Annotated in this window: 104 protein-coding genes, 2 pseudogenes and 1 riboswitch (2 of these 107 running past the window's edge); of the genes and pseudogenes, 81 read left to right on the forward strand and 25 right to left on the reverse strand. The window is 71.7% G+C overall.

The window, feature by feature from the left end; translation table 11 throughout:
• The 6 genes from ruvB to ACF1G2_RS21110 form a co-directional block, all read left to right on the forward strand.
• On the forward strand, positions 1-909 hold the 3' portion of the coding sequence (gene ruvB / locus ACF1G2_RS21085; protein ID WP_391799725.1) for a Holliday junction branch migration DNA helicase RuvB. It extends 171 nt beyond the left edge of the window; the window shows 909 of its 1,080 coding nt (coding positions 172-1,080); its start codon lies beyond the left edge, outside the window; it ends in the stop codon at positions 907-909.
• Positions 910-1,085: 176 nt separating this feature from the next.
• A complete protein-coding gene (yajC, locus tag ACF1G2_RS21090) occupies positions 1,086-1,553 on the forward strand; it encodes a preprotein translocase subunit YajC (protein ID WP_391799726.1) in 468 nt (155 codons plus the stop codon).
• Between the two features lie 147 nt (positions 1,554-1,700).
• A complete protein-coding gene (secD, locus tag ACF1G2_RS21095; RefSeq protein ID WP_391799727.1) occupies positions 1,701-3,491 on the forward strand; it encodes a protein translocase subunit SecD in 1,791 nt (596 codons plus the stop codon).
• 1 nt (position 3,492) lies between these two features.
• On the forward strand, positions 3,493-4,584 hold the full coding sequence (gene secF, locus ACF1G2_RS21100; protein WP_391799728.1) for a protein translocase subunit SecF: 1,092 nt from the start codon (positions 3,493-3,495) through the stop codon (positions 4,582-4,584).
• A complete protein-coding gene (locus ACF1G2_RS21105) occupies positions 4,581-5,132 on the forward strand; it encodes an adenine phosphoribosyltransferase (RefSeq protein WP_391799729.1) in 552 nt (183 codons plus the stop codon). The genes secF and ACF1G2_RS21105 overlap by 4 nt, the downstream gene beginning before the upstream one ends.
• 204 nt (positions 5,133-5,336) lie before the next feature.
• Positions 5,337-7,811, forward strand: coding sequence for a RelA/SpoT family protein (locus ACF1G2_RS21110; RefSeq protein WP_391799730.1), 2,475 nt, complete (start codon positions 5,337-5,339; stop codon positions 7,809-7,811).
• 67 nt (positions 7,812-7,878) lie between these two features.
• Here the strand turns inward: ACF1G2_RS21110 and ACF1G2_RS21115 are convergent, their stop codons facing one another.
• Entirely contained in the window at positions 7,879-9,108 is a 1,230-nt protein-coding gene (locus ACF1G2_RS21115) for a DUF349 domain-containing protein (protein WP_391799731.1), read from the reverse strand.
• 187 nt (positions 9,109-9,295) lie between these two features.
• Positions 9,296-10,093, reverse strand: a complete 798-nt coding sequence (locus ACF1G2_RS21120) for a peptidylprolyl isomerase (protein WP_391799732.1) — start codon at positions 10,091-10,093, stop codon at positions 9,296-9,298.
• Between the two features lie 152 nt (positions 10,094-10,245).
• Between ACF1G2_RS21120 and ACF1G2_RS21125 the strand changes: the two genes are divergently transcribed.
• The 5 genes from ACF1G2_RS21125 to rpsD all read left to right on the forward strand — a co-directional run bounded on the left by ACF1G2_RS21125 (position 10,246) and on the right by rpsD (position 15,414).
• Positions 10,246-10,953, forward strand: coding sequence for an MBL fold metallo-hydrolase (locus ACF1G2_RS21125; protein WP_391799733.1), 708 nt, complete (start codon positions 10,246-10,248; stop codon positions 10,951-10,953).
• Between the two features lie 10 nt (positions 10,954-10,963).
• On the forward strand, positions 10,964-12,226 hold the full coding sequence (gene hisS, locus ACF1G2_RS21130) for a histidine--tRNA ligase (RefSeq protein WP_391799734.1): 1,263 nt from the start codon (positions 10,964-10,966) through the stop codon (positions 12,224-12,226).
• 162 nt (positions 12,227-12,388) lie between these two features.
• Entirely contained in the window at positions 12,389-13,000 is a 612-nt protein-coding gene (locus ACF1G2_RS21135) for a vitamin K epoxide reductase family protein (protein WP_391799735.1), read from the forward strand.
• Between the two features lie 93 nt (positions 13,001-13,093).
• Positions 13,094-14,446, forward strand: a complete 1,353-nt coding sequence (locus tag ACF1G2_RS21140; protein ID WP_391799736.1) for a replication-associated recombination protein A — start codon at positions 13,094-13,096, stop codon at positions 14,444-14,446.
• Between the two features lie 353 nt (positions 14,447-14,799).
• On the forward strand, positions 14,800-15,414 hold the full coding sequence (rpsD, locus tag ACF1G2_RS21145) for a 30S ribosomal protein S4 (RefSeq protein WP_158985446.1): 615 nt from the start codon (positions 14,800-14,802) through the stop codon (positions 15,412-15,414).
• A gap of 50 nt (positions 15,415-15,464) precedes the next feature.
• Here rpsD and ACF1G2_RS21150 read toward each other — a convergent pair whose 3' ends face one another.
• On the reverse strand, positions 15,465-17,585 hold the full coding sequence (locus ACF1G2_RS21150) for an ATP-binding protein (protein WP_391799737.1): 2,121 nt from the start codon (positions 17,583-17,585) through the stop codon (positions 15,465-15,467).
• Positions 17,586-17,755: 170 nt separating this feature from the next.
• Between ACF1G2_RS21150 and ACF1G2_RS21155 the strand changes: the two genes are divergently transcribed.
• From ACF1G2_RS21155 to nusB, 15 genes are all read left to right on the forward strand, one after another.
• Positions 17,756-18,184: a DUF948 domain-containing protein gene (locus ACF1G2_RS21155; RefSeq protein ID WP_391799738.1), complete on the forward strand. Its 429-nt coding sequence runs from the start codon at positions 17,756-17,758 to the stop codon at positions 18,182-18,184.
• A 6-nt stretch (positions 18,185-18,190) separates the two neighbouring features.
• Positions 18,191-18,544, forward strand: coding sequence for a DUF6167 family protein (locus ACF1G2_RS21160; protein WP_391799739.1), 354 nt, complete (start codon positions 18,191-18,193; stop codon positions 18,542-18,544).
• Positions 18,544-21,213 carry an alanine--tRNA ligase gene (alaS, locus tag ACF1G2_RS21165; RefSeq protein WP_391799740.1) on the forward strand — a complete coding sequence of 890 codons (2,670 nt, stop codon included), beginning with the start codon at positions 18,544-18,546 and terminating at the stop codon, positions 21,211-21,213. The genes ACF1G2_RS21160 and alaS overlap by 1 nt, the downstream gene beginning before the upstream one ends.
• Positions 21,214-21,215: 2 nt before the next feature.
• Complete coding sequence (gene ruvX, locus ACF1G2_RS21170; RefSeq protein ID WP_391799850.1) at positions 21,216-21,680, forward strand: Holliday junction resolvase RuvX; 465 nt, start codon at positions 21,216-21,218, stop codon at positions 21,678-21,680.
• 100 nt (positions 21,681-21,780) lie between these two features.
• Entirely contained in the window at positions 21,781-23,511 is a 1,731-nt protein-coding gene (gene mltG, locus ACF1G2_RS21175; protein WP_391799741.1) for an endolytic transglycosylase MltG, read from the forward strand.
• Positions 23,511-24,338 carry a shikimate dehydrogenase gene (locus ACF1G2_RS21180; RefSeq protein ID WP_391799742.1) on the forward strand — a complete coding sequence of 276 codons (828 nt, stop codon included), beginning with the start codon at positions 23,511-23,513 and terminating at the stop codon, positions 24,336-24,338. The genes mltG and ACF1G2_RS21180 overlap by 1 nt, the downstream gene beginning before the upstream one ends.
• Complete coding sequence (locus ACF1G2_RS21185) at positions 24,335-24,511, forward strand: hypothetical protein (protein ID WP_391799743.1); 177 nt, start codon at positions 24,335-24,337, stop codon at positions 24,509-24,511. The genes ACF1G2_RS21180 and ACF1G2_RS21185 overlap by 4 nt, the downstream gene beginning before the upstream one ends.
• Positions 24,512-24,665: 154 nt before the next feature.
• Positions 24,666-25,850: a chorismate synthase gene (gene aroC, locus ACF1G2_RS21190; protein WP_391799744.1), complete on the forward strand. Its 1,185-nt coding sequence runs from the start codon at positions 24,666-24,668 to the stop codon at positions 25,848-25,850.
• On the forward strand, positions 25,847-26,365 hold the full coding sequence (locus tag ACF1G2_RS21195) for a shikimate kinase (RefSeq protein ID WP_391799745.1): 519 nt from the start codon (positions 25,847-25,849) through the stop codon (positions 26,363-26,365). Before aroC ends, ACF1G2_RS21195 begins: the two co-directional genes overlap by 4 nt.
• Positions 26,362-27,453, forward strand: coding sequence for a 3-dehydroquinate synthase (gene aroB, locus ACF1G2_RS21200; RefSeq protein ID WP_391799746.1), 1,092 nt, complete (start codon positions 26,362-26,364; stop codon positions 27,451-27,453). The genes ACF1G2_RS21195 and aroB overlap by 4 nt, the downstream gene beginning before the upstream one ends.
• Positions 27,450-27,896 (forward strand): type II 3-dehydroquinate dehydratase, encoded by a 447-nt coding sequence (gene aroQ, locus ACF1G2_RS21205; protein WP_391799747.1) that lies wholly within the window; start codon positions 27,450-27,452, stop codon positions 27,894-27,896. The genes aroB and aroQ overlap by 4 nt, the downstream gene beginning before the upstream one ends.
• 136 nt (positions 27,897-28,032) lie before the next feature.
• Positions 28,033-28,956, forward strand: a complete 924-nt coding sequence (locus ACF1G2_RS21210) for an AAA family ATPase (RefSeq protein ID WP_391799748.1) — start codon at positions 28,033-28,035, stop codon at positions 28,954-28,956.
• 129 nt (positions 28,957-29,085) lie between these two features.
• Entirely contained in the window at positions 29,086-30,192 is a 1,107-nt protein-coding gene (locus ACF1G2_RS21215; RefSeq protein ID WP_391799749.1) for a M24 family metallopeptidase, read from the forward strand.
• Between the two features lie 48 nt (positions 30,193-30,240).
• Positions 30,241-30,807, forward strand: a complete 567-nt coding sequence (gene efp, locus ACF1G2_RS21220) for an elongation factor P (RefSeq protein ID WP_391799750.1) — start codon at positions 30,241-30,243, stop codon at positions 30,805-30,807.
• Between the two features lie 2 nt (positions 30,808-30,809).
• On the forward strand, positions 30,810-31,241 hold the full coding sequence (gene nusB, locus ACF1G2_RS21225; RefSeq protein ID WP_352186558.1) for a transcription antitermination factor NusB: 432 nt from the start codon (positions 30,810-30,812) through the stop codon (positions 31,239-31,241).
• 205 nt (positions 31,242-31,446) lie between these two features.
• On the opposite strand, the gene bldD is transcribed toward nusB, so the two are convergent.
• Positions 31,447-31,947 (reverse strand): transcriptional regulator BldD, encoded by a 501-nt coding sequence (gene bldD, locus ACF1G2_RS21230; RefSeq protein WP_005319862.1) that lies wholly within the window; start codon positions 31,945-31,947, stop codon positions 31,447-31,449.
• 254 nt (positions 31,948-32,201) lie between these two features.
• Between bldD and pyrR the strand changes: the two genes are divergently transcribed.
• The 14 genes from pyrR (at position 32,202) to ACF1G2_RS21300 (ending at position 48,817) form a co-directional block, all read left to right on the forward strand.
• The gene (pyrR, locus tag ACF1G2_RS21235; protein WP_391799751.1) at positions 32,202-32,765 is read left to right on the forward strand and encodes a bifunctional pyr operon transcriptional regulator/uracil phosphoribosyltransferase PyrR; all 564 of its coding nucleotides are present in this window, start codon (positions 32,202-32,204) and stop codon (positions 32,763-32,765) included.
• A 112-nt stretch (positions 32,766-32,877) separates the two neighbouring features.
• On the forward strand, positions 32,878-33,858 hold the full coding sequence (locus ACF1G2_RS21240; RefSeq protein ID WP_352186560.1) for an aspartate carbamoyltransferase catalytic subunit: 981 nt from the start codon (positions 32,878-32,880) through the stop codon (positions 33,856-33,858).
• A 2-nt stretch (positions 33,859-33,860) separates the two neighbouring features.
• Complete coding sequence (locus tag ACF1G2_RS21245; protein WP_391799752.1) at positions 33,861-35,147, forward strand: dihydroorotase; 1,287 nt, start codon at positions 33,861-33,863, stop codon at positions 35,145-35,147.
• Positions 35,144-35,710 (forward strand): hypothetical protein, encoded by a 567-nt coding sequence (locus ACF1G2_RS21250; RefSeq protein ID WP_391799753.1) that lies wholly within the window; start codon positions 35,144-35,146, stop codon positions 35,708-35,710. The genes ACF1G2_RS21245 and ACF1G2_RS21250 overlap by 4 nt, the downstream gene beginning before the upstream one ends.
• The gene (carA, locus tag ACF1G2_RS21255; protein ID WP_391799754.1) at positions 35,707-36,849 is read left to right on the forward strand and encodes a glutamine-hydrolyzing carbamoyl-phosphate synthase small subunit; all 1,143 of its coding nucleotides are present in this window, start codon (positions 35,707-35,709) and stop codon (positions 36,847-36,849) included. The genes ACF1G2_RS21250 and carA overlap by 4 nt, the downstream gene beginning before the upstream one ends.
• Positions 36,842-40,150, forward strand: coding sequence for a carbamoyl-phosphate synthase large subunit (carB, locus tag ACF1G2_RS21260; protein WP_391799755.1), 3,309 nt, complete (start codon positions 36,842-36,844; stop codon positions 40,148-40,150). The genes carA and carB overlap by 8 nt, the downstream gene beginning before the upstream one ends.
• 56 nt (positions 40,151-40,206) lie before the next feature.
• On the forward strand, positions 40,207-41,319 hold the full coding sequence (locus ACF1G2_RS21265; protein ID WP_391799756.1) for a quinone-dependent dihydroorotate dehydrogenase: 1,113 nt from the start codon (positions 40,207-40,209) through the stop codon (positions 41,317-41,319).
• Positions 41,316-42,203, forward strand: coding sequence for an orotidine-5'-phosphate decarboxylase (pyrF, locus tag ACF1G2_RS21270; protein ID WP_391799757.1), 888 nt, complete (start codon positions 41,316-41,318; stop codon positions 42,201-42,203). The genes ACF1G2_RS21265 and pyrF overlap by 4 nt, the downstream gene beginning before the upstream one ends.
• 274 nt (positions 42,204-42,477) lie before the next feature.
• A complete protein-coding gene (locus tag ACF1G2_RS21275) occupies positions 42,478-42,801 on the forward strand; it encodes an integration host factor (RefSeq protein WP_026246651.1) in 324 nt (107 codons plus the stop codon).
• Between the two features lie 49 nt (positions 42,802-42,850).
• Positions 42,851-43,414: a guanylate kinase gene (gene gmk / locus ACF1G2_RS21280; protein ID WP_352186567.1), complete on the forward strand. Its 564-nt coding sequence runs from the start codon at positions 42,851-42,853 to the stop codon at positions 43,412-43,414.
• A gap of 68 nt (positions 43,415-43,482) precedes the next feature.
• Positions 43,483-43,755 carry a DNA-directed RNA polymerase subunit omega gene (gene rpoZ, locus ACF1G2_RS21285; RefSeq protein ID WP_005319902.1) on the forward strand — a complete coding sequence of 91 codons (273 nt, stop codon included), beginning with the start codon at positions 43,483-43,485 and terminating at the stop codon, positions 43,753-43,755.
• A gap of 118 nt (positions 43,756-43,873) precedes the next feature.
• Complete coding sequence (gene coaBC, locus ACF1G2_RS21290) at positions 43,874-45,085, forward strand: bifunctional phosphopantothenoylcysteine decarboxylase/phosphopantothenate--cysteine ligase CoaBC (RefSeq protein ID WP_391799758.1); 1,212 nt, start codon at positions 43,874-43,876, stop codon at positions 45,083-45,085.
• Between the two features lie 269 nt (positions 45,086-45,354).
• Positions 45,355-46,563, forward strand: coding sequence for a methionine adenosyltransferase (metK, locus tag ACF1G2_RS21295; protein ID WP_260231122.1), 1,209 nt, complete (start codon positions 45,355-45,357; stop codon positions 46,561-46,563).
• Positions 46,564-46,672: 109 nt separating this feature from the next.
• Positions 46,673-48,817: a primosomal protein N' gene (locus ACF1G2_RS21300; RefSeq protein ID WP_391799759.1), complete on the forward strand. Its 2,145-nt coding sequence runs from the start codon at positions 46,673-46,675 to the stop codon at positions 48,815-48,817.
• An 83-nt stretch (positions 48,818-48,900) separates the two neighbouring features.
• On the opposite strand, the gene ACF1G2_RS21305 is transcribed toward ACF1G2_RS21300, so the two are convergent.
• On the reverse strand, positions 48,901-49,371 hold the full coding sequence (locus ACF1G2_RS21305) for a hemerythrin domain-containing protein (protein WP_391799760.1): 471 nt from the start codon (positions 49,369-49,371) through the stop codon (positions 48,901-48,903).
• A gap of 269 nt (positions 49,372-49,640) precedes the next feature.
• Entirely contained in the window at positions 49,641-50,156 is a 516-nt protein-coding gene (locus ACF1G2_RS21310) for a hypothetical protein (protein ID WP_391799761.1), read from the reverse strand.
• A gap of 264 nt (positions 50,157-50,420) precedes the next feature.
• On the opposite strand from ACF1G2_RS21310, the gene fmt reads away from it, so the two are divergent.
• From fmt to ACF1G2_RS21345, 7 genes are all read left to right on the forward strand, one after another.
• A complete protein-coding gene (gene fmt, locus ACF1G2_RS21315) occupies positions 50,421-51,353 on the forward strand; it encodes a methionyl-tRNA formyltransferase (RefSeq protein WP_391799762.1) in 933 nt (310 codons plus the stop codon).
• Between the two features lie 139 nt (positions 51,354-51,492).
• Positions 51,493-52,914, forward strand: a complete 1,422-nt coding sequence (locus ACF1G2_RS21320) for an RsmB/NOP family class I SAM-dependent RNA methyltransferase (protein ID WP_391799763.1) — start codon at positions 51,493-51,495, stop codon at positions 52,912-52,914.
• A gap of 152 nt (positions 52,915-53,066) precedes the next feature.
• Positions 53,067-53,750 (forward strand): ribulose-phosphate 3-epimerase, encoded by a 684-nt coding sequence (gene rpe, locus ACF1G2_RS21325; RefSeq protein WP_391799764.1) that lies wholly within the window; start codon positions 53,067-53,069, stop codon positions 53,748-53,750.
• A gap of 186 nt (positions 53,751-53,936) precedes the next feature.
• Positions 53,937-54,953, forward strand: a complete 1,017-nt coding sequence (locus tag ACF1G2_RS21330; RefSeq protein ID WP_352186625.1) for a sugar-binding domain-containing protein — start codon at positions 53,937-53,939, stop codon at positions 54,951-54,953.
• A gap of 217 nt (positions 54,954-55,170) precedes the next feature.
• Complete coding sequence (locus ACF1G2_RS21335; RefSeq protein ID WP_391799765.1) at positions 55,171-55,572, forward strand: ribonuclease domain-containing protein; 402 nt, start codon at positions 55,171-55,173, stop codon at positions 55,570-55,572.
• The gene (locus ACF1G2_RS21340) at positions 55,559-55,879 is read left to right on the forward strand and encodes a barstar family protein (protein ID WP_391799766.1); all 321 of its coding nucleotides are present in this window, start codon (positions 55,559-55,561) and stop codon (positions 55,877-55,879) included. Before ACF1G2_RS21335 ends, ACF1G2_RS21340 begins: the two co-directional genes overlap by 14 nt.
• 105 nt (positions 55,880-55,984) lie before the next feature.
• Positions 55,985-57,427: a GuaB1 family IMP dehydrogenase-related protein gene (locus tag ACF1G2_RS21345; protein ID WP_391799767.1), complete on the forward strand. Its 1,443-nt coding sequence runs from the start codon at positions 55,985-55,987 to the stop codon at positions 57,425-57,427.
• Between the two features lie 94 nt (positions 57,428-57,521).
• On the opposite strand, the gene ACF1G2_RS21350 is transcribed toward ACF1G2_RS21345, so the two are convergent.
• Positions 57,522-58,526 carry a GDSL-type esterase/lipase family protein gene (locus ACF1G2_RS21350; protein ID WP_391799768.1) on the reverse strand — a complete coding sequence of 335 codons (1,005 nt, stop codon included), beginning with the start codon at positions 58,524-58,526 and terminating at the stop codon, positions 57,522-57,524.
• A 355-nt stretch (positions 58,527-58,881) separates the two neighbouring features.
• On the opposite strand from ACF1G2_RS21350, the gene ACF1G2_RS21355 reads away from it, so the two are divergent.
• Positions 58,882-60,363, forward strand: a complete 1,482-nt coding sequence (locus ACF1G2_RS21355) for an amino acid permease (RefSeq protein ID WP_391799769.1) — start codon at positions 58,882-58,884, stop codon at positions 60,361-60,363.
• 10 nt (positions 60,364-60,373) lie between these two features.
• Positions 60,374-60,829, forward strand: a complete 456-nt coding sequence (locus tag ACF1G2_RS21360) for an Lrp/AsnC family transcriptional regulator (protein WP_015032260.1) — start codon at positions 60,374-60,376, stop codon at positions 60,827-60,829.
• 60 nt (positions 60,830-60,889) lie between these two features.
• Here the strand turns inward: ACF1G2_RS21360 and ACF1G2_RS21365 are convergent, their stop codons facing one another.
• Positions 60,890-61,435 carry a Repetin gene (locus ACF1G2_RS21365; protein ID WP_391799770.1) on the reverse strand — a complete coding sequence of 182 codons (546 nt, stop codon included), beginning with the start codon at positions 61,433-61,435 and terminating at the stop codon, positions 60,890-60,892.
• A gap of 279 nt (positions 61,436-61,714) precedes the next feature.
• Here ACF1G2_RS21365 and ACF1G2_RS21370 point away from each other — a divergent pair, with 279 nt between their 5' ends.
• Positions 61,715-62,521: a carbon-nitrogen hydrolase family protein gene (locus ACF1G2_RS21370; protein WP_391799771.1), complete on the forward strand. Its 807-nt coding sequence runs from the start codon at positions 61,715-61,717 to the stop codon at positions 62,519-62,521.
• A gap of 55 nt (positions 62,522-62,576) precedes the next feature.
• Entirely contained in the window at positions 62,577-64,274 is a 1,698-nt protein-coding gene (locus ACF1G2_RS21375; RefSeq protein WP_391799772.1) for a flavin monoamine oxidase family protein, read from the forward strand.
• A 6-nt stretch (positions 64,275-64,280) separates the two neighbouring features.
• Here the strand turns inward: ACF1G2_RS21375 and ACF1G2_RS21380 are convergent, their stop codons facing one another.
• The 3 genes from ACF1G2_RS21380 to ACF1G2_RS21390 form a co-directional block, all read right to left on the reverse strand.
• Positions 64,281-64,979: a DUF5995 family protein gene (locus ACF1G2_RS21380; protein ID WP_391799773.1), complete on the reverse strand. Its 699-nt coding sequence runs from the start codon at positions 64,977-64,979 to the stop codon at positions 64,281-64,283.
• Positions 64,980-65,053: 74 nt separating this feature from the next.
• Positions 65,054-66,454 carry a uracil-xanthine permease family protein gene (locus tag ACF1G2_RS21385; RefSeq protein ID WP_391799774.1) on the reverse strand — a complete coding sequence of 467 codons (1,401 nt, stop codon included), beginning with the start codon at positions 66,452-66,454 and terminating at the stop codon, positions 65,054-65,056.
• Positions 66,455-66,567: 113 nt separating this feature from the next.
• Entirely contained in the window at positions 66,568-67,791 is a 1,224-nt protein-coding gene (locus ACF1G2_RS21390) for an MFS transporter (RefSeq protein ID WP_391799775.1), read from the reverse strand.
• A gap of 103 nt (positions 67,792-67,894) precedes the next feature.
• On the opposite strand from ACF1G2_RS21390, the gene ACF1G2_RS21395 reads away from it, so the two are divergent.
• On the forward strand, positions 67,895-69,019 hold the full coding sequence (locus ACF1G2_RS21395; RefSeq protein WP_391799776.1) for an ROK family transcriptional regulator: 1,125 nt from the start codon (positions 67,895-67,897) through the stop codon (positions 69,017-69,019).
• Positions 69,020-69,151: 132 nt separating this feature from the next.
• On the opposite strand, the gene ACF1G2_RS21400 is transcribed toward ACF1G2_RS21395, so the two are convergent.
• Together ACF1G2_RS21400 and ACF1G2_RS21405 are read right to left on the reverse strand one after the other, a co-directional pair.
• A complete protein-coding gene (locus ACF1G2_RS21400; RefSeq protein ID WP_391799777.1) occupies positions 69,152-69,898 on the reverse strand; it encodes an SDR family oxidoreductase in 747 nt (248 codons plus the stop codon).
• A gap of 132 nt (positions 69,899-70,030) precedes the next feature.
• Positions 70,031-72,400, reverse strand: a complete 2,370-nt coding sequence (locus tag ACF1G2_RS21405) for a chitinase C-terminal domain-containing protein (RefSeq protein ID WP_391799778.1) — start codon at positions 72,398-72,400, stop codon at positions 70,031-70,033.
• Between the two features lie 240 nt (positions 72,401-72,640).
• A riboswitch (FMN riboswitch) is annotated at positions 72,641-72,770 on the forward strand.
• 160 nt (positions 72,771-72,930) lie between these two features.
• On the opposite strand from ACF1G2_RS21405, the gene ribD reads away from it, so the two are divergent.
• From ribD to ACF1G2_RS21455, 10 genes are all read left to right on the forward strand, one after another.
• The gene (gene ribD / locus ACF1G2_RS21410) at positions 72,931-74,019 is read left to right on the forward strand and encodes a bifunctional diaminohydroxyphosphoribosylaminopyrimidine deaminase/5-amino-6-(5-phosphoribosylamino)uracil reductase RibD (protein ID WP_391799779.1); all 1,089 of its coding nucleotides are present in this window, start codon (positions 72,931-72,933) and stop codon (positions 74,017-74,019) included.
• A gap of 2 nt (positions 74,020-74,021) precedes the next feature.
• Positions 74,022-74,630 carry a riboflavin synthase gene (locus tag ACF1G2_RS21415; RefSeq protein WP_391799780.1) on the forward strand — a complete coding sequence of 203 codons (609 nt, stop codon included), beginning with the start codon at positions 74,022-74,024 and terminating at the stop codon, positions 74,628-74,630.
• Between the two features lie 44 nt (positions 74,631-74,674).
• The gene (locus ACF1G2_RS21420; protein WP_391799851.1) at positions 74,675-75,265 is read left to right on the forward strand and encodes a nicotinamide riboside transporter PnuC; all 591 of its coding nucleotides are present in this window, start codon (positions 74,675-74,677) and stop codon (positions 75,263-75,265) included.
• The gene (locus ACF1G2_RS21425) at positions 75,262-76,539 is read left to right on the forward strand and encodes a bifunctional 3,4-dihydroxy-2-butanone-4-phosphate synthase/GTP cyclohydrolase II (RefSeq protein WP_391799781.1); all 1,278 of its coding nucleotides are present in this window, start codon (positions 75,262-75,264) and stop codon (positions 76,537-76,539) included. The genes ACF1G2_RS21420 and ACF1G2_RS21425 overlap by 4 nt, the downstream gene beginning before the upstream one ends.
• 30 nt (positions 76,540-76,569) lie before the next feature.
• The gene (gene ribH, locus ACF1G2_RS21430; RefSeq protein ID WP_352186594.1) at positions 76,570-77,055 is read left to right on the forward strand and encodes a 6,7-dimethyl-8-ribityllumazine synthase; all 486 of its coding nucleotides are present in this window, start codon (positions 76,570-76,572) and stop codon (positions 77,053-77,055) included.
• Positions 77,056-77,089: 34 nt separating this feature from the next.
• Complete coding sequence (locus tag ACF1G2_RS21435; RefSeq protein ID WP_391799782.1) at positions 77,090-77,362, forward strand: phosphoribosyl-ATP diphosphatase; 273 nt, start codon at positions 77,090-77,092, stop codon at positions 77,360-77,362.
• An 85-nt stretch (positions 77,363-77,447) separates the two neighbouring features.
• Positions 77,448-78,296, forward strand: a complete 849-nt coding sequence (gene hisG / locus ACF1G2_RS21440) for an ATP phosphoribosyltransferase (RefSeq protein WP_391799783.1) — start codon at positions 77,448-77,450, stop codon at positions 78,294-78,296.
• A gap of 31 nt (positions 78,297-78,327) precedes the next feature.
• Positions 78,328-78,780, forward strand: coding sequence for a PH domain-containing protein (locus ACF1G2_RS21445; RefSeq protein WP_385853164.1), 453 nt, complete (start codon positions 78,328-78,330; stop codon positions 78,778-78,780).
• A 211-nt stretch (positions 78,781-78,991) separates the two neighbouring features.
• Positions 78,992-80,332, forward strand: coding sequence for a hemolysin family protein (locus tag ACF1G2_RS21450; RefSeq protein ID WP_391799784.1), 1,341 nt, complete (start codon positions 78,992-78,994; stop codon positions 80,330-80,332).
• Positions 80,329-81,426 carry a hemolysin family protein gene (locus tag ACF1G2_RS21455; protein WP_391799785.1) on the forward strand — a complete coding sequence of 366 codons (1,098 nt, stop codon included), beginning with the start codon at positions 80,329-80,331 and terminating at the stop codon, positions 81,424-81,426. Before ACF1G2_RS21450 ends, ACF1G2_RS21455 begins: the two co-directional genes overlap by 4 nt.
• A gap of 143 nt (positions 81,427-81,569) precedes the next feature.
• Here ACF1G2_RS21455 and ACF1G2_RS21460 read toward each other — a convergent pair whose 3' ends face one another.
• Complete coding sequence (locus tag ACF1G2_RS21460; protein WP_391799786.1) at positions 81,570-83,507, reverse strand: AAA family ATPase; 1,938 nt, start codon at positions 83,505-83,507, stop codon at positions 81,570-81,572.
• Between the two features lie 364 nt (positions 83,508-83,871).
• Positions 83,872-84,516 carry a uridine kinase gene (locus tag ACF1G2_RS21465; RefSeq protein ID WP_391799787.1) on the reverse strand — a complete coding sequence of 215 codons (645 nt, stop codon included), beginning with the start codon at positions 84,514-84,516 and terminating at the stop codon, positions 83,872-83,874.
• Between the two features lie 189 nt (positions 84,517-84,705).
• Here ACF1G2_RS21465 and ACF1G2_RS21470 point away from each other — a divergent pair, with 189 nt between their 5' ends.
• A complete protein-coding gene (locus ACF1G2_RS21470) occupies positions 84,706-86,064 on the forward strand; it encodes a peptidase C39 family protein (protein WP_391799788.1) in 1,359 nt (452 codons plus the stop codon).
• Here the strand turns inward: ACF1G2_RS21470 and ACF1G2_RS21475 are convergent.
• Positions 86,012-86,461 carry a tyrosine-type recombinase/integrase gene (locus ACF1G2_RS21475; protein ID WP_391799789.1) on the reverse strand — a complete coding sequence of 150 codons (450 nt, stop codon included), beginning with the start codon at positions 86,459-86,461 and terminating at the stop codon, positions 86,012-86,014. The genes ACF1G2_RS21470 and ACF1G2_RS21475 overlap by 53 nt on opposite strands.
• A gap of 316 nt (positions 86,462-86,777) precedes the next feature.
• On the opposite strand from ACF1G2_RS21475, the gene ACF1G2_RS21480 reads away from it, so the two are divergent.
• From ACF1G2_RS21480 to ACF1G2_RS21500, 5 genes and pseudogenes are all read left to right on the forward strand, one after another.
• A complete protein-coding gene (locus ACF1G2_RS21480) occupies positions 86,778-87,311 on the forward strand; it encodes an SMI1/KNR4 family protein (RefSeq protein WP_391799790.1) in 534 nt (177 codons plus the stop codon).
• A 286-nt stretch (positions 87,312-87,597) separates the two neighbouring features.
• Positions 87,598-87,795 (forward strand): annotated as a pseudogene (locus tag ACF1G2_RS21485) (ISAs1 family transposase); the annotation flags it as partial.
• A gap of 173 nt (positions 87,796-87,968) precedes the next feature.
• A pseudogene (locus ACF1G2_RS21490) lies at positions 87,969-88,109 on the forward strand (peptidase C39 family protein); the annotation flags it as partial.
• Between the two features lie 74 nt (positions 88,110-88,183).
• Complete coding sequence (locus ACF1G2_RS21495) at positions 88,184-88,324, forward strand: SCO1431 family membrane protein (RefSeq protein WP_391799791.1); 141 nt, start codon at positions 88,184-88,186, stop codon at positions 88,322-88,324.
• A 200-nt stretch (positions 88,325-88,524) separates the two neighbouring features.
• Positions 88,525-89,697: an acyl-CoA dehydrogenase family protein gene (locus tag ACF1G2_RS21500; RefSeq protein ID WP_391799792.1), complete on the forward strand. Its 1,173-nt coding sequence runs from the start codon at positions 88,525-88,527 to the stop codon at positions 89,695-89,697.
• Here ACF1G2_RS21500 and ACF1G2_RS21505 read toward each other — a convergent pair.
• Positions 89,660-89,932 carry a hypothetical protein gene (locus ACF1G2_RS21505; protein WP_391799793.1) on the reverse strand — a complete coding sequence of 91 codons (273 nt, stop codon included), beginning with the start codon at positions 89,930-89,932 and terminating at the stop codon, positions 89,660-89,662. The two genes, ACF1G2_RS21500 and ACF1G2_RS21505, sit on opposite strands and share 38 nt — an antisense overlap.
• A 204-nt stretch (positions 89,933-90,136) precedes the next feature.
• Here ACF1G2_RS21505 and ACF1G2_RS21510 point away from each other — a divergent pair, with 204 nt between their 5' ends.
• Together ACF1G2_RS21510 and ACF1G2_RS21515 are read left to right on the forward strand one after the other, a co-directional pair.
• Positions 90,137-91,258 carry a hypothetical protein gene (locus ACF1G2_RS21510; protein WP_391799794.1) on the forward strand — a complete coding sequence of 374 codons (1,122 nt, stop codon included), beginning with the start codon at positions 90,137-90,139 and terminating at the stop codon, positions 91,256-91,258.
• An 82-nt stretch (positions 91,259-91,340) separates the two neighbouring features.
• Positions 91,341-92,432 (forward strand): phosphotransferase family protein, encoded by a 1,092-nt coding sequence (locus tag ACF1G2_RS21515; RefSeq protein ID WP_391799795.1) that lies wholly within the window; start codon positions 91,341-91,343, stop codon positions 92,430-92,432.
• Between the two features lie 6 nt (positions 92,433-92,438).
• Here the strand turns inward: ACF1G2_RS21515 and ACF1G2_RS21520 are convergent, their stop codons facing one another.
• A complete protein-coding gene (locus ACF1G2_RS21520) occupies positions 92,439-92,807 on the reverse strand; it encodes a hypothetical protein (RefSeq protein WP_260231079.1) in 369 nt (122 codons plus the stop codon).
• Between the two features lie 227 nt (positions 92,808-93,034).
• Here ACF1G2_RS21520 and ACF1G2_RS21525 point away from each other — a divergent pair, with 227 nt between their 5' ends.
• The 4 genes from ACF1G2_RS21525 (at position 93,035) to fxsA (ending at position 97,001) form a co-directional block, all read left to right on the forward strand.
• Positions 93,035-93,475, forward strand: a complete 441-nt coding sequence (locus tag ACF1G2_RS21525) for an Lrp/AsnC family transcriptional regulator (RefSeq protein WP_260231077.1) — start codon at positions 93,035-93,037, stop codon at positions 93,473-93,475.
• Between the two features lie 10 nt (positions 93,476-93,485).
• Complete coding sequence (locus ACF1G2_RS21530) at positions 93,486-95,108, forward strand: amidohydrolase (RefSeq protein WP_391799796.1); 1,623 nt, start codon at positions 93,486-93,488, stop codon at positions 95,106-95,108.
• 451 nt (positions 95,109-95,559) lie between these two features.
• Positions 95,560-96,339 (forward strand): polyprenol monophosphomannose synthase, encoded by a 780-nt coding sequence (locus ACF1G2_RS21535; protein ID WP_383225840.1) that lies wholly within the window; start codon positions 95,560-95,562, stop codon positions 96,337-96,339.
• 68 nt (positions 96,340-96,407) lie between these two features.
• Positions 96,408-97,001, forward strand: coding sequence for an FxsA family membrane protein (fxsA, locus tag ACF1G2_RS21540; RefSeq protein ID WP_391799797.1), 594 nt, complete (start codon positions 96,408-96,410; stop codon positions 96,999-97,001).
• Positions 97,002-97,177: 176 nt separating this feature from the next.
• On the opposite strand, the gene ACF1G2_RS21545 is transcribed toward fxsA, so the two are convergent.
• The 4 genes from ACF1G2_RS21545 to ACF1G2_RS21560 all read right to left on the reverse strand — a co-directional run bounded on the left by ACF1G2_RS21545 (position 97,178) and on the right by ACF1G2_RS21560 (position 100,648).
• On the reverse strand, positions 97,178-97,552 hold the full coding sequence (locus ACF1G2_RS21545; RefSeq protein ID WP_026278069.1) for an RNA polymerase-binding protein RbpA: 375 nt from the start codon (positions 97,550-97,552) through the stop codon (positions 97,178-97,180).
• Positions 97,553-97,807: 255 nt separating this feature from the next.
• Positions 97,808-99,163 carry an MFS transporter gene (locus tag ACF1G2_RS21550; RefSeq protein WP_391799798.1) on the reverse strand — a complete coding sequence of 452 codons (1,356 nt, stop codon included), beginning with the start codon at positions 99,161-99,163 and terminating at the stop codon, positions 97,808-97,810.
• 43 nt (positions 99,164-99,206) lie between these two features.
• Entirely contained in the window at positions 99,207-99,971 is a 765-nt protein-coding gene (locus ACF1G2_RS21555) for a glycerophosphodiester phosphodiesterase family protein (protein ID WP_391799799.1), read from the reverse strand.
• Positions 99,968-100,648 carry a YitT family protein gene (locus ACF1G2_RS21560; RefSeq protein WP_391799800.1) on the reverse strand — a complete coding sequence of 227 codons (681 nt, stop codon included), beginning with the start codon at positions 100,646-100,648 and terminating at the stop codon, positions 99,968-99,970. The genes ACF1G2_RS21555 and ACF1G2_RS21560 overlap by 4 nt, the downstream gene beginning before the upstream one ends.
• Before the next feature lie 101 nt (positions 100,649-100,749).
• On the opposite strand from ACF1G2_RS21560, the gene ACF1G2_RS21565 reads away from it, so the two are divergent.
• A complete protein-coding gene (locus ACF1G2_RS21565) occupies positions 100,750-102,249 on the forward strand; it encodes a PLP-dependent aminotransferase family protein (protein WP_391799801.1) in 1,500 nt (499 codons plus the stop codon).
• A gap of 402 nt (positions 102,250-102,651) precedes the next feature.
• Here ACF1G2_RS21565 and ACF1G2_RS21570 read toward each other — a convergent pair whose 3' ends face one another.
• Entirely contained in the window at positions 102,652-104,310 is a 1,659-nt protein-coding gene (locus tag ACF1G2_RS21570) for a hypothetical protein (RefSeq protein ID WP_391799802.1), read from the reverse strand.
• Between the two features lie 37 nt (positions 104,311-104,347).
• Positions 104,348-104,542: a hypothetical protein gene (locus tag ACF1G2_RS21575; RefSeq protein ID WP_046907412.1), complete on the reverse strand. Its 195-nt coding sequence runs from the start codon at positions 104,540-104,542 to the stop codon at positions 104,348-104,350.
• 320 nt (positions 104,543-104,862) lie between these two features.
• On the opposite strand from ACF1G2_RS21575, the gene ACF1G2_RS21580 reads away from it, so the two are divergent.
• The 6 genes from ACF1G2_RS21580 to ACF1G2_RS21605 all read left to right on the forward strand — a co-directional run bounded on the left by ACF1G2_RS21580 (position 104,863) and on the right by ACF1G2_RS21605 (position 114,514).
• Positions 104,863-105,255: an ankyrin repeat domain-containing protein gene (locus tag ACF1G2_RS21580; protein WP_391799803.1), complete on the forward strand. Its 393-nt coding sequence runs from the start codon at positions 104,863-104,865 to the stop codon at positions 105,253-105,255.
• A gap of 264 nt (positions 105,256-105,519) precedes the next feature.
• Entirely contained in the window at positions 105,520-106,935 is a 1,416-nt protein-coding gene (locus tag ACF1G2_RS21585; protein WP_391799804.1) for a HEAT repeat domain-containing protein, read from the forward strand.
• A 493-nt stretch (positions 106,936-107,428) separates the two neighbouring features.
• Positions 107,429-108,556, forward strand: a complete 1,128-nt coding sequence (locus ACF1G2_RS21590) for a glycosyltransferase family 4 protein (RefSeq protein ID WP_391799805.1) — start codon at positions 107,429-107,431, stop codon at positions 108,554-108,556.
• Positions 108,553-109,731 (forward strand): glycosyltransferase, encoded by a 1,179-nt coding sequence (locus tag ACF1G2_RS21595; RefSeq protein ID WP_391799806.1) that lies wholly within the window; start codon positions 108,553-108,555, stop codon positions 109,729-109,731. Before ACF1G2_RS21590 ends, ACF1G2_RS21595 begins: the two co-directional genes overlap by 4 nt.
• 281 nt (positions 109,732-110,012) lie before the next feature.
• On the forward strand, positions 110,013-110,915 hold the full coding sequence (locus ACF1G2_RS21600; RefSeq protein ID WP_391799852.1) for an SGNH/GDSL hydrolase family protein: 903 nt from the start codon (positions 110,013-110,015) through the stop codon (positions 110,913-110,915).
• Positions 110,912-114,514: a hydantoinase B/oxoprolinase family protein gene (locus ACF1G2_RS21605; RefSeq protein WP_391799807.1), complete on the forward strand. Its 3,603-nt coding sequence runs from the start codon at positions 110,912-110,914 to the stop codon at positions 114,512-114,514. Before ACF1G2_RS21600 ends, ACF1G2_RS21605 begins: the two co-directional genes overlap by 4 nt.
• A 64-nt stretch (positions 114,515-114,578) precedes the next feature.
• Here ACF1G2_RS21605 and ACF1G2_RS21610 read toward each other — a convergent pair whose 3' ends face one another.
• Positions 114,579-115,343 carry the 3' portion of a biotin-dependent carboxyltransferase family protein gene (locus ACF1G2_RS21610; RefSeq protein ID WP_391799808.1) on the reverse strand. Its footprint extends 102 nt past the window's final position, so the window shows 765 of its 867 coding nt (coding positions 103-867); the start codon falls outside the window, past its right edge; the stop codon is at positions 114,579-114,581.

Consider the following 115,343-nt stretch of genomic DNA (forward strand, 5'->3'; position numbering starts at 1 on the left):
CAGCGCGGCGCCACCGCGGACCACGTGCTGCTCTCCGGCGCCCCCGGTCTCGGCAAGACCACCCTCTCGATGATCATCGCCGCCGAGATGAAGGCCCCGATCCGGATCACCTCCGGCCCCGCCATCCAGCACGCCGGCGACCTCGCCGCGATCCTCTCCTCCCTCCAGGAGGGAGAGATCCTCTTCCTCGACGAGATCCACCGCATGTCCCGGCCCGCCGAGGAGATGCTCTACATGGCGATGGAGGACTTCCGCGTCGACGTCATCGTCGGCAAGGGCCCCGGCGCCACCGCCATCCCCCTGGAGCTGCCGCCCTTCACCCTGGTCGGTGCCACCACCCGGGCCGGACTCCTGCCGCCCCCGCTCCGCGACCGCTTCGGCTTCACCGGCCACATGGAGTTCTACGACCCCGCCGAGCTGGAGCGCGTCATCCACCGCTCCGCCGGACTCCTCGACGTCGAGATCGACACCGCCGGAGCCGCCGAGATCGCCGGCCGCTCCCGCGGTACCCCCCGCATCGCCAACCGCCTCCTGCGCCGCGTCCGCGACTACGCCCAGGTCAGGGCCGACGGCGTGATCACCCGCGAGATCGCCTCCGCCGCGCTCGGCGTGTACGAGGTGGACGCCCGCGGCCTCGACCGGCTCGACCGCGCCGTCCTGGAGGCCCTGCTCAAGCTCTTCGGCGGCGGACCGGTCGGTCTGTCGACCCTCGCGGTGGCGGTGGGGGAGGAGCGGGAGACCGTCGAGGAGGTCGCCGAACCCTTCCTCGTAAGGGAAGGACTCCTGGCGCGCACACCCCGTGGTCGGGTCGCCACTCCGGCGGCATGGGCCCACCTCGGGCTCGTTCCACCGCAGGCAGCGGCCCCGGGCGCGCCAGGAAGCGGACAACAGGGGCTCTTCGGGGCGTGACGGGACCGTGACGGCGCGGAGACTCGTCGGAGCAGGAACCAGGGTGCGATGCTGGACGTTGTTCCAACGATGCGGACTCGCCTAGACTCCGCCGATGCCGACCTTTCTGGTCGGCACGCCCACCCCCGAAGATCAGGCCGCGGGTTCTCCGCGTCCGTGCGAAGGAAACCCGTCCCGTGAGTATCGTGACCCTCCTCCCCTTCATCGTCCTCATCGGGGCCATGTTCCTGATGACCCGCTCTGCGAAGAAGAAGCAGCAGGCGGCCGCGCAGATGCGCGACGAGATTCAGCCCGGCACCGGCGTACGGACGATCGGGGGGATGTACGCCACCGTCAAGGAAATCGGCGACGAGACCGTCCTCCTCGAGGTCGCTCCCGGCGTGCACGCCGTCTACGCGAAGAACGCCATCGGCGCGGTCCTCGCGGACGACGAGTACAACCGCATCGTCCACGGTGACGAGCCGGACGCCGAGGCCGTCGTCCCGGACGACGCCTCCTCCCTGACCGAGACGGCCGACGCCGTCGCGGCGGACGAGGCCGTCGAGGACACCAAGCCCGACCTGACCAAGAAGGCCGAGGCCGTCGAGGCCGACGCCGAGGTCAACAAGGACGGCAAGGGCGACAGCGGGACCGAGGCGAAGTAGTCGCGACCGGGGACCGCGGAGAACGCCCACCGGCGTCCGCGGTCCCCGGCACGGTTCCACGTCTGCGGGGGCAGGTCCCCACACACACTTTCGTGGCCGCACCGCGCACACCCGTCGCCGGGCGGTTGGACAGGGAGAAACGACAAGGTGGCAGCACCGAAGAAGGGCCGAAGGCCGGCGGGGGGCCAGAGCAGGCCGGGGCGTGCCCTGGCTCTGATCCTGATCGCCATGGTCGCGCTCACGGGCGCGATGTTCTGGTCGGGGCACACCACTCCGCGGCTGGGCATCGACCTCGCGGGCGGTACCTCGATCACGCTCAAGGCGAAGGCCGAGCCCGGCAAGGAAGACGCCGTCAACGAGACCAACATGAACACCGCGGTCGGCATCATCGACCGCCGTGTCAATGGTCTGGGTGTCTCCGAGGCCGAGGTCCAGACGCAGGGCCGCGAGAACATCATCGTCAACATCCCGCGGGGTGTGGACGAGAAGCAGGCGCGTGAGCAGGTCGGTACGACCGCTCAGCTGCACTTCCGGCCGGTGCTGGCCTGGGCCCCGAGCGGTCCGGCGACCCCGACGCCGTCCGGCAGCCCCACGCCGTCCGCGTCCACGAAGCCGTCCGCCGGCTCCTCCGCGAGCCCCTCGGCCTCGGCCACGGACGGCAAGGCCTCTCCCTCCGCGAGCGCCACCACGCAGGGCCGTGCCGTCAGCGAGGCCCTGAAGAAGGCGCCCACCCCGAGCGCCTCGGGCACCCCCTCGCCGGGCGCCTCGAAGTCCCCGGACGCCTCGAAGTCCCCCGGCACCACGCCTCCTGCCGACGACGCGGCGAAGCTGCAGCAGCAGTTCGCCGCGCTCGACTGCACGCCGAAGGCGCCGAAGTCCGGCGACAAGAAGGTCGTGCCGAACCCGGCCCAGGGCGTTCCCGCCGAGCAGCCCACCCTCGCGTGCGGCACCGAGGGCGACGCCAAGTACCTCCTCGGCCCCGCCGAGGTGGACGGCCGTGACGTCGACGACGCCAAGGGCGTCTTCGACCAGCAGCGCGGCATGTGGATCGTGAACATGGAGTTCACGGACGCGGGTGCCAAGAAGTTCTCGCAGATCACCGGCAAGCTCTCGCAGCAGCAGGAGCCGCAGAACCAGTTCGCGATCGTCCTGGACGGCTCGGTCGTCTCGGCCCCGTCGGTGCGGACCACGCTGAGCGCCAACGCGGAGATCTCCGGCAGCTTCAACCAGCAGTCGGCCCAGGACCTCGGCAACATCCTGTCCTACGGTGCCCTGCCGCTCTCCTTCGACACCCAGAGCGTCGACACCGTCACCGCCGCGCTCGGTGGTGAGCAGCTTGAGGCCGGTCTGATCGCCGGCGCCATCGGCCTCGCCCTGGTCGTCCTGTACCTGATCGTCTACTACCGCGGCCTGTCGCTGATCGCCCTGCTCAGCCTCGGCGTCTCGGCTCTCCTCACGTACGTGATCATGTCACTGCTCGGCCCGGCCATCGGCTTCGCGCTGAACCTGCCGGCCGTCTGTGGCGCCATCGTGGCCATCGGTATCACCGCGGACTCGTTCATCGTCTACTTCGAACGCATCCGCGACGAGGTCCGCGAGGGCCGGACCCTGCGCCCGGCCGTCGAGCGTGCCTGGCCGCGCGCCCGTCGTACGATCCTCGTCTCCGACTTCGTGTCGTTCCTCGCCGCCGCGGTGCTCTTCGTCGTCACCGTCGGCAAGGTCCAGGGCTTCGCGTTCACCCTCGGCCTGACCACCCTGCTCGACGTGGTCGTGGTGTTCCTCTTCACCAAGCCGCTGATGACGCTGCTCGCGCGGACCAAGTTCTACGGCGAGGGCCACCCCTGGTCCGGACTGGACCCCAAGCGCCTCGGCGCCAAGCCGCCGCTGCGCCGCTCCCGTCGTGTCTCCGCCCCCGTCGACTCCCCGAAGGAGGCGTGAGATGGCGAAGAAGCGCGACAGCCTCGGCGCCCGGCTCAACCGCGGTGAGGTCGCCTACGACTTCATCGGCAACCGCAAGCTCTGGTACGGCCTGTCCATCCTGATCACCATCACGGCGATCGTGGCCCTGGCCGTCCGCGGCCTGAACATGGGCATCGAGTTCCAGGGCGGTGCCGTCTTCACCACCCCGAAGTCCGAGGTCTCGGTCTCCCAGGCCCAGGAGTACGCCGAGGAGGCCTCCGGCCACCCCGCCGTGGTCCAGAAGCTCGGCAGCGGCGCGCTGCGCATCCAGGTCGGCGGCCTCGACACCGAGAAGTCCGACCAGGTCCGCGCCGAGCTCGCCAAGGACCTGAACATCGCCGAGAACAAGATCGCGGCGGAGCTGGTCGGCCCCAGCTGGGGTGAGCAGATCGCCAACAAGGCATGGACCGGTCTCGCGGTCTTCATGATCCTCGTGGTGATCTATCTGGCCATCGCCTTCGAATGGCGAATGGCGGTAGCGGCGCTCATCGCCCTGATCCACGACCTGACCATCACCGTCGGCATCTACTCGCTCGTCGGGTTCGAGGTCACGGTCGGTACGGTCATCGGTCTGCTGACCATCCTCGGCTACTCGCTGTACGACACGGTCGTGGTCTTCGACTCCCTCAAGGAGGGAACGAAGGACATCACCAAGCAGACCCGCTACACCTACAGCGATCTGGCCAACCGGTCGATCAACGGCACTCTGATCCGTTCGATCAACACCACCGTCGTGGCCCTGCTGCCGGTCGCCGGCCTGCTCTTCATCGGTGGCGGTGTCCTCGGCGCCGGCATGCTGAACGACATCTCGCTGTCGCTGTTCGTCGGCCTCGCCGCCGGTGCGTACTCCTCGATCTTCATCGCCACCCCGCTCGTCGCCGACCTCAAGGAGCGCGAGCCGGCGATGAAGGCCCTCAGGAAGCGGGTGCTCGCCAAGCGCGCCTCCGCGGCCGCCAAGGGCGAGCCCCTGGACGGTTCCGACGAGGACGCGGACGGCTTCCACGACGAGGCCGAGACCGCGGTCGTCGGTCAGCGCGGCCGTCGCGGCCGCCCGTCGGAGAACCGAGGATGACCGCCGAGGCCCAGGACACCACGGCCCTGCTCCTCAGCCGGATCCGGGACGTCCCCGACTATCCGAAGCCGGGCGTGCTGTTCAAGGACATCACCCCGCTGCTCGCGGACCCGGAGGCGTTCACGGCGCTGACCGACAGCCTCGCCGCGCTGTGCGTCACGCACGGCGCGACGAAGATCGTCGGCCTGGAGGCGCGCGGCTTCATCCTCGCCGCACCGGTGGCCGTCCGCGCGGGCCTGGGATTCGTCCCGGTCCGCAAGGCCGGCAAGCTGCCCGGTGCGACGCTGAAGCAGGCGTACGAGCTGGAGTACGGCACCGCCGAGATCGAGGTGCACGCCGAGGACCTGGCCGACGGCGAACGCGTCATGGTCATCGACGACGTCCTCGCCACCGGCGGCACCGCCGAGGCCTCCATCGAGCTCATCCGGCGGGCCGGGGCGGGGGTCGCGGGAGTCGCGGTCCTCATGGAGCTCGGCTTCCTGCCGGGCCGCGCCCGCCTGGAGCCGGCCCTGCGCGGCGCTCCACTGGAGGCGCTGATCACGGTCTGACACCACACGCGCGCGTGCGGTGAGAGGCGCCCCGGGGAATCCCCGGGGCGCCTCGTCCGTTCTCCGGTGTATGACCCGGAACGGGCCGTTCGCGCGCGTGGTGCCCGTCTCACCCTCCGCACGCGGGAGCACGGCGGCCCCCGGCTCGATACGATGGCCTTTCCGGGCCTGACCGGGGGACCCGGTACAGCACGAGGAGCGCTCTTGCCAGACGAGGCCCAGCCACTCTCCGCCGCGCAGCCCGACCCGCAGGCCGACAAGGCCCTTGCGGCGGAGCCCGCGCCGCCCAAGAACAAGCCCGCGGAGGGCAGTCCCACGCCCGTGGCCCCCGCCCCGGCACCGGCCTCCTCGCCCAAGCCCGCCCCCGCCCCCGTGACCCGCTCCGGCGGCTCGTCCAACCGGGTGCGCGCCCGGCTCGCCCGGCTCGGCGTCCAGCGCTCCTCCCCGTACAACCCGGTCCTCGAACCGCTGCTGCGGATCGTCCGCTCCAACGACCCGAAGATCGAGACGGCGACTCTCCGCCAGGTCGAACGGGCCTACCAGGTCGCCGAGCGCTGGCACCGCGGCCAGAAGCGCAAGAGCGGCGACCCCTACATCACGCACCCGCTCGCCGTCACCACGATCCTCGCCGAGCTCGGCATGGACCCGGCCACGCTCATGGCCGGACTGCTGCACGACACCGTCGAGGACACCGAGTACGGCCTGGACACCCTGCGCCGCGACTTCGGCGACCAGGTGGCCCTCCTCGTCGACGGTGTCACCAAGCTCGACAAGGTCAAGTTCGGCGAGGCCGCGCAGGCCGAGACCGTCCGCAAGATGGTCGTCGCCATGGCCAAGGACCCGCGCGTCCTGGTCATCAAGCTCGCCGACCGGCTGCACAACATGCGCACCATGCGCTACCTCAAGCGGGAGAAGCAGGAGAAGAAGGCCCGCGAGACCCTCGAGATCTACGCGCCCCTTGCCCACCGCCTGGGCATGAACACCATCAAGTGGGAGCTGGAGGACCTCGCCTTCGCGATCCTCTACCCCAAGATGTACGACGAGATCGTCCGGCTCGTCGCCGAGCGCGCCCCCAAGCGCGACGAGTACCTCGCCATAGTGACCGACGAGGTCCAGGCCGACCTGCGCGCCGCCCGCATCAAGGCCACCGTCACCGGCCGGCCGAAGCACTACTACAGCGTCTACCAGAAGATGATCGTCCGCGGCCGTGACTTCGCGGAGATCTACGACCTGGTCGGCATCCGCGTCCTCGTGGACACCGTCCGCGACTGCTACGCGGCCCTCGGCACCGTCCACGCGCGATGGAACCCGGTCCCCGGCCGGTTCAAGGACTACATCGCGATGCCGAAGTTCAACATGTACCAGTCGCTGCACACGACGGTCATCGGCCCCAACGGCAAGCCCGTCGAGCTGCAGATCCGCACCTTCGACATGCACCGCCGCGCCGAGTACGGCATCGCCGCGCACTGGAAGTACAAGCAGGAGGCCGTCGCCGGCGCCTCCAAGGTGCGCACGGACGTGCCGAAGAACACCGGCAAGGACGACCACCTCAACGACATGGCGTGGCTGCGCCAGTTGCTCGACTGGCAGAAGGAGACCGAGGACCCCGGGGAGTTCCTGGAGTCCCTTCGCTTCGACCTGTCGCGCAACGAGGTCTTCGTCTTCACCCCCAAGGGCGATGTCATAGCGCTGCCCGCCGGGGCCACCCCCGTCGACTTCTCCTACGCCGTCCACACCGAGGTCGGCCACCGCACCATAGGGGCGCGGGTCAACGGGCGGCTCGTCCCGCTCGAATCGACCCTCGACAACGGCGACCTGGTCGAGGTCTTCACCTCCAAGGCCGCCGGCGCGGGCCCGTCCCGGGACTGGCTGGGCTTCGTCAAGTCCCCGCGCGCCCGCAACAAGATCCGCGCCTGGTTCTCCAAGGAGCGCCGCGACGAGGCGATCGAGCAGGGCAAGGACGCCATCGCGCGCGCCATGCGCAAGCAGAACCTGCCGATCCAGCGGATCCTCACCGGCGACTCGCTCGTCACGCTCGCCCACGAGATGCGCTACAGCGACATCTCCTCGCTGTACGCGGCGATCGGGGAGGGCCATGTCACGGCCCAGTCCATCGTGCAGAAGCTCGTCCAGGCGCTCGGCGGCGAGGAGGCCGCCACCGAGGACATCGCCGAGACCGCCCCGCCCACACGCGGCCGCGCCAAGCGCCGTTCCAGCGCCGACCCCGGTGTCGTCGTCAAGGGCGTCGAGGACGTCTGGGTCAAGCTGGCCCGCTGCTGCACGCCCGTACCCGGCGACCCGATCATCGGCTTCGTCACCCGCGGCAGCGGCGTCTCGGTCCACCGCAGCGACTGCGTCAACGTGGACTCGCTCTCCCGCGAGCCGGAGCGCATCCTCGAGGTCGAGTGGGCGCCCACACAGTCCTCGGTCTTCCTGGTCGCCATCCAGGTCGAGGCCCTGGACCGCTCCCGGCTGCTCTCGGACGTCACCCGCGTCCTGTCGGACCAGCACGTCAACATCCTGTCGGCGGCCGTCCAGACCTCCCGCGACCGGGTGGCCACCTCGCGCTTCACCTTCGAGATGGGCGACCCGAAGCACCTCGGCCACGTCCTGAAGGCCGTCCGCGGCGTCGAGGGCGTCTACGACGTCTACCGCGTCACCTCGGCGCGACGCCCGTAACAGCGCGTACGAGAAGGGCCCCGGTACCTGTGCGAGGTACCGGGGCCCTTCTCGTACGTACGCGGGATCAGCCGCCGAACTCCTGCAGGCCCTTCAGAGCCTGGTCGAGGAGTGCCTGACGGCCCTCCAGCTCACGCGCCAGCTTGTCGGCCTTGGCGTCGTTGCCCGCCGCACGCGCCGCGTCGATCTGCTTCTGCAGCTTGTCGACCGCGTCCTGCAGCTGGCCCGTCAGACCCGCGGCACGCGCGCGTGCCTCGGGGTTCGTCCGGCGCCACTCCGACTCCTCGGACTCCTGGAGCGCCCGCTCGACCGCGTGCATCCGGCCCTCGACCTTCGGCCGGGCGTCGCGCGGCACATGGCCGATGGCCTCCCAGCGCTCGTTGATGGAGCGGAAGGCCGCGCGCGCCGCCTTCAGATCCGTCACCGGCACCAGCTTCTCGGCCTCGGTCGCGAGCTCCTCCTTCAGCTTGAGGTTCTCGGTCTGCTCCGCGTCCCGCTCGGCGAAGATCTCACCGCGCGCCGCGAAGAAGATGTCCTGGGCGCCGCGGAAGCGGTTCCACAGGTCGTCCTCGTGCTCGCGCTGCGCACGGCCCACGGCCTTCCACTCCGCCATCAGCTCGCGGTAGCGGGCGGCCGTGCCACCCCAGTCCGTGGAGTTCGACAGCGACTCGGCCTCGGCGACCAGCTTCTCCTTGGCCTTGCGGGCCTCCTCGCGCTGCGCGTCCAGCGAGGCGAAGTGCGCCTTGCGGCGCTTGGAGAACGCCGAGCGGGCGTGCGAGAAGCGGTGCCACAGCTCGTCGTCGGACTTCCGGTCGAGCCGCGGCAGGCCCTTCCAGGTGTCCACGAGCGCGCGCAGCCGTTCGCCGGCCGCCCGCCACTGCTCGCTCTGCGCCAGCTCCTCGGCCTCCTTGACCAGGGCCTCCTTGGCGCCGCGCGCCTCGTCGGCCTGCTTGGCCTTCTGGACCTTGCGCTCCTCACGGCGCGACTCGACCGTCTCGACCAGCTTGTCGAGGCGAGCGGTCAGCGCGGCGAGGTCACCCACGGCGTGATGCTCGTCGACCTGCTGCCGGATGTGGTCGATCGCGACCGTGGCGTCCTTCGCCGAGAGGTCGGTGGTCTTCACCCTCTTCTCGAGGAGGCCGATCTCGACAACCAGGCCCTCGTACTTGCGCTCGAAGTAGGCCAGTGCCTCCTCGGGAGTGCCGGCCTGCCACGATCCGACGACCTTCTCGCCCTCGGCTGTACGCACGTACACGGTGCCCGTCTCGTCGACGCGGCCCCACGGGTCGCTGCTCACAGCGCCTCCTCCACATGATGCCGACGAGGGGGTTGTGCCCCCTGGGCATCGTCCACAGGTTCCCGGCGGGCCTCGCCCGCCCTCAACAACGCGGATACAGGACCGCGCTGCACAACGCCAATCTAGGCGACCGGCCGCCCGGCTGTCCGCTCTCCGCGCGACCGAAATTCAACGGTCACGCCGTGTGTCACTTCTTGGCGACCGTGGCCTTCTCGATCGTCACGGCCGTCTTGGGCGCGCCGTCCTTCGCGCCGCCCTCGACCCCGCCCCCGGCGACCTCCTCCACGACCTTCAGACCGGCCGTGTCGATCTTCCCGAAGGGGGTGAACTGAGGCGGCAGCTTCGTGTCCTTGTAGACGAGGAAGAACTGGCTGCCGCCCGTGTCGGGCTGCATCGTGTTGGCCATCGCGACCGTCCCGGCGGGGAAGGTCACCGAGCCGTCCGCGCCGGCCTTGCCCAGCGCGTCCAGGTTCTCGTCCGGGATGGTGTAGCCGGGACCGCCCGTGCCGTCGCCCTTCGGGTCACCGCACTGGAGGACGAAGATGCCCTCGGTGGTGAGCCGGTGGCACTTCGTCCCGTCGAAGTACTTCTTGTCCGCCAGGTGCTTGAAGGAGTTCACCGTGTGCGGGGTCTTCGCCGCGTCCATGGTGATCCCGATGTCGCCCCGGTTCGTCTTGAGGGACATCGTGTACGTGGCCTTCTTGTCGACGGCCATCGCCGGCTCCGGCGCCTTCGACTCGGTCGCCGAGGGGGTCGGCGTCGCGGCGTCGCTCGGCGTCGCGTCGTCGGCCGCCGCGGTGCTGCCGTCGTCGGTCAGCGCGACGGACGCGTACACCGCACCGCCCGCGGCCAGTACGACGGCGAGCGAGGCCGCGATCACGGTGTTCCGGCGCTTGGCCTTCTGCCGCGCCTCCTGCCGCCGCTGCTGCTGACGCTCGAACTTCTCCCTGGCGAGCTGCCGCCGCCGCTGATCGCTGCTGACCACCGGGTCTGCTCCTTGTCGCTCGACTGTTCCTGTCCTGGCCGGGTGTGCCCGTACCGTATACGGGTTGGCTGTGGAATACGCAGCGCCGGTAGGCTCTGATCTGCCGCTTCCGCTCCGTCGCACCCCGTGCCGGACGACATTTAAGGACGATCGTGCTGATTGCCGGGTTCCCCGCCGGGGCCTGGGGGACCAACTGCTACCTGGTCGCCCCCGCCGCAGGCGAGGAGTGCGTCATCATCGACCCGGGCCACCAGGCTGCCCAGGGTGTCGAGGAGACGCTGAAGAAGCATCGGCTCAAGCCCGTCGCCGTGGTCCTCACCCATGGACACATCGACCACGTCGCCTCCGTCGTCCCGGTCTGCGGCGCCCATGACGTACCCGCGTGGATCCACCCCGCCGACCGGTACATGATGAGCGACCCGGAGAAGGCCCTCGGCCGCTCCATCGGGATGCCCCTCATGGGCGAGCTGACCGTGGGCGAGCCGGACGACGTGCACGAGCTCACCGACGGCGCCACGCTGGACCTCGCCGGCATGGAGTTCTCCGTCGCCCATGCGCCCGGTCATACCAAGGGGTCGGTGACCTTCCAGATGCCGCAGACCACGGAGATCCCCTCCGTGTTCTTCTCGGGCGATCTGCTCTTCGCCGGCTCCATCGGACGCACCGACCTGCCCGGCGGTGACATGGACGAGATGCTCGAATCGCTGGCCCGCGTGTGCCTGCCCCTCGACAACTCGACCGTGGTGCTGTCGGGACACGGTCCCCAGACGACCATCGGCCAGGAGCGCGCCACGAACCCGTACCTGCGGGACGTGGCCGCCGGCCTCGGGAGCACGAAGGCTCCCCGACGAGGAATGTGACGAGACGACGTTGAGCACCTTCAAGGCCCCCAAGGGCACGTACGACCTGATTCCGCCGTACTCCGCGAAGTACCTGGCGGTCCGGGACGCCATCTCCGGACCCCTGCGCAAGTCCGGCTACGGCTACATCGAGACGCCCGGCTTCGAGGACGTCAACCTCTTCGCCCGCGGTGTCGGTGAGTCCACCGACATCGTCACCAAGGAGATGTACACCCTCACCACCAAGGGCGGCTCCGAGCTGGCGCTGCGGCCCGAAGGCACCGCCTCCGTGCTGCGCGCGGCCCTGGAGGCCAGCCTGCACAAGCAGGGCAACCTGCCGGTGAAGCTCTGGTACTCCGGCTCGTACTACCGCTACGAGCGCCCGCAGAAGGGCCGCTACAGGCACTTCTCCCAGGTCGGCGCCGAGGCGATCGGCGCCGAGGACCCGGCGCTCGACGCCGAGCTGATCATCCTGGCCGACGACGCGTACCGCTCGCTGGGCCTGCGGAACTTCCGCATCCTGCTGAACTCGCTCGGCGACAAGGAGTGCCGCCCCGTCTACCGGGAGGCGCTGCAGACCTTCCTGCGCGGCCTCGACCTCGACGAGGAGACGCTCCGCCGGGCCGAGATCAACCCGCTCCGCGTCCTCGACGACAAGCGCGAGTCCGTGCAGAAGCAGCTCGTCGGCGCGCCGCTGCTGCGCGACTACCTGTGCGACGCGTGCAAGGCGTACCACGAGGAGGTGCGCGCCCTGATCACCGCGGCGGGCGTCGCGTTCGAGGACGACGCCAAGCTGGTGCGCGGCCTGGACTACTACACGCGGACGACCTTCGAGTTCGTCCACGACGGTCTGGGCTCGCAGTCCGCGGTCGGCGGCGGCGGCCGGTACGACGGCCTCTCCGAGATGATCGGCGGACCGGTGCTCCCGTCGGTCGGCTGGGCGCTCGGCGTGGACCGTACGGTGCTGGCCCTGGAGGCCGAGGGCGTCGAGCTGGACATCCCGGCGGCGACCAGCGTCTTCGCGGTCGCGCTCGGGGACGTGGCGCGCCGTGTCGTGTTCGGGAAGGTCACCGCACTCCGCAAGGCGGGCGTGGCGGCCGACTTCGCGTTCGGAGGGAAGGGCCTCAAGGGCGCCATGAAGGACGCCAACCGCTCGGGCGCCCGGTTCGCCGTCGTCGCGGGCGAGCGTGACCTGGCCGAGGGCGTGGTCCAGCTCAAGGACATGGAGTCCGGAGAGCAGGAGCCGGTGGCCCTGGACGCGCTGGTCGACACCGTCCGGGCGAAGCTGGCCTGACGAGGGCCGAAGACGCACGGCACACGGCACGAGGACGACCGGGGACCGGACCGCTTCACGCGGACGGGCCCCGGTCGTCCTTATGTCCACCGAACGGTGGAGAGTGTGCCCCGTACGGCAGAATGACCGTGGCCACAAGCCCGCGAGTGATGGATCGGGGATATGACAGACACGGCGGTTGACGAGTCGGCACGCGGCACGATCGGCGCGAGCCGGGCCCTGGCCTGGCTGCTGGTGATCACCGGTGCCGCCGGTCTGCTCGCCGCGTGGGTCATCACGATCGACAAGTTCAAGCTCCTCGAGGACCCGAACTTCACGCCCGGCTGCAGCCTCAACCCGATCGTCTCGTGCGGCAACATCATGAAGAGCGACCAGGCCTCGGTCTTCGGCTTCCCGAACCCGATGCTCGGCCTCGTCACCTACGCCATGGTGATCGCCATCGGCGTAGGCCTCCTCGCCGGCGCCCGCTACCGCCGCTGGTACTGGCTCGGCCTGAACGCGGGCACGCTGTTCGGCGTCGGGTTCTGCACCTGGCTGATGCAGCAGTCGCTCTACGAGATCAACGCGCTCTGCCTGTGGTGCTGCCTGGCCTGGGCCGCCACGATCATCATGTTCTGGTACGTGACCTCACACAACGTCCGCAAGGGGGTCATCCCGGCGCCCCAGGGTCTGCGGACGTTCTTCGACGAGTTCACCTGGGTGCTCCCGGTTCTGCACATCGGGATCATCGGCATGCTGATCCTCACGCGCTGGTGGGACTTCTGGACCAGCTGACGGGCTGACGGACTGACGGCTTGACGAGCTGCGGGCTCGCAGGCTCACCGGGCGCGGGCCGCGCTGTCAGTGCTCTGACTTAGGCTTCATGACGTGGAGCCCGACCTCTTTACCGCAGCCGCCGAAGAACGCCAGGAGAAGGACCCGTCCAGCAGCCCTCTGGCTGTACGGATGCGTCCGCGCACCCTGGACGAGGTCCTCGGCCAGCAGCATCTGCTCAAGCGCGGCTCGCCGCTGCGGCGGCTCGTCGGCGAGGGCGACGGAGGCCCGGCGGGCGCCTCGTCCGTGATCCTCTGGGGTCCGCCCGGCATCGGGAAGACGACCCTGGCGTACGTGGTCTCGAAGGCGACCAACAAGCGCTTCGTGGAGCTCTCCGCCATCACCGCGGGCGTCAAGGAGGTCCGGGCCGTCATCGAGGGCGCGCGGCGCGCGGCCGGCGGCTTCGGCAAGGAGACCGTCCTCTTCCTCGACGAGATCCACCGCTTCTCCAAGGCCCAGCAGGACTCGCTGCTGCCGGCGGTGGAGAACCGCTGGGTGACGCTCATCGCCGCGACGACCGAGAACCCGTACTTCTCCGTCATCTCGCCGCTGCTCTCCCGCTCCCTGCTGCTCACGCTCGAACCGCTCACCGACGACGACCTGCGCGATCTCCTCAAGCGGGCCCTCACCGAGGACCGGGGGCTCGGGGGCGCGGTCAGCCTGCCCGAGGACGCCGAGGCGCATCTGCTGCGGATCGCCGGCGGCGACGCCCGGCGTGCGCTGACCGCCCTGGAGGCGGCCGCGGGCTCGGCCCTCGCGAAGGGCGAGCCGGAGATCACCCTCCAGACGGTCGAGGAGACCGTGGACCGGGCGGCGGTGACGTACGACCGGGACGGCGACCAGCACTACGACGTGGCCAGCGCGCTCATCAAGTCGATCCGCGGCTCGGACGTGGACGCGGCGCTGCACTACCTGGCCCGGATGATCGAGGCGGGGGAGGACCCCCGGTTCATCGCCCGCCGGCTGATGATCTCGGCCAGCGAGGACATCGGCCTGGCCGACCCGACCGCTCTGCCGACGGCCGTGGCGGCGGCGCAGGCCGTCGCCATGATCGGCTTCCCCGAGGCGGCGCTGACCCTGAGCCACGCCACGATCGCACTGGCCCTGGCCCCCAAGTCGAACGCGGCGACCACGGCGATCTTCGCGGCCCAGGCGGACGTGCGCAACGGCCTGGCGGGCGCGGTCCCGCCGCATCTGCGCGACGGTCACTACAAGGGCGCGGCCAAGCTGGGCCATGCCCAGGGTTACGTGTACCCGCACGACGTCCCTGGCGGCATCGCGGCACAGCAGTACGCGCCGGACGAGGTCCACGGCAGGCGCTACTACGAGCCGACCCGCTACGGCGCGGAGGCGCGGTACGCGGACGTGGTGGAGAAGGTACGGGAGCGACTGCGCGGCGACGGCTGAGGCGGACGCGGGCGCGGTCACTGGGCCCCCGCCGACCCGGTACACTCGTGCGGAGTGCTGCGTCCCGTGTCCGGCTTCGGCCGGCGCCACCAGAACGGGACAGGCAGCCGGAGACCCGCCTCGCGCGGGATCTCCAGGAGTGTCGCGCACCTTCGAAGGTGTCGCGGGCAACCCATCACCTCCCCGGACCCCCGGGACCAGGCGATGGGCCGTTCGCGTGCTGCACGTATGTGCCCAGACCAGGGAGCGGCTGCCCGTCAGGTCCTCGACGACCTCGCGGGTTTCCCCGGCTGCGGATGCGACCTCCTCTAACCCTGGTGAAGCCGTATTCGTACAGATAGAGAGGTTGGTTCATGCCGAACCAGTCCCGTCCCAAGGTCAAGAAGTCGCGTGCCCTCGGCATCGCGCTGACCCCGAAGGCCGTCAAGTACTTCGAGGCCCGCCCCTACCCGCCGGGCGAGCACGGCCGTGGCCGCAAGCAGAACTCGGACTACAAGGTCCGTCTGCTCGAGAAGCAGCGTCTGCGCGCGCAGTACGACATCAGCGAGCGCCAGATGGCGCGCGCCTACGACCGTGCCAAGAAGGCCGAGGGCAAGACGGGCGAGGCGCTGGTCGTCGAGCTCGAGCGTCGCCTCGACGCCCTGGTCCTGCGTTCGGGCATCGCCCGCACCATCTACCAGGCCCGCCAGATGGTCGTGCACGGTCACATCCAGGTCAACGGTGGCAAGGTCGACAAGCCGTCGTTCCGCGTCCGTCCCGACGACGTCGTGATGGTCCGCGAGCGCTCCCGCGAGAAGCCCCTGTTCCAGGTGGCCCGTGAGGGTGGCTTCGCCGCCGACGGCGAGACCCCGCGCTACCTGCAGGTCAACCTGAAGGCCCTGGCCTTCCGCCTCGACCGCGACCCGAACCGCAAGGAGATCCCGGTCATCTGCGACGAGCAGCTGGTCGTCGAGTACTACGCCCGCTGATCAAGGCGTAGTACCACCCCCGCGGTGTTCGGCCCGCCGCTTCCCCACTCTCACCAGTGGGGGAGCCGGCGGGCTTCCGCGTTCTCGGGGAACGCCGTACGGAACGGGCGCGGCGCCCGCGGGCCCGCGCCGCGCGCGGCCGGGTTCCGGCGCACGCTGAGCGCCCGGTCCACCGCCGCGTCCAGGGACAGTCCCTGCCCCTCCCGCACCGACGCCCGGTAGCGCTCCGCGCCCAGCAGCTCCCCGGCCTCGGCCGCGCAGAGCGCCCGCGCGCTGTTGAAGTGGCCCGAGCCGAAGAGCTGCAGACCCACCGAGTCCCAGACCGGCAGTGCGGCGCCCTGCAGCACGGCCGCCTCCGTCGGGTCGCCCTCGCTCGCCGTCACCAACGCGAGCAGCTCGATGGCCAGCACCAGCCCCACCAGATCGTGGAACATGTGGTTGATGCCGACGCACTCCGTGAGCAGCTTCCGTGCCTCGCGGTGATCGCCCCCGGCCCACGCCGCGTACGCCAGGACATAGAGCGCGTACGCCTTGGTCCAGCGCTCGCCGCGCTCCTCGCAGATCTCCCGCACCTCCGCGCAGAGCGCGACCCCGCCCTCCAGATCGCCCTGGAAGACCCGGGCCATCGCCAGCTCGACCTGACCCATCAGCACGTTGCTGTTGAGCTCGCCCAGCTCCCGGTAGGTCGCCAGGGCCCGGCCGATCAGCTCCTCCGCCCTCGGCATGTCGTCCGAGAGCAGGGCCAGGCAGCCCATCCGGTGCGTCGCGTACGCCTCCGCCAGGGGGTTGCCGACGGAGCGGGCCCGCTCCCCGCACTCGTGCAGCGCGGCCACCGCGGCCGTCGCGTCGCCCTGCAGAATCGTCACGTACCCCACCACCCACAGGGCCTTCAGCCGGGCGTCGTCGTGCTCCGAGTCGAGCGCGAGCGCCCGGTCCAGCCAGTGCCGGCCCTCGGCCAGGCGCCCGCACCCGACCCAGGCGAACCAGAGCGTCCCGGCGAGATGCTGCGCCAGATGCGCCTCGTCCGGCTGCTCCAGGCAGAGTTCGAGGGCCGCCCGCAGATTGGGGAGCGAGGCCTCCAGGCAGGCCGCGACCTCGGCCTGACGCGGGCTGAACCACTCCAGCTCGCACCAGGTGGCCAGGCCCATGTACCAGTCGCGGTGCCGACGGCGCATGCGCTCGGTGTCGCCGAGCGCCGTCAGCCACTCCGCGCCGTAGTCGGAGACCGTATCCAATATCCGATATCTCGGACCGGCGACCGTGTCCTCGCGTACGACCAGGGACTGCGCGAGCAGACCGCCGAGCACGTCCAACACCCGCTCCGGCGGAAGCTCCCGGCCGGCGCAGACGTACTCCACCGCCTCCAGGTCGAACGGCCCGGCGAAGACCGAGAGGCGCGCCCACAGCAGCCGCTCCTCCGGCGTGCACAGCTCGTGGCTCCAGCCGATCGCGGTCCGCAGCGTCTGGTGCCGGGGGAGCGCGCCCCGCGCCCCGTCCGTCAGCAGCCGGAACCGGTCGCCGAGCCGTCGCAGCATCTGCTCCACCGTGAGGAGCGGCATCCGGGCGGCCGCCAGCTCCAGCGCCAGCGGAATCCCGTCGAGCCGCCGGCACAGCTCGCGCACGGACCCGGCCGCCGGGCCTGATCCGGCCGAGGCGGTCGCCCGCTCGACGAACAGCGCCTCCGCGTCGTCCTCGTCCATCGGCGCCAGCGTGAACACGGCCTCCCCGTCGACGCGCAGCGGACGGCGGCCCACCGTGAGGACGGTGAGACCCGGTGCATGCGCGAGAAGCTGCCGCACCAAGGGCGCGCACTCCTCGACGAGGTGCTCGAAACCGTCCACCACCAGCAGCAGCCGGCGCTCCGCGAGATGGTCGGTCAGCGACTCGACCGGGGTGCGCAGCGTGTGGTCGGTCAGCCCCAGCGCCTCGGCGAGGGCGAAAGCGACGAGCTCCGGGTCGGGCAGCACCGAGAGGTCGGCGAGCCACACGCCGTCGGCGTAGCGTTTCTCCACCGCCCTGGCGGCCCTCAGGGCGAGCCGGGTCTTCCCGACGCCCCCCACCCCGACGACGGTGACCAGGCGCGACGCCCCCAGGAGCCGGGTCAGTCGGTCCTCTTCCGCGGCCCGTCCGACGAAGACGTTCAGCTCCGCCGGGAGGTTGGTCCTTCGCATGGGACACGGAGCGTACTCATCCACGCGCACTCCGTACAATCGGGTCGGTCGATTCCCTTCCCGGGAGCCCCCGTACCGCCCGTAATGCGGTACGGGGAAAGACCCCGGGCGCGATAGGGTCGGAGGACGACTTTTCGCAAGGGCCCAACGACAGCAGAGAGCGGTGCGGAGTGACCGGTGGAGAGGTTGCCGGGATCCTGGTGGCCGTGTTCTGGGCGATTCTCGTCTCCTTCCTCGCCGTGGTTCTGGTGAGACTGGCGCAGACGCTCAAGGCGACCACCAGGCTCGTGGCGGACGTGACCGAACAGGCGGTCCCGCTGCTCAGCGACGCCTCCGCCACCGTGCGGTCGGCGCAGACCCAGCTCGACCGCGTGGACGCCATCGCCTCGGACGTCCAGGAGGTCACCTCCAACGCCTCGGCGCTCTCCACGACCGTCGCCTCCACCTTCGGCGGACCGCTCGTCAAGGTCGCGGCCTTCGGCTACGGAGTGCGCAGGGCCCTCGGCCGCGGCCGGGACCAGGCACCGCCCGCGCCCGCCCCCCGCACCGTCGTCGGTCGCACCGTGCCCTCCGCGCGGCGCCGGAAGCAGAAAGGCTGACCCGCGATGTTCCGCCGTACCTTCTGGTTCACCGCAGGCGCAGCCGCCGGCGTGTGGGCCACCACCAAGGTCAACCGCAAGCTCAGGCAGCTGACCCCGGAGAGCCTTGCCGCGCAGGCGGCGAACAAGGCGATCGAGACCGGCCACCGGCTCAAGGACTTCGCCCTCGACGTCAGGGCGGGCATGGTCCAGCGCGAAGCCGAACTGGGCGGGGCGCTCGGCATCGAGGCCTCTCCGGACGCACCGGCCGAGCATGAGCTCCCCGGGCCGCGCCGCAGGGCATCGCTCGATGCCACCCCGAACACGACCACCACGCATTCGTACCGAACGATCTCGTACAACCGGAATGAGGACCACTGATGGAGTCGGCTGAAATCCGCCGCCGCTGGCTGAGCTTCTTCGAGGAGCGCGGGCACACCGTCGTCCCTTCGGCGTCGCTCATCGCGGACGACCCGACTCTGCTTCTGGTCCCCGCCGGCATGGTTCCCTTCAAGCCGTACTTCCTCGGTGAGGTCAAGCCGCCGTTCGCGCGCGCCTCCAGCGTGCAGAAGTGCGTGCGTACGCCCGACATCGAAGAGGTCGGCAAGACCACCCGCCACGGCACGTTCTTCCAGATGTGCGGCAACTTCTCCTTCGGCGACTACTTCAAGGAAGGCGCCATCAAGCTCGCCTGGGAGCTGCTGACCAGCTCGGTGGAGCACGGCGGCTACGGGCTGGAGCCGGAGAAGCTCTGGATCACCGTCTACCAGGAGGACGACGAGGCCGAGCAGATCTGGCGCGACGTCGTCGGTGTCCCCGCCGAGCGCATCCAGCGCCTCGGCAAGAAGGACAACTACTGGTCGATGGGCGTCCCCGGTCCCTGCGGCCCGTGCTCCGAGATCAACTACGACCGCGGCCCCGAGTTCGGCGTCGAGGGCGGCCCGGCCGTCAACGACGAGCGGTACGTGGAGATCTGGAACCTGGTCTTCATGCAGTACGAGCGCGGTGAGGGCTCCGGCAAGGAGGACTTCCCGATCCTCGGCGAGCTGCCGTCGAAGAACATCGACACGGGCCTCGGCCTCGAGCGCCTCGCGATGATCCTTCAGGGCGTACAGAACATGTACGAGACCGACACCCTCCAGGTCGTCATCGACAAGGCCACCGAACTCACCGGCGTCGCCTACGGCAAGGCCCACGAGAGCGACGTCTCGCTCCGCGTCGTCGCCGACCACATGCGTACGTCCGTGATGCTCATCGGCGACGGTGTCACCCCGGGCAACGAGGGCCGCGGCTACGTGCTGCGCCGCATCATGCGCCGCGCCATCCGCAACATGCGTCTGCTCGGCGCCGCGGGCGTGGTCGTCCAGGACCTCGTCGACGTGGTCATCGACACCATGGGCGAGCAGTACCCCGAGCTGATCAGCGACCGCAAGCGGATCGAGACCGTCGCCCTCGCCGAAGAGGCCCGCTTCCTCAAGACGCTCAACGCCGGCTCGAACGTCCTCGACGGCGCCGTGACCGAGACCAGGGCCGCCGGCGGCACCGTCCTCTCCGGCGACAAGGCCTTCCTGCTCCACGACACCTGGGGCTTCCCGATCGACCTCACCCTGGAGATCGCCGCCGAGCAGGGGCTCTCCGTGGACGAGGCCGGGTTCCGCCGCCTCATGCAGGAGCAGCGGGACAAGGCCAAGGCCGACGCCAAGGCCAAGAAGACCGGCCACGCCGACGTCGCCGCCTACCGCGAGATCGCCGACGGCAACGGCGCCACCGAGTTCACCGGCTACACCAACACCGAGGGCGAGTCCACGGTCGTCGGTCTGCTGGTCAACGGCGTCCCGTCGCCGGCCGCCTCCGAGGGCGACGAGGTCGAGGTCGTCCTCGACCGCACCCCGTTCTACGCCGAGGGCGGCGGCCAGCTCGCCGACCAGGGCCGGATCCGCCTCCACAGCGGCGCCGTCATCGAGATCCGTGACGTCCAGCAGCCGGTCCCCGGTGTCTCGGTGCACAAGGGCTCGGTCCAGGTCGGCGAGGTGACGGTCGGCTCCACCGCCTACGCCGCCATCGACGTCCGCCGCCGCCGGTCCATCGCCCGCGCCCACTCCGCCACGCACCTGACGCACCAGGCCCTGCGTGACGCTCTCGGCCCGACCGCCGCCCAGGCCGGTTCCGAGAACTCGCCCGGCCGCTTCCGCTTCGACTTCGGCTCGCCGAACGCCGTTCCCGGCACGGTCCTCATGGACGTCGAGCAGAAGATCAACGAGGTCCTCTCCCGCGAGCTCGACGTCCACGCCGAGGTCATGCCGATCGACGAGGCCAAGCGTCAGGGCGCCATCGCCGAGTTCGGCGAGAAGTACGGCGAGAAGGTGCGCGTCGTCACCATCGGCGACTTCTCCAAGGAGCTGTGCGGCGGTACGCACGTCAAGAACACCGCCGCGCTCGGCCTGGTCAAGCTGCTCGGCGAGTCGTCGATCGGCAGTGGCGTGCGCCGCGTCGAGGCCCTCGTCGGCGTCGACGCCTACAACTTCCTCGCCCGCGAGCACACGGTCGTCGCCCAGCTCCAGGAGCTGGTCAAGGGCCGCCCCGAGGAGCTTCCGGAGAAGATCTCCTCCATGCTCGGCAAGCTGAAGGACGCCGAGAAGGAGATCGAGAAGTTCCGCGCCGAGAAGGTCCTCCAGGCCGCCGCCGGCCTGGTCGAGACCGCCAAGGACGTCCGCGGTGTCGCGCTCGTCACCGGCCAGGTCCAGGACGGCACGTCCGCCGACGACCTGCGCAAGCTGGTCCTCGACGTCCGCGGCCGCATCCCGTCGGACCGCCCGGCCGTCGTGGCCCTGTTCACCACGGCCAACGGCCGCCCGCTGACGGTCATCGCCACGAACGAGGCCGCCCGCGAGCGCGGTCTCAGGGCCGGTGAGCTGGTCCGTACCGCCGCCAAGACCCTCGGCGGCGGCGGTGGAGGCAAGCCGGACGTCGCCCAGGGCGGCGGTCAGAACCCGGAGGCCGTCGCCGAGGCCATCGACGCCGTCGAGCGTCTCGTGGTGGAGACCGCGTGACGATGCGCCGTGGTCGTCGTCTCGCGATCGACGTCGGGGACGCCCGGATCGGGGTCGCCTCGTGCGACCCCGACGGGGTCCTCGCCACCCCGGTGGAGACCGTGCCGGGACGTGACGTCCCGGCCGCCCACCGGCGGCTCCGGGGAATCGTCGAGGAGTACGAGCCGATCGAGGTCGTGGTCGGGCTCCCTCGTTCCCTCTCCGGGGGCGAGGGCCCGGCCGCGGCCAAGGTCCGGCGCTTCGCGGGTGAGCTGGCGAAGGGCATCGCCCCGGTCCCGGTCCGCCTGGTCGACGAGCGGATGACCACCGTGACGGCGACCCAGGGGCTCCGGGCCTCGGGAGTGAAGTCGAAGAAGGGGCGGTCCGTCATCGATCAGGCCGCCGCTGTGATCATCCTTCAGAACGCTCTTGAGTCCGAACGGGTATCGGGTAATCCTCCCGGCGAGGGCGTCGAAGTGGTCATCTGATCGCGATACGGTAACGTTCCGCGCGATGCGGCGTGTTCGAACAGCTGCCGCACTACGTAGAGGCGGACCGTCCGGAAGCCTCGCGGCTGTTTGGGGATCGATGACTGAGTATGGCCGGGGCCCCGGCTCCGAACCGTGGCATCCCGAGGACCCGTTGTACGGGGACCAGGGATGGGGAGGCCAGCCGCAGTACCCGCAGCAGGCGCAGCAGCAGTACGGTCACCAGGACGCGTACGGCCAGGGCCAGGGGCAGGGCTACGACCCGCACTATCAGCAGCCGCACCACCCTCAGCAGCACCAGCACCCTCAGCAGTACCAGCAGCAGGGGCAGTACCAGCAGCAGGCGCAGCACCCCCAGCAGTACGTGGATCCCGCGACGTACGGCGGATACCAGGACCAGCAGGCCCAGGGTTACGACACGTCCGGGTATCCCGTACAGCAGTACGACCCCACGTGGGAGACGGGCCAGGCGGCCATGCCGTACGGCGCGACGCCCGCCGACCCCTACGGCGGTCAGAACCCCGACCTCTACGGCACCCCCGAGGCGTACCCGCCGCCGCAGCCCCCGGGCCGGCGGCAGGCACCGCCGGAGCCTGTCACCGAATGGGAGGCGGAGGCGGCCGCCGAGGCCGAGGAGGAGGAGCGGCACCCCTTCTTCACCGGTGAGGACGGCACCGACGACGACGAGTACGACGACGAGCCCGGCGACAGGCGGTCGTCGCGGGGCGGGCGTGACCGCAGAGGCGGCAAGGGCAAGAAGAGCAGGAACGGCGTCGCCTGTCTGGTCGTCGCGCTCGTCCTCGTGGGCGGCGTCGGCGGCATCGGCTACTTCGGCTACCAGTTCTGGCAGGGCCAGTTCGGTGAGGCGCCCGACTTCACGGGTGCCGGCAGCGGCACGGTCCAGGTCGAGATCCCCAAGGACTCCGGCGGCTACGAGATCGGCAACATCCTCAAGAAGGCCGGCGTCGTCAAGAGCGTGGACGCCTTCGTCGCCGCCCAGGGGAAGAACCCCAAGGGCCTCTCCATCCAGGCGGGTGTCTACACGCTGAAGAAGGAGATGTCGGCGGAGAGCGCCGTCACGATGATGCTCGACCCGGCGAGCCAGGCGAACTTCGTGATTCCCGAAGGCCGGCGGAACGTCTGGGTCTACGAGCAGATCGACAAGAAGCTCGAGCTCAAGGCGGGCACCACCCAGGGCGTCGCCAAGGCGAAGGCGGACGACCTGGGCCTTCCGGAGTGGGCGAAGAACCACGAGGACCTGAAGGATCCGCTGGAAGGCTTCCTCTTCCCGGCGAGCTACCCGGTGGCCAAGGGCAACAAGCCCGAGGACGTGCTGCGCAAGATGGTCGCCCGCTCCAACGCCGAGTACGCGAAGTACGACCTGGAGGCCAAGGCGAAGCAGCTCGGGGTCGAGAGCCCCTGGCAGCTCATCACCATCGCGAGCCTCGTCCAGGCCGAGGGCACGTCGCACGACGACTTCCGCAAGATGGCCGAGGTCGTCTACAACCGGCTCAAGCCCAGCAACCCGCAGACCTACGGCAAGCTCGAGTTCGACTCGACATACAACTACATCAAGAACCAGAGCAAGATCGACCTCAGCCTCGAAGAGCTGCGAAAGTACGACAACGTCTACAACACGTACTTCTACAAGGGCCTGCCGCCCGGTCCGATCGGGAACCCGGGCAACGAGGCGCTGAAGGGCGTGGTGAACCCGACGGACGAGGGCTGGTACTACTTCATCTCCCTCGACGGCAAGACGTCCCAGTTCACCAAGACGAACGCCGACCACCAGAAGCTCGTCAACGAGTTCAACAAGTCGAGGAAGAACTGATGCCGTCACCGCGGCGCGCGGCCGTCCTGGGTTCGCCGATCGCGCACTCGCTCTCCCCGGTCCTGCACCGGGCGGCCTACGCCGCGCTCGGCCTCGACGCGTGGTCGTACGACCGGTTCGAGATAGACGAGTCCGGGCTTCCCGGCTTCGTCGCCGGACTGGACGAGTCCTGGGCCGGTCTCTCCCTGACCATGCCGCTGAAGCGGGCGATCATCCCGCTGCTCGACGAGATCAGCGACACGGCCGCCTCGGTCGAGGCCGTCAACACGGTCGTCTTCACCGAGGACGGCCGCCGGGTCGGCGACAACACGGACATCCCCGGCCTGATCGCCGCCCTGCGGGAGCGGGGCGTCGACAAGGTCGAGTCCGCCGCGATCCTCGGGGCCGGTGCCACCGCCTCCTCCGCGCTCGCAGCCCTCGCGCGGATCTGCACCGGCCCGGTCACGGCGTACGTACGGAGCGAGGCCCGGGCCGAGGAGATGCGGGGCTGGGGCGAGCGGCTGGGTGTGGACGTGCGCAGCGCCGACTGGGCGAACGCGGACCGGGCCTTCGCCGCCCCGCTCGTCATCGCCACCACCCCTGCCGGAACCACCGACGCGCTCGCGGCGGAGGTCCCCGGCGCACCCGGCACCCTCTTCGACGTGCTGTACCACCCCTGGCCGACACCGCTCGCAGCGGCGTGGTCGAAGGGCGGGGGCGCGGTCCTCGGCGGCCTCGACCTCCTCGTCCACCAGGCCGTCCTCCAGGTCGAGCAGATGACGGGCGTCCCCGAGGCCCCGCTGGCCGCCATGCGTGACGCCGGTGAGAGGGCCCTGGCCGCCTCGTGAACGGCCCGCAGACGCTTGCCGCCGACTGGGCCGGTTCGCTGTTCAAGCTGATCGTGAACCTGCTGCCCGAGTGGGCGGAGAACACCGTCGCCGCCCTCGGTCTGACCTTCCTCGTGGTGGAGGGCGGGCGCCGGCTGTGGCGCGCCGTTCGCACCTCGCGCTCCCCGGCCTGAACCTGTGACCCAAGCGATCTGACGTTCTTCGCGTCCGATGGCTGGACCGACGGCCGGGTTCGGCCCCCGGACGTGGGAGGATCGGGGGTGGCGGGCCAGGGCCGCGCACCCGGCCGCGCCACAGCAGTTCCAGGCGCGAGCATGAGGAGCATCGTTGAGCAGGTTGCGCTGGCTGACAGCCGGAGAGTCGCACGGTCCCGCGCTGGTCGCGACGCTGGAGGGTCTTCCCGCCGGTGTCCCGGTGACCACGGAGCTGGTGGCGGACCACCTTGCGCGGCGGCGTCTCGGCTATGGGCGTGGCGCGCGGATGAAGTTCGAGCAGGACGAGATCACCTTCCTGGGCGGTGTCCGGCACGGTCTCTCGCTGGGTTCTCCGGTCGCCGTGATGGTGGGGAACACGGAGTGGCCGAAGTGGGAGAAGGTCATGTCGGCCGACCCGGTCGACCCCTCGGAGCTCAAGGAGACCGGTCGCAACGCGCCGTTGACCCGGCCGCGTCCCGGTCACGCCGACCTCGCCGGCATGCAGAAGTACGGCTTCGACGAGGCCCGGCCGATCCTGGAGCGCGCCAGCGCCCGTGAGACCGCCGCACGGGTCGCCCTCGGCGCCATCGCCCGCTCCTTCCTCAAGGAGGCCGCCGGCATCGAGATCGTCTCGCACGTGGTGGAGCTGGCCGCGGCGAAGGCTCCGTACGGCGTGTACCCGACCCCCGCCGACGTCGAGAAGCTCGACGCCGATCCGGTGCGGTGCCTGGACGCGGACGCGTCGAAGGCGATGGTCGCGGAGATCGACCAGGCCCACAAGGACGGCGACACCCTGGGTGGCGTGGTGGAGGTCCTGGCCTACGGGGTTCCGGTCGGGCTCGGGTCCCATGTCCACTGGGACCGTCGGCTCGACGCGCGGCTCGCCGCCGCGCTCATGGGCATCCAGGCCATCAAGGGCGTCGAGGTCGGCGACGGTTTCGAGCTCGCTCGCGTGCCCGGTTCCGAGGCCCACGACGAGATCGTGCGCACCGAGGACGGCATCAAGCGCACCTCCGGCCGCTCCGGCGGCACCGAGGGCGGTCTGACCACCGGTGAGCTGCTCCGCGTCCGCGCCGCGATGAAGCCCATCGCGACCGTCCCACGCGCGCTCGCCACCGTCGACGTCGCGACCGGAGAGGCAGCCCAGGCCCACCACCAGCGCTCCGACGTCTGCGCTGTGCCGGCCGCGGGGATCGTGGCCGAGGCCATGGTGGCGCTGGTGCTTGCGGACGCGGTGGTCGAGAAGTTCGGCGGCGACTCCGTGCCGGAGACCCGCCGCAACGTGCGGTCGTACCTCGACAACCTGCAGATCCGGTGACGGGCGGCCCGCTGGTCGTCCTCGTCGGCCCCATGGGGTCCGGCAAGTCCACGGTGGGCGCCCTGCTCGCCGAGCGGCTCGGCGTCTCCTACCGGGACACCGACGCGGACATCGTCGCGACGCAGGGGAGGGAGATCTCCGACATCTTCGTCGACGAGGGCGAGCCGTACTTCCGTGAGCTGGAGCGGCAGGCGGTCGCCACCGCCGTCGCCGAGCACACGGGAGTCCTCGCCCTCGGCGGCGGTGCCGTCCTCGACGAGAACACCCGCACACTCCTGGCCGGCCTCCCCGTCGCCTATCTGTCGATGGACGTGGAGGAAGCCGTACGGCGCGTGGGCCTCGGCGCCGCCCGCCCGCTGCTCGCCGTCAACCCGCGCCGCCAGTGGCGCGAGCTGATGGAGGCCAGGCGCCACCTGTACACCGAAGTCGCGCGGGTCGTCGTGGCCACCGACGACCGCACACCCGAAGAGGTCGCCCAGGCGGTCCTCGACGCTCTGGAGTTGAAGGACGTATGACAGACCAGGTGACGCGGATCCAGGTCGGCGCGAGCGCCGGACACGACGCGTACGAGGTGCTGGTCGGGCGGCAGCTGCTGGGTGAGCTGGGCTCGCTGATCGGGACGAAGGCGAAGCGGGTCGCGGTGATCCACCCCGAGGCGCTCGCCGGGACCGGTGAGGCGCTGCGCGAGGACCTGGCCGAGCAGGGCTACGAGGCGATCGCCATCCAGGTGCCGAACGCCGAGGAGGCCAAGACGGCCGAGGTGGCCGCGTACTGCTGGAAGGCGCTCGGCCAGTCCAACTTCACCCGCACCGACGTCGTCGTCGGTGTCGGCGGAGGAGCCACCACCGACCTCGCGGGCTTCGTCGCCGCGACCTGGCTGCGCGGGGTCCGCTGGATCGCGGTGCCGACGACGGTGCTCGCGATGGTGGACGCGGCCGTCGGCGGGAAGACGGGCATCAACACCGCCGAGGGCAAGAACCTCGTCGGTGCCTTCCACCCGCCGGCCGGGGTCCTCTGCGACCTGGCCGCGCTGGACTCCCTGCCGGTCAACGACTACGTGAGCGGCCTCGCGGAGATCATCAAGGCCGGCTTCATCGCCGACCCGGTGATCCTCGACCTGGTCGAGGCCGACCCGCAGGCCGCCCGTACCCCCGCCGGCCCGCACACCGCCGAGCTGATCGTCCGCTCGATCGAGGTCAAGGCCGAGGTCGTCTCCGGTGACCTGAAGGAGTCGGGCCGCCGGGAGATCCTCAACTACGGCCACACCCTGGCCCACGCGATCGAGAAGAACGAGCGCTACAAGTGGCGTCACGGCGCCGCCGTCTCGGTCGGCATGGTGTTCGCCGCCGAGCTGGGGCGTCTGGCCGGGCGTCTGGACGACGCGACCGCCGACCGGCACCGCGCCGTCCTGGAGTCCGTCGGCCTTCCGCTCACCTACCGCGGTGACCAGTGGCCCAAGCTGCTGGAGACGATGAAGGTCGACAAGAAGTCGCGGGGCGACCTGCTCCGGTTCATCGTCCTCGACGGCCTGGCCAAGCCCACCGTCCTCGAAGGCCCCGACCCCGCCGTCCTCGTCGCCGCCTACGGCGAGGTGTCCGCGTGAGCGACCCCCGGCACGTCCTCGTCCTGAACGGCCCGAACCTCGGCCGGCTGGGCTCCCGCGAACCCGACATCTACGGCGCCACGTCGTACAAGGGCCTGGTGGAGTCCTGCCGGGCCCTCGGTGAGCAGCTCGGCTTCGACGTGGAGGTCCGGGAGACCAACGACGAGGGCGAGATGATCCGCTGGCTCCACGACGCGGCGGACCGTTCGATCCCGGTCGTCCTCAACCCGGGCGCGTTCACCCACTACTCGTACGGGATGCGCGACGCGGCCGCCCAGCGGACCGCGCCGCTCATCGAGGTGCACATCTCGAACCCGTACACCCGGGAGGAGTTCCGGCACACGTCGGTCGTCGCCGCGGTGGCGACCGGGACCGTCGCCGGGTTCGGTATCGGCTCCTACCGGCTGGCCCTGCGGGCGCTGGCCGAGGAGTTGGCCGGCTGACGGGGCGATCGACGGCACCCGCCCGGCCGAAGTAGCAGGCAGGGCACCCTTTTCCGCCCCCGGCCGTTCCCCCTGTGGGGGCCGGGGGCGGTAACGTACCCGGAAGTATCGGCCGTACGAGACGGAGTGGCACCGGATGCAGCACGCAGTGGGGGCTCCGTTGCCGCCCGACCCCTCGGGGTGGACGCCCGGCGCGGGCCGACCGCCCGTACCTCCCGTACCGCCCGCACCGCAGGGCGGTCATCCGGCGGCGCCCCAGCCCCCCGCACAGCCGCACGCCGCGCCGCCGGGGCCCCCGCCAGGACCGTCGATACCGCCGCCGGCCCCGCAGGCCCCCGGCGCTGCCGCCCCGTACTCGCCGCCGCAGGCCCCCGGCTGGGGCCCCGGAGGCGTACCGGTGCATTCCGGGCAGCCGGGTTCCCCGCCGCGTGACATCACCGGACAGGTGCCCCTGCCGCCCGTCCCCATCCCCTCCGCGCCGCCCGCCGAACCCGGCACCGGAACGGCGACCCTCGCCGTGCTGCTGATCGGCCCCGCGGGCGCAGGCAAGACGACCGTCGCCCGTCACTGGGCGCAGAGCCGTCGCGTGCCGACCGCGCACATCAGCCTCGACGACGTCCGCGAATGGGTCTGCTCCGGTTTCGCCGATCCGCAGTCGGGCTGGAACGAGCACTCCGAGGCCCAGTACCGCCTGGCCCGGCGCACGTGCGGCTTCGCCGCCCGAAACTTCCTGGCCAACGGCATCTCCTGCATCCTCGACGACGCCGTCTTCCCGGACCGCCCGGTCGTGGGCCTCGGCGGCTGGAAGCGGCACGTCGGCCCCGGGCTGCTTCCGGTCGTCCTGCTGCCCGGTCTGGAGATCGTCCTGGAGCGGAACGCCGAGCGCAGCGGCAACCGGCGTCTGTCGGACGAGGAGGTCGCGTCCATACACGGCCGGATGGCAGGCTGGTACGGCTCCGGCCTGCCGATCATCGACAACTCCACGTACGACGTCGAGACCACCGCCCGTGTCCTCGACGAGGTCCTGGCCCGTTCCATCGCGAGCCCACCCGCCTGGTGACCCGGGCCGACCCGTGCCCCGGCCCGGCCCCTAGCCCGGCCCGCTCGGGGACGGGCCTGGGCGGCCGCCCGTGGCCCGGTCGGCCGCGCTGAGCGGGCCGGGACGCCCGGCTGCTCGTAGGCTCGGAACATGTCACAGGTGTATGCGGACCGCCGTGCGCGGCTGCGCGACCGGTGCGCGGCAGCGGGCAGCCCGGCGGCCCTGGTCTCCCGCCCCGCCAACGTCCGCTATCTCGCGGGCGGTTCGCCCCCCGGCGCCGTACTCCTGCTCGGCCCGGACGAGGATGTGCTGCTCTGCCCGACCGCACCGGGTGCCGATCCGGCCGACGGGCGGCTCGACGAGCTGCTCAGCCAGACGGTGCTGCCCGCCGCCGGAGGGGATCCGGCGGTCGCGGCCGTCGGCATCGCGGCCAAGGCGCGCGCGGACGCCCTCGCCGTCGAGGAGCACCATCTGACCGTGGCCCGTCACAGGGCGATGGGCTCGGTCGCACCGCAGCTCCGGCTCGCCGACCTCGGCGGAGCCGTCGAGCAGTTGAGGATCGTGAAGGACGAGGACGAGATCGCCTGTCTGCGGATCGCCGCCGAGATCGCCGACCAGGCGCTGGGCGAGCTGCTCGAATCCATCCTCGTGGGGCGGACCGAGCGGCATCTCGCGCTCGAACTGGAGCGCCGGCTCGTCGACCACGGCGCGGACGGCGCGGCCTTCCCGACCTCCGTGGGCACCGGCCCCAACTCCGGGCGCGGCGGCCACAAGCCCTCCGACCGCCGGGTCGAGGAGGGAGATTTTCTCTCCGTCTGCCTCGGCGCCAACTACCGCGGCTACCGTTGCGAGATCGGCCGTACGTTCGTCATCGGTACCACCCCCGCGGACTGGCAGATCGAGCTGTACGACCTCGTCTTCGCCGCTCAGCGGGCCGGACGGGAGTCCCTCGCCCCCGGTACCGAGTTCCGCGACGTGGACCGCGCGGCACGCCAGATCCTGGACGCGGCGGGGCACGGTGAGGCCGTCCCGCCGGTCACCGGGCACGGTGTCGGGCTCGAAATCGACGAGGACCCGCAGCTCGCACCCGCGGCCATGGGTAAACTGGACGCTTGTGTGCCGGTCACCGTCGAACCGGGGGTCCACCTCCCGGGCCGGGGCGGGGTCCGGATCGATGACACGCTCGTCGTGCGCCAGGAGGCGGACGGCGGACCCGAGCTACTCACCATTACGACCAAGGAGCTGCTCGCGCTGTAGGGCGCGTACGCCTCCCCGGTCCACGTCAGTCCAGGAGATTCCGCAACCGTGGCTTCCACGAACGACCTCAAGAACGGCATGGTGCTCAAGCTCGAAGGCGGCCAGCTCTGGTCCGTCGTCGAGTTCCAGCACGTCAAGCCCGGCAAGGGCCCGGCCTTCGTGCGCACCAAGCTCAAGAACGTGCTGTCCGGCAAGGTCGTCGACAAGACCTTCAACGCGGGCGTGAAGGTCGACACGGCCACCATCGACCGCCGCGACATGCAGTTCTCCTACATGGACGGCGACTACTTCGTCTTCATGGACATGGAGACCTACGACCAGCTGCACGTCGACCGCAAGGCCGTCGGCGACGCCGCCAACTTCCTGATCGAGGGCTTCACCGCCTCGGTCGCCCAGCACGAGGGCTCGGTGCTCTACGTCGAGCTCCCCGCCGCCGTCGTGCTGACCATCGAGCACACGGACCCGGGCGTCCAGGGCGACCGCTCCACCGGTGGCACCAAGCCCGCCAGGCTGGAGACCGGCCACGAGATCCAGGTCCCGCTCTTCATCACCACCGGTGAGAAGATCAAGGTCGACACCCGCAGCAGCGACTACCTCGGCCGGGTGAACGACTAACCGTGGCTGCCCGCAGCAAGGCCCGTAAGCGCGCCTTCCAGATCCTCTTCGAGGCCGACCAGCGCGGTGCGTCCGTGCAGCAGGTCCTCGCGGACTGGGTTCGGCACGCACGGTCCGACGACCGTCAGCCGCCGGTCAACGAGTTCACGATGGTGCTGGTCGAGGGGTACGCGGACCACGCGAACCGGATCGACGAGCTCATCGCCACCTATGCGGTGGACTGGGACCTGGACCGGATGCCGGTCGCCGACCGGAACATCGTGCGCCTCGGTGCGTACGAGCTGATCTGGCTCGACGAGACCCCGGACGCCGTGGCGATCGACGAGGCGGTGCAGCTCGCCAAGGAGTTCTCCACGGACGAGTCCCCGACCTTCGTCAACGGCCTTCTGGCGCGCTTCAAGGACCTGAAGCCGCGCCTGCGCCGGGACGCCTGAGAAACGGCCTCCGGCAGTCGAAGGGGCCCGCAGCACATCGTGCTGCGGGCCCCTTCGACGTGTCCGGGTCCTGCCTCCGGCTCAGGGGCCTCCAGAGCCCCCTCCGGGCCTCCAGAGCCCCCTCGGGACACAGAGAAACCGCCGGGGCGCGGAAGGCTCTCAGGCCCTCCGCGCCCCGGCGGCAACGTTTCTGCTGAGTTCTCGCTCAGCTCTCCTCGTGGGCGACCGCGCGGCGCGCGTCCGCGTCCAGGACGCCCCAGCTGATGAGCTGCTCGGTCAGAACCGAGGGCGACTGGTCGTAGATGACCGCGAGCGTGCGCAGGTCGTCCTGGCGGATCGACAGGACCTTGCCGTTGTAGTCACCGCGCTGCGACTGGATCGTCGCCGCGTAGCGCTGCAGCGGGCCGGCCTTCTCCTGCGGGACGTGGGCAAGCCGCTCCAGGTCGAGCACGAGCTTCGGCGGCGGCTCGGCGGCCCCGCCCGGGGTCGTGCCCGGCAGGAGCTCCTGCACGGGGACGCCGTAGAAGTCCGCCAGCTCGGCGAGGCGCTGCACCGTCACTGCACGGTCACCACGCTCGTACGAGCCGACCACGACGGCCTTCCAGCGGCCCTGGGACTTCTCTTCCACACCGTGGAGGGAAAGGCCCTGCTGGGTGCGGATGGCACGGAGCTTGGCCCCGAGCTGCTTTGCGTATTCGCTGGACATATAGCTCCCCGGACGCTGGACGCTGTAGACAACGTGCGGCTCCGCCGCCTGGCTGGTAACTCACTGTGAGGTTACGCAGCGTTACTCTCCTCCGTCAAGCCGAATGGTCCATACCGCCCCCTCCCGGGGGACGGCGCCCGGAGTGGCGGCAGGGTGGTGAGCAGGGCGGTCACCCGCCCCTGGTAGAGTCGAGGGCGCAAATCCGACGTCCTTTAAGGTCCGTCCCGTGAGGCGGAGAAGGAGGTCCGTTTCATATGGACGCACAGCAGCACACCGATGCGGCACGCCCGGTTCTCGAGGGCCCCGACATCGCGCGGGTCCTGACCCGCATCGCCCACGAGATCGTCGAGCGCGCCAAGGGCGCCGACGACGTGGTCCTCCTCGGCATCCCGACGCGTGGCGTCTTCCTCGCCCGTCGGCTGGCCGACAAGCTCGCCGAGATCACCGGACGCAAGGTCCCGGTCGGCTCGCTCGACATCACCATGTACCGCGACGACCTGCGGATGAAGCCCGCCCGCGCCATCGGCCGCACCGAGATCCCCGGTGACGGCGTCGACGGCCGGCTGGTCGTCCTCGTCGACGACGTGCTCTTCTCCGGCCGTACGATCCGCGCCGCGCTCGACGCGCTCGGCGACATCGGCCGCCCCAGGGCCGTCCAGCTCGCGGTCCTCGTCGACCGCGGCCACCGCGAACTCCCGATCCGTGCCGACTACGTCGGCAAGAACCTCCCCACGTCGCTGCGCGAGACGGTCAAGGTCCAGCTCGCCGAGGAGGACGGTCGCGACACCGTGCTGCTCGGCAGCAAGACCACCGCCTAGCCGGTCCGGCTTCCCGACGGGTCCAGGGCACACCCCTGCGCGCCCGCGCCCCCGCCGGGGCGGTCCTGCACACCCCAGGGCCCCCCACCTCCCGACCACGGAGAACACCCCGATGATGCGTCACCTCATCTCGGCCGCCGACCTCACGCGCGACGACGCCGTCCTCATCCTCGACACCGCCGAGGAGATGGCGCGGGTCGCCGACCGGCCGATCAAGAAGCTGCCCACGCTGCGCGGCCGGACCATCTGCAACCTCTTCTTCGAGGACTCCACCCGTACCCGGATCTCCTTCGAGGCCGCCGAGAAGCGCCTCTCCGCCGACGTGATCAACTTCGCGGCCAAGGGCTCCAGCGTCTCCAAGGGCGAGTCCCTCAAGGACACCGCGCAGACCCTGGAGGCGATGGGCGTCGACGCCGTCGTCATCCGCCACGGCGCCTCCGGAGCCCCGTACCGGCTCGCCACCTCCGGCTGGATCGACGCTCCCGTCGTCAACGCGGGCGACGGCACCCACCAGCACCCCACCCAGGCCCTGCTGGACGCCTTCACCATGCGCCGCCGTCTCGTCGGCCGCGATGCCGGCCTCGGCCAGGACCTCGCCGGCAAGCGCATCACGATCGTCGGAGACGTCCTGCACAGCCGGGTCGCCCGCTCCAACGTCGACCTGCTGCACACCCTCGGCGCCGAGGTCACCCTGGTGGCCCCGCCCACGCTCGTCCCGGTCGGCGTCGAGACCTGGCCGTGCGACATCAGCTACGACCTCGACAGCGTGCTGCCGAAGTCCGACGCGGTCATGATGCTGCGTGTGCAGCGCGAGCGGATGAACGCGGCCTTCTTCCCGACCGAGCGCGAGTACTCCCGGCGGTACGGGCTCGACGGCGACAGGATGGCGAGGATGCCCGAGCACGCCATCGTCATGCACCCCGGCCCGATGGTCCGCGGCATGGAGATCACCGCCGAGGTCGCCGACTCCGACCGCTGCACGGTCATCGAGCAGGTCGCCAACGGCGTCTCCATCCGGATGGCCGTCCTCTACCTGCTTCTGGGCGGCAACGAGCCCGCCGTCAGCCACATGCGTACCGAGGAGAGCAAGTAACCATGAGCAAGATTCTTATCCGCGGTGCCAAGGTGCTGGGCGGCGAGGCGCAGGACGTCCTGATCGACGGCGAGACCGTCGCGGAGGTCGGCACGGGACTGTCCGCCGAGGGCGCGACGGTGATCGAGGCCGACGGGCAGATCCTGCTGCCGGGCCTGGTCGACCTCCACACCCATCTGCGCGAGCCGGGCCGTGAGGACTCCGAGACCGTCCTCACCGGCACCCGCGCCGCCGCCTCCGGCGGCTACACCGCCGTCTTCGCGATGGCCAACACCTTCCCGGTCGCCGACACCGCCGGTGTCGTCGAGCAGGTCTACCGGCTCGGCAAGGAGTCCGGCTACTGCGACGTGCAGCCCATCGGCGCCGTCACCGTCGGCCTGGAGGGCAAGAAGCTCGCCGAGCTCGGCGCCATGCACGACTCCGCCGCCGGCGTCACCGTCTTCTCCGACGACGGCAAGTGCGTCGACGACGCCGTGATGATGCGCCGCGCCCTGGAGTACGTGAAGGCCTTCGGCGGTGTCGTCGCCCAGCACGCCCAGGAGCCCCGCCTCACCGAGGGCGCCCAGATGAACGAGGGCATCGTCTCCGCCGAGCTCGGGCTCGGCGGCTGGCCCGCCGTCGCCGAGGAGTCGATCATCGCCCGTGACGTGCTCCTCGCCGAGCACGTCGGCTCCCGGGTCCACATCTGCCACCTCTCCACGGCCGGCTCCGTCGAGATCGTCCGCTGGGCCAAGTCCCGCGGCATCGACGTCACCGCCGAGGTCACCCCGCACCACCTCCTCCTCACCGACGAGCTGGTCCGGAGCTACAACCCGGTCTACAAGGTCAACCCGCCGCTGCGCACCGAGCGCGACGTGATGGCGCTGCGCGAGGCCCTGGCCGACGGCACGATCGACATCGTCGCCACCGACCACGCCCCGCACCCGCACGAGGACAAGGACTGCGAGTGGGCCGCGGCCGCCATGGGCATGGTGGGCCTGGAGACCGCGCTCTCCGTCGTCCAGCAGACGATGGTCGAGACCGGACTCCTCGACTGGGCCGGCGTCGCCGACCGGATGTCGGTGAAGCCCGCCGAGATCGGGCAGGCCAAGGGCCACGGACGCCCCGTCTCGGCAGGTGAGCCCGCCAACCTGACCCTGGTCGATCCGGCATACCGTGGTCTCGTGGACCCCGCGGGCTTCGCCTCCCGCAGCCGCAACACCCCGTACGAGGGCCGCGAGCTGCCGGGACGCGTCACCCACACCTTCCTGCGGGGCCGGGCAACGCTCGTCGACGGGAAGCTGGCGTGACACTCATCGAACTGGCCGCCGAGGCCGAGAAGAAGTCGGCGGAGGTGACCGACTGGGCCGGACGGATCGGCTGGGTCGCGGGACTCCTGCTCTTCATCGCCTTCGTCTACTGGCTGATGCGCCAGGGATGGAAGTGGCGCGGCAGCCTCCAGTCGGACCTCCCCGAACTGCCGGGAATGCCCGGGGGCGCCGGTGAGGCGACACTGAAGCTCAGCGGCCGGTACCACGGCTCGACCACGGCCGGGCAGTGGCTCGACCGGATCGTCGCCCACGGCCTCGGGGTCCGCAGCCGCGTCGAGCTCACCCTCACGGACGCGGGGGTCGAGGTCGTACGCCCCGGGGCGAACGACTTCTTCATCCCGGCCGCGGCCCTGCGCGAGGCCCGGCTCGACAAGGGCATCGCGGGCAAGGTCCTCGCCGAGGGCGGGCTGCTGATCGTCACGTGGGCGCACGGCGAGAAGCTGCTCGACTCCGGCTTCCGGTCCGACCGGGCGGCGGAACACGCCACCTGGGTCGAGACCCTCAACAGCATGATCAAGACGACGGAAGGCACCGCACGATGACGACCTCCACCCGGGGAACCGGCAAAGTTCCCGCCGTACTCGTCCTGGAGGACGGCCGCATCTTCCGCGGCCGTGCCTACGGGGCCGTGGGGGAGACCTTCGGCGAGGCCGTGTTCTCCACCGGCATGACCGGCTACCAGGAGACCCTGACCGACCCGTCGTACCACCGCCAGGTCGTCGTGATGACCGCCCCGCACGTCGGCAACACCGGCGTCAACGACGAGGACCCCGAGTCCTCCCGCATCTGGGTCTCCGGCTACGTCGTCCGCGACCCCGCGCGCGTCACCTCCAACTGGCGCGCCAAGCGCTCGCTGGACGAGGAGCTCGCCGCCCAGGGCGTCGTCGGCATCTCCGGCATCGACACCCGCGCCCTCACCCGCCACCTGCGCGAGAGCGGCGCCATGCGCGTCGGCATCTTCTCCGGCAACGTGCTGCCCGACGAGGGCACCATGCTCGCCGAGGTCCGCCAGGCCCCCGAGATGACGGGCGCGAACCTCTCCGCCGAGGTCGCCACCAAGGAGACGTACGTCGTCCCCGCGATCGGCGAGAAGAAGTTCACCGTCGCCGCCGTGGACCTCGGCATCAAGGGCATGACCCCGCACCGGATGGCCGAGCGCGGCATCGAGGTCCACGTCCTGCCCGCCACCGCGACCGCCGAGGACGTCTACGCCGTCAACCCCGACGGTGTGTTCTTCTCCAACGGCCCCGGCGACCCGGCCACGGCCGACGGTCCCGTCGCCGTGATGCGGGCCGTCCTGGAGCGCAGGACCCCGCTCTTCGGCATCTGCTTCGGCAACCAGATCCTCGGCCGCGCGCTCGGCTTCGGCACCTACAAGCTGAAGTACGGCCACCGGGGCATCAACCAGCCGGTGCAGGACCGTACGACCGGCAAGGTCGAGGTCACCGCGCACAACCACGGCTTCGCCGTCGACGCGCCCCTCGACAAGGTCTCCGAGACCCCCTTCGGGCGTGCCGAGGTCTCGCACGTCTGCCTGAACGACAACGTGGTGGAAGGCCTCCAGCTGCTCGACCAGCCGGCCTTCTCCGTCCAGTACCACCCCGAGGCGGCCGCGGGCCCGCACGACGCCGCGTACCTCTTCGACCGTTTCGTATCCCTGATGGAGGCCGAGCGTGCCTAAGCGCACCGATATCCAGTCCGTCCTGGTCATCGGCTCCGGCCCGATCGTCATCGGCCAGGCCGCCGAGTTCGACTACTCCGGCACCCAGGCCTGCCGCATCCTCAAGGCCGAGGGCCTGCGGGTGATCCTGGTCAACTCCAACCCGGCCACGATCATGACCGACCCGGAGATCGCCGACGCCACCTACGTCGAGCCGATCACCCCCGAGTTCGTCGAGAAGATCATCGCCAAGGAGCGCCCCGACGCCCTCCTGCCCACCCTCGGTGGCCAGACCGCGCTCAACACCGCGATCTCCATGCACGAGCAGGGCGTCCTGGAGAAGTACGGCGTCGAGCTCATCGGCGCCAACGTGGAGGCCATCCACAAGGGCGAGGACCGCGACCTCTTCAAGGGTGTCGTCGAGGCCGTCAAGGCCAAGATCGGTTACGGCGAGTCCGCCCGCTCGGTCATCTGCCACTCCATGGACGACGTCCTCGAGGGCGTCGAGACGCTCGGCGGCTACCCCGTCGTCGTCCGCCCCTCCTTCACGATGGGCGGCGCCGGCTCCGGCTTCGCCCACGACGAGGACGAGCTGCGCCGCATCGCGGGCCAGGGCCTGACGCTCTCTCCCACCACCGAGGTGCTCCTGGAGGAGTCCATCCTCGGCTGGAAGGAGTACGAGCTGGAGCTGATGCGCGACAGGAACGACAACGTCGTGGTCGTCTGCTCCATCGAGAACTTCGACCCGATGGGCGTCCACACCGGTGACTCGATCACCGTCGCCCCGGCGATGACCCTCACCGACCGCGAGTACCAGCGGCTGCGGGACATCGGCATCGCGATCATCCGCGAGGTCGGCGTCGACACCGGCGGCTGCAACATCCAGTTCGCGGTCAACCCGGACGACGGCCGGATCATCGTCATCGAGATGAACCCGCGCGTCTCCCGCTCCTCCGCCCTCGCCTCCAAGGCGACTGGCTTCCCGATCGCGAAGATCGCGGCGCGTCTCGCCGTCGGCTACACGCTGGACGAGATCCCCAACGACATCACGGAGAAGACCCCGGCGTCCTTCGAGCCCACGCTCGACTACGTCGTCGTCAAGGCCCCGCGATTCGCCTTCGAGAAGTTCCCGCAGGCCGACTCCACGCTGACCACGACCATGAAGTCCGTCGGCGAGGCCATGGCCATCGGCCGGAACTTCACCGAGGCGCTGCAGAAGGCCCTGCGCTCCCTGGAGAAGAAGGGCTCGCAGTTCACCTTCGTCGGCGAGCCCGGCGACAAGGCCGAGCTGCTCACCGAGGCGGTCCGCCCGACCGACGGCCGCATCAACACCGTCATGCAGGCCATCCGCGCCGGGGCCACCCCCGAGGAGGTCTTCGAGTCCACGAAGATCGACCCGTGGTTCGTCGACCAGCTCTTCCTCATCAAGGAGATCGCCGACGAGCTCGCCGAGGCCGAGAAGCTCCATCCCGAGCTGCTCGCCGAGGCCAAGCGCCACGGCTTCTCCGACGCCCAGATCGCCGAGATCCGCGGCCTGCGCGAGGACGTCGTCCGCGAGGTCCGGCACGCGCTCGGCGTCCGCCCGGTCTACAAGACGGTCGACACCTGCGCCGCCGAGTTCGCCGCCAAGACGCCGTACTTCTACTCCTCGTACGACGAGGAGAGCGAGGTCGCGCCCCGCACCAAGCCCGCCGTGATCATCCTGGGCTCCGGCCCGAACCGCATCGGCCAGGGCATCGAGTTCGACTACTCCTGCGTCCACGCCTCGTTCGCCCTCAGCGACGCCGGCTACGAGACCGTGATGGTCAACTGCAACCCGGAGACCGTCTCCACGGACTACGACACCTCCGACCGCCTGTACTTCGAGCCGCTGACGCTCGAGGACGTGCTGGAGATCGTCCACGCCGAGACGCTGGCCGGCCCCGTCGCCGGTGTCGTCGTCCAGCTCGGCGGCCAGACCCCGCTGGGCCTCTCCCAGGCGCTCAAGGACAACGGCGTGCCCGTCGTCGGCACCTCCCCGGAGGCGATCCACGCCGCCGAGGACCGCGGCGCCTTCGGCCAGGTCCTCGCCGACGCCGGCCTCCCGGCCCCCAAGCACGGCACCGCGACCACCTTCGCCGGCGCCAAGGCCATCGCCGACGAGATCGGCTACCCCGTCCTCGTACGCCCCTCGTACGTGCTCGGCGGCCGCGGCATGGAGATCGTCTACGACGAGACCCGCCTGGAGTCGTACATCGCCGAGTCCACCGAGATCAGCCCCACCCGGCCGGTCCTGGTCGACCGCTTCCTCGACGACGCCATCGAGATCGACGTCGACGCCCTCTACGACGGCCACGAGCTCTACCTCGGCGGCGTCATGGAGCACATCGAGGAAGCCGGCATCCACTCCGGCGACTCTGCCTGCGCCCTGCCCCCGATCACCCTCGGCGGCTTCGACATCAAGCGCCTGCGCGCCTCCACGGAGGCCATCGCCAAGGGCGTCGGCGTCCGCGGCCTGATCAACATCCAGTTCGCGATGGCCGGCGACATCCTGTACGTCCTCGAGGCCAACCCGCGCGCCTCCCGGACCGTCCCCTTCACCTCGAAGGCGACCGCCGTACCGCTGGCGAAGGCCGCCGCCCGCATCTCGCTCGGCGCCACCATCGCCGAGCTGCGCGAGGAGGGCCTGCTCCCGAAGACCGGCGACGGCGGCACCCTGCCGCTCGACGCGCCGATCTCCGTCAAGGAGGCCGTGATGCCGTGGACCCGCTTCCGCGACATCCAGGGCCGCGGCGTGGACACCGTCCTCGGCCCGGAGATGCGCTCCACCGGCGAGGTCATGGGCATCGACACCGTCTTCGGCACGGCGTACGCCAAGTCGCAGGCCGGCGCCTACGGCCCGCTGCCCACCAAGGGCCGCGCCTTCATCTCCGTCGCCAACCGCGACAAGCGCTCGATGATCTTCCCGGCGCGCGAGCTGGTCGCCCACGGCTTCGAGCTGATGGCCACCTCGGGCACGGCGGAGGTGCTCAAGCGCAACGGCATCAACGCCACGATCGTGCGCAAGCAGTCCGAGGGCGAGGGCCCGAACGGCGAGAAGACGATCGTCCAGCTGATCCACGACGGCCAGGTCGACCTGATCGTCAACACCCCGTACGGCACCGGTGGCCGCCTCGACGGCTACGACATCCGTACGGCGGCGGTCGCCCGCTCCGTCCCGTGCCTCACCACGGTCCAGGCGCTCGCCGCCGCCGTCCAGGGCATCGAGGCGCTCGGCCACGGCGACGTCGGCGTCCGCTCGCTCCAGGAACACGCGGAACACCTGACCGCGGCCCGCGACTAGCAACCCACGAGGGGGACACCGGAAACGGTGTCCCCCTCTTGCTGAGGACACCCCACATGTACAAGTTCTTCTTCGACCTCGTCTTCAAGCGGATGGACCCGGAGCAGGCCCATCACCTGGCCTTCCGCTGGATCCGCCTGGCCGCCCGCGTCCCGGTGCTCCGCACCTTCGTCGCCGCCGTGCTCGCGCCCCGGTACAAGGAGCTGCGCACCGAGGCCCTCGGCCTGCGCATGCACGGCCCCTTCGGTCTCGCCGCCGGATTCGACAAGAACGCCGTCGCCATCGACGGCATGTCGATGCTCGGCTTCGACCACATCGAGATCGGCACCGTCACCGGCGAGGCCCAGCCCGGCAACCCCAAGAAGCGGCTCTTCCGGCTGGTTCCGGACCGCGCGCTCATCAACCGCATGGGCTTCAACAACGAGGGCTCCGCCGCCGTCGCCGAACGCCTCCACGCGCGCGTGCCGGTCTTCAGGACCGTCGTGGGCGTCAACATCGGTAAGACCAAGGTCGTCCCGGAGGCCGAGGCCGCCGCCGACTACGTGAAGTCCACCGAGCGCCTCGCCCGGTACGCCGACTACCTGGTCGTCAACGTCTCCTCCCCGAACACCCCGGGGCTGCGCAACCTCCAGGCCACCGAGTCCCTGCGCCCGCTGCTCACCGCCGTGCGCGAGGCGGCCGACCGCACGGTCACCGACCGCCGCGTCCCGCTCCTGGTCAAGATCGCCCCCGACCTGGCCGACGAGGACGTCGACGCCGTCGCCGACCTGGCCCTGGAGCTCGGTCTGGACGGCATCATCGCCACCAACACCACCATCGCCCGCGAGGGCCTCGGCCTGAAGTCCGACCCGGCCCTGGTCAAGGAGACCGGCGGGCTCTCCGGCGCCCCCGTCAAGGAGCGCTCCCTCGCCGTCCTCAGGCGCCTCCACGCGCGCGTGGGCGACCGGCTGGTCCTCGTGGGCGTCGGCGGCATCGAGAACGCCGAGGACGCCTGGCAGCGCATCCTGGCCGGTGCCACCCTGATCCAGGGCTACAGCGCCTTCATCTACGAGGGGCCGTTCTACGCCCGCGCGATCCACAAGGGCCTCGCCGCGTGCCTCGCCGCCTCCCCGTACGCCACCCTCGCCGAGGCCGTCGGCGCCGACAACCGAAAGGCCGCAACCACGTGACCGCCCTCCCGTCGCCCGACCGCCACCCCTCGACGACGCCCCTCGGCCGGCCCCTGCCGTTCGGCACCCGCCTGCGCTCCGCCATGGACGAGCGCGGTCCGCTCTGCGTCGGCATCGACCCGCACGCGGCTCTCCTCGACTCCTGGGGCCTGACCGACGACATCGCGGGCCTGGAGCGCTTCACCTTCACGGTCGTCGAGGCGCTCGCGGAGACCGTCGCCGTCTTCAAGCCGCAGGCGGCGTTCTTCGAGCGCTTCGGCTCGCGCGGCATCGCCGTACTGGAGCGCGCCGTCGCCGATCTGCGGGCCGAGGGCGGCCTGGTCGTCATGGACGCCAAGCGCGGCGACATCGGCTCCACCATGGCCGCGTACGCGGAAGCCTTCCTCCGCAAGGACTCCCCGCTCTTCTCGGACGCGCTCACGGTCTCGCCGTACCTCGGCTACGGCTCCCTGAAGCCGGCCGTCGACCTGGCGCGGGAGAACGGCGCGGGCCTCTTCGTCCTGGCCCTCACCTCCAACCCGGAGGGCGCGGAGGTCCAGCGGGCCGTCCGCGAGGACGGCCGGACCATCGGCGCCACGATGCTGGCCCACCTCGCCGAGGAGAACGCGGGGGAGACCCCCATGGGCTCCTTCGGCGCGGTCGTCGGCGCGACGCTCGGCGACCTGTCCTCGTTCGACCTGGACATCAACGGCCCGCTCCTGGCCCCCGGCCTCGGCGCCCAGGGCGCCACCCCCGCCGATCTCCCCGCGGTCTTCGGCACGGCCGTCCGCAACGTCGTCCCCAACGTCAGCCGCGGCGTCCTCAAGCACGGTCCGGACGCCTCCGCGCTGCGCGCCTCGGCGGAGCGCTACGCGACCGAAATCCGCGAGGCCGTCGCCGGCTGAGGGTCCTCCGGACCAATCCGCAGGTGAGGGCCGTCTCATTCCTTGACAAGATCCTTACCCAAAACCCGGTTGTTATGCCGGAAAAGTCCTGGTCGGTCGATGCTGACCAGGACTTTTCGCTTGTTCTCGCTGACTGGAGAGACATTGGCCGCTAGTCTCCGGGGCAGAGTCGGCGTTCAACGTCACATGCGTTGGTCGCTGCTCCACTGGTGTGGGGCGATCAGGTTCCTCACCGGTCCGTATCCGACAGTTCGACATCCGAGGTGACGTAGGCGTGGCTCTTCCGCCCCTTACCCCTGAACAGCGCGCAGCCGCGCTCGAAAAGGCCGCCGCGGCTCGCCGGGAGCGGGCCGAGGTCAAGAATCGACTCAAGCACTCCGGCGCCTCCCTCCACGAGGTCATCAAGCAGGGCCAGGAGAACGACGTCATCGGCAAGATGAAGGTCTCCGCCCTGCTCGAGTCCCTCCCCGGCGTGGGCAAGGTCCGCGCCAAGCAGATCATGGAGCGACTCGGGATCTCCGAGAGCCGCCGTGTCCGCGGGCTCGGTTCCAACCAGATCGCCTCCCTGGAGCGCGAGTTCGGCAGCACCGGCGCCTGAGACGGGACTGCCGTCCCAGGCACCCCCGTAAAGCTGGAATAATCGCTGCATGGCAGCAGAGGTACGTCCGCGGCTGACCGTGCTCTCCGGCCCCTCCGGGGTGGGCAAGAGCACGGTCGTCGCTCATATGCGCAAGGTCCACCCCGAGGTCTGGCTCTCGGTGTCGGCCACGACACGAAAGCCCCGCCCCGGCGAGAAGCACGGCGTCCAGTACTTCTTCGTCACGGACGACGAATTCGACAAGCTGGTCGCCAACGGGGAACTCCTCGAATGGGCCGAGTTCGCGGGCAACCGCTACGGCACGCCGCGCCAGGCGGTGCTGGAGCGCCTGGAGGCCGGCGAGCCCGTGCTCCTGGAGATCGACCTCCAGGGCGCCCGGCAGGTCAAGGAGTCCATGACCGACTCGCAGCTGGTCTTCCTGGCGCCGCCGAGCTGGGACGAGCTGGTCCGCCGGCTCACCGGCCGCGGCACCGAGTCGCCCGAGGTCATCGAGCGCCGGCTGGAGGCCGCCAAGATCGAACTGGCCGCCGAGCCGGAGTTCGACACCACCCTGGTCAACACCTCCGTCGAGGACGTGGCGCGTGAGCTGCTAGCCTTGATGAACGTTGTTTGATCTTTTTCTGATCACCTGGATCTGATCATCCCGATCAGCTCACAGAAGTTTCTTCGGAAGGCTAGAGCGTGTCCTCTTCCATCACCGCGCCCGAGGGCATCATCAACCCGCCGATCGACGAGCTGCTCGAGGCCACCGACTCGAAGTACAGCCTCGTGATCTACGCGGCCAAGCGCGCGCGTCAGATCAACGCGTACTACTCGCAGCTCGGCGAGGGCCTGCTCGAGTACGTCGGTCCGCTCGTCGACACCCACGTCCACGAGAAGCCGCTCTCGATCGCCCTGCGCGAGATCAACGCGGGTCTGCTGACCTCCGAGGCCATCGAGGGCCCGGCGCAGTAAGCACGTACGAACGTCGCGTTCGTCACCCCAGGCCCGGCGGAACATCCGCCGGGCCTGTGGTGTCTCATGGAGTCGTACGCATCCGAGGTACGCAGTCCGAGTGCGGGGAGTGGCAGTGGTGACCAAGCCGAAGGTCGTTCTGGGCGTCAGCGGCGGCATCGCCGCGTACAAGGCCTGTGAGCTGCTCCGGCGGCTGACCGAGTCGGGTCACGACGTCCGTGTCGTGCCGACCGACTCCGCCCTGAACTTCGTCGGCGCGGCCACCTGGTCCGCCCTCTCCGGCAACCCCGTCTCCACCGAGGTGTGGGAGTCCGTCCACGAGGTCCCGCACGTACGGATCGGGCAGGCCGCCGACCTCGTCGTCGTGGCCCCCGCCACCGCCGACATGCTCGCCAAGGCCGCCCACGGCCTCGCCGACGACCTCCTGACGAACACGCTGCTCACCGCCCGCTGTCCGGTCGTCTTCGCCCCCGCGATGCACACCGAGATGTGGGAGCACCCCGCCACCCAGGAGAACGTGGCCACGCTCCGCCGGCGCGGCGCCGTCGTCATCGAGCCCGCGGTCGGCCGTCTCACCGGCGTCGACACCGGCAAGGGCCGGCTGCCGGACCCCGGCGAGATCTTCGAGGTCTGCCGGCGGATCCTCACGCGCGGCACGGCCGCCCCCGATCTCGTCGGCCGCCATGTCGTGGTCAGCGCGGGCGGCACCCGCGAGCCCCTCGACCCGGTCCGCTACCTGGGCAACCGTTCCTCCGGCAAGCAGGGCTACGCCCTGGCCAAGGCCGCCGCCGCCCGGGGCGCCCGGGTCACGCTCGTCGAGGCCAACACCGGCATCCCCGACCCCGCCGGGGTCGACGTCGTCCACGTCGGCACCGCGGTCCAGCTGCGCGAGGCCGTTCTCAAGGCCACGGCCGACGCCGACGCCGTGGTCATGGCCGCCGCCGTCGCCGACTTCCGCCCGGCCGTCTACGCCCCCGGCAAGATCAAGAAGCGGGACGACATCGAGGCGCCGGTCGTCGAGCTGGTCCGCAACCCCGACGTCCTCGCCGAGATCTCCGCCGACCGGGCCTTGCCGGACCAGGTGATCGTCGGCTTCGCGGCCGAGACGGACGACGTCCTCGCCAACGGGCGGGACAAGCTCCGCCGCAAGGGCTGCGACCTGCTCGTGGTCAACGAGGTGGGCGAGCGCAAGACCTTCGGCTCCGAGGAGAACGAGGCCGTGATCCTCGCCTCCGACGGTTCCGACACGCCCGTTCCGTACGGCCCGAAGGAAGCACTTGCCGAGAAGGTCTGGGACCTGGTCGCACCGCGCCTTAGGCCTCTTCCCTGAGAGAATTCGGGTAAATCTCACTCCCGGCGGCCGGATTTCACCGTGCCGGCCGAGTGGATTTCCCGGGAAAACGGTCCAAGCGGGCGATCCGAGCCGGTGAGAGCGGCGCGGGACGGACCGGAACCGGCGAGCGGGACGCTCCCATCTTCCGAGACACCTGGCCCAATGGCTGACGACGCCCGATAGACTGTTCTTGGTACGACGCGGGGCGCAGCCCCCTGCCGTCCGACATTGTTCAGCCAGCAGCCGCTGCAACCCCAGGGAGCATTGTGTCCCGTCGTCTGTTCACTTCGGAGTCCGTGACCGAAGGTCACCCCGACAAGATCGCTGACCAGATCAGCGACACCATCCTCGACGCGCTCCTCCGCGAGGACCCCACGTCCCGCGTCGCCGTCGAGACGCTGATCACCACCGGCCTCGTACACGTCGCCGGCGAGGTCACCACGAAGGCGTGGGCCGACATCCCCACCCTCGTTCGGAACAAGATCCTCGAGATCGGGTACGACTCCTCGAAGAAGGGCTTCGACGGCGCGTCCTGCGGCGTCTCGGTCTCCATCGGGTCGCAGTCCCCGGACATCGCGCAGGGCGTCGACACGGCGTACGAGAAGCGCGTCGAGGGCGACGAGGACGAGCTGGACAAGCAGGGCGCCGGCGACCAGGGCCTGATGTTCGGCTACGCGTCGGACGAGACCCCGGAGCTCATGCCGCTCCCGATCTACCTGGCGCACCGGCTCTCCCGCCGTCTGACCGAGGTCCGCAAGAACGGGACGATCCCGTACCTGCGCCCCGACGGCAAGACCCAGGTCACCATCGAGTACGACGGCGACAAGGCCGTCCGCCTCGACACGGTCGTGGTCTCCTCGCAGCACGCCTCGGACATCGACCTCGAGTCGCTGCTCGCGCCCGACATCCGTGAGTTCGTCGTCGAGCACGTCCTGAAGCAGCTCGTCGAGGACGGCATCAAGCTGGACGTCGACGGCTACCGCCTCCTGGTGAACCCGACCGGCCGCTTCGAGATCGGCGGCCCGATGGGCGACGCCGGCCTCACCGGCCGCAAGATCATCATCGACACCTACGGCGGCATGGCCCGCCACGGCGGCGGTGCCTTCTCCGGCAAGGACCCGTCCAAGGTCGACCGCTCGGCCGCCTACGCCATGCGCTGGGTCGCCAAGAACGTCGTGGCCGCGGGCCTCGCCTCGCGCTGCGAGGTCCAGGTCGCGTACGCGATCGGCAAGGCGGAGCCCGTCGGTCTCTTCGTCGAGACCTTCGGCACGAACACCGTCGAGACCGAGAAGATCGAGAACGCCATCGGCGAGGTCTTCGACCTCCGCCCGGCCGCGATCATCCGCGACCTCGACCTGCTCCGCCCGATCTACGCCCAGACCGCGGCGTACGGCCACTTCGGCCGCGAGCTCCCCGACTTCACCTGGGAGCGCACGGACCGCGTGGACGCGCTGAAGAAGGCCGCGGGCCTGTAGGCCTCGCGACCACCGCACACGACGGAAGCCCGGCACCCCTGAGGGGGCGCCGGGCTTCTGTGCGTCCGGCCCCGCCCGGCTGTCGGTGCGGTCTGGTAGGTATGGGGCTGTGAGCAGCGAGAACGAGACGCCCGAGGGTGCGGCCGGTGAGTCGCACGAGCAGCTCGCGCTCATTCGGGAGTCTGTGCGGAAGGCGAAGGTGCCGCGGGCCAAGCCGCGGACGTGGCGGGGGGCCGCGTTGGCCAAGGAGCTGCCCGTCGCGCGGGTGGTGGTCAACAAGGGAGTGCTCCATCTCGATCAGTTCTTCGACTACGCCGTGCCCGAGGAGCTGGACGCCGTCGCGCAGCCGGGGGTGCGGGTACGGGTGCGGTTCGGGGCCGGGGCGCATCAGGTCAGGGACGGGCGGCGCGAGGGCGGGCGGCTGATCGACGGGTTCCTCGTCGAGCGCCGCGCCGAGTCGGACTACAAGGGCGCGCTGGCCGCGCTCGCCGACGTCGTGTCGCCCGAGCCGGTGCTCAGCGCCGAGCTCCTGGGGCTCGCGCGGGCCGTCGCCGACCGGTACGCGGGGAGCCTGGCCGACGTGCTCCAGCTCGCGATTCCACCCCGCAGCGCGCGAGCCGAGGGAAAGGCGTCCCCCGAGCCGCTGCCCCCGCCCGCCGCGCCCGAGCCGGGCAGCTGGGGGCGGTACGAGCGCGGTCCGGCGTTCCTGGACGCCCTGGCCCGTGGCGGCGCCCCACGCGCCGTCTGGAACGCGCTGCCGGGGCCGTACTGGGCCGAGGAGCTGGCCCGGGCTGTGGGCGCCACGCTCGCGTCCGGGCGCGGCGCGCTGGTCGTCGTACCCGACGGGCGGGCCGCCGCGCGCGTGGACGCGGCGCTCGCAGCCCTGCTGGGGCCCGGGCGGCACGCGCTGCTCACGGCCGAGACCGGACCGGAGAAGCGGTACGCCCAGTGGCTCGCCGTACGGCGAGGGGCCGTGCGGGCGGTCGTCGGTACGCGCGCCGCGATGTTCGCGCCCGTCCGCGACCTCGGGCTCGTCGCCATCTGGGACGACGGCGACGGCAGCCACAGCGAGCCGCACGCCCCGCAGCCCCACGCGCGCGACGTCCTGCTGTTGCGCGCCGCGCACGACGGGTGCGCCTTCCTGCTCGGCTCGACCAGCTGCACCGTCGAGGCCGCACAGCTCGTGGAGTCCGGCTGGGCCGCTCCTGTCGTGGCCGGCCGCGACCAGGTGCGCGTCGCCGCCCCGCTCGTCCGCACCGTCGGGGACGAACTGCTCGCCCGCGACGAGGCGGCGCGCGCCGCGCGGCTGCCGTCCCTTGCCTGGGAGACCGTACGGGAGGGCCTGAAGACCGGTCCCGTGCTGGTCCAGGTCCCGCGCCGGGGCTACGTACCGAGGCTGGCGTGCGAGCGCTGCCGGACGCCCGCCCGCTGCCGGCACTGCGCCGGGCCCCTGGAGGCACCCGAGCAGCAGGAACTGCGGTGCGGGTGGTGCGGGCAGGGCGCGCCGGACTGGAATTGCGTCGAGTGCGGCGCGACGCGGCTGCGGGCACAGATCGTGGGCGCGCGGCGGACGGCCGAGGAACTGGGCCGGGCGTTCCCGGCGGTACCGGTGCGGACGTCGGGCCGGGACCACGTCCTGGACACCGTGCCCGGCCGGCCCGCGCTCGTGGTGTCGACGCCGGGGGCGGAGCCGGTCGCCGAGGGCGGCTATGCGGCGGCGCTGCTGCTCGACGGCTGGGCGATGCTCGGCCGCCCCGACCTGCGGGCGGGCGAGGAGGCGCTGCGCCGCTGGATCGACGCGGCATCGCTGGTACGGGGGCAGGGCGAGGGCGGCACGGTGGTGGTGGTCGCGGAGCCGACGCTGCGGCCGGTGCAGGCGCTGGTCCGGTGGGACCCCGTGGGCCATGCCCAGCGCGAGCTGGCCGAGCGGGCGGAGCTCGGCTTCCCGCCGGTGTCCCGGATGGCGGCGGTCTCGGGTCCGCCGGATGCGGTCGTGGCGTTTCTTTCGGCGGCCGAACTGCCCGGCGACGCGCAGGTGTTGGGGCCGGTGCCGCTGCCCGTCGTGCGGCCCGGAGGTCCGCGGCGCCCGGGGGACACCCCGCCGGGCGAGCAGTGGGAGCGCGCACTCGTCCGCGTGCCCCCGGGCAACGGCGCGGCGCTCGCGGCGGCGATGAAGAAGGCCCAGGCGGCGCGGCTGGCGCGCGGCGGCGGGGAGGCGGTGCGGGTGCGGGTGGATCCACCGGACATCGGCTGACGCGCCGTGGGGGCCGGACGGCGCCCGCCGTCCGGCCCCCACGGTCCATCCCGCAGGTCAGCCGTGCGGGGCGCGTCGTTCGGTCACAGCGGGCCCAGCACCTCCCGGGGCTCGGCCGCCAGCTCCAGGGTTTCGAGCACGGTGAGCAGTTGCCGCTCCTCGTAGCGGAAGTGGTTCTCCATGATCGCTGCGATGCCTTCGAGGTGGTGATCGAGTTCCTCGGGCGGCGCCGCCCTGTCGACCGCGGCCTGCAGGCCGCCGATCAGGTGGGCGATCATCGAGTGATCCTGCTGGAGCGAGCGCAGCACCGGCCGAAGCTCCGGATGGGCAGCTGCGATGGCCGGGAACAGGGTGTGGTCCTCGCCCTGATGATGGCCGTCGAGCGCCGTACAGAACCCATGGCAGTACAGCAGCAGTTCACGGGTGGCCGCTTCGCCGGGGGTGCCGTCGGCAAGGGAGGCGCGGGTCAGGGCCAGCGCTTCCCTCAGTCGGGCGTGGACCCGGCGGAGTTCTTGGCTCCAGGCGACGAGCCTGGTCGTCTCGCGCTCAGTCACGCGAGAACGAAGGGTGCGACGAGAGCATCGTCGATCTCCTTCGGTTCGGCGCCTCCATGCCTGACACGGTCTGCCACCGGCACGCGATGCTGCACCCATCTTACCGTGCCTGCACGGCACCTGACGCCCCGTCGCCCCACGGGCGGCGGTCACGGAGGTCGATCAGGGTAAGGCGACCAGGGCACGGCGACGCTCGGAACGGTCTGTCGCGGGACCCCGCCGCCCCGGTGGGGTGGACCGGGGCGGCGGCGGGGGCGTTCGGCGGCGGGTCAGCCGTTGCGGGGGCCCGGGAAGGCCGGGGGGCGGGGGTCCTCGCGGAGGGGCGACTGCGCCGCCGGCTGCGGAGGCATCGTGCGGGCCGGCGGCACCGCCGGGAGCGTGCGCGCCACCACCGGCTCCGGGGCGCGCTCCTGCTCCACCACCACACCCGGCTGCGGCGCGCGCCGTGCGCCGTACCGGCGGTGGACCGCCTGCTTCGTGACCCCGAGCGCCGAGCCCACCGCGTCCCACGAGAACCCGAGCGAGCGGTCGAAGTCGACCGCCGCCGTCACCAGCGTCTCGACGCTGTCCCGCAGCTCCTGCGCGAGCCGGACGGTCGGCGCGGGTGCCCGGCCGTAGACGACGAAGCCGGTCGACGGGCCGGAGCGGCGCGGACGGTAGACGTTGCCCAACTGGGCCGTGAGCGTGCGCAGTGCGTCGACCTGGCGCCGGACCCGCTCGATGTCCCGCACCAACAGGTGCAGACTCGCCCGGGCTTGGGCGTCGTGGGTTGCGTGGTCGGCCATGTGAAAGCCTCTCGAACCGGCGTGGAAAAGGGTCGGGCCACGACGAGGGGGCGGGGCCCGTTTCGGTCAATCTCTCTTGACCAACGCGCCACCCGGGGTTGGGTCACGCATCGGGGGCGTACACGCATATGCGTGGGGCGCTCGCCGTGACGTACGCCCCCTCGCGCCACGGCCTCTAGACTGGTGCGCTGCCCTCCCCCAGGCTCTCGGCTCCGCTCGAGCAGGGGGGTACCCCCCATCGCCCCGAGATGCGAGGTTTTCCGAGTGAAGCTGGTCTTCGCAGGCACCCCCGAGGTCGCCGTGCCCGCCCTGGATGCCCTGCTCGCCTCCGGCCGGCACGAGGTGGCCGCCGTCGTGACCCGCCCCGACGCCCCCGCCGGCCGTGGCCGGCGCCTGGTCGCGAGCCCGGTCGCCCAGCGGGCGGAGGAGGCCGGGATCGAGATCCTCAGGCCGGCGCGGCCGAGGGACGAGGCGTTCCTCGCGCGGCTGCGGGAGATCGCGCCGGACTGCTGCCCGGTCGTCGCGTACGGCGCTCTGCTCCCCAAGGTCGCCCTCGACATCCCGGCGCACGGCTGGGTCAACCTGCACTTCTCGCTACTGCCGGCGTGGCGCGGCGCGGCGCCCGTGCAGCACGCCGTGATGGCGGGCGACGAGGTGACGGGCGCGTCGACCTTCCAGATCGAGGAGGGGCTCGACTCGGGACCGGTCTACGGCGTGATCACCGAGGACGTCCGCCCCACCGACACCAGCGGCGACCTCCTCACCCGGCTCGCCTTCGCGGGTGCGGGCCTGCTGTCCGCGACGATGGACGGCATCGAGGACGGCACCCTGAAGGCCGTTCCGCAGCCCGCCGACGGCATCACCCTCGCGCCCAAGATCCAGGTCGAGGACGCGCACGTGGACTGGAAGACCCCGGCGCTGCGCGTGGACCGCGTCGTGCGCGGCTGCACGCCCGCCCCGGGCGCCTGGACCGTGTTCCGCGGCGAGCGCCTCAAGCTGATCCAGGCGGCGCTGGTCCCGGACCGTACCGATCTGACGCCCGGCGAACTCGCGGCCGGAAAGAACAACGTGTACGTCGGCACCGGCTCGCACGCCGTCGAGCTGCTCTGGGTCCAGCCGCAGGGCAAGAAGCCGATGAAGGCCGCCGACTGGGCGCGCGGCGTCCGCATCGCCCCCGGCGAGCGTGTCGGCGTCTAGCCCGGCGGCGGGAGCGAGCCCGTCTCGTGTCTGATCGCCGCCGGGGCCGTCGGCGTCGTCACGGGGGCTTTTCGGCGTGCGGGGGCGGCGGACGTAGGCTGAGAGGGTTCGACCTCGTCATTTCTCACGCGGAGCACCTTTGAGCGAGCAGGCACGTCGCCGTCCCCCCAAGCCGTACCGCCGTCCCCAGAAGGATCCCGTGCGGATCCTGGCCTTCGAGGCGCTCAGGGCGGTCGACGAGCGGGACGCGTACGCGAATCTCGTGCTGCCGCCGCTGCTCAGGAAGGCCCGGGAGAAGGGCGACTTCGACGGACGCGACGCCGCGCTCGCGACCGAGCTGGTCTACGGCACGCTGCGGCGCCAGGGGACGTACGACGCCATCGTGTCCGCCTGCATCGACCGGCCGCTCCGCGAGGTCGACCCGCCGGTGCTCGACGTGCTGTCGCTCGGCGCCCACCAGCTGCTCGGGACGCGCATCCCGACCCACGCCGCCGTCTCCGCCAGCGTGGAGCTCGCACGCGTGGTGCTCGGCGACGGGCGGGCCAAGTTCGTGAACGCCGTTCTGCGGAAGATCTCGCAGCACGACCTCGACACCTGGGTGGAGCAGGTCGCGCCGCCCTACGAGGACGACGCCGAGGACCATCTCGCGGTCGTCCACTCGCACCCCCGCTGGGTCGTCTCCGCGCTCTGGGACGCCCTCGGCGGCGGCCGGGCCGGCATCGAGGACCTGCTGGAAGCCGACAACGAGCGCCCCGAGGTCACGCTCGTCGCCCGCCCGGGCCGCGCCACCACCGACGAGCTCACGGGCGAGGACACGCTGCCCGGCCGCTGGTCGCCGTACGCGGTCCGGCTGGCCGAGGGCGGCGAGCCCGGGGCCATCGAGGCCGTGAAGGAGGGGCGCGCGGGCGTCCAGGACGAGGGCAGCCAGCTCGTCGCCGTCGCGCTCGCCAACGCGCCCCTGGAGGGCCGCGACGAGCGCTGGCTCGACGGCTGCGCGGGCCCCGGCGGAAAGGCGGCCCTCCTGGGCGCCCTGGCCGCCGAGCGCGGCGCCGCCCTGCTCGCCTCCGAGAAGCAGCCGCACCGTGCCCGTCTCGTCGAGCGCGCGCTCGCCGGCAACCCCGGCCCGTACCAGGTCATCGCCGCCGACGGCACCCGCCCGCCGTGGCGCCCCGGCTCCTTCGACCGCGTCCTGATGGACGTCCCGTGCTCGGGCCTCGGCGCCCTGCGCCGCCGCCCCGAAGCCCGCTGGCGTCGCCGCCCGGAGGACCTGGACGGCTTCGCCCCGCTCCAGCGCGGTCTGCTGCGCGAGGCGCTGTCGGCGGTCCGCGTCGGGGGAGTCGTCGGGTACGCCACCTGCTCGCCGCACCTGGCCGAGACACGGGTGGTCGTCGAGGACGTGCTCAAGGGCCGCGGCGGGCCGGCGGTCGAGGCGGAGTGGATCGACGTACGTCCCCTGATGCCCGGCGTGCCCGCGCTCGGCGAGGGGCCGGACGTCCAGCTGTGGCCGCACCTCCACGGCACGGACGCGATGTATCTGGCGCTGCTGCGGCGGACTGCCTGACGGGGGCGGATCCGCCCCCGTCCGGCATGTGGACAGGGGCGAATCCGGAATCAGGTCCGAATCCGGGCCGAATCCGTACCGAACCCGCGTGGATCCCGGTTCGAAACCGCTCAGCGGCAAAGAAGTGCCCAAGAACATGGCAGGCTTGGCTCATGGCGCAGATCAACCCCAGCATCCTGTCCGCAGACTTCGCCCGCCTCGCCGACGAGGCACGGGCCGTCGACGGTGCCGACTGGCTGCATGTCGATGTCATGGACAACCACTTCGTGCCCAACCTGACGCTCGGCGTGCCGATCGTCGAGTCGCTCGCGCGGGCCACGGACACCCCGCTGGACTGCCATCTCATGATCGAGGACCCCGACCGCTGGGCCCCTCAGTACGTCGAGGCCGGCGCCGGGTCCGTCACCTTCCACGTCGAGGCGGCCGCGGCCCCCGTGCGGCTGGCGCGCGAGATCCGTGCCAAGGGGGCGCGGGCCTCGATGGCGCTGAAGCCCGCCACCCCCATCGAGCCGTACGAGGACCTGCTCCCCGAGCTGGACATGCTGCTGATCATGACCGTCGAGCCGGGCTTCGGCGGGCAGGCGTTCCTCGACATCATGCTGCCCAAGATCCGTCGCACCCGTGAGCTCATCTCCAAGCACGGACTGGAGCTGTGGCTGCAGGTCGACGGCGGGGTGGCCGAGTCCACCATCGAGCGGTGCGCCGAGGCCGGCGCCGACGTCTTCGTCGCCGGGTCGGCGGTCTACGGCGCCCAGGACCCGGCCGAGGCCGTCCGCTCCCTCCGCGCGAAGGCCGACGCCGCGACCGCCACGGCGGCGTGGGCGTGTGGCCACTGAGCCTCCGGCAGATGAACGCGGTCCGTCGGAGCACCGACAGGACCGATCGGGACCCGCCGGATCTGACAGGATGAACGGCGAGTCCAGAGTGTGAACGACAGCAGGACGACAACAGCACGACAGCAGCACGACGCGGCACGTGGGCAGCGGTACGTGAACAGAGCTAAGGAGATCGCGGTGGCGGGAATCTCGGCGGGACGGTCAGCCCTGCGGATGGGACCCGCGGAGCTGGTGCAGGCGGCGGCCATGGCGCGCCGTTTCTACCTCGAGGGCAAGTCCAAGATCCAGATCGCCGAGGAGTTCGGCGTGAGCCGCTTCAAGGTGGCCCGGGTCCTGGAGACCGCGCTCGAACGCGACCTCGTACGGATCGAGATCCGCGTCCCGGCCGAGCTGGACGCGGAGCGCTCGGACGCGCTCCGCGCCCGGTACGGGCTCCGCCACGCCGTCGTCGTCGAGTCCCCGGCGGAGGGCGAGGACGAGTCGCCCGACCCGGAGAACCTCGGCGAGGTCGCGGCCGACCTGCTCGGCGAGCTGGTGAACGAGGGCGACGTCCTGGGCCTGGCCTGGGGCCGCTCGACGATCCACATGGCCGCCGCCCTCGACCGGCTGCCCCCGTGCACCGTCGTCCAGCTCACCGGCGTGTACGACGCCGGGACGGCCGAGCGCGGCTCGGTCGAGGCGGTACGGCGTGCGGCCCAGGTCTCCGGCGGCGAGGCGCACCCCATCTACGCGCCGATGCTGCTGCCCGACCCCGCCACGGCGGCCGCGCTGCGCAACCAGACGGGCATCGCGCGGGCCTTCGAGTACTTCGACAAGGTCACCGTCGCCTGTGTGTCCATCGGCTCCTGGGAGCCGGGCATCTCGACCGTGCACGACATGCTCACGGACGAGGAGCGCGCCCACTACGCCTCCCTCGGCGTCGCCGCCGAGATGTCCGCGCACCTCTTCGACACCGAAGGGCGCCGGGTGGGCCGTGACCTGGGCGAGCGGTGCATCACGGTCGAGGCGGACCGGCTGCGCCGGATCCCCGAGGTCGTGGCGATCGCGGGCGGCCAGCGCAAGGCGGCGGCGATCGGCGCGGTGCTCCGCTCCGGGCTGGTCACCAGCCTGGTGACCGACCGCGCCGCGGCCGACTACCTCCTCACCGAGTCCGCCCCCGGCTCGCGCCCCGCGCTGGAACGGAAGGACCCGGACGGCGTCTGACGCCCCGGCGCCTGTGGGCCCGATCGGTCGGCCCCGGGCGGGCATCCCCGGCCCGGCTGGCAGTCCCGGCCCGGTCAGTTGTACTGAGCCGGGCCCGGCCGGTCGGCCCTGGCCCGGCATCCCCGGGGGCATCCCCGGCCCGGTCAGTACCGAGCCGCGTCCGCCGCCGTCCGCGCGGGACCCGTACCGGCGGGCCCGGCGCCGGTATCGTCGGCGCATGCTGCCCCGGACCCTCCGCGCGCTGCTCGCACTCGTGCTGTGCGTCGCGGCACTCGTCGGCTGTTCCACCGCCGCCGGCGACGGCGCTCCCGCCCCCACCGGATCCTCCGGGCTCGTGACCGTCCAGGCCGGCGACCTGCCGGCCGAGGCGCGGGCGGCCCTGGAGCTCATCGAGCGGGGCGGGCCCTTCCCGTACGAGAAGGACGGCGCGACCTTCTCCAACTTCGAGCGGATCCTGCCGCTCCACGAGCGCGGCTACTACCGCGAGTACACCGTCCGGACCCCCGGCGAACGCGACCGCGGCCCACGGCGCCTCGTCACCGGGCGGGGCGGCGAGGTCTACTACACGGACGACCACTACGAGACCTTCCGTGAGGTGGTGACCGATGAGGCTCGATGACGCGCGCGTCCTCGACCTGAACGGGATCGTCGACAAGGCCGGGTTCATGGACCGCTGCTCCACCGCCCTCGGGCTCCCCGCCTGGTTCGGCCGGAACTGGGACGCCCTGGCCGACTCCCTGACGGACCTCCCCGAGCCGGTGGCCCTCGTCGTCACCGGCTGGAAGTCCTACGCCGAGGCGAGGCCGAGCGACTGGGAGACCGCCCAGGACGTCTTCGCCACGGCCGTCGACGCCAGCCCGACCGGCCTCACCGTCCTCCTCGCTCTTGGAGGAAACGACAAGACCGGTGTCGCAAGCCTCGGATGAAACGCCCGGTCCTGGTATTCGTACAGGCGTGGGACAATGAACTACGTGCTTTTTCCCCTGGCTGAAATGCCTAGGGGCCGATCCGAACGACTGGGATGTCAGCACGTGCGTTTCCTCAATGACGTCAAGCCGCCCTACGACCTGACGTACGACGATGTCTTCATGGTGCCGAGCCGCTCGGCCGTGGGTTCCCGCCAGGCGGTGGACCTCTCCTCGCCGGACGGGACCGGGACGACGATCCCGCTGGTCGTCGCCAACATGACCGCGATCGCCGGCCGCCGCATGGCCGAGACCGTCGCCCGCCGCGGTGGCCTCGTCGTCATCCCCCAGGACATTCCGATCGAGGTCGTCACCGACGTCATCGCGTGGGTGAAGAGCCGCCACCACGTCCTGGACACCCCCATCGTCCTGGCGCCCCACCAGACCGTCGCCGACGCGCTCTCGCTGCTGCCCAAGCGGTCGCACGACGCCGCCGTCGTCGTCGACGAGGACCGCCGCCCGGTCGGTGTCGTCACCGACGCGGACCTGTCCGGCGTGGACCGCTTCACCCAGCTCTCCGAGGTCATGTCGAAGGACCTGCTGCTCCTCGACGCCGACATCGAGCCCCGCGACGCGTTCAACACGCTCGACCACGCCAACCGGCGCTACGCCCCGGCCGTGGACAAGGACGGCCGGCTGGCCGGCATCCTGACCCGCAAGGGCGCGCTCCGCGCGACCCTGTACACCCCGGCCGTCGACGCGAACGGCAAGCTGCGCATCGCCGCCGCCGTCGGCATCAACGGCGACTTCGTGGGCAAGGCCAAGCAGCTGCTCGACGCGGGCGTCGACACGCTCGTCATCGACACGGCGCACGGCCACCAGGAGTCGATGGTCGCCGCGATCAAGGCCGTGCGCGCCCTCGACCCGCAGGTCCCGATCGTCGCCGGCAACATCGTCGCCGCCGAGGGCGTGCGCGACCTCATCGAGGCCGGCGCGGACATCATCAAGGTCGGCGTGGGCCCCGGCGCCATGTGCACCACGCGCATGATGACCGGCGTCGGCCGCCCGCAGTTCTCCGCCGTCCTGGAGTGCGCCGCCGAGGCGAAGAAGTACGGCAAGCACGTCTGGGCCGACGGTGGCGTCCGGCACCCGCGCGATGTCGCCATGGCGCTCGCCGCCGGTGCGTCCAACGTCATGATCGGCTCGTGGTTCGCCGGGACGTACGAGTCCCCGGGCGACCTGCAGCACACCGCCGACGGGCGTCCGTACAAGGAGTCCTTCGGCATGGCCTCGGCCCGCGCCGTGCAGAACCGCACGAGCGAGGAGTCGGCCTACGACCGTGCCCGCAAGGGCCTCTTCGAGGAGGGCATCTCGACCTCCCGGATGTTCCTCGACCCGTCCCGCCCGGGCGTCGAGGACCTGATCGACTCGATCATCGCGGGCGTCCGCTCGTCCTGCACCTACGCGGGCGCGGCCTCGCTGGCCGAGTTCGAGGAGAAGGCCGTGGTCGGCATCCAGAGCGCCGCCGGTTACGCCGAGGGCAAGCCGCTGCACGCCAGCTGGAGCTAGTCCGCCGTACGAAGGCCCCCGCGAGGCGACTCGCGGGGGCCTTCGTCGTACCCGTGGACCAGTGGGCGGGCGTCCGCCCGCCTTCCGCGCGGGGTCACGCCGTCGTGCGCGGCCCCCGCACGTGGGGGCGCAGCGCGTCCGCGACCGCCGCCGCCATGCGGGCGTGCCCCCGGTCGTTGGGGTGCAGGCCGTCCGCGAGGTCCTCGGGGTCGAGCAGGGGGCGGCCCGAGAGCACGAGCAGCCGCCTGTCGCCCTCCGCCGCCAGGTCCCGCCCCGCCTGCTCCATGGCCGTGCGCAGGTCCTCCAGGGTGGCTCCCAGGGCGTTGGGGGCGGTCTCGGCCTCCGGGCGCAGCACGGGGGAGAGGATCAGCAGCGGGGCGTCCGGGTGGCCCCGGCGCACCAGGCCCACGTAGGCCCGGACCGTCTCGTACAGCCAGCCGGCCGAACTGGGCGCCTTGGACCAGCAGTTCGTGCCGAAGGCCAGCGTGACGAGTTCTCCGGGGAGGCTCGCGAGCTGCTCGGCGAGCGGGAGTTCCCCGCGCGCCCCGCCCGCGAAGCCGAGGTTGACCGTGTCCAGGCCGAGCGTCCGCCCCGCCGTCGCGGGCCAGGAGTGGGCGGGTCGCGTCGACCACCAGCCCTCGGTGATCGAGTCGCCGTGCACGAGCCAGCGCGGCCGTCGCGGGGCGGGGGAGAGGGAACCGTCGCAGGCCCGCAGGCCGAGCACCACCGGCGCCTGGCTCTCCGGCAGATGGATCGCGAACGTCCCCCCGTCGGGAGGGAGTTCGAGCGTGATGGTGGCCTCCTCGGCGGGTGCCGTGAAGCTCTCGCCCACGCACCGGCCGTCGCGCCACAGTGCGAAGCAGTGCCGCAGGGCCCGCAGGGCGTCCCCCGTGGCCGGTACGGAGGCGCGATAGCGCAGCTCCACCGCCCGGGTGCCGGGCGCGGCCGCGAACTCGACCCGTACGCCGATGGGCAGCGCGGCCCGCTCGGCCGTGTCCCAGGGGAGCCGGGCGAGGTCGGCGGGGTCGGCGCGGACCGCACGGCCGCCGTCCAGCCAGGCCGTGCCGCGCAGATAGGGAGTGGGATCCAGCCAACCCACCGAAGCCTCCGATCGAGGTGACGCAGCGGGCTCGCAGAGTCGGTCATCGAGCACAAGGAGTCAATGCGCACGGGGTGTGTGCTTCACACCCCGCTTATCGCCCCAATGTGCCGATTCATGCGAGGGGGCGCAATGTTTCCTCGTCTGGGCTCCGAGCGCGCAATGATCATCTGCGGGTGCGCAACAACCCTGCATTACGAGCGCGAAGGCCTGGGGCTTAGGCTCATGCCTCGTACCAGGAGTGGCGGCGACCGCCTGCTCGGCGGTTCCCCCATCCCTCGCGGGCCTGTTCGGCATGCCCGCGTACCGCCGTGGTCGTCGCATTTCGTCAGGCAGCGATCAAGGAGCCTCCGCAGTGCTGGATCAAGGCACAGCCTCACCGGCCACCGAGCCGACCGTCCCCAAGACCTCCGGGCTCTCCGCCCTGACCCGGCGCAAGCCGGTAGAACGCCTGGTCGCCGAGGGTGGCCAGGGTGAGGGCGGCTCGCTCCGCCGCACGCTCTCGATGTGGCAGCTGACGATGATCAGCATCGGTGCCACGCTCGGCACCGGCATCTTCGTCGTCCTCGGCGACGCCGTGCCGAAGGCCGGCCCCGCGGTCACGATCGCCTTCGTCATCGCCGGTCTCACGGCTCTCTTCTCCGCCCTCTCGTACGCCGAGCTGGCGGGCTCCATACCGGTCGCCGGTTCCTCCTACTCGTATGCGTACGCAACGATGGGTGAACTCGTGGCGTGGGTCTGCGGCTGGTGCCTGGTCCTGGAGTACGGCGTCTCCGTCGCCGCCGTGGCGGTCGGCTGGGGCGAGTACCTCAACGAGCTGCTCGACGGCACGATCGGCGTCACGATCCCCGACGTGCTCTCCTCGGCCCCCGGTGAGGGGGGCATCATCAACCTGCCGGGTCTGATCGTCGTCCTGCTGGCGATGGTCTTCCTGCTCGGCGGCGCCCGCGAGTCCGCCCTCGTGAACACGATCATGGTCTTCGTGAAGATCGCCGCGCTCGTGCTCTTCTGCGCCATCGGCTTCATGGGCTTCAAGTCCGGCAACTACGCCGACTTCATGCCGCTCGGCATGGCCGGCGTCAGCGCCGCCGGTGCGAGCCTCTTCTTCTCGTACATCGGCTTCGACGCCGCCTCCACCGCCGGTGAGGAGGCGAAGGACCCGAAGCGCGACCTGCCGCGCGCGATCATGCTTTCGCTGCTCATCGTCACCGTCCTCTACGTCCTCGTCGCGGCCGTCGCCGTCGGCGCCTGGAACTGGAAGGACTTCGAGGGCTCCGAGGCCTCGCTCGCCGCGATCATGCACGACGTCAGCGGCCAGGCCTTCTGGGGCACCCTGCTCGCCGCCGGTGCGGTCATCTCCATCGCCAGCGTCGTCCTGACCGTCCTCTACGGCCAGACCCGTGTCCTCTTCGCGATGTCCCGCGACGGCCTCGTGCCCAAGGTCTTCGGCAAGGTCAGCGGCAAGACCGGCACCCCGCGCGTGAACACCGTCATCGTCTCGGTGTTCTGCGGCGCCCTCGCCTCCGTCATCCCGCTGGGCAAGCTCGTCGATGCCACCAGCATCGGCACCCTGTTCGCCTTCGCCCTGGTCAACATCGCGGTGATCGTGCTGCGCCGCACCCGCCCGACGATGGCCCGCACCTTCCGCGTCCCGCTGGGCTGGACCTTCCCGATCCTCGGTTTCGGCTTCTGCGTGTACAACATGTTCAGCCTGGACTCGATCACCTGGGTGGTCTTCGGTTGCTGGATGGCCGCGGGCCTCGTGTTCTACTTCCTGTACGGCATGCGCCGCTCCCGCCTGGCCACCGACGCAGGGGCCACCGAAGCAGAGAAGTGATCCACCCGTAGTGCGACTCAACGACCTCGACGAACGCATCGTCCACGCCCTCGCGGAGGACGCCCGCCGCTCGTACGCCGACATCGGCTCGCTCGTCGGCCTGTCCGCGCCCGCCGTCAAACGGCGCGTGGACCGGCTGCGGGCCGAGGGCGCCATCACCGGCTTCACCGTACGGGTGGACCCGGCGGCGCTCGGCTGGGAGACCGAGGGGTTCGTCGAGATCTACTGTCGCCACAACACCTCGCCGGACGACATCCGGCGAGGTCTGGAGCGGTACCCCGAGGTGGTGTCCGCGTCGACCGTCACCGGTGACGCGGACGCCGTCGTACAGGTCTTCGCCTCCGACATGCGCCACTTCGAGCGCGTCCTGGAGCGCATCGCGGGCGAGCCGTTCGTGGAACGCACCAAGTCCGTCCTGGTGCTCTCGCCGCTGCTGCGGCGCTTCTCCTCCGGCTCACCCGCGTAGCCCCGCGGGGCTGAGGGACGAAGGGCGGTGCGGGCCGTGGTTCCCGCACCGCCCTTCGGGCTACTCGGTCGGGTACTCCAGCTGCCAGGGGAGCACCGTGAAGTCGCCCGTACCGGCCTTCGTCCTCTCGAACGGCGCCGGGCTGTGGCACGGGGGCACGTCGCCCTGCTCCGGGTCCTGGGTCAGCCAGCTGTAGCCCAGCCGGTCGTGCCTGCCAAGGTCGTGGACGGAGACCCCGACGCGCCGCTTGTCGAACTCCTTCACGTCGGTCTCGGTCACCCTGCCCGTCACGGTGGCCACCTTGCCGCCCGTGACCAGACAGTCCACCGTCACCACGGCGTAGCCGCCCTTGCCGTTCTTGTAGTGACTGAACCGGAAGGTGCCGGTCGCCGCCTGCGGGTTCATGGTGTCCTTCGCCGCGAGATGGGCGTCGAAGGAGAACGTGATGTCGTCACTCGCCACCCGGTAGATCTTCGCGCTGCCGGTCAGCGCGGCCGCCTCCCGGCTGCCGCCCCTCCCGTCCCCGGAGGCGACGGCGGAGCCCGCGGCTCCCGCGGAGATCGTCAGGGCGGCGGCGAGGGCGGCGATCTTCGTACGGCGGTTCATGGGATCTCGGTCCTTTCGGCAGGTCAACCGGACGGCCACCACTCTTCCGCGCGGCCCGCCGCAGGGCGTCGCGCCGGAGAACGGTCCTCGTCTCCGCCGCGCGGCGGGGGAGACGTACGACATAGGCAGGAGCCCCGCGCAACGAATCGCCGCCCCGCTCGGAGATCGCGCAATGGTTCGACGGTCGGTCCGCAACGGTCGCGCCTTGTCCCGGTCGAGCGCGAAACCGTACCGTTTCTGAGGTCTCTCCCTCCCCCTCACGACCCCCGAGGATCGCCGATGCCCGCGCTGCGCACCGCCCTGCTCCAGAGCTCCGGTGAGCTCGGTGACGTGGCCGCGAATCTGAAGATCCTCGACGAGGCCGCCGCCCGGGCGGCCGAGGCCGGAGCCGGGCTCCTGCTGGCCCCCGAGCTGTTCCTGACCGGCTACGCGATCGGCGCCGACATGGCGCGCCTGGCCGAGCCGGCCGACGGACCCTCCGCCCGCGCCGTCGCCGCCGTCGCCGCACGCCACGGCCTGGCCGTCGGCTACGGCTACCCGGAGCGGGACGTCGAGCGCCACGGAGTCCTCTACAACGCGGCGCAGCTCTTCGGACCCGACGGCGACGTGCTCCTGCACTACCGCAAGACGCATCTCTACGGAGGCTTCGAGCACCACTGGTTCACGCCCGGCGAGGACGGCGTCGTCCAGGCCGAGCTCGGCGGCCTCACCGTCGGCCTCATGATCTGCTACGACGTCGAGTTCCCCGAGAACGTGCGGGCGCAGGCGCTGGCCGGTACGGACCTCCTCCTCGTACCGACCGCCCTCATGCACCCCGCCGAGGTCGTCGCCGAGTCCGTCGTCCCGGTGCGCGCCTTCGAGAACCAGATGTACGTGGCGTACGCGAACCGGACGGGCCCCGAGGGCGACTTCGAGTTCGTCGGCCTCTCCACGCTCGCCGCCCCCGACGGCACCTCGCGCGTCCGCGCCGGACGAGGCGAGGACCTGGTCCTGGGCGATGTCGACCCGGCCCTCCTCGCCGCCTCGCGCAAGGACAACCCCTACCTCCGCGACCGTCGCCCCGGCCTCTACGGCTCCCTCGTCTGAGCCGTCACCCCCTTCGAACCTCTCCCGTTCTTCCCGTGCAAGGAGTCCGTACCCCATGACGTCCACGGTGCCCACGACCGCCGTCCCGCACAGCGACGGCCAGCCGCCGATCACCATGTTCGGTCCGGACTTCCCGTACGCCTACGACGACTTCCTGGCCCACCCGGCCGGGCTCGGCCAGATACCCGCGACCGAGCACGGCACCGAGGTCGCCGTCATCGGCGGCGGACTGTCGGGCGTCATCGCCGCCTACGAGCTCATGAAGATGGGCCTCAAGCCCGTCGTCTACGAGGCCGACCAGATCGGCGGCCGGCTGCGGACCGTCGGCTTCGAGGGCACCGGCACCGAGGGGCTGACGGCGGAGATGGGCGCCATGCGCTTCCCGCCCTCCTCCACCGCGTTCCAGCACTACATCGACCTGGTGGGCCTGGAGACGCAGCCGTTCCCGAACCCGCTGGCCGCGTCCACCCCGTCGACCGTCGTCGACCTCAAGGGCGAGTCGCACTACGCGCAGACCGTCGACGACCTCCCGCAGGTCTACCGCGACGTGATGAACGCGTGGAACGCCTGCCTGGACGAGGGCGCCGACTTCTCCGACATGAACCAGGCCATGCGCGAGCGCGACGTCCCGCGCATCCGCGAGATCTGGTCGAAGCTCGTCGAGAAGCTCGACAACCAGACCTTCTACGGCTTCCTGTGCGAGTCGGAGTCCTTCAAGTCCTTCCGTCACCGGGAGATCTTCGGTCAGGTCGGCTTCGGCACCGGCGGCTGGGACACCGACTTCCCCAACTCCATCCTGGAGATCCTCCGCGTCGTCTACACCGAGGCCGACGACCACCACCGCGGCATCGTGGGCGGCTCGCAGCAGCTGCCGCTGCGCCTGTGGGAGCGCGAGCCGGAGAAGATCGTCCACTGGGCGCCGGGCACCTCCCTGCGGTCCCTGCACGAGGGCGACCCGAAGCCGGCGGTGACCCGGCTGAACCGCACCGCGGGCAACCGGATCACCGTCACGGACGCCTCCGGCGACATCCGTACGTACCAGGCGGCGATCTTCACCGCCCAGTCCTGGATGCTGCTCTCCAAGATCGCCTGCGACGACTCGCTCTTCCCGATCGACCACTGGACGGCGATCGAGCGCACCCACTACATGGAGAGCTCGAAGCTCTTCGTCCCCGTGGACCGGCCGTTCTGGCTGGACAAGGACGAGGAGACCGGCCGGGACGTCATGTCGATGACGCTGACCGACCGGATGACCCGCGGCACCTACCTCCTGGACGACGGCCCGGACAAGCCGGCCGTCATCTGCCTCTCGTACACGTGGTGCGACGACAGCCTGAAGTGGCTGCCGCTCTCCGCGAACGAGCGGATGGAGGTCATGCTGAAGTCGCTCGGCGAGATCTACCCGAAGGTCGACATCCGGAAGCACATCATCGGCAACCCGGTGACGGTCTCCTGGGAGAACGAGCCCTACTTCATGGGCGCCTTCAAGGCGAACCTGCCGGGCCACTACCGCTACCAGCGCCGCCTGTTCACCCACTTCATGCAGGACCGGCTGCCCGAGGACAAGCGGGGCATCTTCCTCGCCGGCGACGACATCTCCTGGACGGCCGGCTGGGCCGAGGGCGCCGTGCAGACCGCGCTCAACGCGGTGTGGGGCGTGATGCACCACTTCGGCGGCTCGACCGACGCCACCAACCCGGGCCCGGGCGACGTGTACGACGAGATCGCCCCGGTCGAGCTCCCGGAGGACTGACCGCCCTCAGCCGCGCAGGGTCAGCGGGGTGAGCAGCATCCGCCCCACCAGACCCACCGACCGGTCGAGGCGTTCCCTGAACTCCTCGGCCAGGTCGGGCAGTTCGCCCAGCTCCCAGAGGGAGCGGGCGGCGAGCCAAGCCCCGTCGCGGGCCCGGTCGAGGCTCCAGCAGCCCAGCAGGTGCGTCAGCGGGTCCGCGACCTCCAGGAGGTCCGGGCCCGGCATCAGTTCCTCGCGGATCCGCTCCTCCAGGAGCACGAGGATGTCCCCGACGCGGTCGAACTCGTCCTCGACGTCGCGCGGGGCGCAGTCGAGGGTCCGGCAGGTGTCGACCACGGCGAGCGCCAGGTCGTGGCCGATGTGCGCGTTGATCCCGGCCAGCGCGAACTGCAGCGGCCGGACGCCGGGGTGGCGCCGGTAGTGGAAGAGCGGCCGCCAGCAGGCCGGGGCGGGGCAGCCGGTCGCGACGGTGTCGACGACCGAGAGATAGCGCTCCGCGAAACGGACGTCGAGGGTCGCGGCGGCCCGCCGGTCGGCGAAGGTGCCGGAGTCGATGGCCCGGCCGATCTCCTCCGTGACGGTCAGATAGACCCGGTTGAAGACGGCGACGCCGTCGGCCGGATGCCAGGCCGAGCGGATTCTCCGCATCCGCTCCACCACCGGGTCGACCGCGGTGAACTGCCCGATCTGCGTGGTCTGCGCCATGGGGGCAGCGTCCCAGCAGCCGGGCCCGGGAGGGAACTCCCTCGGCCCGGCTTCCCCAGAACGGGCGAATATGCCTACGACTTGGCGGCCGCGCCGCCGTCCTCCGTGCTCTCGTACGAGCTGGTGCCCGCGTCGAGCAGGGGCTCCTGCGGCTTCAGGTGAGCCGGGGCGAACGCCCGCAGCACGTGGTAGCCGGTGATCACGACGATCGTGCCGAGCGCGATACCGCCGAGCTCGAAGGTGTCGGTGAAGGTCAGCTTCACGCCGCCGACGCCGATGATGATGCCCGCGGCCGCGGGCACCAGGTTGAGCGGGTTACGGAGGTCGACCTCGGCGTTGATCCAGATCTGGGCGCCGAGCAGGCCGATCATGCCGTACAGGATCACCGTGATGCCGCCGAGCACACCGCCGGGGATCGCCGCGACGATCGCGCCGAACTTGGGGCAGAGGCCGAAGAGCAGCGCGAAACCGGCCGCGGCCCAGTAGGCGGCGGTCGAGTAGACGCGGGTGGCCGCCATGACGCCGATGTTCTCGGAGTACGTGGTGTTGGGCGGGCCGCCCACGGCGGTCGACAGCATCGAGGCGGCGCCGTCGGCCGCGATCGCGGTGCCGAGGTTGGAATCGAGGTTGTCGCCGGTCATCTCGCCGACGGCCTTCACGTGCCCGGCGTTCTCCGCGATCAGGGCGATGACCACGGGCAGCGCCACCAGGACGGCCGACCACTCGAAGCTGGGGCCGTGGAAGGTTGGGAGGCCGATCCAGTCGGCCTGGGAGACGCCCGAGAGGTCGAGCCGCCAGTGGTCGGTGACCTGGCCGCCCGGGGACATGGAGTGGATCTTGCCGAAGACCAGGTCGAAGACCCAGGAGATCGCGTATCCGAAGATCAGACCGAGGAAGATCGCGATACGCGACCAGAACCCGCGCAGACAGACCACGGCGAGACCGGTGAACAGCATGACGAGGAGCGCGGTCCACTGGTCCTGAGGCCAGTACGTGGCGGCCGTGACCGGGGCGAGGTTGAAGCCGATCAGCATCACGACGGCGCCGGTGACGATCGGGGGCATCGTCGCGTGGATGATCCGCGCCCCGAACCTCCGTACGGCGAGACCTGCCAGGAACAGCACGCCGCCGACGACGAACACCGCGCCCGTGACGGTCGCGCTGGTGCCGCCGGACGCCCGGATGGCCGCGGCGACGCCGACGAAGGAGAGCGAGCAGCCCAGATAGCTGGGGACCGTCCCCCGCGTCGCGAGCAGGAAGATCACGGTCGCGACGCCGGACATCATGATCGCGAGGTTGGGATCGAGACCCATGAGGACGGGGGCCACGAAGGACGCGCCGAACATCGCCACCACATGCTGGGCGCCGAGGCCGGCCGTTCGGGGCCAGGAGAGCCGCTCGTCCGGCCGGACGACGGCTCCTGGAGCGGGTGTTCGTCCGTCGCCGTGCAGGGTCCAGCGCACGCCGAGGTTCATGTGGTCGCTCCAGTTCTCCGATGACGACGGCCGGTTCGCCGCGCGAAACCTCAGCCGAAAAAGATCAGCCACATGGTAGTCCGCCGCAGGTCACCGGGGTCGCCCGGCGGGGTCTAGGAGACCTGGCCCGAGTTCGCTCGGGCGCTGGGGGCCGTGGGCGCGGCGGCGGGCGTGGTCCGGTCGCCCTGGCGGAGCACGCCGGCGCCCAGCACCAGCCCGAAGGCCAGCAGTGTGACGAGGCCGAAGGAGAACATCAGGGAGGTCGCGTCGGCGATGCCGCCGATCGCCGAGGGGGCGATGAGCCCCGAGGTGTACGTGATGGTGGCGACGCCCGCGATGGCCTGGCTGGGGTTCGGGCCGCTGCGCCCGGCCGCCGCGAAGGCCAGCGGGACGACCACCGCGACCCCGAGGCCGATGAGTCCGAAACCGGCCATCGCGACGACGGCGTGCGGGGCGAGGACCACGAGCAGGCCGCCGACGGTCGCGGCGACGCCACCGACCCGTACCGTCCGGACGGCGCCGAACCGGTCCACCACCCGGTCGCCGACCAGTCGCGCGATCGCCATCGTCAGCGCGAAGGCGGTGGTGGAGGCGGCCGCGACTCCGGCCGAGGAGCCGAGCTCGTCCTTCAGGTAGACCGCCGACCAGTCCAGGCTCGCGCCCTCGGCGAAGACCCCGCAGAATCCGATGGCGCCGATGATCAGCGCGGACTTCGGCGGAAGCGAGAAGCGCGGCGGCGCCTCGTCGTCGGGTGCGCTCTGCAGATCGAGCACGCCCTGGCAGAAGAAGAGCCCCAGTGCGGTCAGGACGAGCGCCGCGACGAGGTGGTGCAGGCGCGCGTCGATGCCGGCGTGGGCGGCGACGGTGCCGGCGGCGGACCCGAGGAGCGCGCCCACGCTCCACATGCCGTGCAGGCTGGACATGATCGACTTGCTCATGCGGTTCTCGACCTCGACGCCGAGGGCGTTCATCGCCACGTCGGACATGCCGGCGGTGGCCCCGTAGACGAAGAGCGCCGCGCCGAGCCCGTAGATGTTCGGGGCGAGGGAGGGGAGGATCAGCGCCAGCGTCCACAGGGCGAGCAGTCCGCGCAGCGCGGTGCGGGCGCCGAAGCGGTGGCTGATCGCGCCGGCCAGCGGCATCGACAGCGAGGCGCCGATGGCCGGGAAGGCGAGGGCGAGTCCGAGCTGGCCCGCGCTGACGTCCGCGTGGTCCTGGATCCACGGGATGCGGGTCGCGAAGCTGCCCGTGACCGCGCCGTGGACGCAGAAGACGGCGGCGACGGCGAACCGGGCCCGCCGCAGTCGCTCGGTGCCGAAGACGGTCTCGCCCGCCATGTGTGCCCTCCCTCGGTGTGGTGGGCGGTAAACTATCAGGAACCCTGCCTGATAAATAGTAGGGGGGCGGAGACCGTCTCCACACGTCTGAGAGGATCCCGGCATGGCCGCTTCCCCGAGTACCGCCCGGGCCCTCAACGACCGGCTCGCACTGCGACTGCTCCAGGACGAGGGGCCGTTGACCGCGACTCAGCTGAAGACGCTGACCGGGCTCTCCCGCCCCACGGTCGCCGACCTCGTCGAACGGCTGCAGGGCTCCGGACTCGTCCGGATCGTGGGGGAGTCCGGCGCGGAGCGGCGCGGGCCCAATGCCAAGCTCTACGGGATCGCCGCCGACCGCGCCCATCTTGCCGCGCTCGACGTCCGCACCACGTCGGTCTCGCTCACCGTCGCCGACCTGCTGGGTGCCACGCTCGCCGAGGCCTCGGCCCCGATCGGAGGCGAGGACGGCACCGGACCCGCCGTGGAGAAGGCCGTCGCGCTCCTGGAGCGGACCGCCAAGGAGGCCGGAGTGGAGACGCTCCACAGCGTGGTCGTCGGCGCCCCCGGACTGATCGACCCGGCCACCGGTGAGCTGCGGAACTCGACGGGGCTGCCCGAGTGGCACCGGCGCCTGATGGCCGCGCTCCAGGAACGGCTGCCCGCGACGGTGCTCGTCGAGAACGAGACCAACCTCGCGGCCGTCGCGGAGCAACGGGTCGGCGCCGCCCGCGACCACGACACGTTCGTGCTCCTCTGGCTGGGCCAGGGCGTCGGCGCGGCCGTCGTCCTGGACGGGAGACTTCGCCGCGGGGCCTCGGGCGGCGCGGGCGAGCTCGGCTTCCTGCCGGTGCCCGGAACGTCCGGGCTGCCTTCCGCGACCGGCTGCGACGGCGGCTTCCACGAGCTGGCCTGCGCGGCCGCGGTGGATTCCCTCGCCCTGGAGCATGGTCTCGATCCGGAGACCGCCCTCGGCTCCGGTCACGGCCCCTTCCTCGACGTCCTGGCCCGGCGCCTCGCCGTCGGTGCGGCCGCCGTGGCCTCCGTCCTCGACCCGGGCTGCGTGGTCCTCGGCGGGGAGACCGGACACCGGGGCGGGCCGGAGCTCGCGGCCCGCGTCGAGGCCGCACTCGCCGGGCTCTCCCCGCTCCGCACGGAGGTGCGCGCCACGGCCCTCGGTGACACGGCGGTCCTGCGCGGCGCGCTCCTGGCCGCCCGGGACGCGGCCCAGGACGTGCTCTTCCCGTAGCCGCACACCGCCTCTTTCCCCTGAGCGCCGGCCGCCCTAGGGGGTGTCTCGCCGATCATGCCGGGCTCGCGGGGCCTGGCACGCACGCTCCAGACCCCGCTCCCTGATCCGGCCTGATCGACGAGACACCCCCTAGGCCTCGGTGCCGAACCGGCCGGCCAGGAACTCCTCGAAGGTCCTGTGGCCCACCGCCTGCTCGGGGGCGAGGTGGCCGCCGTGGCGCAGACCCCGGTAGACCTTGCCCGGGAGCGGGACCTCCACGACACGGCGGCGCTTCCCGCTCGCCCGCAGATACGCGTCCGCGAGCTCGGCGAACGTCTCGATCCTGGGGCCGCCCATGTCCGCGACCCGGCCGGCCGGGTCGCCCGCCGCCAGCTCGGCAAGGCGCGCGGCGGCCTCGGTGACCTCCAGGGGCTGGTCCCGCACACCCTTCGGGACACACATCACCGGCGGCTTCGCCAGGCCCTCCAGGAGCATCAGGATCAGCTCGTGGAACTGTGTCGCCCGCAGCAGCGTCCAGCCGATGCCCGACTGCTGGATCATCCGCTCCACGGCGTACTTCCTGCGGTAGTAGCCGAGCGGCACCCGGTCCACGCCGACGATCGAGATGTACAGCAGATGCGGGACCCCGGCCCGCTGCGCGGCCTGGATCAGCACCCGGGCGGCCTGCTCGTCGCCCCGCGTGATGTTCGTGCAGTGGACGACCGCGTCCACGTTCCGCACCGCCCGGTCGAGCAGCGGCCCGCCCTTGCGCAGATCGACCGCGAACGGCGGGGAGTGGCGGCTGAGGACGCGCACCTCGTGGCCCGCCGCGCGCAGGCGCTCACAGACCGGGCGCCCGAGCGTGCCCGTGCCCCCGGTCACCAGGATGGTGGTCATGCCTCCAGCCTGAACGCCTTCGCCGCGGCCCGCACATGCGGACCGCGGCGAAGGAGGGGAGGACCCGGCGACGGCAAGGGCCGTGAAGTCCGCCGCCGGGCGTTCATCGGAGGTGCGGACCGGTCGGAGACGTCAGCAGGCCCCCAGGTCCTTCCAGACGCCCCACTCCCCGGTCGTGCCCGGCTCCTCGTTCTGCGTCCACCACTGGGCCTTCCACGTGTGGCCCTTGTGGGAGACCTCGGTGCCCCCGTTGTAGACCGTGCCCGCCACGTAGGCCGGGGCGGTGCAGGTGCCACCCGGCGGCGTCGTCGGCGGCGTGGTCGGGGGCGTCGTCGGCGGGATGGTGGGCGGCGTGGTCGGCGGGGTCGTGGGCGGGGTGGTCGTCCCCGGCTCCACCACGGTCGTGCCGCGCGCCAGGTCACCGGCGAGCGCGTACGTCGTGCCGCTGATGTTCACCGTCCAGTTCGACGGCGTGGAGACCGGCAGGTAGTAGTTGAAGGCCAGGTCCACGGACGCGCCCGGGGCCAGCGACTGCCAGGCCGGAAGCTTCAGCGACACCCGGTGGAAGTCGCCCTTCAGACCGCCCACGTTGTTGCCGGTGTGGTCGCTGCTGATCACCTTCGTGCCGAAGCCGGACTGGTCGGAGGCGTTGCCCGGAGCCGCCGTCGCGTAGTCGAACTGGAACTCCGTGCCGCCCGGCAGCGCGGTGGCCGTGTTGTTGGTGATCTTGATCTTCGGGGTGATCGGGTAGTTGGAGTCACCCAGCTTGAACTCGGTGAACTCCACGCCCACGTTCACGGCCCTGGTCGGCAGCGTGGCGTTCGACTTCTTCGCGCCGTACGGGGCGGCCGCCTTGAACTTGTCGTACATCAGCGAGGTGAGCGTGGAGCCCATCTCGTACTGGCCCTTGCCCGCGTTCCAGGCGTAGTCGCCGGCCATCTCCCAGACCATCGTGCCGCCGATGCCCTTGCTGACCACGTAGTCGGCCTTGGCGGCCACCGACTGCTCGTCCTCGGTGGAGAGGAAGACCTTCTTCTGCGCGTTCCACAGCCACGGCGCGACGAGCGTCGAGTCGTACTTGCGGGCGTAGGTGCCGGTCAGGGCGGTGTTCGCCGGGAAGCCGTACTGGGTGACGTAGTCGCCGACGATCCCCTTCTCCAGGTTCTTGGCGTGCCACATCGGGTTGGAGCCGGCGGGGGACTCGGCGCCGTTGGTGTCCTTGTCGTGCCACAGGTTGTCGATGCCGACGGCGCCGTCACCGCACTTGGTCAGACCCGCGCCGGCCGGGCAGGTGGTCGCGGAGGCCTTGCCCCACAGACCGTCCGTGCCGCCCTGCACGTTCTTGTGGCCGCGGGTGTAGTACGGCAGGCCGATGTTGATCCGGCCGGCCGGCATCGAGCCGCGGAAGTAGTGGTACGCCCAGTCGGTGTTGAGGTAGCCGATGCCGCCGTACTGCGAGGAGCCGTAGACGTTGGCGGCGGCCAGCTCCGCGTCCTTGCCGTCGTCGAAGAGCGAGGCGTTGGGGCCGACGTACTCGTTCCAGGCGCCGTGCAGGTCGTACGACATGATGTTGACGTAGTCCAGGTACTTCTGGCTCTGGTACGTCTCCATGCCGCGCAGCAGGTAGCCCGAGGACGGCGCGGCGACGGTGAGCAGGTAGTGCCTGCCGTCGGCGGCCCCGGCCCGGTCGAGCTTCTCGCGCAGGCTCTTCATCAGGGCGTCGTAGCCCTTGACCAGACCCGCGCGGCGGGCGTTGGAGAGCTGCCAGTCGAGCGGGTTGCCCGCGTCCTTCATCGTCGTCGGGTACTCGTAGTCGATGTCGACGCCGTTGAACCCGTACTTCTTGATGAAGGCGACGGCCGAGTCCGCGAAGGTGTCGATCCCGGCCTGGTTGACCGAACCGTCGGCGTTGGTGGCCATCGAGTAGAAGCCGCCGGAGTTCACCCGGGTGCCGTTGTCGTCGAAGTAGCCGCCGGTCTCCGCCCAGCCGCCGACCGAGATCAGCGTCTTGACGTCCGGGTGCTGCTTCTTGAACTTGTTCAGCAGGTTGAAGTGGCCCTTGTAGGCGAAGCCCGGGTCCATCTCGGCGCCCGCGACACCGGGCCAGGTCATCCCGGTGGCCGCGTTGTTCGGTCCGTCCGTGCCGACGGAGAGCTTGTTGTCGGAACCGATGTGCCCGAAGGCGTAGTTGATGTGGGTGATCTTGTCCCACGGGATGTTGTTGGCGAGGTAGGCGGGCTCGCCGTTCTCGCCGGTGCGCCAGCCGGTGAAGTAGCCGATGACCCGGCGCTGGTGGTCCGCGCCCATCTTCTCGCGGCCTTCGGTGTCGTAGACCGAGCAGTACGGGACGTCGACACCGGGGGTCTTGTACAGCCCGTCCGGGCGACAGCCCTCGTTGTCGGCGGCGTACGAGACACCGCCCGCGAGGGAGCTGATCAGCAGACCGGCGACGGCCGCGCCGGACGCGAGCAGCGAGACCCTCGTCTTCGTGGGGGACAACACGATCGGTTCCTCCTGGGGAGGTGTAAGAACACAACGAACAAAGGGGTGGGTCGTGTTGGGCCCGTGGAGTGCGCACACCGCGGGCCGTGCCTCGGAGGTGACACGGAGATTAAGAGGACTAGACCAGTGCGTCAATAGGTCTGGACCAAAGAAGAGTTCGGGGGGCGCTGTGAGCCAGCCCACAGGGCATCGCCCGCATGGCCGACGGCGCGCCGTGGCACACTGGCCCTGTATCAGCAGCAGCGCACTCCGGGGTCGGTGTAATTCCGAACCGGCGGTATAGTCCGCGACCCGTCCGCAGCCAGCGGCCGGTTGACCAGGTGAGATTCCTGGACCGACGGTGAAAGTCCGGATGGGAGGCAGTGCGCGGCGGGCGACCCTGTACAGGGGCGTGCCGGCCGTATCGCCGCTGGTCGCCGTCGTCGGCGACCGGTGTGTCCGGTTTGGCATCCCTGTGCGTAGCGTCGTACCCGCTCTCTGTCGTCATCGACAGGCCCCGGAGTCCGTGCCCGAAGAGGCAGGAGGACCCGGTGGCAGAGCCGACCGACATCACCGCCATGCGACGCGCCATCGCGCTCGCCGCCCGTGGTCTCGGCTCCACCAGCCCCAACCCGGTCGTCGGCAGCGTCATCCTCGACGCCTCCGGAGAGCCGGTCGGCGAGGGCTACCACCAGCGCGCCGGCGGACCGCACGCCGAGATCCACGCCCTGCGCGCGGCCGGCGAGCGCGCCCGCGGCGGCACCGCCTACGTCACCCTCGAACCCTGCAACCACACCGGCCTCACCGGCCCCTGCGCCCAGGCGCTGATCGAGGCCGGCGTACGCCGTGTCGTCTACGCGGTCGGCGACCCGAACCCGCAGGCCACGGGTGGCGCGGACACCCTGCGCACGGCCGGTGTCGAGGTCCTCGGCGGCCTGCTCGCGGACGAGGCCGAGGCGGGCAACATCGCCTGGCTCACCTCCGTACGCCTCGGGCGCCCCTTCGTCCGCTGGAAGTACGCCGCCACCCTCGACGGCCGGATCGCCGCCGCCGACGGGACCTCCCGCTGGATCACCTCCGCCGAATCCCGCGCCGACGTCCACCGGCTGCGCGCCGAGGCGGACGCCGTCGTCGTCGGCTCCGGCACGGCCCGCACCGACGACCCCCACCTGGCCGTGCGGGGCGTCGAAGGGGCCCACCAGCCGCTGCGGGTCGTCGTCGACAGCGAGGCGAGCGCCGTGAAGCCGGGGGCCCGGGTCCTCGACGACGCGGCCCGCACCGTGATCGCCGTGGCCCAGGACGTCCCCGCGGAGAACACCGCCCACCTCCCCGAGACGTGGCGGCTCTCCCGCGCGCCCGGCGGCGGCCTCGACATCCCGGAACTCCTCGCGGCGCTCCACCGGGAGGGCGTCCGTTCCGTCCTCCTCGAAGGCGGGCCGACCCTGGCCGGCGCCTTCGTCGCCGCGGGAGCCGTCGACCAGGTCGTCGGCTACCTGGCCCCCGTCCTCCTCGGCGCGGGCGCGAACGCCCTCGCCGACGCCGGAATCTCCACCATCACCGACGCGTTGCGGCTCGACGTCACCGAGACCGAGCGCATCGGCCCCGATCTTCGTATCACTGCCACTCCCAAGGAGCGTTGAGCGTGTTCACCGGAATCGTCGAAGAACTGGGCGAGGTCACCGCCGTCGAGAAGCTGGCCGACGCGTCCCGCTTCCGCCTGCGCGGCCCCCTGGTCACGGAAGGCGCCAAGCACGGCGACTCCATCGCCGTCAACGGTGTCTGTCTCACGGTCGTCGAGTTCGGCGACGGGGAGTTCACGGCCGACGTGATGGAGGAGACCCTCAAGCGCTCCTCCCTCGGCGCCCTCGAGGTCGGCTCCCGGGTCAACCTGGAGCGCCCGATGGCGGTCGGCGACCGGCTGGGCGGACACATCGTCCAGGGCCACGTGGACGGTACGGGCACGATCCTCGACCGGACCCCGTCCGAGAACTGGGAGATCGTCAGGATCGCCCTCCCCGCGCAGCTCTCGCGCTACGTCGTCGAGAAGGGCTCGATCACGGTCGACGGCGTCAGCCTCACCGTCGTCGAGGCCGCCGCGGACTGGTTCACCATCAGCCTCATCCCCACCACCCTGGCGCTGACCACGCTCGGCCTCAAGCAGAGCGGCGACCCGGTCAACCTCGAAGTGGACGTCATCGCCAAGTACGTCGAGCGGCTGCTCGGCCCGAACGCCGGGGAGAACGTCAAGTGAACTGGCTCAACTCAGAGGCCTTCACCGTCCTCGACCAGCACATCATGTGGTCCGACATGATCGGCAACACGATCGGTCTGATCGCCCTCGCGCTCGGCTGGCGGCGCTCCATCCTCACCTGGCCCGCGCAGCTGCTCTCCGGCGTCATCCTCGTCGGCGCCTACGCCTCCGCCCACCTCAGCGGCGGCGTCGGCAAGCAGCTCCTGGTCATCGGCGTCGCCGCCTGGGGCTGGTGGCAGTGGAACCGCGGCCGGCAGCAGGCCCAGGACGGCTCGATCGCCGTCCGCTTCGCGACCTGGAAGGAGCGCGGTCTCCTCCTCGGCGGCGCGGTCCTCGGCACGCTCGCGGTCGGCGGCCTGTTCACGCTCTACCCGTCGCTCTCCTGGTCCCCGTGGGCCGACGCGTACATCTTCGTCGGCACCCTCGTCGCGATGGTCGCCCAGGCCCGCGGTCTGGTCGAGTTCTGGTTCGCCTGGCTCCTGGTCGACCTGGTCGGCGTCCCCCTCGCCTTCAACAGCGGCCTGGCCTTCTCCGGCCTGGTCTACGTCATCTACTTCGCCCTCGTCATCTGGGGCATGCGCGACTGGTGGCTCCGGACGCGTACGACCACCGCTCTGGAAGGAGTGACGGCATGAGTGCGCTGCCGATCTGGGACGTCACCGACCTCTCCCTCGACCCCGTCGAGCAGGCCATCCGCGACATCGCCGCGGGCCGCCCCGTCGTCGTCGTCGACGACGAGGACCGCGAGAACGAGGGCGACCTCGTCATCGCCGCGGAGAAGGCCACCCCCGAGGTCGTCGCCTTCATGATGAGCGAGTGCCGCGGTCTGATCTGCGCGCCCATGGAGAACGAGGAGCTGGAGCGCCTCGAACTCCCGCAGATGGTCGAGCACAACACCGAGTCGATGCGCACGGCCTTCACCGTCTCCGTCGACGCGGCCCCGGCCCACGGCGTCACCACCGGCATCTCCGCCGCCGACCGCGCCACCACCCTGCGGATGCTGGCGAGCGGCCGCCACGAGCCCGGCGACTTCGTCCGGCCCGGCCACATCTTCCCGCTCCGCGCCAAGCCCGGCGGCGTCCTCGTCCGCAACGGCCACACCGAGGCCGCGGTCGATCTCGCCCGCCTCGCGGGCCTGCGCCCGGCCGGCGCGATCGTCGAGATCGCGGGCGAGGACGGCGTCATGCTGCGCCTGCCCGAGCTCGTCCCGTTCGCCCGCAAGCACGGCCTCACGATCATCTCGATCGAGGACCTCGTCGCCTACCGCCGCAGCTCCGAGCCGACCGTCCGGCGCGAGGCCGAGGTCCAGCTGCCCACGGCCCACGGCGACTTCACCGCGTACGGCTACCGCTCCACGGTCGACGGCGTCGAGCACGTCGCCCTCGTCCACGGCGAGATCGGTGACGGCGAGGACGTCCTCGTCCGGGTCCACTCCGAGTGCCTGACCGGCGACATCTTCCACTCGCTGCGGTGCGACTGCGGCCCGCAGCTGCAGGCCTCCATGGACCGCATCACCGAGGCCGGCCGCGGCGTCGTGGTCTACCTCCGCGGCCACGAGGGCCGGGGCATCGGCCTGCTCTCCAAGCTGCGCGCGTACGAGCTCCAGGAGCGCGGCCGCGACACCCTCGACGCCAACCTGGAGCTCGGGCTGCCCGCCGACGCCCGCGACTACGCGGCGGGCGCCCAGATCCTCGGCGACCTCGGGGTCCGCAGCATGCGGCTGATGACCAACAACCCCGACAAGATCTCCGCCCTCACCGAGCACGGCCTGACGGTCGAGGGCCGCGAGCCCATGCCGGTCCAGGCCGGCGAGCACAACCTCCGTTACCTGCGCACCAAGCGGGACCGGATGGGGCACGACCTGCCCTGGCTGGACGCGGAAGCCGCGTCCACGTGCGGCAACCAGTAAGTCAGCGATCAGTACGGAGCTAGGAGAGACATGAGCGGCAAGGGCGCACCCGTCCTCAGCGTGAAGAACTGCGGCGACCTGCGGGTGGCCGTGATCGCGGCCCAGTGGCACGAGAAGATCATGGACGGACTCGTCGACGGTGCCCTGCGGGCCCTGCACGAGCTCGGCATCGACGAGCCGACCGTCCTCCGCGTCCCGGGCAGCTTCGAGCTGCCGGTCGTGGCGAAGGTCCTCGCCGGCCGGGGCTACGATGCCATCGTGGCGCTCGGCGTCGTCATCCGCGGCGGAACGCCGCACTTCGAGTACGTGTGCCAGGGCGTCACCCACGGCCTCACCCAGGTCTCGATCGACACCGGCGTACCCGTCGGCTTCGGCGTCCTGACCGTGGACAACGAGGAGCAGGCCCTCGACCGGGCAGGCCTCGAAGGCTCCAGCGAGGACAAGGGCCACGAGGCCGTCACCGCCGCCGTCGCCACCGCGACCACGCTGCGCACGGTCAGCGAACCCTGGCGCTGAGTGGAGATCCTCACCCCGTACTCTTAGGACCATCATGGCGAACAAAACCTTCGAAGAGCTCTTCGCCGAGCTCAAGCTCAAGGCCGAGAACGGCGACCCGGCCACCTCCCGCACCGCGGAACTGGTGGAGAAGGGCGTCCATGCCATCGGTAAGAAGGTCGTCGAAGAGGCCGCCGAGGTCTGGATGGCCGCGGAGTACGAGGGCAAGGAAGCCGCCGCCGAGGAGATCTCGCAGCTGCTGTACCACGTCCAGGTGATGATGGTCGCGCGCGGGATCTCGCTCGACGACGTCTACTCCCATCTCTGACCCGTACGCCGGCATCCCACGCGACACCTCCGAGCGAGACCGAACACCCTCCCCCGAAGACTCCCAGGCAAAGGAAGCTCATCCCATGCTGCGCATCGCCGTCCCCAACAAGGGTTCACTGTCCGGACCTGCGTCGGCGATGCTCCATGAGGCCGGCTACCGCCAGCGCAAGGAGTCCAAGGAGCTCGTGGTCATCGACCCCGAGAACGAGGTCGAGTTCTTCTACCTGCGCCCCAAGGACATCGCGATCTACGTCGCCTCCGGCAAGCTGGACATCGGCATCACCGGCCGTGACCTGCTGCTCGACTCGGGCGCCAACGCCGCGGAGATCCTCCCGCTGAACTTCGGCCGGTCCACCTTCCGCTACGCCACCCGGCCCGGCACCGCGAAGGGCCCCGAGGACTTCCACGGCATGACGATCGCCACCTCGTACGAGGGCATCGTCGCCAAGCACCTCGCGGACCAGGGCATCGACGCCTCCGTCGTGCACCTCGACGGCGCCGTCGAGACCGCGGTCAAGCTGGGCGTCGCCCAGATCATCGCGGACGTCGTCGAGACCGGCACCAGCCTGCGCAACGCCGGCCTCGAGGTCATCGGCGAGCCGATCCTCACCTCCGAGGCCGTGGTGGTCCGGCAGGCCGGCGCCGACACCGAGGACGCCCGCGTCCAGACGTTCCTGCGCCGCCTCCAGGGCGTCCTGGTGGCCCGCAGCTACGTGATGATGGACTACGACTGCCGGGCCGAGCACCTGGAGCAGGCCGTGGCCCTCACCCCGGGCCTGGAGTCGCCGACCATCTCGCCCCTGCACAACGAGGGCTGGGTCGCGGTCCGGGCCATGGTCCCGGCCAAGGAGGCCCAGCGGATCATGGACGACCTGTACGAGCTGGGTGCCCGCGCCATCCTGACGACGGCCATCCACGCCTGCCGGCTCTGACGGCCCGGCACCGAACCACCGAGGAACACCGATGTCCGAGGCCCCGACGCCCGCCCTCCCGGTCACGTTCCGGCCGGGCCGCACCCGTGCGGTGCTGCTCACCGTGGGGGCGGTGATGTTCGTCGTGATCACCGCCATCGCGCTGATGCTGGAGAAGCTCGGCCCCGGTGAACGGGCGAGCTTCGTCTTCACGGCCGCGCTCTTCCTCGGCATCCTCACGCTGCTCAGCCGCCCCAAGGTGGTCGCCGACGACGAGGGCGTCACGGTCGTCAACATCACCCGGACACGCCGACTGGCGTGGGCCGAGATCCTCCGGGTCAACCTGCGGCCCGGCGACCCCTGGGTCTTCCTCGACCTGAGCGACGGCACCAGCATGCCCGCGCTGGGCATCCAGCCCGGAATCGCCAAGGAGCAGGCCATCCGCGACGCCCGCGCGCTGCGCGCCCTGGCCGACAGCCGCGGCACCGGCCCGGACGGCGGCTGAGTCCCCCATACGGGGGCCGACCCCCTGCCCCACGCACCGGGTGCGTGACTACTCTGGAGGCGGTGGTGCCGAGCGGCACCACCGCCTCGCGTGTGCAGGGCCGCTCCGCCGCGGCCCGCGAGGCCTCCCTGCGACCCGAGGAGTGACTCCCTCCGGCAATGGACGGATCGTCCGGTAGTACCTGCGCCGCCCCCTCCACGGAGGCGGCGGCATGATCATCCCGCTTCTGCTGCTCGCCGCGGCCTTTCTCCTGATCCTCGCCAACGGCTTCTTCGTGGCGGCCGAATTCGGTCTCGTCACCGTGGAACGCCCCGAGGCCGAACGTGCCGCGGCCGCCGGCGACCGGCGCGCCCGCACCGTCGTCAAGGCGCTCGGCGAGCTGTCCTTCCAGCTCTCCGGCACCCAGCTCGGCATCACGATCACCTCCCTCGTCGTCGGCATGCTCGCCGAGCCCGCGCTCGCCCAGCTCCTCGACGGCCCCCTCACCGCCACCGGGCTCCCCGAGGGCGCGGTCTCCGGGGTCGCGGTGGCGATCGGCATGCTGCTCGCCTCCGCCGTCCAGATGGTGGTCGGCGAACTCGTCCCGAAGAACTGGGCGGTCTCCCGCCCACTCCAGGTGGCGCGGTTCGTGGCGGGCCCGCAGCACCTCTTCGCGTCCCTCTTCCGCCCCGTCATCACCCTGCTCAACCGGGTCGCCAACCGGCTCGTCCGGCTCCTGGGCGTCGAGCCCACCGAGGAGCTCGACTCCGTCCGCACCCCCGGCGAGCTGGTCTCGCTCGCCCGGCACTCGGCCCGGGCGGGCGCGCTGGAACAGGACACCGCCGACCTCTTCGTACGGACCCTGACGCTCGGCGGACTCACCGCGCAGCAGGCCATGACGCCACGGGTGCGGATGAGCGCCCTGCAGTCGGACGCCACCGCCGCCGACGTCCTCAACCTCACCCGGGCGACGGGACTCTCCCGGTTCCCCGTCTACCGCGAGCGCATCGACGAGATCGTCGGCATGGTCCACCTCAAGGACGCGCTCGCCGTACGTCCCCACGAGCGGATGCGCACACCGGTCGGGACCATCGCCGTGCCCCCGCTGCTCGTCCCGGAGACCCTGCCGGCGCAGGCGCTCCTGGAGCGCCTGCGCCGAGAGCAGCCCATCGCCGTGGTCGTCGACGAGTACGGCGGCACGGCCGGGGTCGTCACCCTGGAGGACATCGTCGAGGAACTCGTCGGCGAGGTCCGCGACGAGCACGACCGGGCCGCCGACGAGCGGCCCGAGCTGGCCGCCGTGGCCGCGGAGGACGGCAACCCCGCCTGGGAGGCCGACGGCTCCTGCCGGGTGCACACCCTCCACCGGATAGGACTCGACGTGCCCGACGGGCCGTACGAGACGGTCGCGGGCCTCGTCGCCGACCTGCTCGGCCGTATCCCGGCCCCCGGCGACCGGGCGGAACTCCCCGGCTGGCGGCTCCTGGTGCGGCAGGTCGACCGCTACCGCGCCGAGCGGGTGCGGATCGTGCGGACGGCCGAGGTGCCCACGGTGCCGGAGGCGGTCCGATGAGCCTGCTCCAACTGCTGTTCGCCGTCCTCCTCGTGGTGGCCAACGGCTTCTTCGTCGGCGCCGAGTTCGCGCTCGTCTCCGTACGCCGCAGCCAGATCGAGCCGCTCGGCGGCGCGCGGGCACGGCAGGTCCTGTACGGCCTGGAGAACCTGCCCCAGATGATGGCGGCCGCCCAGTTCGGCATCACCGTCTGCTCCCTGACCCTGGGCGCGGTCGCCGAGCCGACCGTGGCACATCTCCTCGAACCGGTCTTCCACGCCGTCGGCGTGCCGGACGGGCTCATCCATCCGCTCGGATACGTCGTGGCGCTGGCCGCGGTCGTCTTCCTCCATCTCGTGATCGGCGAGATGGTCCCGAAGAACCTCGCGATGGCCGCGCCCGAGCGGACCGCGCTCTGGCTCAGCCCCGCGCTCGTCGGCTTCGCCCGGCTCTGCCGGCCGGTCACGCGGGCGCTGGGCGCCTGCGCCCGGCTGGTGCTGCGGGCGTTCCGCGTCGAGCCGAAGGACGAGGTGGAGGCGGTCTTCACCAGCACTCAGCTCGGCCGGCTCGTGGAGGACGCGGGTCAGGCCGGCCTGCTCGACCCGGTCGAGCAGGAGCGCCTGGAGGACGCCCTGGAGCTGGGCAGCCGCCCGGTGACGGACGTCCTCATCGCCCCGTCGGCGCTGGTGACCGTCACGCCGTCGGTGACGCCCCGGGAGATCGAGGAGCTCACCGTGCGCACCGGCTACTCGCGCTTCCCGGTGTGCGCCGAGGGGCGCGGGACGTACATGGGGTTCGTCCACGTCAAGGACGTTCTGGACCTGGAGGAGCGGGAGCGGGCCGTGCCGCAGCACGTCTGGCGCCCCATGGCGACGCTCCGGGCCGAGCTGCCGCTCGACGACGCGCTCACCGTGATGCGCCGCGCGGCGACCCATCTCGCCCAGGTCTCCGACGGTGCCGGCCGGGTGCTCGGCCTGGTGGCCCTGGAGGACGTCCTGGAGATGCTGGTGGGCGAGGTCCGGGACCCGGCCCACCGCCTGCCCGTGCCGTCACCGCCTCCGCGCCTCCTCACGGAATCCCGCGGTGAACGTAACGACGAGGCCCTGACGGCCTGACCGGCACGGCGCCTGACGGCCGGACCGGCTTCATGGGCGCCGGCAGGCCTGACGGCGTGACCGGAGTGACCGGCCTGACGGCGTGACCGGCCTGCGGGCCGGGTCGCCGGACCCGAGGCCGGCGCTCCGTCCCCGGGTGCCCGTCACATCCCCCCGGGGTCCTGGCGCGGGCCCCGGGGGGACGGGCCGCGGCCGGAGAGGACCTCGCCGTACGCCTGCATCAGGTCGGCCAGGCGCAGCGTGGCCAGGTCGTCGCGCGTCGGGGTGCCCGGGTAGCCCGCCAGGCGGAGGTCGCGGTACGCGCAGGACTTCTCGTACAGCGTGCGCAGGAAGCGGCCGTTGCCCAGCTCGTCGATCCACCCCTGGTCCACGACATGGCCGCTGATCGAGCGCAGCTCGTCCAGGGCCTCCTCGTCCCAGCAGTCCCCGTTCGCCGCCGCGAGCACCTCGCCGATGGCGGTGAGTTCGAGCGGGCGGTACGAGGGGAAGTCGACCCGGGTCGTGAAGCGGGAGGAGAGCCCCGGGTTGGTGGCGAGGAGCCGGTCCATGCCCTCCGGGTAGCCGGCCAGGATCACCACCAGGTGGTCCCGGTTGTCCTCCGCCCGCTTGAGGAGCACCTGGAGCGCCTCGTCGCCGTAGGCGTCGCCCTTGCTGTAGCCGGTATTGGAGAGCGAGTACGCCTCGTCCACGAAGAGGACCCCGCCGATCGCCGAATCGATCAGCTCGTTCGCCTTGACGGCAGTCTGTCCCAGGAATTCGCCCACGAGATCCGCCCGTTGGGCCTCCACCAGATGGTCGCCGCCGAGCAGCCCGAGTGCGTAGAAGACCCGGCCGAGAATCCGGGCCACGGTGGTCTTCCCGGTGCCCGAGGGGCCGGAGAAGACAAAGTGACGTTTCGGCGGCTGGACGGGCAGGCCCTGCCCGGCCCGCAGCCGCGCCATCTCCAGCTGTGCCGACAACGCCTTGACCTGCCGCTTCACCGGCTCCATCCCGACCATGCGCTCCAACTCGGCGAGCGCCTCGGCCAGCAGGGCCGGGTCCGTGGGGCTGGCGGGGAAGCGGGGCGGCGCGGGCTGCGCGGGGACGGACGTCTTCTGGCGTACGTCCGGCGGCTCGGGCGGCCCCGCGGGCGGCGTCGTGGTCCCCGGCTCGGTGCCGGTCCCCGGCTCGCCTCCGAGTCCCGCCTCGCTCCCGAGGCGCAGACCGTCGGAGCCGGGGCCGTCGAGGTCGCTCTGGGTGGCGTCGGCGGCGGCGTCCTGCCCGATCCCGCCCAGGGTGACCGTGGCGAGCCCCGCCGTGTCGTCCGGCCCCTCGAACCCGTCGTACTCGGTGATCGCCGCCAGCCGGGCCGCCGTGTCCATGAACGCCGGGTCGATCCGGTGCACCGCCCGGTAGAGCGGTAAGGCGGCCGCGCTCCTGCCGGTGCCCTCGTGGGCCCGGGCCAGCCAGTAGCGCAGCTCCTTGCGCTGCGGCTGTTCGCTGCGGCAGCGCATGAGGGCCGCCGAGAGCAGCGGCTCCGCCTGCCCGTACATCTCCAGACGGACCCGGGCCATCCCGCCGAAGAGTCCCGCCTCGATCCCGAGCAGCGGATCGTCCACCAGCGGCTCGGTGTGGCGGACCAACTGGTCCCAGTCCTTGACGAGATAGGACCGGCAGGCGTGCAGGAACCGGACCTGCGGATCGGTGTCGACCGGCGGCAGCCCGGCCAACGCCCGGTCCAGCTCGGGCACATGGCGGCCGTCGAGCCAGTGGGAGGCGTGCGCGAGCAGGAGATCGCGCGGGCTCTCCAGCACGGGCTGAACCCACCAGCCCAGCCAGTACCAGGAGTTCAGGGTCCGACGGTGGCGTGCGCGCTGTTCCCCGAACCGGTCGCGGTTGCGGTACATCCTCAGCAGCGCGGTGGTGGTGTCCACCCGGAGCGCGTGCAGCCCGAGCCAGGCGTCCGCCATGCCGGGATCGATCCGGACCGCCGCCCGGAACTCTTCCTCCGCCTGCGGGTAGGCGCCCATCGTGTAGGCGTCGACTCCGCGCAGCCAGGCCAGCTCGGCCGGGGCCGTTCCGCCCTGCGTGCCGATGTCCATCGGGTCCCCCACAAAACGTGCCCCCGTTGCTGTCCCGGCGGGCGGGTTCCCGCCGGAAGCCGTACAGAACCGCCTTCTCGTGGACGGGAATTGACCCCACCGAAGGGCATCGTACCTGCGCAGAGGGGGCGCGACGAAGGAGAAGCGCATGATCCGGTGGCCGTGACCCTGGGTGAGCATCGGGGGTGGCGACGGGCCGGAGAAAGGGATGATCAGGGCAGAACGAAGCCCCCGATCACGGGGGAACAACCGGGGGCTTCGCGTCCGCGACGGCTTCGGAAAGCCGCACATTGAGAACGTAAGACCTGTACGCCCCTTGGGTCAAGCGGAGTTGAGGCACTTGCGGAAGTGGGGTTCCGCCTACTCATTTACGCGGTGATGCGCCTTTACTCTCCGTGATGATCTGGTTCGGGCCCGCTGCCGCAGCCGGCCCAGGAAGCCATTCGTAACCCCCGGGACACTCCCGTACCAGGGTGTCGGCGAAGGGGCGCGAAGGGTCCGCGGAGAAATGGCGAGTCTCCGCCACCGTCCAGCCGTCCCAGAACTCCGACTGCGCAGGTCCGTCCCGGTGCCGGCCGCGTGCCCAGGACTCCTCGGGCCCCCGTTCCATCCACAGGAGGGCGGCGAGATGCGGGCGCAGCGCCCGCCGCCCCGCGCCGACGCCCTCGACCAGGACGACCGGGGCGGGTGACAGCGCGCGCGGGCCGCCGAAGGTCCGCAGATTCCAGTCGTACGGGTGATAGCGCGCGACCTCGCCCCGGGAGAGGGGCGCGATCACCTGGTCCCGCATCCGGCCCGTCCACGCGAACAGCTCCTCGTGGCTGGCGAGGTCGTCGAGGTGGAGGACGGGCGCGTCCAGGCGGGCCGCGAGGTGCGCGGCGAGGGTCGACTTGCCCGAGCCGGCGTGCCCGTCGACGGCGATCAGCCGGACCGGCCCGCAGGACGGCGCAAGGCCGCGCAGCGCGTCGGCGGCGCGGTCGAGGCCGGTCCGGTCGGTCCCTTCGGTCATGGGGCAAGCGTAACGATCCGGGTGGTCGGCACCGCAGGTCAGGGGCCCGGCGGCGCCAATGGCGCAGACCAATATTGGTGCGGCGACGCGTGCCGAATCGCTGGCAGAACGACTCCGCGAGCCGCGATAGTGGTCCCCACTTCCCGCCCGTAGCCGTCGTTCGCCGCTCTCGACCGGGGGTCATCGCCCATGGCCAGTTCCACTCCCCGCAGAACCGTCCTCGCCGCGGCACTCGCCGCCGTCGCCGGTACGTCCGTGGCCTCCACCGCGCCGGCCGCGGCCGCCCCGGCCGGTGCCCGCGGCCGTGCGCCGGAACCCGCGCTCGTCGACAACCGCTTCTGGGTCTCCTTCACCGACTGGCGCGGCGGGGACCGCGCCGGAACGCGCCCCGTCGCCGGACACCGTCCGGGCCTCGTGATCGGTACACCCGCAGGGGTCACCGACTACACCGATCCGCACACCGGTACGACCTCCTCCTGGGAGTACGCGAGCTGGACCTCCCCGGTCCACCACTCCACTGTCCCGGCCACCGAGGTCATCGCCTCCTGGAACGCCGACACCCCGCCCCGCACCTGGATCCAGATCGAGCTGCGCGGCACCTACAACGACGCCGGCGCCACCCCCTGGTACGTGATGGGACGCTGGGCCGCCGGCGACGGCGACATCCGGCGGACCTCGGTCGACGGTCAGGGCGACGGCAAGAGCTCGATCTGGACCGACACCTTCGCCGTCGACGACGCCACGAGCGGGCTCCGCCTGGACGCGTACCAGCTGAGGCTGACCCTCTACCGCGCCCCCGGTACCGACCTCACCCCCACGGTGTGGCGGCTCGGCGCGATGGCCTCCGACATCCCCGACCGCTTCACCGTGCCGGCCTCGACGCCCTGCCTCGCCCGCGAGCTGGCCGTGCCGCGCTACTCGCAGAACACCCATGTCGGCCAGTACCCCGAGTACGACAACGGGGGCGAGGCCTGGTGCAGCCCGACCTCCTCGCAGATGATCGTCGAGTACTGGGGCCGCCGGCCGAGCGCCGAGGACCTTGCCTGGGTCGACCCGGCCTTCGAGGACCCCCAGGTCTGTCACGCGGCCCGCTTCACCTTCGACCACCAGTACGACGGCTGCGGCAACTGGCCCTTCAACGCCGCCTACGCCGCCACGTACCCCGCCATGAACGCGGTCGTGACCCGGCTGCGCTCGCTGACGGAGCTGGAGTCCCTGATCCGCGCGGGCATCCCGGTCATAACGTCACAGTCGTTCCGCAAGGAGGAACTGACCGGCGCCGGCTACGGCACCTCCGGCCACCTGATGACCGTGATCGGCTTCACGGCGGACGGCGACGTGATCGCGAACGACCCGGCCTCACCCAGCAACGAGGCCGTACGCCGGATCTACCGCCGGCGCGAGTGGGAGAACATCTGGCTGCGGACGAAGCGCTACGACGCAAACGGCAAAGTCAGAAGCGGTACGGGCGGTGTCTGCTACATCTTCTGGCCGGTCAAGTCAGCACCAAGTCAGCACCGCGCACTGCGGTCACTCGGCCTGCTGTGAGCATGTGCGGCCCCACGGCCGTCTCGACGACCTGACGGCAGCGCTCCTGGCCGTCCTGCGTGAGGTGGCCGTACCGGTCCACCGTGACCTTGATCGAACGATGTCCGAGCCAGCGAGACACCTCGTGAATGGACACTCCGTTGGTCAGGGCCACGGTGGTCCATTTGTGCCGCAAGTCGTGCGGGTTGTATGCAGGAAGCCCGAGCCGCCTGATGGCGCGGTCCCACGACTTGCTTAGAAGATCGGGATACGGCATTCCGCCGCTTGCATTTCGGATCGGAAGCCGGTCGATGAATGGCTCAAGGAAAGCAGGCACGGGTATGTCGCGCCACTCGCCTTCTTTCCGATGCTTCAGCGGGGCATATTTCGGCGTGTACTTTCCGAACTTCGTCACCATGCACGCCTACGCCAATTCCCCGTCATGCGCCGTATTGAAAACCAAATCAGGGCCGCAGTCGAGGCCGGGGAGACCATCCAGTACGGCGTCACCCCTCGATATCATGGGAACGATAAACTTCCTACGGGGGTGTACATCGAGGCTTACGGCTCGGATGGATTCCAGTTCGCTCAGCACAGAAGCACCGGAATCACCGAGTCGGGAAATGCGGCATTTATGCCAAATCAGAAGAGGGGTGGCTGGCAAGAGCAGTCACATCGAAGCCAACCTCCGTGTCGTCCGTACTCGTCGATCCTTAGAAACAGGACCCCCCATAGTGACCAACGCCCTTGCGCGTCTTCTCGAAATCGCCCCAGCGCCGAGCGAGCGCCGCCGAAAAGATTGGGGCGAGGTCGAACGCAGCCTTGGGGCTGAGCTTCCCGCCGACTATAAGGAGCTCATCCACGTCTATGGGGGAAGTAAATGGGACGACTACCTGTACGTCCTAGAGCCCGACTGCCCCAACGAGAACTACGACCTCATCGAATGGGTAGAACACCAGGCCGAAGACCTGGAAGACCTGTGGGAATTCGAGAAGAAGCCAGCGGAACTGGAGGTCGAGGGATCCCAGGTCATCCCATGGGCGACCACGGACAACGGAGAATGCCTCTACTGGCTTGTTCGGCCAGGCCTTGAGCCGGACCAATGGACCGTCATGGTGAACGAGGCGCGCGGTGACCGATGGGAGCATTTCTCCGTATCCTGCACGCAATTCCTCGCGTCCTCCCTTGATGGAGAGCTACAGTCCAACATCCTCTCGTCCTTGTTCCCCCGCGCTACACACGAGTTCCGCCAGCTCGGTGCGGTATGACGACGCGGCGCTCTGCCGGTCCCGAGGCTTCGGCGTAGTCGGATGACGTCCGATTGCTGATGCTGTGCAGGGTTGGGTGGGGTCTGATACGAGATAGGTACGAGCATCCGCGATCGTGGAGTTCTCTACGCTCCGTGACCTTGGAAAGCCCGTGCCTGCCGACGCGTCATCCCTGATCACCCCTGCACTTGACCGACTCGGCCCGCATCCGGGGCCGCTGACAGCGAGATCCCGGGCCTGCTGGAACGTCTCGCGCAGGTCCTGCACCCCGTGTGATCCACGCAGGGTGCGGCACCCGGTGGTGACGGTGCTTGCGCTGACGCCGTGCACGGTCTTCACCAGGGCGAGATCGCGGTTGGCTGTGGGCGAATGGGTCGCGGATGCGCCGCCGGCCCTCCTCGAGCGCCTCGGCGTCCAGGGCGACCCGCTGTTCCCGGAACGATCCTGGCCCGCGGAATCCACGATCCGCAGGCTGCTGGCGAGAGTCGACGCCGCCGCCCCTGGACCGCGCGCGGCCTGGCTCGCCGACCGGCAGCCTTCGGGCGACGGGCCGCGTCAGCACCAGCGCGTCCCCGCTCGATTTGTCTCACGCGGCCTGAGCTGTGACCTGCATGTTTGCGAAGAGGGCGCCGAGTGGAAGAGGCGCCCTCCCATTTGGAGAACATCAGGCTCCGCACCAAGCGTCCCAACGCGAGCGGCGCTGTGGTCTCCGGTACCGGAGGGGTCTGCTATCTCTACTTCCCCGACCGGCCGGCCCCCGCCCAGCGGCGGGCTCTCGCCGCCGTCGGCGTGCGCTGACGTGTGCGGTACGGCCCCGGGACCGTGACCCGCGTCCTATTCCGGGGCCGTCCGCGGCTGGCACTGTGGGCGCCATGACCGCCACCACCCACGCCGCCGCCCGTGCCCGCACCGGGGGCCCCGGGGACGACGGGCCGAAGATCCTCGAGCACGTCCTCGGCTGGACCCTCGTCGTCGTCCTCGCCATGTTCGTCACCCAGGCCGGCCTGATGTGACCCCCGGCCCCCGAGGCCGGCCCCCGAGGCGCCGCCCCGTGTGATCGCGGGCCGCCGAACGGGCATACTCCCTGCGCCACGGGCGCCGGGCGCCCCCGCGCGCGAACCGTCGGGGGCAGCATCGGCGCAGCAGTGACCGACGGCGGCGCCGCGTCACCCGCGCGCACCGCCGCAGCGCCCGAGAGGGAGGATGCGCCGCCATGCCCGACCGCGCCCCGCAGACCGTGGAACGCCGCCTGCCCACCGAGGAGGCCCGGGAGCTGCTCGCCCTGGTCCGTGAGATCGCCGAGCGGGAGATCGCACCCCGCGCCGCCGAGGAGGAGGCAGAGGGCCGCTTTCCCCGCGACCTCTTCTCGCTGCTCTCCTCCTCCGGACTGCTCGGACTTCCGTACGACTCCGAGTACGGCGGTGGTGACCAGCCCTACGGGGTCTACCTGCAGGTCCTCGAAGAGCTGGCCGCCGCCCGCCTCACCGTCGGGCTCGGCGTCAGCGTCCACTCGCTCTCCTGCCACGCCCTGGCGAACTTCGGGACCGGCGAGCAGCGGGCCGCCCATCTGCCGGGGATGCTGGGCGGCGGTCTCCTCGGCGCGTACTGCCTCTCAGAGCCGGCCTCCGGGTCGGACGCGGCCTCGCTGCGGACGCGTGCCGTCCGGGACGGTGACCACTGGGTCCTGACCGGTACCAAGGCGTGGATCACCCACGGCGGGATCGCCGACTTCTGCACGGTCATGGCACGCACGGGCGGCGAGGGTCCGAAGGGAATCACCGCGTTCCTCGTGCCCGGCGACGCGGAGGGCCTGAGCGCGGCCGCGCCCGAGCGGAAGATGGGCATGAAGGGCTCGCCCACCGCCCAGCTCCACCTCGACGGGGTGCGGATCCCCGACGCGCGCCGGATCGGCGAGGAGGGGCAGGGCTTCGCGATCGCGCTCTCCGCCCTGGACTCCGGGCGGCTCGGGATCGCCGCCTGCGCCGTGGGAGTGGCGCAGGCCGCGCTCGACGTCGCCGTCGCGTACGCCCGCGAGCGGCGGCAGTTCGGCCGGCCCATCGCGGACTTCCAGGGGCTCCGGTTCCTGCTCGCGGACATGGCGACCGGGGTCGAGGCGGGCCGGGCGCTGTACCTGGAGGCGGCGCGCCTGCGTGACGAGGGCCGGCCCTTCGGGCGTCAGGCGGCCATGGCGAAGCTCTTCTGCACGGACGCGGCGATGCGGATCACGACGGACGCGGTGCAGGTGCTGGGCGGCTACGGCTACACGGCGGACTTCCCCGCCGAGCGCTACATGCGCGAGGCGAAGGTGCTGCAGATCGTCGAGGGCACGAATCAGATCCAGCGGATGGTCATCGCGCGCCACCTTGTCGGACCAGAGTCCCGCTGACGCCGCTCATGCGGACGGTCCGGTCCGCCCAGACGGGGGCGGCGGTCAGCCGGTTCCACTCCTGGTCGGTGCGGCCCGGCAGCGTCCGGCCGTGGCTGGCCCACTGGCTGATGAGCGCCTTGTAGATGGGCGGGTCGGAGGCGTGCGGCGTCGGTTGCGGAACCGATTCTTCAAAGCGCGGCTCGGCGAGGCGCCGTCGTCCGCTGCCGATGGGGGCGGTGTACAGCGATGTCATGACTGTCCCAACGCGACCCGCCGGGGCGGGGTCACCGCCGGGGGGATTCGAGGAGGCGTTCGGGGGTTACCCGGGGTCTGCGCCGGGCGAGGCGGGGCGGACGCACCGGCAGGTCGCGCCGTCCGATCCGGCGCCGCACGACTCTGGCCCCCGGCAGGTCTGCTGACATACCGTCAGATCCCGCTGTCGCCCAGGAGGTCACACGTGTCAGAAGACCGGCCCGTCGCGCTCGACGAGTACCCCGTGCACCAGGCGCCGCTCTCGATGAAGCACCACGTCAGCGGCGACCGCAACGTCTACGACCGCTGCATCTTCCACGTCTTCGACCACGCGGGGCGCGCCCTGCTCATCGCCGGGCTCGGCGTCTACCCCAACACCGGGGTCGTCGACGCCTACGCCACCCTCCGCGTCGGCGACCGGCTGCACGCCGTCCGGGCCTCCGACGCGCTCGGCGACGACCGGATGAACCTGGCGGTCGGCCCGCTCCGCGTCACCGTCGACGAACCGCTGAAGACGCTCACCCTGCACTGCGGCGCCGATCCGGACGACCCCGAAGGGCTCTCCTTCGATCTGACCTGGACCGGTGACTTCCCCGCCGTCTGGGAGCCGCACCACACCCAGCGCCGTGGCGACCGGCTCACCCTCGAAGGGCGCCGCTTCGTCCAGGCCGGCCACTGCACGGGCACCATCCGGGCGGGTGGCGAGGAGTTCACCGTCACAGCGGGGGAGTGGACGGGCACCCGCGACCGCAGCTGGGGCGTACGGCCGATACCGGGGGAGGAGGCCGGCCGCGCCGACGAGTTCCGGCCCGAGGGCTTCCACTGGCTCTGGATACCCATGCGCTTCGACGACCGCTTCCTCATGGTCATCGCCCAGGAGGACGCCGACGGCTACCGCACCCTCAGTGAGGCCGTGCTCGTACGGGAGGGGCGACGGGACGTCCAACTCGGCTGGCCCCGCACCGACATCACGTACCGAACGGGCACCCGGAACCCCGAGCGGGCCGTCGTCCATCTCACCGACCCGGCGGGCAAGCCCCTGGAGGTCGACGTCGAGATCCTGGCCTCCTCCCCGCTCGCGGTCGGCGCCGGCTACCCGCCCGCCGCCGACTGGCAGCACGGCACCTGGCAGGGCCGCGACTGGACCGACCGCAGGGTCTACGACCTCTCCGACCCGGCGGCGCACCCCATGGCCGCGTTCGGCGTCACCGACCACGCGGCCCGGTTCACGCTCGAAGGGCGTACCGGCTACGGGATCTTCGAACACGGCTCCTTCGGGCGCCACGACCCCAGCGGCTTCGCCGACCACACCTCCACGGCCGACTGACCGAGGCAGCTCCCGGCCGACGGCCGAGGCGAACCGAGCCCAGAGAGCCGAGGCGAACCGAGCCCCATAGAGGAGAGAGACCATGGCGACCGCCCCCCGCCCGCGCACCACCACCCGTGACCCCGAGGAGCTCGGCCGCCGGCTCACCGGCTGGCTCGACCGCCACCTTCCGGGCGCACGGGTCACCGGACTCGCCGTGCCCGGATCCAACGGCATGTCCAGCGAGACCCTGCTCTTCGACATCGAGCACCCCGGAACCCCGGTGCGGGGCTGCGCGCTCCGGCTGGCCGCCGACCCCGCCGCGTACACGATCTTCCCGGTGTACGACATGGAGCGGCAGCACCGGGTGATGCGCCTGGTCGGGGAGCACACGGACATCCCGGTCCCGCGCGTCCTCTGGCTGGAGAGCGACCCGGCTCCCCTCGGCGCGCCCTTCTTCGTGATGGCCCGCGCCGAGGGCCGCGTCCCGCCGGACGTGATGCCCTATACGTACGAGGGGAACTGGCTGCACTCCGCCACCGACGCCGAACGGGCCCGGCTGGAGGCCGAGTCCGTCTCCGTCCTGGCCAGGCTGCACGACCAGTTCCCGGCGAAGGAGGCGGAGTTCCTGCTCCCCGAGGGCACGGGAACCCCGCTGCGGCGCCATGTCGACGCCCAACGCGCCTACTACGCCTGGGTGGTGAAGGGACTCGCACCGTCCCCGCTGATCGAGTCGGCCTTCGACTGGCTGGACGCGCACTGGCCCGCCGACGAAGGCCCCGCCGTCCTGAACTGGGGCGACGCGCGCATCGGGAACATCGTCTACGACGGATTCGAGCCCGCGGCGGTGCTCGACTGGGAGATGGCCGGCTACGCCCCGCGCGAGGTCGACCTCGGCTGGACCGTCTACCTGCACCGCTTCTTCCAGGACCTGACCGTCGGTTTCGGTCAGCCGGGGCTGCCCGGGTTCCTCCGCCGCGACGCCGTCGAACGGCGGTACGCGGCCCTCACCGGTCACGTGCCGCGCGCCATGGAGTTCCACACCCTCTACGCGGCGCTGCGGCACGCGATCGTGATGCTCAGGGTCGCGTACCGCCAGGCGCACTTCGGAGAGGTGCAGGTGCCGGAGAATCCGGACAGCCTGATCCTGCACCACGCCACGCTCGCGGCGATGGTGCGGGGAAGCTACTGGTAGGTGTCGTTACGCCGCGCGCCGCATCTGCGGCACCCTGATCGGACGCGAGCCCGGACCGCCGACGTGCGAGAAGGGCTGCGTCCGCCAGTCGAGACCCTGAGGCAGCGTCAGCAGGAGCGCGGTGTCCTGCTCCTGGACCTCCAGCGTCTCGTCCGCGGGGCGCGCGTCGGACGCGGCGCGGCCGGTGCCGGGGCAGACCGTCAGCACGAACGGGTTCCACGGCGTCGGGCACAGCGCGTGCTCCGGCAGTACGTCCTCGTCCGCGAGCAGCGCGATCGGCTGGACGCAGTCCGGGCAGATCACCCGGTACATCTCGAAGGTGTCGTAGGCGTCGAGCTCGTCGGTCGTCTCGACCGAATCGACAGGCTCCTGCATGGTGAATCTCCCCCTCGGGTGGGTCGACCGAAGTACGTATGGCCTCGACCACAGCAAGCAATTCCCATACGGCCACCCGCATAACCGTGAGGTCTCGATCGAGCTGCCCACAAACCTGTGGCGTTCGTCACATGCCCCTCGCAGGTGCCTCGCGGGTGCCCATAGACGTCTATAGCGACAGGGCCCCCGGCTGTGCCGATGGTCTCCCGGGGCAATAGGTTGACCGCATGGAGGAGCTGGATCGTCAGATCGTCGAGTTGCTCGTCAGAGACGGGCGCATGAGCTACACCGACCTGGGCAAGGCCACCGGCCTGTCCACCTCGGCCGTACATCAGCGCGTCCGCCGTCTGGAGCAGCGTGGGGTCATCCGCGGCTACGCCGCCGTCGTCGACCCGGAGGCCGTCGGGCTGCCGTTGACCGCCTTCATCTCGGTCAAACCCTTCGACCCGAGTGCGCCCGACGACACCCCGGACCGGCTCGCCGACATCCCGGAGATCGAGGCCTGCCACAGCGTCGCGGGCGACGAGAACTACATCCTCAAGGTGCGCGTCGCGACCCCGCTGGAGCTGGAGCACCTGCTCACCCGCATCCGTACCCAGGCGGGCGTCTCCAGCCGCACCACGGTCGTCCTGTCGACCCCGTACGAAGCCAGGCCGCCGCGCATCTAGCCTGGTCACCATGAGCGAGACCCGTATCGACAGCGAGCACCGCACCGTCCTGCTGCGCGGTGGAGACGTCCACAGCCCCGCCGACCCGTTCGCCACCGCCATGGTGGTCGAACGGGGACACGTCGCCTGGGTGGGCTCCGAGGGGGCGGCCGACGCCTTCGCCTCCGGCGTGGACGAGGTCGTCGACCTCGAAGGCGCGCTCGTCACCCCCGCGTTCGTCGACGCCCACGTCCACACCACGGCGACCGGTCTCGCTCTGACCGGCCTCGACCTGACCTCCGCCGCCTCGCTCGCCGAGGCGGCGGAGCTGATCCGCGGCCACGCCGCCGCCCGTCCCGACGACCGCATCCTCATCGGGCACGGCTGGGACGCCGCTCGCTGGCCCGAGCGCCGGGCCCCGCGCCGCGACGAACTCGACGCACTGACCGGCGGCCGGCCGCTCTACCTGACGCGCGTCGACGTCCACTCCGCCGTGGTCACCACGGCCCTGCTCGACCTCGTCCCCGGCATCCGCGACCTCACCGGCTTCCGCGACGGCGAGCCGCTGACCGGTGACGCCCACCACGCCGTCCGCGCCGCCGCCTACGCGGCCCTCTCGCCCCTGCAGCGCACCGAGGCCCAGCGCGAGGCCCGCCGGCACGCCGCCTCCCTCGGTATCGGCACCCTGCACGAGTGCGGCGGACCGGAGATCTCCTCCGAGGACGACTTCACCGGCCTGCTCGACCTCGCCCGCGAGGAGGCCGGTCCCCGCGTCGTCGGATACTGGGCCGACCTCGACGTCGACCGGGCCCGCGCCCTCGGCGCCGTCGGCGCGGCCGGCGACCTCTTCGCCGACGGCTCGCTCGGCTCCCACACGGCCTGCCTCCACGACACGTACGCGGACGCCGCGCACCACGGCGTCTCCCACCTCGACGCCGCCACCGTCGCCGCCCATGTCGTCGCCGCCACCGAGGCGGGCCTCCAGGCCGGCTTCCACGCCATCGGCGACGCGGCCGTGACGGCCGTGACCGACGGCGTCCGGGCCGCCTCGGAGAAGCTCGGCCTCGCCCGGATCCGCGCCGCGCGCCATCGCGTCGAGCACGCCGAGATGCTCACCCCCGAGACGATCGCCGCCTTCGCCGAACTCGGGCTGACCGCCTCGGTCCAGCCTGCCTTCGACGCGGCCTGGGGCGGTGAGGGCGGCATGTACGCCGACCGCCTCGGCGCCGAGCGCGCCCGCACCCTCAACCCGTACGCCGCCCTGCTCCGTGCCGGCGTCCCGCTGGCCTTCGGCTCGGACAGCCCGGTGACCCCGCTGGACCCCTGGGGCACCGTCCGCGCCGCCGCCTTCCACCGCACCCCCGAGCACCGGATCTCCGTCCGTGCCGCCTTCACCGCCCACACACGGGGCGGCTGGCGGGCCGTCGGGCGCGACGACGCCGGCACGCTCGTCCCCGGCGCCCCGGCCGACTACGCGATCTGGCGCGCCGAGGAACTGGTCGTCCAGGCCCCGGACGACCGGGTGGCCCGCTGGTCGACCGACCCCCGCTCCGGAACGCCCGGTCTGCCCGATCTGACACCCGGCGGCGACCTTCCGGTCTGTCTGCGCACGGTGGTGTTCGGACAAACGGTCTTCGACCGGCTGAACGGGTGACGCAGGGACGTTCCGTACCGCCGATCGATGATCAACCGGCTCGTCGACGAACTGCGGACCCTCCCCACTGACCTGGCAGTATCGGTCATCTCCGCAGGTCAAACGGGTGTTGACAGCGAGCCTCCAGGGGCGGGTAGGTTCTCCCGCGTCCACCACAGGACGTCCGACCGGTTCCAAACCTCAGGTTCAGCGCCCGTGCCTCGGGGGCGAGGGAAGGTTTTTCCCGGCGGAAGGTGCGACCCGGGTGGGGCCCGGACGTTCAGTAGACAACGGCTCTCGGTCGACCCGCAGCCAGCGGGTTCCAGGTCGGCCCGAAGGGCGCCGGGCCCCGATCCGCACGCCGCGCGTGGCGTCCCGCGCGACGTCCCGCCCACAATCAGCCCCGCCGCGACGGAGTCGCGCGCGGGGCTCGCTATGGTGGGGGTTCGCGTATGTATCCGAAGGGGCAGCAGTGAACGACGGTGGCCAGAGGCGTTACGGCCCGCTCGGCAGAGCCTTGGTGATCATTCCGACCTACAACGAGGCGGAGAACATCAAGCCGATCGTCTCGCGCGTACGGGCGGCCGTACCGGAGGCGCACATCCTCGTCGCCGACGACAACAGCCCCGACGGCACGGGCAAGTTCGCCGACGAGATCGCCGCCGAGGACGACCACGTCCACGTCCTGCACCGCAAGGGCAAGGAGGGGCTCGGCGCCGCGTACCTCGCCGGCTTCCGCTGGGGCATCGAGCACGGCTACGGCGTCCTCGTCGAGATGGACGCCGACGGCTCGCACCAGCCCGAGGAGCTGCCCCGGCTGCTGACCGCCCTCAAGGGCGCCGACCTCGTGCTCGGCTCGCGCTGGGTCCCCGGCGGCCGCATCGTGAACTGGCCCAAGTCCCGCGAGTTCATCTCCCGCGGTGGCAGCCTCTACTCGCGCGTCATGCTCGACGTCCCGATCCGCGACGTCACCGGCGGCTACCGGGCCTTCCGCAAGGAGACCCTGGAGGGCCTGGGCCTGGAGGACGTGGCCTCGGCCGGCTACTGCTTCCAGGTCGACCTGGCCCGTCGGGCCGTCGCCGCCGGCTTCCATGTCGTCGAGGTCCCGATCACCTTCGTGGAGCGCGAGATCGGCGACTCGAAGATGAGCCGCAACATCGTCGTCGAGGCCCTGTGGCGGGTCACCGGCTGGGGCCTGACGGCCCGTGCGAACAAGGTCGGCAAGCTGCTCGGCCGCAAGTCCGCGGGCTGAGCACCGCCGGGTCGGGGCTGATCTCCCCTTTACGACGTTCCTGCGACCGGCCAGGCACACTGGGGGACATGACGACCGGCGCCACGCCTTCCCTCGCCCCCAAGCGCTCACGCGCGCGTACGTTTCTCCCCCTGGCTCTCGCCGCCTGGCTGGTCCTCGAGATCTGGCTGCTCATCGCGGTGGCGGACGTCGTGGGCGGGCTCGCCGTCTTCGGCCTGCTGGTCGGCGGAGCCGTTCTCGGCGCCGTGGTGATCAAGCGGGCCGGCCGTCGCGCCTTCAGGAACCTCACCGAGACCTTCCAGCAGGCCCAGGCGGCCGCGCAGACCGGGGTCCCGCCGACCGGTGCCGAGCGCGCCGGCGCGGGCGACCGCAACGGCTTCCTGATGCTCGGCGGTCTGCTCCTGATGATCCCCGGCCTGATCTCGGACGTGGCCGGTCTGCTGCTGCTCGTGCCGCCGGTCCGCTCCCTCCTCGGCAGGTACGCCGACAAGGTCGCCGAGCGCAGGATGAGCGCCGCTCCGCCGGGCAGCCTCCAGGACGCCTTCCAGCAGGCCCGGATCCACCGGCCCGACGGAAAGGTCGTACAGGGTCAGGTCATCCGCGACGACGCCCCCCAGGGCCCCCAGCGGGCTCGGGAACCCCGTCCTCCGCTGACACCGTGACGCGCTCTACGTCCCCGCGGCCCGCAGCTGTCCTGCGGGTCGCGGGGGTGTTACTGCGCGGACGCGTGCGGCGCGGAACGTACGACGCGGGGACGTGCACGACGGAAAAACGCCGCGGGGCCCGGTACACACAAGGTGTACCGGGCCCCGCGGCGTTGCTCGGGCCGTGCCGTCCGTCAGGCGGACTTCCGGCTGTCGCGCGGATGCACGGCGATGTTCATGGCGCCGGAACGAAGGACCGCCAGCCTCTCGGCCAGGACCTCCTCCAGCTCCTCGCGGGTGCGCCGCTCCATGAGCATGTCCCAGTGCGTTCGCGCCGGCTTGCCCTTCTTCTCCTCGGGGCCGTCCCCGTCCACCAGGAGTGCCTGGCTGCCGCAGACCTTGCACTCCCACTCCGGCGGAATTTCCGCTTCCACCGAGAAGGGCATCTCAAAACGATGGCCCTTCTCGCATGCGTACTCCACGGCCTGGCGCGGGGCCAGATCGATGCCGCGGTCGGTCTCGTAGCTGGTCACCACGAGGCGCGTGCCGCGAAGAGCTCGCTCACTCATGAATCGTGCCTCCCGGGCTTGTCGCCCACAGGACAGGTGTCGCTGTCGTCGTCATCCGGTCAACGTCCGGTCGGCGGTAAAGATTCCCGTTCCGGGTCATGCGTCGCCCGTCGTGCCGCCCCTTGTTCTACCCACCAGTGCCCGGTTTGTCACATCTGAGAGCAGATGTCACCCAGCGTCTTCACCGAAGCAGCACGCAGTAACGGTCCGCCTGGCAGGCCAAAGGCGTACACTACCGGCCTTTCACTGCCGCGTCTAAATCCGCTCCGGAACCGGGTTGCCCGCGGCGGCCACGGCACGCCGTACCGGTACCCGCGCGAGCAGAACGAAACCGGCCGCGAAGAAGATCACCAGAGAGATGATGGCATCTCGGTAGCTCCCGGTCAGCTGATACGCGAGCCCGAACACCAGTGGGCCCAGCCAGCTCAGGCCGCGGTCGCTCATCTCGTAGGCCGAGAAGTACTCCGCCTCCTTGCCGCGCGGGACGAGGTGGGAGAACAGCGACCGCGACAGCGCCTGGCTCCCGCCGAGCACCAGACCGATCGCCGCCGCCAGACAGAAGAACGCCACCGGCGCGCCGGCCGGCAGGAAGTACCCCGCGCCCAGGATCAGCGTCCAGATCGCCAGCGAGCCCAGGATCGTGCGCTTGGCGCCGTACGAGCGAGCCAGCCGCCCCATGCCGAGGGCGCCCGCGACCGCGAGCACCTGGACCAGCAGCACCGCGGTGATCAGCGTCGTCTGGTCGAGCCCCAGTTCCTTGGAGCCGTAGATCGACGCCTGGGAGATCACGGTCTGCACCCCGTCGTTGTAGACGAGGTAGGCCAGGAGGAACGACAGCGTCAGGGGATACCGGCGCATGTCCTTCAGCGTCGCCACCAGCTGCCGCCAGCCCCCGCCGACCGTTCCCTCGCCCTGCGGCTGGACGTGCCGGTCGCGCAGCCGCCGCAGCGGCACGAGGGTGAAGGCGCCCCACCAGAGTCCGGCCGAGGCGAGACAGATCCGCACCGCCGCTCCCTCGGAGAGCCCGAAGGACTCGTGGCCCGAGTAGAGGACGAGATTGAGGACGAGGACGAGCGCCCCCGAGGTGTAGCCGAACGCCCAGCCGCGCGAGGAGACCGCGTCCCGCTCGTCCGGCTCGGCGATCTGCGGTAGATAGGCGTTGTAGAGCACCATCGAGACCGCGAGCGAGGCGTTCGCCACGATGAGCAGGAACGCGCCCAGCAGATAGCGGTCGCCGCTCAGGAAGAACATGCCCAGGGTGGCGGCCGCGCCGGTGTACGCGGCGGCGGCCAGCAACGGCTTCTTGCGGCCCGTACGGTCCGCCACCGCGCCCACCAGCGGCATCACCACGACCGCGAGCAGGATCGAGGCCGAGACGGCGTACGCGAACAGTGAGCCCGCCCGCACCGGTATGCCCAGCGGGTGGACGAAGCCGTCCCCGTCGGCCGCCGACTCGGCCACCGCCGTCAGATAGGGGCCGAGGAAGACCGTGACCACGCTCGTCGAGTACACCGAGCAGGCGAAGTCGTAGAAGTACCAGCCGCGCTGCTCGCGTCTGCGTTCGGCCGGATCGGCGGTGGGCCGCTCCGGCTCGGTGGTGTCGGCAGTCAAGACCGCGGCCCCCTCGTTCGTCCCCGTGGTGGGATGCGCGCGCTCAGACCCACACGCCCCGGTCGGTCAGCACTGCGCGCAGCGTCTCCAGATGATCGGTCATGATGCCATCCACTCCCAGGTCGAGGAGAGAGTTCATCCGCTCCGCTTCGTTGACCGTCCACACGTGGACCTGGAGCCCCCTGGCATGGGCCTCGCGCACGAAACGGCGGTCCACCACCGTGATGCCGCCCTGGCGCTCCGGGACCTGTGCGGCCACCGCGCCCGCGCGCAGCGCCGCCGGGATGCCGAGGGAGCGCAGGCGCAGGGCGGCGACGCCCTTGACGCCGTAGGAGGTCGCGAGCCGGGGTCCGGCCAGGCGCTGCGCCCGGGCCACCCTGCTCTCGGTGAAGGAGCCGACGCAGATCCGGTCCCACGCCCCGGTCCTGCGGATCAGGTCGACCAGCGGGACCAGGGAGGACTCGGCCTTGAGGTCCACGTTCCAGCGTGCCTCGGGAAACTCCTCGAGCAGCTCCTCGAAGAGCGGCAACGGCTCCTTCCCGGCCACGCGCGCCTCGCGGACGGCGTCCCACGGGAGGTCGCGGATCCGCCCGGCGGTGTCCGTCACCCGGTCGAGCGTCGAGTCGTGGAAGGCGACCAGCGCACCGTCCGCGGTGGTGTGCACATCGGTCTCGAAGTAGCGGTATCCGGCCGCCGCGGCCCGGCGGAACGCCGCCGCGGTGTTCTCGAGGCCGTCCGCCGTACCGCCGCGATGGGCGAACGGGATGGGGGACGGATGGTCCAGGTAGGGGTGGCGTACGCGAGTCACGGCCGCAGTATGGCCTGTTTCGGTGTCCCGGAGGCGACCACGGTGCTGCTCGTGTCCTGCTCGGGGATGGCGAAGCGGCGCAGGAAGAACTGCGCGAGCGGGCCGATGGCCAGGGCGTAGAGGACCGTGCCGGCGCCGACCGAGCCGCCGAGCAGGAAGCCGGTGGCGACGACGGCGATCTCGATCGCCGTGCGCACCAGACGGATCGAACGGCCGGTGAGCCGGTGCAGTCCGGTCATCAGACCGTCGCGCGGCCCCGGCCCGAAGCGGGCGGCGATGTACAGCCCGGTCGCCGCCCCGTTGATGACGATGCCGAGGACGAGCAGGGCGATCCGCGCGACGAGCCCGTCGATCTCCGGGACGAGGGCGAGGGTCCCGTCCATGGCGACGCCGATGACGAAGACGTTCGAGACGGTGCCGAGGCCGGGCCGCTGCCGGATCGGGATCCAGAGCAGCAGCACAGCCGCCCCGACGATGATCGAGACGACGCCGATGGTCAGTCCGGTCCGCTCGGCCAGGCCCTGATGGAGGACGCCCCAGGGCTCCAGGCCGAGGCCGCCGCGCACCAGGAGCGCCGAGCTGATCCCGTACAGCGCGAGTCCGATGTACAGCTGCGCGAGCCGGCGGGGCACATGACGGCCGGTGAGCCGGCCGCGGAGGCCGGAGGCGATGGACAAGTGGTGCCCCCTGTGTGGTGGTGGTGGACTGACTCATGTCACTCTGTGGCGGGAGATCGGATGCCAACCATGGCCAATTCGAGGAAGGTGGACTGAATTCCATGGCTCAGTGGACCTCGGCCGTCGGGCCGGCTCAGCTCGCTCGACAGCTCCAGGCGCAGCAGCCCCGTCCGGCCGGGCCGGGCACACGCAAGCCGCCCGCCTACCGCGCGCTGGCCGACGGGATCCGCCTCCTCGTCCTGGAGGGCCGGGTGCCGGTCGCGGCCCGGCTGCCCGCCGAGCGGGAACTCGCGGTCGCGCTGACCGTGAGCCGTACGACGGTGGCGGCCGCGTACGAGGCGCTGCGCGCGGAGGGCTTCCTGGAGTCCCGGCGCGGAGCCGGCAGCTGGACCGCCGTACCGGCCGGGAATCCGCTGCCCGCGCGCGGCCTCGAGCCGCTGCCGCCGGAGTCGCTCGGCTCGATGATCGACCTCGGCTGCGCGGCGCTGCCCGCGCCCGAGCCCTGGCTCACGCGGAGCGTCCAGGGCGCTCTGGAGGAACTGGCGCCGTACGCCCACACCCACGGCGACTACCCGGCGGGGCTGCCCGCGCTGCGGCAGATGCTCGCCGACCGGTACACCGAGCGCGGCATCCCGACCATGCCCGAGCAGATCATGGTCACCACCGGCGCGATGGGTGCGATCGACGCCATCTGCCACCTCTTCGCCGGGCGCGGCGAGCGGATCGCGGTCGAGTCGCCGTCGTACGCCAACATCCTCCAGCTCATGCGGGAGGCGGGCGCCCGGCTGGTGCCGGTGGCCATGGCCGAGGGGCTCGCGGGCTGGGACCTCAACCGCTGGCGCCAGGTGCTGCGGGACGCGGCCCCCCGCCTCGCGTACGTCGTGGCCGACTTCCACAACCCGACCGGCGCGCTGGCCGACGAGGACCAGCGGCGGCAGCTCGTGGACGCGGCCCGCTCGGCGGGCACGGTGCTCGTCGTCGACGAGACGATGTCCGAGCTGTATCTGGACGAGCCCCACGAGATGCCCCGGCCGGTCTGTGCCTTCGACCCGGCGGGCGCGACCGTGCTCACGGTCGGCTCCGCGAGCAAGGCGTTCTGGGCCGGCATGCGGATCGGCTGGGTCCGGGCCGCCCCCGACGTGATCCGTTCCCTGGTGGCGGCCCGGGCCTATGCGGACCTCGGGACGCCCGTCCTGGAGCAGCTGGGCGTCAACTGGCTGATGCGGACGGGCGGCTGGGAGCAGGCGGTCACCATCCGCCGTACGCAGGCGCGCGAGAACCGGGACGCGCTGGTCTCCGCCGTGCGGGCGCAGCTGCCGGAGTGGGAGTTCGACGTCCCGGCCGGCGGCCTGACGCTCTGGGTCCGCACGGGCGGCCTCTCCGGCTCGCGGCTCGCGGAGGTCGGTGAGCGGGTCGGCGTACGGGTCCCCTCGGGACCGCGGTTCGGTGTCGACGGCGCCTTCGAGGGGTACGTGCGGCTGCCGTTCACCGTCGGCGGCCCGGTCGCCGAGGAGGCGGCGTCCCGTCTGGCGGCCGCGGCCCGGCTGGTGGAGTCGGGCGCGGGCACGGGCAACGAACAGCCCCGGGCGTTCGTGGCGTAGGGGGCGGCAGCGGGCGGAGACGCCTGCGGGTGGGGGCATCTGCTCGTGGGGCCACCGGCGCGTGGTGGCTCACTTGCGTGGGACGTGCCCGCGCGTGGGTGCGCCTTTGCGTGGGGCGACCTGCGTGTGGGGGCATCTGCTCGGGGGGCCACCGGCGCGTGGGTGCGCTCTTGCGTGGGACGTGCCTGCGCGTGGGTGCGCCTTCGCGTGGGGCGACCTGCGTGTGGGGCGACCTGCGTGTGGGTGCGCCAGAGAGTGGGGCCACCTGAGCGGCGGTGTGCCTCCGCGTGGCGCGACCTGCGCTTGGGGGTGCCCGCGCGTGGGGCACTCGTACCGCTGGGGCGGTGGGAGACCCCACCGCCCCAGCGGAACCGTGACGCCCTCAGGGGGCTCGGCGTGCGGTCAGCCCTCGGCCGGGACCGGGCTCGGCGCCGGGCCGAGGTCGAGGGCGGGCCCCGGGGCCGACGGCTTCGTCGTGGACGCCGGTTCGTGCGCCGGTTCCGACTGCGGTTCCGGTGCCGAGCCGGGGGCCGCCGGGACCGCCGTCGCCGTCGCGTCCAGGCGCTCCGGCAGGAGCGCCAGGACGGCCTGGCGGTGCGTCTCGCTCGTCGCGTCGTCGTACGGGTCCGGCGTCGCCGGCACCTGAAGCCGCAGGACCGGCCCCGTACCGAGGCGGGCGTAGCCACGGCCCGGGGGGACGACCGGGACCGGCGTGGTGTGGGGGGTGGTGCCGAGGACCCACTCGATCTGCTCGGGCGACGCGGGGCCGAGCACGACCCGGGCGCGGGTGTGCGTCCGTACCGTCTCGCTCAGCGTGTCCACGCTGTCGAACTGCTCGGCCACCACCACCGTGACCTGCGCGGCCCGTCCGTGCCGCAGCGGCACCTGGAGGAGCTCCTGGGGGTCGGGCCGCCCGTCGGCCGCCGCCAGGTGACCGAGGATGCTCGGCCGGTCGAGCAGGATCCACAGCGGGCGCCGGGTGTCGTCGGGGGCCGGGCGGCCCGCCTGCCGGGCCCGGTTCGCCGCGATGAGCCGCCGCTCCGTCTCGTGCGCCGCCCACTCCAGGCTCGCCAGCGCGCCCGCGAGACCGCACTCGACGGCCAGGACACCGGTGCGGCCGGTCAGACAGGCGTACTCGCCGGTGCCGCTGCCCTCGACGATCAGGACGTCGCCGTGCGGCAGGGCCTGCAGGGCGACGGAGCGCAGCAGCGAGGTCGTGCCGCTGCCGGGCTGGCCGACGGCGAGCAGGTGCGGCTCGGTGGAGCGCGGACCCGTCCGCCAGATCACGGAGGGCGCGTCCTCCTCCCCGTCGGAGGAGAGGACCGGCACGGTCCGCTGCACGGCGTCGGCGTCGGTGAAGCCGAGGACGGTCTCGCCGGGCACGGTGACGAACCGCTGGGCGGCGATCGTCGTGGGCAGGGCGGACAGCACGCTCATGACGAGCTGGTTGCCCTCCTCGTCCCAGTCGAAGAGATACTCGCGGCCGCGCCCCGACTTGGCGTGCAGCAGCTGCTCGATCCGGGCGCGCGAGGCGGCCTCGCCGTCGGTGAAGTACGCGGGGTACCTGATCCGCAGGCGCGTCAGGCGCCCGCTCTCGTCGAAGGCGTGGTCCCCGAAGGCGCCGCTCCAGTCGCCCCCGTGGGCGAAGAGGGGAGCGGGGTCCTCGGGGACCGAGAAGTAGGGCACCAGGGCCTCGTAGAGGCCCTTGAGGCGTTCGATCTCCGAGTCGTCGGGCCCGGTCTTGACGACCGGGCGCTCGCGGCCCGTCCACGCGGCCGCCCCCATCACCGTGACGAGGGCGAGCAGCGGACCGTAGGGGACGAGCGCGACGACGAGGACGCAGGCCGCGACCAGGAGCAGCGTGGGACCGCGCCGCTCCTTGGGGGTCGCGGCCCACCTGGCACGCGCGGTCGCGGCCAGCCTCCGCAGACCACGAGTGATCGTGATCAGCGGATGGAGCACATCGGTGGCGCTGTCGGCGGCCGTGCGCGCGATCTCTCGACTGCGAGCGATCCGGTCGCTGCCGCTGCTCAGAATGCGGGGGAGTGGTCGCCGGGCCACGTCGTACTCCTGGAGTTGTGGAAGGGACTGTCGGGCGTCAGAACTTGATCCCGCCCAAGAGGCTGGCGAGGCTCTGGCCGCCTGCGGTGATGCTCGGGGCGATGGCGGTGCCCGCGAGGTAGAAGCCGAACAGCGCGCTGACGAGGGCGTGGGACGCCTTCATCCCGTCCTTCTTGAAGAACAGGAAGCAGATGATGCCGAGCAGGACCACGCCTGAGATGGACAGGATCATGAGGTGTTCTCCTGGTTGAGGGGACAGTCACCATGAGTCCTTCCAGGTTCACAGCAAGTATCTATGCGATTAAAGGTGCATATGGGTGAATGTTGGGCGATTTCACTTGACTGGCGGATGCGGAGGTGTCGCCCGGGTGGCGAAACGCGCCGCGCGCGCTAGCGCGGGAGGCGCTCGCGTCCCGGATGAGCTGCGGTGATCTTTGCCGTGGACGCCCCGCGTCATGTCGCCGGACGGGCAGTACCCTGTCGATTCACTCGTACGGCGGCGGATGCCGTGCGGGCGTCACAGTTGCGTGGAGAGAGAGGCGGGAACGTCCCATGAGCGAGACTCCGGACCCCGAGGTCGTCGAGCTGGCGAGCAAGGTCTTCGACCTGGCGCGCACCGGGGACGCCGAGGCGCTGGCCGCCTACGTCGACGCGGGTGTCCCCGCGAACCTCACCAACGACCGGGGCGACTCGCTCGTCATGCTCGCCGCCTACCACGGGCACGCCGACGCGGTCACCGCCCTGCTGGCGCGGGGTGCCGACGGCGACCGCGCGAACGACCGCGGACAGACCCCGCTCGCGGGTGCGGTCTTCAAGGGAGAGGACGCCGTGGTCCGCGCGCTGCTGGCCGGCGGCGCAAATCCGGAAGCGGGGACTCCGTCCGCCGTGGATACTGCTCGGATGTTTGGGAAGGCAGAACTCCTGGAGCTGTTCGGCGCCCGGTGAGGTCCCGGTGGAGATCGGGGCGAGATCCGGGTGAACGGACACTGAACCCCAGGTGGGAGCGGTGTCGTAAATGTGGTCGCGGTGGCGAAATGGCTGGGTCATCATGACGTCGGGCCCGCAAGGGGCCACCGACGAGAGGCAGAGGAAGATGGTCAACACCAAGCGAAGGAACACGGGCGGCTCGACATGTTGCTGCGCGGCCTAGGCGATCACCAGTGCCCCGTACTTCCGGTCGTGTCGACAGCTTGATGTGAGGCGTCTTCCATGTTCGATCCAGTCATAGCGCCGAGCGGCACCCTGCTCGGCCTGCTGCAGAGGGGCCGCGGCGACGGCACCCTGCACGCGCTCGCCGCCCCCCGTGCCGAGGCCCTCGCGGCCCTGAACCACTGCGTTCTCAGCGACCCCCGCCACGACTGGCAGGTCGAGAACCGGTCCCTCTACTACGCACGGCTCTACCTCGATCTCGCCGGCGGGCTCGAGGAGATCGAGGCCCACCTCTTCGGCGCCGAGGACCACATCGACACCGAGGAGAACCGGACCGGGCTCGCGCTCGCCGTCCTCGGGCACCTCGCCTCCTACGGCCGCCAGGACGCCCTGGCGCTGCTCCGGCGGTACGCCGCGACCGGAACCAACTGGGCGTGGGCCCTCGACGAGCTCGCCCTGCGCGACGACGACGCGGGCCTTCGCTCCCTCGCCCTGCCCGTCCTCGCCCGCTTCCCGGCCGGCCCGGAGGGCGACGCCGAGCTGTCGACCGCCGTACGGGACGCCTTCGAGCCCCGCCCGTGGCGGCTGTGGGCCGAGGACCGGCGCGAGGCCGTCGGGGCCCGGGTCAGGGCCGCACAGGAACGAGGCTCCTTCGACCGCTGGCAGCGCCAGATGCGGCCGAGCGGGCCCCGCCCGGGCTGGAGCGTCCAGGCGGTCTTCGACTGGGCGCAGGAAGGCCTGGAGCGCGGTGCCGTGCTGCACGGGCCCGCCGCCCGCTGCCTCACCGCCGTCGCGGGACCCGAGGACCGGCCGCTGATCGTCGAGGCCGCCCGCCGCGGCCCCGACGGGGCGCGCTGCGCCGCCCTTCACTACCTCGCCGAGTCTCGCGATCCCGCCGTCCTCGACCTGATCGAGGCCGCGGCCGGCAGCGACTCCCGTACGGTCTCCGAGGCCGCCGTCGCCGCCTTCGAGCGGATGTGCGGCGAGGCCGCCGTCGACCGTGCCCGCGGCTGGGTCCACCGGCCCGACGCGCTCGGCACCGCCGCCGCGGGCGTCCTCGCCTGCCGGGGCGGGGCCAAGGACGCCACGCTCGTGCTCGGAGCCCTGCGCGAGACCGTCCGGTCCGCGGGTCCCGACGCGACCGCCCTCTACACGCTGGTCGACGGCGCCGGGCGCCTCGGCATCGCCTGCGCCGCGCCCGTACTGCGTCACGTCTACCGGGAGACCGCCTCCTCCCAGCTCCGGGGCCGAACCGCCCGCGCCCTCGCGGCCACCGACCCGACCTTCCCGACGGGCTTCGCCGTCGAATGCCTCTGGGACTGCGAGGAGACCACGCGTGAGGTCGCGGCGCTGCACGCCGAGACCGGCGACGTCCGCGTCGCGGAGCGACTGCGGCGGCTCGCCGTCGACCCGGCCGAGGAGGCCGAGGTCCAGACGGCGGTCCGCAACCGGATAGGCCCGGACCTCCAGGTCTGATCACGCTCTGGAGTCGGGCCTGGCGTACGGCGAGGGGGCGAGTCGGGCCTCCGGGCTTCGGGGCCGGCGCCGGGTTTCGGGTCCGGTCCGAGCCTCGGGTCCGGTCCGAGCCTCGGGTACGACCCCGGGCCCCGGAGCCGTCGGACCTCGGCCTCAGGGGCGGTCCGCGGTCCCGGCGCCCTGACGTGTGGGCGCCAGGGCCGGGCTCGCGGGGCCCCGTGCAGGGTGGACGACGAGGGTCCCGGCGGGGTACGCGGGCGGGGCACGCCGACGGGGCACACAGGCGGGGCACGCAGGCCCCCTCCGGCGGCAGCTGCCGGCGGGGTACGCAGGCCCCACCGCCCTGGGACGGCACCGTCCCCGGAGGGGACCAAGGCGCCCGCGACGCGTGCGTACGGCGCCGCCCGACCCGAGGGCAAACGCTCATGGGACGTTCCCCGGGCGTCCAGATGCATGTCGGCGGGAACACGCCGGACACGACGACAACACCGGTATGCGTGTCGTCATCGTCACCGAATCCTTCCCTCCCGATGTCAATGGTGTGGCGCACTGCGCCCAGCAGACCGCGCGCCACCTCGTCCGCCGCGGTCATGACCCGCTCGTCATCGCCCCGGCCGTCGCCGGAGCCACCGACACCCCCGACGCCGACGCGCCCTGCCCGGTCGTGCGCGTACCGTCCCTGCCGCTGCCCGGCTACCCCCAGGTGCGCGTCGCCCTCCCCAGCCGCCGCCTCGCCACGGCCATCGCCGCGCACCGTGCCGACGTCGTCCACCTGGCCGGCCCGTTCGTGCTCGGCGTACGCGGCATGGCCGCCGCGACCCGGCTCGGGCTGCCCGCCGTCGCCGTCTACCAGACCGACCTCGCCGGTTACGCCCGCACCTACATGGGCGCTGGGGAAGGCGCCGCCTGGCGCCGGCTGCGGGCCGTCCACGGCGCCGCCGACCGCACCCTCGCGCCGTCCACCGCAGCCGCGCGCGACCTGGAGACGCACGGCATAGGCCGTATCCGGCTCTGGCGGCGCGGTGTCGACACCGACCGTTTCCGGCCCGAGCTGCGCGACGACGGCCTTCGCCGCGAAATCGCCCCCGACGGCGAACTCGTCGTCGGCTACATCGGCCGCCTCGCCCCGGAGAAGCGGGTCGAGCTGTTGTCCGGTGTGTGCGGTCTGCCCGGCGTGCGGGTCGTGGTCGTCGGCGACGGCCCGAGCGAGCCGGCGCTGCGCGCCGCCCTGCCCGGAGCCCGGTTCCTCGGCCGGCGCACGGGCGACGACCTGGCGCGGATCTTCGCCTCGCTGGACGTGTTCGCGCACACCGGCCCGTACGAGACCTTCTGCCAGACCGTCCAGGAGGCGATGGCCAGCGGCGTCCCCGTCGTCGCGCCGGCCGCCGGAGGGCCGCTGGACCTCGTCGACCACCGCCGGACCGGTCTCCTCGTACCGCCGGACGACACCATCGCGCTACGGGACGCCGTCGCCGCGCTCGCCCAGGCGCCGGCCCTGCGCGCCGCCTACGGGCGGGCGGGCCGGGCGGCCGTCGAGGGCCGGACCTGGGAGGCCGTCGGGGACGAGCTGATCGGCCACTACCTGGAGGTCCTGCGCGAGCGGACGGCGGTGGCGGCATGAGAGGCCCCGCGATACCCCGGCCCCTGCGCATCGTGCGGCTCGCCAACTTCGTCACCGCCACCTCGGGGGGCCTGCGGACCGCCCTGGAACAGCTCGGCCGCGGCTACCTCGCCGCCGGGCACGAACCCGTCCTGATCGTCCCCGGAGACGTGGAGAGCGACCGGCTCACCGATCAGGGGCGGATCATCACCCTCCCCGGACCCGTGCTCCCCGCCACGGGCGGCTACCGCGTCCTCGCAGACCGGCGCCGTGTCCGCCGGATCCTGGAGGAGCTCGCCCCCGACCGCATCGAGGTCTCCGACCGCACGACCCTGCGCTGGACGGGGGAGTGGGCGCGACGCGCCAGGGTGCCCTCGGTGATGGTCTCCCACGAGACGGCGGACGGCGTCCTGCGGACCTGGGGCGTGCCCCCGGCCGCCGCGGCCCGCGCCGCCGACCGGCTCAACCGCCGGACGGCGTGGGCGTATGCGCGAGTCGTGTGCACGACCGAGTGGGCTGAGCGGGAGTTCGTACGGATCGGGGCGCGCAACGTGCTGCGCGCGCCGCTCGGCGTGGACCTGGACCGATGCCGACCGGGGCGGCGCAGCACCGTCCTGCGGGCCAAGCACGCGGACGGCGAGCGGGTGCTACTGCTGATGTGCTCCCGGCTCTCCGTGGAGAAGAGGCCCGGAACCGCCCTGGACGCGCTCGCGCACCTGCGCGGCCAGGGGGTGCGCGCGGCGCTCGCCGTGGCGGGAGAGGGGCCGCTGCGGGGTGCCCTGGAGCGGCGGGCGTGGGAGGAGCGGCTCCCGGTGCGCTTCCTGGGGCACGTCGACGACCGCGAGACCCTGGCCGACCTCCAGGCCTCCGCCGACCTCTGCCTGGCCCCCGGGCCTGCTGAAACGTTCGGTCTGTCGGCCCTGGAGGCACTCGCCTGCGGGACCCCGGTAGTCGCGAGCGCCTCCTCCGCGCTCCCCGAGGTCATCGGGGACGCGGGCGCCTGTGCCACGGACGACGCGGCCTCCTTCGCGGAGGCCGTCCGGTCGGTTCTCGACCGTCCGGAGCAGCCCCGCCGCGCGGCGGCACGCGCGCGTGCCGAACTCTTCGGCTGGGACCGCTCCATCGCCGCGTTCCTCGACGCCCACGACGCTGCCCCGGCCGCGATCCGCGTTCCGCCGCAGGGGGTGCGGACATGACGACCGCACTCCCTGCGGCGGCGGACAGCCCGGAGTGCTGGGGCAGGCCGGCGGAGCCGGGCGCCTCGGAGCCGGATGCCGCGCGGACTTCGGATCCGATCACCGAGGCGCCGGATTCCGCTGCCCGTACATCGGATCCCACCGCCTGGATATCGGATCCAATCCTCCCGGCGTCGGATCCGATCACCTCGACATTGGATCCAATCGCTCCGGTATCGGATCCGGTATCCGAGGTGGGCACCGTCCTCCTGCCCCAGACCGGCCACCCCCGAGCGGACGCCATCCCCACGCCCCGTCGCGGCCCCAGGACCCCTCCGGCGCCGCCCGCACCGCTCCGCTTCGCCGTCCTCGGGGACTCCCTCAGCGAGGGCGTCGGCGACCGCGTCGACGGCACCTGGCGCGGCTGGGCCGCGCTGCTCGCCGCCGGGCTCGCCGGACCCGGGCAGCACCTCGAATTCCGTAACCTCGCGATCAGCGGCGCCCAGAGCCGGGAGGTCGCCGAACAGCAGTCACCCGAGGCCGTGGCGTTCCGCCCCCACCTCGCCTCCGTCGTCGTCGGCGTCAACGACACCCTGCGCCACACCTTCGACATCGAACAGCTCGCCCGCCGGCTCGACCGGGTCTGCGCGGACCTCGGCGCGAGCGGAGCCGTCCTCCTCACCGCCTGCCTGCCCGACCCCGGCCGGATGCTCGGCCTCCCGCCGCCGCTCGCCCGCCCGCTCGCCCGGCGCCAGAAGGCCGTCAACACGCTCGTCCACGCCCTCTCCGCCCGCCACGACGCCGTCCACCTCCATCTCGCCGACCGCATCTGGACCGACGACCGGGCCCTGTGGAGCGCCGACCGGCTCCACCCCGGCGAGCGCGGCCACCGGGCGATCGCCGCGCGGTTCCACGCGCTCCTCGCCGCGCGGGGCCTCGCCCACGGCACGGCGCCCTCGCCCGATCCCGAACAGCCGCCGCCCACCCGTACGGAGGCGCTGGTCTGGCTCGCCACCGCCGGCACCGGATGGGTGGTGCGGCGCTGCCACGACCTCCTGCCCCAGCTCCTGCACCTGGCGGGCTCCGAGCTGCGGCACTGGGCGGGCGGCACCGACGTCCGGCTCGACCTGCGGGCCGAGAACGCCCTCGCCGCCGCACTCGCGGCCCTGTCCCTGGACGCGCCGGTGGCCACAATGGGGGAATGACAGGGCGCTGGGAGTTCTGGATCGACCGTGGCGGCACGTTCACCGACGTCGTGGGCCGGCGGCCCGACGGGCGGCTGGTCACCCGCAAGATCCTCTCCCACGACCCCGCCCGCCCCCACGACGCGGCCGTCGCCGGAATCCGTCTCCTCCTCGGACTCGGCCCCGACGAGCCCGTGCCCGCCGACCGGATCGCCGTCGTGAAGATGGGGACGACCGTCGCCACCAACGCACTCCTGGAGCGGCGCGGCGAGCCGACCGTCCTCCTCGTCACCCAGGGCTTCCGCGATGCCCTGCGGATCGCCTACCAGAACCGGCCCCGGCTCTTCGACCGCCACATCGTGCTCCCCGAGGCCGTCTACGAGCGCGTCGTCGAGGTCCCCGAGCGGGTCGACGCCCAGGGCCGGGTGGTGCGGCCGCTCGACGAGGACGCCGTCGCCGAGGAGCTGCGGTCCGCCCACCGCGACGGCTACCGCTCCGCCGCCGTCGTCCTCATGCACGGCTACCGCAGCCCCGACCACGAGCGCCGGATCGCCGACCGTGCCCGTGCACTCGGCTTCACCCAGGTCAGCTGCTCCCACGAGGTCAGCCCGCTCATCAAGCTCGTGCCGCGCGGGGACACCACCGTCGTCGACGCCTACCTCTCCCCGATCCTGCGCCGCTACGTCGACGAGGTGGCCCGCGAACTCGCCGGAATCCGGCTGATGTTCATGCAGTCCAACGGAGGGCTGCGCGAGGCCGCCCACTTCCGTGGCAAGGACGCCGTCCTGTCCGGCCCCGCCGGCGGCGTCGTCGGCATGGCCCGCACGGCCGGACAGGCGGGGTTCGACCGGGTCATCGGCTTCGACATGGGCGGCACCTCCACCGATGTGTCGCACTTTGCGGGCGAGTTCGAGCGTGAACTGGGTACACAGGTCGCGGGTGTACGGATGCGCGCGCCGATGATGAACATCCACACCGTCGCCGCGGGCGGCGGCTCCGTCCTGCACTACGACGGACAGCGCTACAGGGTCGGCCCCGACTCCGCGGGCGCCGTCCCCGGCCCCGCCTGTTACCGCCGCGGCGGCCCCCTGACCGTCACCGACGCCAACGTGATGCTCGGCCGCGTCCAGCCCGCCCACTTCCCCGCCGTCTTCGGACCCGACGGCGACCAGCGACTGGACGACACCGTCGTGCGGGAGAAGTTCACCGCCCTCGCCCAGGAGATCGGAGGCGGCCGCACCCCCGAGGAGGTGGCCGCCGGCTTCCTGGAGATCGCCGTGCTCAACATGGCCAACGCGGTCAAGAAGGTCTCCGTCCAGCGCGGCCACGACGTCACGCGCTACGCCCTCACCAGCTTCGGAGGCGCGGGCGGCCAGCACGCCTGCGCCGTCGCCGACGCGCTGGGCGTCGACACCGTCCTCGTACCGCCGCTAGCCGGCGTCCTCTCGGCGTACGGCATCGGGCTCGCCGACGCCACGGCCATGCGCGAGCAGTCGGTCGAGGCCGAACTCGACGCGGAGGGGACGCACGCGCGCGTGACGGCACTCTGCGACGAACTCGCCGAGCGCACCACGGAGGAGCTGCGCGCCGACGGGCTGCCCGACTCCGCGATCACCACCCACGCGCGCGTGCTGCTGCGCTACTCCGGAACCGACGCCAGCCTGCAGGTCGACCTCGCCCCCGCGGCGGAGATGCGCGCGGCGTTCACGGCCGTCCACCGCGCGCGGTACGCCTTCACCATGGACCGGCCCCTGGTCGTCGAGGCCGTCTCCGTCGAGGCCGTGGGGCTCGCCGGACCGCACGGTCCCGTGGCCGTCGAGACGGGGGAGCGCACCGGGAATCGGTCCGCGGAGCCCGAGCCCCGGTCGACCGTACGGATGCACAGCGGCCGTGCCGCCGCCGACACCCCCCTCCACCGCCGCGAGGACCTGCGCCCGGGCGAGACCCTCACGGGGCCCGCGATCCTTGCCGAGGCCGACGCCACCACCGTCGTCGACCCGGGCTGGCAGGCCACCGCAGGCGACGGCGGACACCTCGTCCTCACCCGCGCGACACCCCGCCCGGCGCGCGTGGCGGTCGGCACCGACGTCGACCCGGTCCTCCTGGAGGTCTTCAACAACCTCTTCATGGCGATCGCCGAGCAGATGGGCGTACGTCTGGAGAACACCGCCCACTCCGTCAACATCAAGGAGCGGCTCGACTTCTCCTGCGCCCTGTTCGACCCCGAGGGCAACCTCATCGCCAACGCGCCCCACATCCCCGTCCACCTGGGCTCCATGGGCGAGTCCATCAAGGAGGTCCTGCGGCGGGGCGGCGACTCCCTGCGCCCCGGCGACGTCTACGCGATCAACGACCCGTACCACGGCGGTACCCACCTGCCGGACGTGACCGTGGTGACCCCGGTCTTCGCCGACTCCGGTGACCGGCTGCTCTTCCTCGTCGCCTCGCGCGGTCACCACGCGGAGATCGGCGGCATCACCCCCGGGTCCATGCCGGCCTTCAGCCGGACCGTCGACGAGGAGGGCGTCCTCTTCGACAACTGGCTGCTCGTACGGGACGGGCGGCTGCGCGAGGAGGAGACCCGGGCGCTGCTCACCGGCGCCCGGTACCCCTCCCGCGACCCGGACACCAACCTCGCCGACCTCCGCGCGCAGATCGCCGCCAACGAGAAGGGCATCGAGGAACTGCGCAGAATGGTCGACCAGTTCGGCCTGGACGTCGTCCACGCCTACATGCGGCACGTGCGCGCCAACGCAGAGGAGTCCGTACGGCGGATCGTGGCCGGGCTGCGGGACGGCTCGTACCGCTACGAGACGGACAGCGGCGCCGTCATCCAGGTGGCCGTCCGCGTCGACCGCGAACGCCGCTCCGCCGTCCTCGACTTCGCCGGCACGTCGCCACAGCAGGAGGGCAACGCCAACGCGCCCACCTCCGTCGTCATGGCCGCGGTTCTGTACGTCTTCCGCACCCTCGTCGACGACGACATCCCGCTCAACAGCGGCTGCCTGGAGCCCCTGGAAGTCCGTGTACCGGCCGGCTGCATGCTCGCGCCCTCTTACCCGGCCGCGACGGTCGCCGGGAACGTGGAGACCTCCCAGGCGGTCACCGGCGCCCTCTACGCGGCCCTCGGTGTCCAGGCCGAGGGCTCGGGCACGATGAACAACGTCACCTTCGGCAACGCGCGCGTGCAGTACTACGAGACCGTGGCGAGCGGCTCGGGCGCCGGCGACGGCTTCGAGGGCGCGGACGCCGTCCAGACCCACATGACAAACTCCCGGCTCACGGACCCCGAGATCCTGGAGTGGCGCTACCCGGTCAGGGTGGACTCCTTCGCGCTACGGAAGGAGAGCGGCGGGCGCGGCCGATGGCCCGGAGGAGAGGGCGTGGAACGCCGGATCCGCTTCCTCGAACCGATGACGGTCGCCCTGCTGACGGGCCACCGCCGGGTCCCGCCGTACGGCATGGCCGGCGGAGAGCCGGGCGCGCGCGGCGAGAACCTCGTCGAACGCGCCGACGGAACCGTCGAACACCTCGCCGGTGTCGACACCACCGACGTAGCCCCGGACGACGTCCTGTTCCTCCGCACCCCCGGCGGCGGAGGCTACGGCCCGCCACCCTGACGGCCCGCCACTCCGATGGCCCCCACCCTGACGGGGCTCGCCGTCGGGACGGGCGCGCGGGGGATCAGCAGCCCGTCGGTACGAACCGGACGACCGTCCCCGGTGCCGCCTGTGCCGCCGCGGCGAGGTCGGTCTCCCGGGCCACCGCGATCACCGGGTAGCCGCCGGTCGTCGGATGGTCGGCGAGGAAGACCACGGGACGTCCGTCCGGAGGCACCTGCACCGCGCCCAGGACCATGCCCTCGCTGGGGAGTTCGGCGGTGATCGCCCGCTCCAGAGGCGGGCCCTCGGTGCGCAGGCCGATGCGGTTGGAGGCGGTGAACACCCGGTACGCGCGCGTGGCCAGGGTGTGGAGCGCCCCACGGGTGAACCAGTCGTCGCGCGGGCCCAACCGGACCCGCAGGACGAGTTCGTCCGGCGGGCCCGGCCACGGAGGAGCGTCGACCGACCCCCGTACGGCCGATTCCGCTCCCAGCGGCAGCACGGTCCCGTCCGCCAGCGGCGCCGGGCCCAGCCCGGACAGCAGGTCGGTGGAGCGGCTGCCGAGGACGGGGTCGACGGAGATCCCGCCGCCGAACCCCACGTACGCGCGCAGCCCACGGACGGCCCGGCCGACGTCGAGCAGGGCGTCCGCCGGTACCCGTACCGCCGTGCCCCAGGCGACCGGCCTTCCGTCGACGGTGACCGGGCACGGCGCGCCGCCCACGGCGACGGTGACCGCGCACCGGGGCCGCACCGCGCACCCGTCGACCGTGGTCTCCAGGACCGCCGCCCCCTCCGGATTGCCCACCAGCCGGTTCACCAGCCGCGCGGCGCCCGGATCCAGCGC

This window comes from Streptomyces sp. NPDC013457, from assembly GCF_043089925.1.
Taxonomy (GTDB): domain Bacteria; phylum Actinomycetota; class Actinomycetes; order Streptomycetales; family Streptomycetaceae; genus Streptomyces.

Bases quoted from the DNA above. Each gene is read 5' to 3' on its own strand.
- secF (WP_391799728.1), top strand. From the start codon at position 3,493: ATGGCGAAGAAGCGCGACAGCCTCGGCGCCCGGCTCAACCGCGGTGAG.
- ACF1G2_RS21105 (WP_391799729.1), top strand. From the start codon at position 4,581: ATGACCGCCGAGGCCCAGGACACCACGGCCCTGCTCCTCAGCCGGATC.
- ACF1G2_RS21135 (WP_391799735.1), top strand. From the start codon at position 12,389: ATGACAGACACGGCGGTTGACGAGTCGGCACGCGGCACGATCGGCGCG.
- rpsD (WP_158985446.1), top strand. From the start codon at position 14,800: ATGCCGAACCAGTCCCGTCCCAAGGTCAAGAAGTCGCGTGCCCTCGGC.
- ACF1G2_RS21150 (WP_391799737.1), bottom strand. From the start codon at position 17,585: ATGCGAAGGACCAACCTCCCGGCGGAGCTGAACGTCTTCGTCGGACGG.
- ACF1G2_RS21160 (WP_391799739.1), top strand. From the start codon at position 18,191: ATGTTCCGCCGTACCTTCTGGTTCACCGCAGGCGCAGCCGCCGGCGTG.
- alaS (WP_391799740.1), top strand. From the start codon at position 18,544: ATGGAGTCGGCTGAAATCCGCCGCCGCTGGCTGAGCTTCTTCGAGGAG.
- ruvX (WP_391799850.1), top strand. From the start codon at position 21,216: ATGCGCCGTGGTCGTCGTCTCGCGATCGACGTCGGGGACGCCCGGATC.
- mltG (WP_391799741.1), top strand. From the start codon at position 21,781: ATGACTGAGTATGGCCGGGGCCCCGGCTCCGAACCGTGGCATCCCGAG.
- ACF1G2_RS21180 (WP_391799742.1), top strand. From the start codon at position 23,511: ATGCCGTCACCGCGGCGCGCGGCCGTCCTGGGTTCGCCGATCGCGCAC.
- aroB (WP_391799746.1), top strand. From the start codon at position 26,362: ATGACAGACCAGGTGACGCGGATCCAGGTCGGCGCGAGCGCCGGACAC.
- ACF1G2_RS21210 (WP_391799748.1), top strand. From the start codon at position 28,033: ATGCAGCACGCAGTGGGGGCTCCGTTGCCGCCCGACCCCTCGGGGTGG.
- ACF1G2_RS21215 (WP_391799749.1), top strand. From the start codon at position 29,086: ATGTCACAGGTGTATGCGGACCGCCGTGCGCGGCTGCGCGACCGGTGC.
- bldD (WP_005319862.1), bottom strand. From the start codon at position 31,947: ATGTCCAGCGAATACGCAAAGCAGCTCGGGGCCAAGCTCCGTGCCATC.
- pyrR (WP_391799751.1), top strand. From the start codon at position 32,202: ATGGACGCACAGCAGCACACCGATGCGGCACGCCCGGTTCTCGAGGGC.
- ACF1G2_RS21240 (WP_352186560.1), top strand. From the start codon at position 32,878: ATGATGCGTCACCTCATCTCGGCCGCCGACCTCACGCGCGACGACGCC.
- ACF1G2_RS21245 (WP_391799752.1), top strand. From the start codon at position 33,861: ATGAGCAAGATTCTTATCCGCGGTGCCAAGGTGCTGGGCGGCGAGGCG.
- carA (WP_391799754.1), top strand. From the start codon at position 35,707: ATGACGACCTCCACCCGGGGAACCGGCAAAGTTCCCGCCGTACTCGTC.
- ACF1G2_RS21265 (WP_391799756.1), top strand. From the start codon at position 40,207: ATGTACAAGTTCTTCTTCGACCTCGTCTTCAAGCGGATGGACCCGGAG.
- gmk (WP_352186567.1), top strand. From the start codon at position 42,851: ATGGCAGCAGAGGTACGTCCGCGGCTGACCGTGCTCTCCGGCCCCTCC.
- ACF1G2_RS21310 (WP_391799761.1), bottom strand. From the start codon at position 50,156: ATGGCCGACCACGCAACCCACGACGCCCAAGCCCGGGCGAGTCTGCAC.
- rpe (WP_391799764.1), top strand. From the start codon at position 53,067: ATGGCGCAGATCAACCCCAGCATCCTGTCCGCAGACTTCGCCCGCCTC.
- ACF1G2_RS21335 (WP_391799765.1), top strand. From the start codon at position 55,171: ATGCTGCCCCGGACCCTCCGCGCGCTGCTCGCACTCGTGCTGTGCGTC.
- ACF1G2_RS21340 (WP_391799766.1), top strand. From the start codon at position 55,559: ATGAGGCTCGATGACGCGCGCGTCCTCGACCTGAACGGGATCGTCGAC.
- ACF1G2_RS21365 (WP_391799770.1), bottom strand. From the start codon at position 61,435: ATGAACCGCCGTACGAAGATCGCCGCCCTCGCCGCCGCCCTGACGATC.
- ACF1G2_RS21370 (WP_391799771.1), top strand. From the start codon at position 61,715: ATGCCCGCGCTGCGCACCGCCCTGCTCCAGAGCTCCGGTGAGCTCGGT.
- ACF1G2_RS21375 (WP_391799772.1), top strand. From the start codon at position 62,577: ATGACGTCCACGGTGCCCACGACCGCCGTCCCGCACAGCGACGGCCAG.
- ACF1G2_RS21380 (WP_391799773.1), bottom strand. From the start codon at position 64,979: ATGGCGCAGACCACGCAGATCGGGCAGTTCACCGCGGTCGACCCGGTG.
- ACF1G2_RS21385 (WP_391799774.1), bottom strand. From the start codon at position 66,454: ATGAACCTCGGCGTGCGCTGGACCCTGCACGGCGACGGACGAACACCC.
- ACF1G2_RS21390 (WP_391799775.1), bottom strand. From the start codon at position 67,791: ATGGCGGGCGAGACCGTCTTCGGCACCGAGCGACTGCGGCGGGCCCGG.
- ACF1G2_RS21395 (WP_391799776.1), top strand. From the start codon at position 67,895: ATGGCCGCTTCCCCGAGTACCGCCCGGGCCCTCAACGACCGGCTCGCA.
- ACF1G2_RS21400 (WP_391799777.1), bottom strand. From the start codon at position 69,898: ATGACCACCATCCTGGTGACCGGGGGCACGGGCACGCTCGGGCGCCCG.
- ACF1G2_RS21420 (WP_391799851.1), top strand. From the start codon at position 74,675: ATGTGGTCCGACATGATCGGCAACACGATCGGTCTGATCGCCCTCGCG.
- ACF1G2_RS21425 (WP_391799781.1), top strand. From the start codon at position 75,262: ATGAGTGCGCTGCCGATCTGGGACGTCACCGACCTCTCCCTCGACCCC.
- ribH (WP_352186594.1), top strand. From the start codon at position 76,570: ATGAGCGGCAAGGGCGCACCCGTCCTCAGCGTGAAGAACTGCGGCGAC.
- ACF1G2_RS21435 (WP_391799782.1), top strand. From the start codon at position 77,090: ATGGCGAACAAAACCTTCGAAGAGCTCTTCGCCGAGCTCAAGCTCAAG.
- hisG (WP_391799783.1), top strand. From the start codon at position 77,448: ATGCTGCGCATCGCCGTCCCCAACAAGGGTTCACTGTCCGGACCTGCG.
- ACF1G2_RS21445 (WP_385853164.1), top strand. From the start codon at position 78,328: ATGTCCGAGGCCCCGACGCCCGCCCTCCCGGTCACGTTCCGGCCGGGC.
- ACF1G2_RS21450 (WP_391799784.1), top strand. From the start codon at position 78,992: ATGATCATCCCGCTTCTGCTGCTCGCCGCGGCCTTTCTCCTGATCCTC.
- ACF1G2_RS21455 (WP_391799785.1), top strand. From the start codon at position 80,329: ATGAGCCTGCTCCAACTGCTGTTCGCCGTCCTCCTCGTGGTGGCCAAC.
- ACF1G2_RS21460 (WP_391799786.1), bottom strand. From the start codon at position 83,507: ATGGACATCGGCACGCAGGGCGGAACGGCCCCGGCCGAGCTGGCCTGG.
- ACF1G2_RS21465 (WP_391799787.1), bottom strand. From the start codon at position 84,516: ATGACCGAAGGGACCGACCGGACCGGCCTCGACCGCGCCGCCGACGCG.
- ACF1G2_RS21470 (WP_391799788.1), top strand. From the start codon at position 84,706: ATGGCCAGTTCCACTCCCCGCAGAACCGTCCTCGCCGCGGCACTCGCC.
- ACF1G2_RS21475 (WP_391799789.1), bottom strand. From the start codon at position 86,461: ATGGTGACGAAGTTCGGAAAGTACACGCCGAAATATGCCCCGCTGAAG.
- ACF1G2_RS21495 (WP_391799791.1), top strand. From the start codon at position 88,184: ATGACCGCCACCACCCACGCCGCCGCCCGTGCCCGCACCGGGGGCCCC.
- ACF1G2_RS21500 (WP_391799792.1), top strand. From the start codon at position 88,525: ATGCCCGACCGCGCCCCGCAGACCGTGGAACGCCGCCTGCCCACCGAG.
- ACF1G2_RS21505 (WP_391799793.1), bottom strand. From the start codon at position 89,932: ATGACATCGCTGTACACCGCCCCCATCGGCAGCGGACGACGGCGCCTC.
- ACF1G2_RS21515 (WP_391799795.1), top strand. From the start codon at position 91,341: ATGGCGACCGCCCCCCGCCCGCGCACCACCACCCGTGACCCCGAGGAG.
- ACF1G2_RS21520 (WP_260231079.1), bottom strand. From the start codon at position 92,807: ATGCAGGAGCCTGTCGATTCGGTCGAGACGACCGACGAGCTCGACGCC.
- ACF1G2_RS21525 (WP_260231077.1), top strand. From the start codon at position 93,035: ATGGAGGAGCTGGATCGTCAGATCGTCGAGTTGCTCGTCAGAGACGGG.
- ACF1G2_RS21530 (WP_391799796.1), top strand. From the start codon at position 93,486: ATGAGCGAGACCCGTATCGACAGCGAGCACCGCACCGTCCTGCTGCGC.
- fxsA (WP_391799797.1), top strand. From the start codon at position 96,408: ATGACGACCGGCGCCACGCCTTCCCTCGCCCCCAAGCGCTCACGCGCG.
- ACF1G2_RS21545 (WP_026278069.1), bottom strand. From the start codon at position 97,552: ATGAGTGAGCGAGCTCTTCGCGGCACGCGCCTCGTGGTGACCAGCTAC.
- ACF1G2_RS21565 (WP_391799801.1), top strand. From the start codon at position 100,750: ATGGCTCAGTGGACCTCGGCCGTCGGGCCGGCTCAGCTCGCTCGACAG.
- ACF1G2_RS21575 (WP_046907412.1), bottom strand. From the start codon at position 104,542: ATGATCCTGTCCATCTCAGGCGTGGTCCTGCTCGGCATCATCTGCTTC.
- ACF1G2_RS21580 (WP_391799803.1), top strand. From the start codon at position 104,863: ATGAGCGAGACTCCGGACCCCGAGGTCGTCGAGCTGGCGAGCAAGGTC.
- ACF1G2_RS21585 (WP_391799804.1), top strand. From the start codon at position 105,520: ATGTTCGATCCAGTCATAGCGCCGAGCGGCACCCTGCTCGGCCTGCTG.
- ACF1G2_RS21590 (WP_391799805.1), top strand. From the start codon at position 107,429: ATGCGTGTCGTCATCGTCACCGAATCCTTCCCTCCCGATGTCAATGGT.
- ACF1G2_RS21595 (WP_391799806.1), top strand. From the start codon at position 108,553: ATGAGAGGCCCCGCGATACCCCGGCCCCTGCGCATCGTGCGGCTCGCC.
- ACF1G2_RS21605 (WP_391799807.1), top strand. From the start codon at position 110,912: ATGACAGGGCGCTGGGAGTTCTGGATCGACCGTGGCGGCACGTTCACC.